Origin of the sequence: Nonomuraea sp. GTA35 (assembly GCF_041950525.1) — a bacterium.
Classification (GTDB): Bacteria; Actinomycetota; Actinomycetes; order Streptosporangiales; family Streptosporangiaceae; genus Nonomuraea.
In genome coordinates this window covers 228,039-340,574 of sequence record NZ_JBGNUV010000008.1, presented here as the reverse complement: position 1 = coordinate 340,574, position 112,536 = coordinate 228,039, and the positions used below count along the sequence as shown (strand labels likewise).

Below are 112,536 nucleotides of genomic sequence, written 5' to 3'. Positions count from 1 at the left end.
CGTCCGACACCTTCCACGCCGTGGCCAGCCAGGGCCCGAAGGAGCCGTCCTCCTTCCTGGTCAGCAGGGCGTCGAACTGGTTGAACACGAGCAGCCTGACCTTGTTCTGGGCCCACTGCTGCGGGTTGAGCGTGATCGGCTGGGTCTCGATGGCCCAGGTCAGGGAGGTGGGGGCGGCCTGCTCGGCGGCGGGCTGGGCGCCGCACGCCGCCAGGGCCAGCAGCAGGGCGGGGATCAGGCGTTTCACCGGCGGTTCCAGGCTTCTGCGAGCAGCTCGTACGAGCGCACGCGGTCGTCGTGGTCGTGCGTGATGGTGGTGACGAGCAGCTCGTCGGCCCCGGTGACGCGGCGCAGCACGCGCAACCGCTCGGCGACCTGCTCGGGCGTGCCGGTGAACTGGGTGTCCACGCGGTCCCTGACCAGCTCGCGGTCGGCGTCGGTCCAGGGGTGGGCGGCGGCCTCGGCGGGCGTGGCGAACCGCATGGCGCCCGCGCCCGTCCTGATGCTGCGTACCCACAGGGCGTAGGGGGAGGCCAGCTCGCGCGCGGTGGCCTCGTCCTCGGCGACGACCGCGTCGGCGGAGACGACGACGTACGGCTCGGCCAGCCAGGCGGAGGGTTTGAACGCCTCCCGGTAGGCCTCGACGGCCTCCAGGACGGAGGCGGGGCTGACGTGGTAGTTGGCCGCGAACGGCAGCCCCCGCTCCCCCGCCACCTGGGCGCTCTGCCCGCCGCTGCTGCCGAGGATCCACACCTGCAGGTCGGCGCCCTCGCCGGGCACGGCGTGCGCCTCGTGGGTGCCGCCGAGGAAGGCGAGCACGTCGTCGATCTGCCCGGCGAAGTCGGGGGTCTGCGCGCCGGGTTGCTGGAGCAGGGTGGCGTGGTGGGCGAGCTGCGGGTGGGTGACGAGCTTGGAGAAGTCAAACGGTTTCGGGATGAGCAGGCCGTCCACGACCCGCTCCGCCGCAGACTCGGCAGGCGGGCGAGCCGTGGCCAGTTCGGCGCGGCGCTGCCCCGAGCGGCCGATGCCGAGGTCGACGCGCCCAGGGTGGAGCGCGTCCACGAGGCCGAACTGCTCGACGACCGACAGCGGCGTCTGGTGCCCGAGCTGCACGGCACCCGACCCGACCCGGATGGTGTCCGTGGCCGCGGCGATGAGCCCGATGAGCACGGCGGGCGCCGAGCCGGCCACGCCGGGCGCGAAGTGGTGCTCGGCCACCCAGTAGCGGCGGTAGCCGAACCGTTCGGCCTGCCGGGCGAGGTCGATGGTGTTGCGCAGCGCGTCGGCGGCCGTCCCGCCCGAGGGGATCGGGGACAGGTCGAGGATGGACAGCGTCATGAGTCACCTCCGGCGACGGCACTGACGGGGGTCCTGGTGGCCGTGGCGGCGGGGGGGCGCGGGGAACGGCCGGCTCGGGATCTCGGCCCGCAGGACGGGCGCGATCTCGCTCTGGAACAGCTCCAGCGCCCCCTGGTGCTGCGCCGGGGTGAGCCCGTCGGCGTCGGCGTGCAGGTGCATGACCTCGTGCCCGAACCGCTTGTGGTAGTGCAGCACCTTGTCGACGATCTGCTGCGGGCTGCCGACGAGGATGGAGCTGCGCTCGATGGCGTCCTCCAGGGTGGGGAAGACGACCGGGAGGCCGAGCTCGCGCTGGAACGCCACGCGGGCGTCGTAGATCGGCCGGTAGGTGGCGATGGCCTCCTGGGAGGTCCTGGCCGCGTAGAAGCCGGCCGTCCCGGCCCCCACGAGGGCGGCGGCCGGGTCGTGCCCGTAGTGCGCCCAGCGTTCCCGGTAGTGGTCGATCAGCTCGGCGTAGGGTTCGATGGGGTTGGTGACGTTCGCCGAGAACAGCGGGTCGCCGTAGCGGGCGGCCAGGTCCACCGACTCCTTGCTGGTGGCGCTGCCGTGCCAGACCCTGATCGGCTGCTGCAGGGGACGCGGCCAGGTCTCGGCCTCGGCGAGCGGCGGCCTGAACCGGCCCGCCCAGGTGACCTTGTCCTCCCGCCACAGGCGGCGGAACAGCTCGTACGACTCCCGGTTGCGTTCCCACTGGTCCTCGGCGGTGACGTGGAACAGCTCGGCCTGCGCCGCCCCGTTCCCCTTGCCGATGATCAGCTCCAGGCGGCCTCCCGACAGGTGGTCGAGCGTGGCGTAGTCCTCGTAGGCCCGCACGGGGTCGAGCAGGCTGAGCGTGGTCACCGCCGTGAACAGCCGGATCCTGGACGTCCTGGCCGCGATGTGGCTGAGCACGACCGGCGGCGAGGAGGAGATGAAGGGCCGCTCGTGCCGCTCCCCCACCCCGAACCCGTCGAAGCCCAGCTCCTCCCCCAGCACGGCGTTCCGCACGACCTCGCGGAACCGGTCGGTCGGCGAGCTGTCGCCGGTGTGCGTGATCAGCGTGATGAGCAGGAACTTCATCGTGCCTCCGCGTAGCGGCTCGCCGGGCGGGGCAGGCCGAGCAGCCCGCGCAGCGTCGGCGCCTCGTACCGGCTCCTGAACGCCTGGCGGGCGCGCAGCTCGCCCGTCAGCCCGGAGGCGATCTGCCACAGGTCGTACGGCAGCGCCCCCGGCCGCAGCCGGAACCCCTGGATCCCGGCGCTCTGCCACTCCAGCAGCAGCCCGGCCAGTTCCCGCACGTGCCCGGTGAAGATCGCGGCGTCGGAGGCGAGCTCGGCCCCGTCCAGCTCGTCGAGGCGCGCCTTGCGCCCGGCCGCGTCGTCGCCGAGGAACACGACGAGGTCGGCGAAGATCTTCACGTCGGCGGACAGCTCCCTGACCTCGGTCACGATGGCGCGCGCCTGCTCGGCCGAGTGCGGCGTGACGAACACGACGTCGGCGTGTGCGGCCGCGAACTCGTACGGCAGGCGGGCGTGCGCCAGCGCGGCCACGACCGGCTGCCCCTGCGGCGACCGGGGCGTGATGGAGGGCCCCTTGACGGAGAAGAAGCGGCCGGCGAAGTCGATGTAGTGGAGCTTGTCCCGGTCGATGAACCGGCCGGTGGGCACGTCGCGGATCTCGGCGTCGTCCTCCCAGCTGTCCCAGAGCCGCCGTGCCACCTCGACCGCGTCCCCGGCCTCGGCGAACAGGTCGCGCACGTGCGGGTCGGCGGACAGGTCCGCGCCGCCGGGGCGGTTCAGCACCTGGTCGAGCGGCGGGAAGTCCCTGCGGCCGAAGTGGCGTGACTCGAAGCCGCGTGCGGAGATCTGCGGCCGCCAGCCGGCGCGCCCGCCGCTGACATGGTCGAGCGCGGCGATGCCGATGGCGACGTGGAACGGCTCGGTGTGGGTGGTGGTGGCGGTCGGCACCAGGCCGATGCGGTGGGTGAGGGGGGCCAGCCTGGCGGCCAGCAGGACGGCGTCGAGGCGGCCCCGTACCTGGTCGGTGCGCTCGTCGGGCGCGTCGGTCAGGGTGGACTGCAGGCCGAGGGCGTCCTCGATGGTGACGAAGTCGAGCAGCCCGCGCTCGGCCTCGGTGACCAGCCCGGCCCAGTAGCGGGCCGAGAACAGGGCGCGCGGGGCGGCGCTCGGCTCCCGCCAGGCGGCCGGGTGCCAGCCGGCGCCGTCCAGCGCCACGGCGAGGTGCAGGGTCATGCCAGCTCCAGGTGTTCGCGCAGGGTGGTGCCGGTGTAGTCGGCACGGAAGGCGCCGCGCTCCTGCAGCAGCGGCACCACCCGGTCGACGAACTCGTCCAGCCCGCCGGGCGTCAGGTGCGGGACGAGGATGAACCCGTCGGCGGCGTCCGCCTGCACGTGCTCGTCGATCAGCCGCGCCACCGTGCGAGGCGTGCCGATGAACGTCTGCCGTCCGGTCACCTCGATGACCAGCTCGCGGATGGACAGCCCCTTCTCCTCGGCCAGGGCCCGCCACTTGGCGGCCACGGCGGCGCGGTCCTTGATTGCGACCCGGCCCTGGGAGACACCGTCCGACAGGTCGGGTTCGAGGTCGGGCAGCGGGCCTTCCGGGTCGTAGGCGGACATGTCGCGGCCCCACACCTGCTCCAGGAAGGCGATCGCGGTCTGCGGGCCGACCTGCCGGCGGCGGATGGCGGCCGCGTTCTCGGCGGCCTCCTCCTCGGTGTCGCCCAGCGCGAACGTCACGCCGGGCATGATCTTGAGCTGGTGCGGCTGCCGGCCGTACCTGGCCAGTCGGCCCTTGACGTCGGCGTAGAAGCGCTGGCCGTCCTCCAGCGAGCCGTGCCCGGTGAAGATCACGTCGGCGTGGGCGGCGGCGAACTCCCTGCCCTCGCTGGAGTCGCCGGCCTGGATGACGACCGGGTGCCCCTGCGGGCCGCGGGGCAGCGTGAAGCGGCCCTCGACGGAGAAGTGCGCGCCCCGGTGCCTGACCGTGCCGATGGCGTCGTCCTGGCCGAGGAAACGGCCCGCCGCCTGGTCGCCGAGGACCGCGTCCGGCTGCCAGGAGTCCCACAGCTCGCGGGACAGGCGGACGAACTCGGCGGCCCGCTCGTACCGGTCGGCGCGGTCGAGGAAGCCGCCGCGGCGGAAGTTCTCACCGGTGAAGGCGTCCGAGGTGGTCACCACGTTCCAGGCGGCCCGGCCGCCGCTCAGGTGGTCCAGCGTGGACAGGCGCCTGGCCAGCTCGTACGGCTCGTTGAAGGTGGCGTTGACGGTCCCGGCCAGGCCGAGGCGGTGCGTCACGGCGGCCAGCGCGCTGAGCACGGTGAGCGACTCGGGCCGTCCCACCACGTCGAGGTCGTGGATGCGGCCCTTGAGCTCGCGCAGCCGCAGGCCCTCGGCCAGGAAGAAGAAGTCGAACTTGCCGCGTTCGGCCGTCCTGGCCAGGTGGGTGAACGAGGCGAAGTCGATCTGGCTGCCCGAGCGGGGGTCGGTCCAGACGGTGGTGTTGTTCACGCCGGGGAAGTGGGCGGCGAGGTGAACCTGTTTGCGGCTCATCGGGAGTGCCTCCCGTGCGGGGTGTCCCAGCCGGCGGGCAGGCCCTCGGTCGTCTCGCGGAAGGCCGGGCGCTGGTAGAGGTCGCGGGCGTACCCCCACAGGTGCTCGAAGCCGGACAGGTCCCAGTCGCTGATCAGGTGGTCGCGGTTGTACTCGGTGTCGTACCTGGCCAGCGTCACCCACAGCCGCACGTCCGCCTCGGTCAGCGTGTCGCCGGTCAGGTAGCGGCGCTCGGCCAGCCGCTCGTCGATCCACTCCAGGGCGGCCAGCACCCGGTGGCGCTCGTCCTCCCGTTCCTTACCGTGGGCGCGGGCCACGCGGCCGACGCCGGTGTTCACGTCGTGGAAGAGCCACCCGTTCAGCTTGTTGATCTCGGGGCGGAGCGGCTCGGGGTAGAGGTCGATCGACGGGTCCGCCCACTGCTCGAACTGGGTGGCCAGGTCGATCGTGATGTCGGGGAAGTGGTTGCTGACGATCACCCCTTGTTTCCTGTCCCAGAGGACCGGGACGGAGATGTGGCCGCCGTACCCCTCCTCGGTGGCCTCGTAGGCCTGCTCCAGGAGGGTGAAGCCGTTGACGGGGTCGGGGCCGCGGCGTTCCCTGAAGGCCCAGCCGCGGCCGTCGCGCTCGTCGTCCACGTACGACAGCGACACCACCTCCTCCAGCCCCTTGAGCTTGCGGACGATCGCGGCGCGGTGGGCGTACGGGCAGACCCAGGAGACGTAGAGGTGGTAGCGGCCCGGCTCGGCGGGGTGGCCGCTGGAGCCGTCGGCGGTGATCCGGCCCTGGAAGGGGTAGGGGGGGCGGTTCCAGTCCGGTGACAGGTGCAGGCGGCCGGGCCCGTACTGGCCGTAGGAGACGTGGTCGACGGGGCTCGCGTAGGTGGGAGTCCCGGTGGAGATGGTCACACTCAGCTCCAGGTGCGGAAATGTCAGTCTTCGGGGTGCGGGAGGAAGCGGCCGAACCGGCCCTGGTGGTACAGGAGGGGGCGGCCGGTGTTGTGCGTCTCGACCTCGGCGACGAGCCCGACGACCAGGATGTGGTCGCCGACCTCGGCCCGCTCGTACGGCAGGCAGACCAGGTGGGCGGAGACGTCCCGCAGCAGCGGCGCGCCGAGGGGCCCCGGCCGCCAGCGGGTGGGCGGCGCGAACCGGTCGACGCCCTTGCGGGCGAAGCGGGTGGCCACCTCGGCCTGGTCGCTGGCCAGGATGTTGACCGCGAAGTGGTCGGCGGCGCCGAGCAGCGGCCAGGTGGTCGAGGAACGGTCCACGTAGAAGGAGACCAGCGGCGGTTCGAGGCTGACGGAGGAGAACGAGGTGGCGGTCAGCCCGACCGGGACGCCGTCGGTCTGCGCGGTGATCACCACCACGCCGCTGGCGTGCACGGCGAGCGCGCGGCGGAAGTGGTCGGCGCCGACGGCGCGCCCTGGCAGCGTTTCCGTCATGCCGCGCTCCCCTCGGGGCCGGGACGGTGGCGGGTGGACGGCAGGGCTGAGCTGGTGGGGATGACGGGGATGTTCCTCACGGGGATGTTCCTCACGGGAGAACGAGCGCGGGTGGAAGAGGGCGGGGGCGTGGGCGACGGCGGCCACGCCGCGGCGGTCGATCCGTGATCAACGACACTGGGCGCTGGCGACGTGGCCGAAGTCCACGTGGGGGCGCTTGGTGAGGAGGAGGCCCTGGCTCATGGTCACGACGCTAAGCCGACATTCCGGATAAGTCAATATTTCCTACTGGTTTTACGGGTAATTGAGTGTGGCCCTTACACTGTGCTCGACGCCGCAAGCATGCGCCGTCAGAGGTTTGTAGTGCGTGAGGAGGCTGCCGTGGCCGGCCGCCCGCTACGACCGCGCCGGCAGCGGGAGAGGGTCGAAGGCGTGCCCGGCCCACAACCGGCGGGAGGTCTCCTCCGGATACGCCCGCACGCCCGGCTCGGTGTCGATGACCCACGTGTGCCCGGTCCGCGGCTCGTACGCCGGCCAGCCCGGATCCCCCGTCGCGGCGAAGGCGACCCAGGCCGCGCGGACCCGGGCCGACAGCTCGGCCGCCGCCGGCGGCGGCTCCTGCCCGAGCAGCAGCCCCGCCGCTCCGGCGGTCAGGTTGCCGAACGTCAGCGGCAGGCCGAGCCCGTGACAGGCGCCGAGGATCTCGCCGCCCATGCCGGGGGCACGCCAGGTCAGCTCGTACACGTACGCCCGGCCGCGCCTGTGGTGGGCCTCGGCCAGCCGCAGCGACGGCATCCGGAACAGCCAGTCGGAGTGCACCAGCTCGTACAGCCGCTCCTGCCCGGCCTCCGGGTAGGCGGCCCGGTAGGCACGCGGGTCCGGGGCCAGCTCCCGCAGCGCGGTGTCCGCCCGCTCGGCGGTGATCTCGCCGAGATCGCCCCTGATGGCCATGAACAGCCGGTACTCGTCGCGGTTGTGCCCCGCGATCAGCTCCACGTCGCGCGCCGCCCAGCCCGCCGGCGACGACCAGGGCGCCGCGGGCAGCACCTCGCCGTCCACGACCGGCCCGAGCAGCGTCTGGGCGTACGCGGCCCGGCCCCACTGCGGGCAGCCGGCCATCTTCTCCGACACCGCGTCCCCGGCGTCGATCAGCCGCTCGGGCGGCAGGTGCGCGAGTTCGCCCGCGACCGGGGGCAGGCCCAGCTCACCGGCCACGGCGGCGCCGAGGTCGGCGGCCAGCTCCGCGGAGAAGAACAGGCCCGGCACGCTCTGCGCGATCGCCCTGCGAAACAGGCCCGACGCCGCGGGCATCACCATCAGCGCCGCGATGCTCCCGGCGCCGGCGGACTCGCCGAAGACGGTGACCCGGTCCGGGTCCCCGCCGAACGCCGCGATGTTGCCGCGCACCCAGCGCAGGGCGGCCACCTGGTCCAGCAGCCCGCGGTTGGCCGGCGCCCCCTGGAAGTGCCCGAAGCCCTCGGCCGCGACCCGGTAGTTGAAGGTGACCACGACGACGCCGTCCCGGGCGAGCACGCGGCCGTCGAAGAGCGGGTCGCCGGACCACCCGTACATGTAGCCGCCGCCGTGGATCCACACCATCACCGGCAGCCGGGCGGCGCCCAGGCCGGGGGACCACACGTTGAGGGTCAGCCAGTCCCCGTCCGCGTCGTCCGCGCCGGCCGCGCCCAGCAACCTGGACTGCGGCGGCGGCGGACCGAACGCGCCGGCCTCGCGCACCCCGTCCCACGGCTCGGCCGGCATGGGCGCGGCCAGCCGCAACGCGCCTACCGGCGGGCGCGCGAACGGCACGCCGCGGAAGACGGCCACACCGTCCTCGACCCGCCCGCGCAGCCTTCCCGTGCCCACCCGGACCTCCGGGTCCGCGGCTCCGATGGCGTTCACGGCACGCTCCTCGTCCGGGGCCCCCGGCTCCGACAGCCTGGCGCGGCCATCCTCCCCCGGACCGCGGGCCCGCCGCACCTGGATATCGGGCGTCACCGCGCGGAAGATCTCCTCCTCGCCGGCGAAGCGCCCGTTGACGGTGGGGCCTCGGCCGTCCCTGCCGAGGTCGATGGTTCCGTGGCCGCCGGGGCGGGTCAGGGCGTGTCGCGGGCTCCCACCGTGATCACGCCGGCCGTGTGCAGGCTGGTCAGCAGCGTCCAGTCGTCGGCCGGGTCGAGCCAGACCTGGAGTTCGGCGGGGCCCGACGGTCTCGGCAGCGCCCCGGAAGGCCGGTAGAACGACGCGACCAGGACGAGCGGAACGGCGGCCGTCCAGCGGGCGGGGGCAGGCGGCTCGTGCCGGCCGCCGAGCAGGACGGCGCGCTCCGCCTCCCCGCACGCGCCGACCCGCCCGGCCGCGAGCTCTGCTTGCAGCCTGACCTGTACGTCCAGGGCGAGGGCGACCCGAGCCGCCTCCCGTTCGCCGTCGGTGCCGAGCTCCGGGTAGCCGGGGACGAGCATGCCGACGAGCTCGGCCGGCTCGTCGGCGTAGCCCCGGAAGGCGCCGCCCGAGTAGATCATCTCGTAGCGGTACGGCCGGCCTTCCGCGTTGACCGGCGGGCCGGGCGGCGGCTCAGCCGCGGAGACATTGCGGATGATCACGGTCATGGGCCAGGTGTCCCGTCCGCCGGTGCGCTCATCATGGCTCCCCCCTCGTCCGGGACGGCCCAGCGGGTCACCGCGTACAAGGCGGTGAGCTGCTCCTTGTCGGCGGCCCGCCAGAATATCTCGTCCATCAGCCTCCGGAAGGAGAGGCTGCCCTCCTCGGTGGTGTCCGCCCGGGAGCCGAGGTGGTGCAGGCCCGCGTGGGCGCCCAGGGGGTCATGCCGGCCCCCGTTGGGCGGCGCGTCCAGGATCGCGTTGCGGAACGCGGCCTCGACCACCGCGAGCGAGACCTTCACCTGCGACTGGATCACGGCCGGATCGAGCGAGCCGTCCCACATCCGGAGCTCGACGTGGTCGGTCCGCCTGCCCGTCACGCCGAACGTGTTCACCGCCGTCTTGCGCCCGTGGAGACCCTGCACCTGCGCGATCGACCGGTACCCCGCGGCGTGCGGCGAGCTGGGGCGGCACCATTCCTGCCCGCGGTGGCCCTCCCTCTCCGGGTTGTGCCCGAGCCTGTAGAGCGTGTCGGTGTGCTGGGCCACGTAGTTCAGCACGCTGGTGTAGTTGCCCACGAGGTGGTCGTAGTCGTGCGTGCTCACGTGGATGTGCCCGCCCGTCCTGACGCTGGCCGTGCCGCCGTGGGCGCGGATGATCTCGCAGGCCAGGCGGATGTTCTCCCACGTCTCCGGCTCGTCGTACAGGATGGGCGAGACCAGCTCGCCCATCACCGTGCTGTCGTTCTCCAGCCTCCACAGGCCGCGCCCGCCGTGCGCTCCCGAACGGTAGCCCGCGTCCTTGGAGGAGTGGTAGTCGTGCACGGTGGCGTCGGCGGTCAGGCCGGCCTCGTGCAGGGCGCGGGGGATGTCCATCGCCCTGTCGGTCATGGCGCCCTTCGGCATGTCGAACTCGATCTCGAGGCCGAACCCGCGTCCGCCGTCGCGGGCGCCCAGGGAGGCGGTGGCGTTGTCGTACAGGTACGGGATCACCTCCTCGCCCCTGAGCGCGCGCTCCACTGCCTGGTCATAGGCCCTTCTGAAGGCGTCGAAGTCGCGCGTGAACGACACCTCGGGGACGTCCGGCCAGCGCCGCCACGCCTGTACGCGGGACTCCAGCGAGGCGACCAGTTGCCGCTCCAGCACGCTGCGCGGGTCCGCGCCGGTGACCGACTGCAGGGACCGGCTCAGGCGGGAGAGGCTGTGGCGGTACTCGTGCCGCGCCCGAGCGTGGTCGCGGCCTCCCGGGCGTCCCGCACGGCCGACGGGGACAGATCGTGCGGGCCCGGAGCGCTCCCGCGCGGATCGGGCACCCCGCTCCCGCTGCGCGCATCCGGTACCCCGTTCCCGCGCGCATCCGGCATTCTGCTCCCGGACACATCGGGCCCATCGGGCGCTCTGCTCCCGGGCAGGTCCGGCGTTCCGCTCTCAGGCGGGGAAAGCCGCAGCGCGTCGAGCACCTGCCGCCGGTCGACGGGGCCGAAGAGGTCGAAGCCGTGCTGCCCGGCCTCGGCCGCCCGCTGGGCCAGCCTCTCCGCGGACGGGCCGAGGGCCGCCTCGTCGGCCAGGCGGCGCAGCGGGTCGAACACCCACATCCGGGACGACGGCCCGGGACGGGTGATCTCGGCGAGCCGGGCCAGGGCGCGTGCCTCGGCGTCGGTCACCCGCGTGACGCCGTACTCGTCCGCGAGCCGCAACCCGTCCCACAGGTACGGGTCTCGCGCCCGATGGGCGATGAGCAGATCGGCGAGCTCGCGGGCGCCGGCGGCCCGCGCCGGGTCCGCGCCGTGCGCCCGCGCGTCCCCGGCCAGGCGGATGAGCTGCTCCAGCGAGCCTGCCTGGCCCACGTCGCGGGCCAGGCGCTCCAGCGGCAGGACGACCCGGCGCCCCATGCCCGTCTCCGGATGCGTGACGATGTCGTTCAGCGCCCCCAGCACCCGGGCGCTGGGGGCGCTCACCTCGCCCAGCGCGTACTTCCCGGCCACCAGGAGGCCGTTCCACAGCTCCGGGTCCGCCTGCCGGAACCCTCGCATGGCGTCGTGGAAGGCCCTGTCCCCCGTCGTCCCCGGCAGCAGGTGACCGTTGGCGTGCGCCGCCTGCACGAGCGGCAGCACCTGCTGGACGTTGTGGACACCGGCGGCTTGGAGCAACGGCCGGGTGAACGCGCTGACCGTGCCCGGAGTGACCAGGGGCCCCATCATCTCCACCATGAGCCCGGCCACGCGCGCCTGCGCGACGGTCGAGGAGGGCAGCAGGGATCGATGCTGGTAGCCGAGCCAGCGGTGACGATCCGCCGCCATGGCCCTGCCGAGGACGTCGGCCAGCTCGGCGCGGTCGCGCGCGGCCTCGGGCGTCATGCCCTGCCGCTGGGCGTCCTGGTAGAGATCGACCAGGGCGTCGACGTCCAGGCGCGCGCTGAAGAGCTGCATCGCCAGGTCGCCGATGGCCCTTCTCGGGTTCTCCGCGCCCAGGCTCGTGCTCATCGAGGCCAGGGCCGCGGCCGCCGCGTCGCTCTGCTGCTCGACGGGCAGCTCCCGCATCAGGCGCCTGCCCCGCTCCAGGAGCTCCTCGTGCGGTGGGCCGCCGTCCTCCTGCTGGCCGTTGAGCAGCCGTTCGATACGATTCGACGCGCCGTCCTCGTGGCGGCCTCCGTCGCCGGGCGTCCAGCGGTGGACGATCGCCGCGGCCTCGGCGAAGTTGCGCGGCCGCGGATCGGCTATCGGGGAGTACCCGTCGGTGAGCGCGGTGTCCGGGGGGCCGGGCACCGCGTGCGTGCGCGCGTGGCGGACCTCACCCGCCGCCGCGCCCGCAACGGCGGTCTCGGGCACGGGCGGCGGGACAGCCGATGTGACGGGCGGTGTGACGGGCGGCGTGATCTGCGGGGTGGCGGGTGGCAGGGTGCCGGAGTGCGCCGGGTCCGCCACGACGTGCTCGAGCCGGGTACGGATCTCGGGCCAGGCCGCGGCGAAGTCCGGGTGCAGATCAAGGCTCGCCACCTCCCGCACCGGCACCCACGCGATGTCGATGGACTCCGGAGACGCGGGCCACACGTCGGCCCGGGAGGGGGCCTCGCCGATGACGGTGTCGAACGCCCAGCCGCCATGATCGTCGTGGTGGACCGCGCGCACCTCCACCTCGCTCAGGTCCAGCCTCATCTCCTCGCCCGCTTCGCGGAACGCCGTCTCGACGGGCTGCTCGCCGGCCTGGCGGGCCCCGGCGACCGGCCCCCACAGCCCTCCGTGGTGCGTCTCCAGGGAACGCAGTTGCACGAGGACGTGCACCTCGCCGCCGGGCCCGCGGTGAAAGGGCAGCAGGCCCGCCCCGCCCTGGGTGCCCCAGTGCCGGTGCCCCTGGTCGCACTCCGTCCAGTCGTCACCCGACTGCTTGATCCGCCAGCCGCGGGGAAGGTCGGCGTACGACGGGCCGGGACCGGTCTCGCCGATGTGCGGCGGCCGCAGCACGGTGACCTCGCCGGGCGCGGCGAGCAGGACGAACTCGTGCAGGGGCAGCTGGCCCATCCCCGTCCACGGGGTGGCCAGCACGCGGGAGGCCGGGAAGACGCCCGCCATGACCGCCCCGTCCCCCAGGCCGGTGTACCGCTTGGCGACCCCCGGCATGGCACTCCAGGACTGCAGCGGCAGCGCCGGCGGAACCGCCACCACGTCGCCGGTCGCGGCGGCGGCCAGGGCCGGCATGGTGCGCCCCTGCTCGAACGCCACGCCACGGTAGAGCGCCAGCTCCTCGATGCCGTGGCGGCTCAGCTCGCGCTGGGTCTGCGCGTACTGCTGCCGCAGGAAGTCGCGCAGCACCTCGCCGTCGCGGGCGTAGTCCCTGGCGGCGGTCCTGGCACGGTTGGGATCGCCGTACGTCTGCAGGTCCAGGACGCCCGTCAGCCCGAACTCGTCGAGCGCGGCCATGTTCATGGCCAGCCGCGGCGGCAGCATCTCGCCCGCGCCGAAGCCCCACCTCTTGATCAGTTCCTGGACGGCCAGCCGCCGCGCGATGCCCGCCGCCTCGGGCGAGTCGAACGGCAACTGGCGCAGGATCCGGCGGGGGCCGACGATGTCACCGGGGCCCCGCGCGAAGGACGGCAGGTCGCTCCGCTCGACCGCCTGCCAGGAGCGGATGGTCCTGCCCAGGGCCTGGTACTCGTAGTGGACCAGGAGCTGGCCGGGGTCGCCGACCGCCCGCAGCAGGCCGTCCTTGCGGGCGGCGCCGAGGAGGTCCTGCGTCGAGGAGCGCATCGTGTCCGACAGCCGCTCCACGGCCGCCCTGTCGGAGGCGACCCAGGCGGGGACGCTGATCGGGTCGTACGCGCCGTCCTGGCTGAGCAGGCTCGCCACCCGCTCCGGCGCCGACCCGATCGGGCCGGGGCCGGCGGGCAGGGCCCTGGAGTGGGCGGCCGGCGCGCTCAGGACCTCCAGAACACTCCGCCGGTCGGGAGCGGGCGGGTGCGCCGTCTCCGCACGCGGATGCGCCGCTGCCGGCGGGTGCGCCGTCTCCCCACGCGGATGCGCCGCTGCGGGCAGATGTGCCGTCTCTGCGGGCGAGTGTGCCGCTGCGGACGGGCGTGCCGCTCCCGTGGACGGGCGCCCGTCCTGCGGGCGCGGGTGTTCCCCCGGCGTCGCGGACCGGCCGTGGACGGGAGGCGGCGCGCCGACGTGCGGCGCGGAAGCAGGGAGGCCCGCGTCGGCGGGGCGGTCCTGATGCGCCGGACGGGCGGCGGCCGGGGCCGTGCCGGGGATCACGGGCGGCTCTGCCCGGTCCGGGGACGTCCGGGAGGCCGCGGACGTCTGCTCGTCGGCCACGGGCGTGGTGCCGTGATCCCGCTGCGGGAGTGGCGCCGAGCGGGAAGCCGCCGCATCCGCGGCGTCCCTCCCGGTGCTGTGCTCGCCCCCGTCCCTCCCCGCCCCGTCCCTTCCAGCGCTGTCCCGCGCGCTTCTGTCCTGCGCGGCCCCGTCCCGCTCGGCCGCATGCCGTTCGGCGGCGTTTCGCTCGGCGGTGTCCGAGTCGGTGAGGTTTCGCTCGGCCGGGTCCTGGTCGGCCGTCTCCGTGACGTGCGAGACCGCGTTGACGCCCGGAACGGTGGCCGGGAGCGCCGAGCCGCGGGGAAGGTCGCCCGGGGTCACGGCATCGCTCCGCACCGCCGGCGCTCCGCTCACAGGGGTTCGCTCTGCAGGGGCGGCGTTGTGCGGCGGCGTCCGCTCAGCGGGCAGGGCGCCGCCGGAGGCAGGGCGCTCGGCCGGGGTGGCGGGCAGCAGCGTGTCACGGCGCTGGACGACCTCGCCCACGATCGTGTCGCCGCGATGCGGCGCAGGCGTGCCGCCACCGGGTTCGGAGGGCGGTGGCCGGTCGATCACGGTGCCGACGCCGCCGCGGCTCTCGGGCGATGCATGATGCTGCGCGAGGGTCGCGGCATCCGGCCGGGGCCCCGGCGGGCCACCGGTGTCGCTGTGGCCCGCGGCCGGCTGATGCGGACCGGCCGGGGGAAGACCAGGACCCGGCAGGGCGGCGTCCCTGCCTGAGGGAGACCCGGAGCCGGAAAGAGCGCCCGAGTCGGGGGAAGTTCCGGAGCCGGGTGGGTGGGTGCCGAGATCGGCGACGGCCAGCATCGGGAGGTAGCTCACCCGCGCCGAAGCCGGCACGTCCAGGCCGCCCGCGACACCCGAGATGAACGTGTACCCGAGGTGCTCGGCGTCGAGCTGCCCGCTGAGCGCGAGCCCGGGGACCGCGCCCGCGGTGCCCGTCACCCCGCCCAGCAGCGCCTGGCCGTACATGCTCTGCCCGAGCGCCACGAGCCTGTCGCGCACGGCCAGCTCGGCCTTGGAGGCGACGTACACCATCTTCCGGCTCAGCAGCCGCGACAGGCCCGCGTTCGCGCCGGCGAACAGCGCGCCGGTCAGCGCGCCGCTGCCCGCCGACAGGGCGAGCGACTGGAGGTCGAAGTCGCCCGCCTCGCGATCGCCCCAGAGCTGCTGGGCGGCCTGCACGCCGAGGTCCAGGCCGCCCATGATGCCGCCGAACCGCAGCATGTTCAGGAGCACGAGCCGCTTCAGCGTCTGGATGTTCACCTTGGTCAGCAGCGAGTGGTGCTGGATCAGCCGGAGAACGGCGGGACCGTTCACGTAGATCCACACCAGCAGCCTGACGATCATCGCGCCGAGGAGCGCCAGGGACGCGTAGATCATCCACTCGGTGTGCTGCATCCGCACGCCGTGCTCGCGCAAGGACCGCGCCTCGTCCCGCAGTGCCTGCTCCAGCAGGTCGAGCAGCGCCTCGGGCGAGCCGTTCGGGTCCTGCCGCCCGCTGAGGGCGGCGAAGACCTGCTCGAACGACTCCTTGGCCGCCCCCTGCCAGAGCCCGTCGCGCAGCAGCCGCATGACGGCGCCGGCGTCGTCCGCCTTGATCTCGGCCAGGACGTCGGCCAGCTCCTCCAGCGTCCGTGCCTCGGCGATGATCCCGCCGACGTCGGCCTCGGGCAACGCGCCGCCCGTCAGCGGCTGCGCCATCGGCCTGACCACCTCGGGCACCAGGCTGAGATCGAGGCCCATCTACGGGGTTCCCGGTTGCGGGAGGAAGGAGTCGAGGCCGGTCTCCTCCCCGAACAGGTCGTCGAAGGGCAGGTCCGGTACGAAGGGTGCCATCAGTTCCTTCATCTCGCCGGAGACCTGCCGGGTCGCGTGCCCGATCTGTTCCACGATCGAGTCGGACAACTCCGACGGGGACAACTTCCGGTAGACCCGAGGGTCGAGCTCGATCGTGCGTACCTCACCGCGGGGGCCGACGGTGACGGTCACCATGCCGTCACGGGAACTGGCCGTGGCCGACAGCTCCCGCATCCGCTCCTGCATCTGTTTGAGCTGCTCGGTCTGCTGGTTGACCTCCTGGACGAGCTGCTCCAGCAACCGCCACTGCTCGTTCGATGCCATCGCCGTCCCCACACTAGCAACATCAGTCTCAATGGCCTCCAATGCCTCATCTTCTCTCATTTCATGACACGGAATGACCTTCGAGCCCCGGTGATTCGCTACGCTGCCGACTCGTGGACTTCGACGGATCCGCCTACAGCAAGAGCCAGCTGCGCCGGCTGGCCCGCGGGACGAGCGACATGTCCGCTCTCGTGTCCGACGCCGACGTCCGGTACGAGACGTCGGTGAGCACCACCCGCACCGCCCTGGGCGACGACGACTACGGCCGCGCCTACTGGCAGGCGCGAGGCCGGCGCATCGACGGCATCGGCGCCGGTCTCGCCCTGCTGGTGTCCGCGCTGGGCCGGGAGGAGACCCGGCTGCTGCGCGCTCTGACGACGTATCGCGCCGGCGACGACGCCTCGACGCCGAAGGCCTGAGGGCGCCGCCCGCCTGTCAGTTCTTGATGCCGGTGAGGGTGACTCCTTCGATGAAGTAGCGCTGCAGGAAGAAGAACAGGGCGATGATCGGGGCGATGACGGCCGCGGAGGCGGCCATCAGGTAACCCCACTGGGTGAGGTAGATGCTCTGGAAGGAGGCCAGGCCGAGGGAGAGCGTGTACTTCTCCTCGTCGTTGAGGTAGAGCAGCGGCCCGAGGAAGTCGTTCCAGGTGCCGATGAACGTGAAGATCGTGACCACCACGATCGCGGGCTTCGACAGCGGCATGACGATCGTCCAGAACACCCGCCACGGGGACGCGCCGTCGATGTAGGCGGCCTCGTCCAGCTCGAACGGGATCGTCAGGAAGAACTGCCGCAGCAGGAACACGTTGAACACGCCGCCGCCCGCCCCGGCGAACCAGCTCGGCACGGTGAGCGGGATGAAGGTGTCCAGCGCGCCCAGCTCCTGCCACATGACGAAGGTCGGGATCAGCGTCACCGCGTACGGCAGCATGACGGCGCTGAGCAGCACGGCGAAGGTGAGGTTCCGGCCGCGCCAGCGCAGGCGGGAGAAGCTGAAGGCGGCCACCGAGCAGGTCAGCACGGTGCCCAGCACGCTGATCACCGCGATGATCACGGTGTTGACGAAGTACAGCCAGAACGGCTGGGCGGTGAGCGCCTCGGTGAAGTTCGACCACTGGAACGGCGAGGGGATCCACTCCGGCGGCGCGACGAACATCTGCGCGTCCTGCATCAGCGCGCTGCGCACCAGCCACACGAACGGCAGCAGCGTCGGCACCGCCCCGGCGACCAGCGCCAGGTAGAGCAGGGCCTTGCCGTACCTGCGGGGCCTGCGCGGGCCCGCGGCCGGGGCCACGCGTGCCGTGCGCGGCGGCGCCTGGACGGCGGTCATCGCGCACCTGCCATCTCGTAGTAGACCCAGCGGCGCGCGTTCCTGAACAGCAGGAACGTGACCACAACGATGATCATGAACAGGACCCAGGCGAGCGCGCTGGCGTACCCCATCTCGCTCTCCCTGAACGCCATGCGGAACAGGTAGTAGACGTAGAAGAGCGTGGCGTTGTTGGGCCCGCCCTCGGTCATCACGTACGCCTGGTTGAACACCTGGAACGTGCCGACCACGCCCACCACCAGGTTGTAGAAGATGGTCGGCGTCATCATGGGCAGCGTCACGTGCCAGAAGCGCCGCCACGCGCCGCCGCCGTCGATCGAGACCGCCTCGTACAGGTGCCGCGGCACGCCCTGCAACCCCGCCAGGAAGATCACCATGGTGTTGCCGAAGCCCCAGGTGCTCATCACGATCAGCGACGGGATGGCCATCGACTCGTCGTAGATCCACTGCCCGGTCGGCAGCCCGGCCTGGCGCAGCAGCGAGTTGAGCAGCCCGAAGTCCGGGTTGAAGATCCAGATCCAGAGCACCACGTTCGCGATGGCCGGCACGAGCGTCGGCAGGTAGAAGATGGTGCGCCAGACCGGCAGGCCGCGGACCTTCTGGTTGAGCAGCATGGCCACCGCGAACGACACGATCAGCACCAGCGGGACCGCGCCGAGCGTGTAGTACGTGGTGGCGCTGAGCGACGTCCAGAACAGCTCGTCACGGGCCAGCTCGGCGTAGTTGCCGAGCCCGACGTACGCGGGAGTGCCGCCCACCTGCCAGTCCGTCAGGCTGAACACGAACGAGGCCACCATCGGCCCCGCCGTGAAGATCACGAATCCGAGGATGGCCGGGAGCGCCATGAGCACGCCCCAGCGCCGCTCCATGCGGCGCTGGCCCGACAGGCCCGCCACGTCACGGCTCCTGCGTGTGCTGCCACCCCTGCAGCATGCCGGTGATCTTGGGGGTGACCGCCTTGAGGATCTCGGCGGCGGGCCGCTTGCCGGACTCCAGCTCCTGCAGGGCGGGGGTCAGCACGTCGCTGGAGATCGCGGACAGGTTCTTGACCCGGTTGCGCAGGTCGGGCACGCCGTGGTCGCGGCCGTAGTCCACGACCGCCGTGCGGAACTCGGGCGGGTGGGCGTCGTTCCTGATCCAGGAGTCGATGGCCGCCTGGTCCTCGTAGTACTTCTTCTCCTGCGGCATCCACAGCCCCTGCTTGTACAGGTCCACGTAGCGCGGGTCGATGTGGAAGGCGAACAGCTCCACCGCCTCCTCCACGTGCTTGGTCCCGGCGAACACCGACGAGGCGCCCGCGACCTGGGAGGTGGTGAACGGCTCGCCGTACTTCGGCAGCACGCCGATGCCGTAGTCGACCTTGCTCTCGTTCATGTCGAGCAGCGCCCAGTGGCCGTCCACCACCATCGCCACCCGCTTGGTCTTGAGCAGGATGTTGGTGCCGGGCACGTCGTCGCCGGTCGCGGCGAGCTGGCCGGGGCCGGGGGCGACGCGGTGCTTGTAGATGAGGTCCTGCAGGTTCTGGAACATCTGGATGGACTCGGGGGTGTCCAGCAGGCACCTCCTGCCCGCCTCGTCGGCGAAGTCGGCGCCGTTGCTGCGCAGGAAGCCGTACCAGGCGGCGGCGTAGGTGATGCTGATCGAGACGCCGAACTGGCGGACCTGCCCGGGGTCGAAGCCGGACTCGTCGGGATGCTTGCCGTTCTGGTCCACGGTGAGCTTGTACGCGTTCTCCACCAGCTGGTCCCACGTCCAGGCGGAGGCGGCCTCGGCCGGCGGCGGGGCGATGCCGGCGGCGGCGATGGCGGACTTGCTGTACCACAGCAGCTCGATCTCGTTGGCGGTGGAGACGCCGTGCAGCTTGTCCTTGCCGTACCAGAGGTAGGCGTCCGGGAGGTAGCCGGCGAGCTGCGGGTACTTCTGCAGGTACGGGTGGAGGTTGACCAGGTTGCCCTGCTCGGCCAGGCGGAACGACATCGACATCGGCACGTAGCCGAGGTCGGGCGTGCGGCCGCCGGCCACCAGGCTGTTGAGCTTGACGTCGTACTCGTCGGGGGTGAAGACCGGTTTCACCTTGATGTCGGGGTTCTTCTGCTCGAAGGCCTTGAGCATCTTCTCGATGGCGGCCTTCTCGAAGGTGGAGCCCCAGTACATGAACTGCAACGCGGCGGAGCCGGCGGCGCCCGTCCCGCCGCCGGAGCCGCCGCCCGAACCGCAGGCCGTCCCGGCCGCGCCCAGCGCGGCCAGGCCGCCCATCCTGAACAGGTCTCGTCTTCTCATGGGGGGTGTTCCTTACTCGGGCGAAATTCAGGCGAGGGGCATCCAGACCCGCATGACGCCGCCGTCACGGTTGTCCCACTGGTAGTAGGGGACGGCGGTGGCGGTCGCGCGGGCGGCGGGGGCCGCGTCCGCGCCGGTCGTGTAGGGCAGCCCGTGCGGTGGCGCGGGCGGCAGGCGGACGGCGTCGGCCTCGACGAGCACGGTCCTGCCGATGCCGGGCAGGTCCCGCTCGACGGTGCGGAGGGCGGCGCCGGGGGTGAGGGCGAGGTCGTCGAGGTCGGTGTCCTGGTCGATCTGCTCGAAGCAGTAGACGATGGGACCGCGCTCGATCGCCGCGCATCCGCGCAGCGCGTCGATCCTGCGGTGCGGGCGGACGATCCGGGGCGTGAGGTCCAGGTCGAGGGTGACGGCGTCGCCCGCCTGCCACTCGCGGCGGATCGCGGCATAACCGTCGGCGCCGGGAACGAGCTCGCGGGGACCGCTCGCGTCGGACGTGAGCGTGGTGGTGCTGCTCCAGGCGGGTACGCGGAGCCTGAGCGTCCACTCGCCGCCCGGCGCGGACCGTACGGTGAAGCGCACGCGGCCGTGCCACGGGTAGCCGGTCTCGACGTCGAGGACGGCGCCGCCCGCGCGGATCACCCCCGGCACGTACTGGTGCACCGACACGCCCTCGTCACCGGTGGTGGCGACGTAGTGGCCGAGCGAGGAGACCAGCCGCATGATGTTCGGCGGGCAGCACGCGCAGGCGAACCACTCCCGGCGCCTGCCCAGGTAGGCGTCCTCGAACAGGTCGGCGCGGCGCTGCAGCGGGTTGACGTAGAAGAAGCGGGTGCCGTCGGCGCTGGTGGAGGCGGCGAAGGCGTTGTAGAGGGTGCGCTCGATCAGGTCGGCGTAGCGGGCGTGCCCGGTGGCCAGCAGCAGCCGCCAGTTCCAGTGGATGCTCGCGATGGCCGCGCAGCTCTCGTTGTAGGCGCGGTCGGGCGGCAGCTCGTACCGCTCGCCGAACGCCTCGCCGTCGTGGCGCGAGCCGTGCCCGCCGGTGATGGAGGTCTTGGTGGCGACCAGGTCCTCCCAGCGGCGTACGGAGGAGGCGAGCAGGTCGTCGTCGCCGGTCTCGACGGCGACGTCCACGACGCCCGCCTCCAGGTAGAGCTGGCGCACGGCGTGCCCGACGGGGGTGGCGGCCTCGCGGACGGGCAGGTGGTCCTGCGCGTAGAGCGGGCCCATGCCGGTGCTCTTGATCAGGCCCTTGCCCCGGTTGTCGATCAGCTTGCGGGCCAGCTCCAGGTAGGGCCGTTCCCCGGTGAGCCGGTACAGCTCGACCAGGGCCGTCTCCACCTCGGCGTGCCCGTCGATGCCGTCGTCGCCGTCCACCAGGAACCGTCGCACGAGCAGGTCGGCGAAGCGGCGGGCGATGCCGAGGAGGTCCTCGCCGAGCCCGGCGCGGGCCGCGGCCACGGCGGCCTGGACGAGGTGGCCGGCGCAGTACATCTCGTGGCTGTACTCCAGCTCGGCGAAGATCTGGTCCGGCTTGACCACCTGGTAGTGCGAGTTCAGGTACCCGTCGGGGCGCTGCGCGCGGGCCAGCAGCGCGGCCGACTCCGCGACGAAGGACCGGTAGGTCTCGTCCGGGTGCCGGCAGTGCTCCCAGGCGACGGCTTCCAGCTGCTTGTAAAGGTCGGAGTCCTGGAACCGGTAGCCCTGGAAGGTTCCGTCGCCCTCCCCCGCCGCCAGCCTCAGGTTCGGCGCCGCGCCGGACTTCTCCATCTGCTCGAGGCCGAGCGGGATGCTCGCCTCGCGGTTGATCTGCTGCCAGCGCCCGAGGGGGCCTCCGTGGATCTCGACGTCGTCGATGCTCAGCGGCCGTTGGACCGCGGTGGAAGGAGCCAGCGGGCCACGGACGCGGCCCGTGAGGTCAGACATCGCGCTCCCTGTTGCCGGGAATAGGTTTTCCTGGCCCGCAATGTAAGATGTGATACAGCACTCGTCAAGAGGTGGACAGGTGCGCGAATGCCCGGAAAACGGTTGCCCCTCCTTGCTCCCCCAAGACGTGCTTGATCGCAACCTGCGGCCATCGAAAACCTTTTCTTCGTTATCGGAACGTTGCATTGCTGCAAGCGCGGCATAGGGCTCTTGACAGACGGCTGAGGCTGGGTTTTGCTTCCGAAAACCTTTTAGATCTTTCGCCATCCCGCCATCCGGCGGGCGCCCCCGCACCCCTAGCGAAAGGTTTCCGTCATGAGACGACTGGCCGCACTGGCCGCCCTCCTCGCGTCCTTGCTCACCGTCCCGGCCGCCCCCGCGCACGCCGCCGGGCCCGCCCAGCTCATCGACATGTTCGGCAGGACCGTCAACTCCTACGGCGTCAAACTGGTCGACTGGCAGGGCTACCTGGCCAACCCGTACGTCGAGCTCACCGTCAGGCCTCCGGCCGACATGCGCTTCCCCCTCACCATCGACCTGAAGGCCGAGGGCACGTCCCGGCTGATGATGGACCTGCCCAGCCAGCTCACCGCCACCGGCGCGACCAAGACCCTGACGTTCGCGAACGCCTCGGAGCAGAAGGCCTTCCGCCTGGCCATCCACTCCAAGCGCGGCCCCGGCGCCGACGAGCAGCACACGCTGCGGCTGTCGATCAGGGACGCGGGCGGCGCGACGTACCAGCACTCCCTGCCCATCCACGTGCAGCAGGACGAGAAGACGGCGCTGCAGCCGACCATCCCGATCGCCTTCGACTACCGCTACGACAACATCACCGGCTACTTCTCCGACGCCGGCGTGCGCACGGCCGCCGAGGAGGCCGTCAAGGACTGGTTCCGCTTCTTCGACCTGCAGCCGTTCGACACCGTGGCGGCCGGCGCGGAGCCCAACCACCTGCCGGGCAACGACTGGCAGAACACCGTCAACGTCACCAACAACGCCGCCTACAACGGCATGTACGTCTTCTTCCGCGGCATCCAGACCCCGTACTCGACCGGCTACCCCGCCAACAACGGCCGCTACAGCACCCGCGGCGGCCAGCAGGTGCCGGGCCCGCTGCACCGGTCCACCGCGATGATCCTCGAGTACGACGAGGCGAACAAGCAGCTGTTCACGTCCCTGGCCGACGAGGACTGGTACAGGACCGAGATCCAGGGCTCGGTGCTCGACGTGCACGGCCTGGTCATGCACGAGTACGGCCACGCCGTGGCCTTCCACAGCGACTGGGCCGGCATGCGCGCCTACGTGGCGGGCGGCGGCAACGACCCCGACGTGGTCGCCTACCAGGGCCGCGCGGTCCCCCTCGACAGCAGCTACCACATCCCCGGCGACCAGCCGAACTGGGACCGCCTCAGCGGCCAGAGCGGCGGCTGGACCCACCTGTTCCCCACCCGCCGCTGGATGCTCACCAAGCTGGCCCTGCTCGTGGCCGAGAACGCCGGATGGAAGCTCAACCGCAACCTCACCCCGTTCCTGGCGCCCGCCATCACCACCACCTCGCTCCCCCAGGCCACGCCCGGCACCGCCTACCAGCACACGCTGGCCGCCAGGGGCGGCGTGCCCTTCTACGACTGGCAGGTGACCGGCGGCTCGCTGCCCGCCGGGCTCAGCCTCGACCGCTTCACGGGCGCCATCACCGGCACCCCCACGGCGGCGGGCACCGCCACGTTCACGGTCCAGCTCAGGGACTACGACCGCCTGAGCACCCCGGTCACCAGGACCTTCACCCTCACCGTCGGCGGCGCCCCCGCCGCGAACCTGGCCGCGAGCGCCACCCCGTCCGCCTCCTACACCTCGCCCTGGGAGAACGTCGCGGCGCTCAACGACGGCATCGACCCGCCCTCCTCCAACGACACGGTCAACCGCCGCTGGGGCACCTGGCCGCAGACGGGCACGCAGTGGGCGGAGCTGACCTGGCCGTCCGCGCAGACGCTGCGCTCGGCCGAGGTGTACTTCTTCGACGACAACGGCGGGGTGCGGGCGCCGGCGTCGTGGCGGCTGCAGTACTGGAACGGCAGCGCCTACGCCGACCTCCCGGGCACGTACCCGACGGCGTTGAACGCCTACAACCGGGTCACGTTCGGCGCGGTGAGCACGAGCAGGCTCAGGGTCGTCCTGGAGAGCGGGGCGGCGTCGGTCGGGCTGCTGGAGGTGAAGGCGTACGCGTAGAGGCGTGCCACATACCCACTTTTTTGTGGGTACTTGCCGCCGCGGCGGTGGCGCGGCCAAGCTTGTCCTGGCGGCCGGAAGGCCGCCAGGACGCAGCCGGGCGAGAGGAAGGCGGAGGTGAGGGGTATGTCAGGAAGCGGCGGCCAGCCGTTCCAGTCGGCGGTGTCCCCACTCCGACAGGGGCGCCAGCGCCTCTGACAGGTCGCGGCCGAACGGGGTCAGGGAGTACTCCGTCCTCAGCGGCCGCACGTCGTACACCTTCCGGTGCACGATCCCGTCACCTTCCAGCTCCCGCATCATCTGGGTCAGCACCTTCTCGCTGAGCCCCGGCAGCCGCCGGAGCAGCTCGGCGGGGCGGTGCGGCCCGGATTCCAGGATCCACAGCAGGGCGGTCTTCCACTTGCCGTCGATCACGGCGATGGCCGCGGTCACCCCGCAGACGTTCGGATCCTGGGCGCGGCTGCGCGTCATTCGTCATCCCATCCTTTCCGAGGAGTCAAAAGGCATGTCCTCATATGGTGAACAGTCTGCCGTGACCGTGCTCGGCCTGGGTCCGATGGGCCGGGCGCTGGCCGGGGCGTTCCTGGACGCGGGCCTGCGCGTCACGGTGTGGAACCGGACGCCGGGCAGGGACGCGGAGCTGGTCGCGCGGGGCGCGGCGAGCGCCCCGTCGCCCGAGGAGGCGGTGGCCGCGAGCGGGCTGACCGTGCTCTGCGTGGTGAACTACGACGCCGGCGACGCCATCGTGCGGCGCGAGGCGGTGACCGCGGCGCTCAAGGGCCGCACGCTGGTGAACCTGACCGCCGACACCCCCGGCCGGGCCAGGGACGCCGCCGCCTGGGCGGCCGAGCACGGCATCGGCTACCTGGACGGCGCCATCATGACGCCGACCCCCACCATCGGGACACCCCACGCGGTGTTCCTGCACAGCGGCCCCGAGGAGCTCTACCGCGAGCACCAGGCCGTGCTGGAGGCGCTCGGCGGCTCCCACACCCATCTGGGCGCCGACATCGGCCGCGCGGCCTCGTACGACATCGCGCTGCTCGACATCTTCTGGACGGCGATGGCCGGCTACGCCCACGCGCTGGCGGTGGCGCGGGCGGAGGGTGTCACGGCGCAGGAGCTGGCGCCGTTCGCCCAGGGCATCGCCGCGATCCTGCCGCCGATCTTCGAGGAGGGCGCGCGGGAGGTCGACGAGGGCACGTACTCCGGCGAGGGCAACCCGATCACCTCGGCGGCGTCGTCCATGGCGCACATCGTGCACGCCTCCGAGGAGCACGGCATCGACGCGAGCGTGATGCGGGCGGCCGAGGGGCTGGCCCGCCGCGCCATCGGGCTGGGGCACGGCGGGGACGGGTTCCTGCGGATCACCGAGCTGCTCAACCCCCGCTGACCGCGGAGGCCGGCAGGGGGATGGCCGGGAACGGGTTGTCGGGCAGGAGGATGACCCGGCGCGGCTCCTTGGGCCGGCCGGCGGCTTCGAGGTGGAGCAGGGCGGCGCCGATGCCGGCCGCGCCCACCATGTAGCCGGTGTCGGCCGTCACCTCGCCCGGCCGCAGCCGCCGGTAGGCCTGGTACCAGCGGTAGCCCCGGCCGTCGAGGTCGCTGGCCCGGCCGATGAGGTCGGCGGCGAGCGTGCGGGCGTACTCCAGGTGGGACCGGTCGCCGGTCACCGCCCACAACCCGACGAACAGCTCGATCACGCCGGCCGCGCCGCAGCACTGGCAGGCGACGTTCCAGTAGCCCTCGGTACGGCGCTGCGGCACGCCGCTGCGCACGATGCCGCGGGCCAGCCGCTCCACCCACTCCAGGTCGCCGGGGTCGCCCGCCACCCGGTACAGCTCGTAGAACATCCGGGCCACGCCCGCCGACCCGGAGCAGAACCCGAGGTAGTGCAGGCCGCGGGCGTGCGGCACGTGGTGCGGGACGACCGCGCAGGCGCCGGTCACGACGCTGATCTCGCGGACGAAGGCCGCGCCGCTGCGCGCGGCGCTCAGGAACTGCTTGTCGCCGGTCACGCCGTACAGGCGGGCGAGCAGGAACGCGGTGCCGGCCGTACCGGCCAGGAAGCCGGGGGTGACGGCGTCCACCGGCAGGTCGGCGCAGTCGCCGAAGCGGTGGCCCGGCACGGGCAGGCGGGCGATGCGCCGGCCGGCCTCGACCGCGGCCTCCTCGTACGCCGGCACGCCGAGGTGGGCGGCGGCGCGCAGCAGCCCCAGGATGATCCCGCCCTCGCCGCGCTGCGCGGGGTCGCGGGACCAGGTCACCCCGTCGCCGCCGGCCCGGCCGCGTTGCACGATCAGGTCGGCGATGGCCACGGCCTCGGCCTCGAACTCCGCCTCGCCGAGCGTCCAGCCCGCCTCCATGAGGGCGAGCATCACGCCGGTCAGCCCGTGGTAGAGGGACAGGTCGTCCTGCTCCCGCCAGGTGGCGGCCAGCCGCCTGGCCCCGGCCCTGGCGTCCTCAAGGTACGCCTCGTGCCCGGTGGCGGCGGCCAGCTCCAGGAAGAACAGCACGACGCCGGCCGCGCCCGAGTACAGGGACCAGGGCTCTGCTGTGACCGCCGACGCGCCGCGCGTGTCGGGGTTGGCCTGCCATCGCCGTCCGTGCCCGTCGTCGAGGGCGGCCGATCGGATCCACCGGCCGGCCAGGATGGCGGCGGTCAGCGGGGAATCGGCACGCGCGCTCGACGCGCGCATCTCGTCCAGGCTCATGCCGTCATTTTCCCATACGATTGGTAGGAATACTCGGAATATTGGAAAATCGCTCGCCCAGGTTTCGCCGTTCCAGTATGACCCTCCTCGGGCTCCTGCGGGGACACCGGCCGCCGGGCGCAGGCCGCGTAGGCTGCGGCGGTGATCAACCTGGTGGAGTGGACCCGGCTGGAGCCGTGGAGGGTGGCCCGCGCCCGCACCGACCAGGACGAGACGGTGATCGTCAAGTGGTCGGGGCCGCACGCCGCCCGTACGCACAGCGAGGAGTGGCGGCTGCGCACGGAGGTGGCCGCGCTCCGGTTCCTGGCGGACGACCTGGGGTTCGGCTGGCGCCCCGGGTGCTGACCGAGAACCTGGCCGCGGGGCGGATAGTGCTGGAGGACCTCGCGCCGCGGACCGCGCTCGACGGGCTGCTGCGCCGCGACGGGGCTCCGGCGCACGCGTTACGGGCAGGGACTGGCGGCGGCGTGCGTGGCGTACGCGCTGGCCCGCCTGCACCGGCTGCCCGTGCTGGACTCCCTGCCGCCACCTGGCCGACGCGCTGCGCCGCCGCTGACCCCCGCGCCCGGGGCCGAGCCATCGACGGCGATCGCTGTGCACCGATGTAGATGAGAAGTCCCTAATGTCCATCTCACGTGGCGGCCACGGCCGGTCGAGATGCTTCTTCATGCCGGGCGGACGACCCGCCCCGGTTGACTGACGAAAGGCATGAAGATGAAGCCGATCAAGCTGGTCGTCGCCGGCGCCCTCCTCGGCACCGTGTTCGGCGGCCTGGCCCTGGCCACCCCCGCCGCCGCCGACTCGCGCACCTGCAAGGGCACGATCCGGTCCGCGAGTGTCGACGACGTGCGCGTGCCCAAGGGCGCCACCTGCACCCTCCTTGGCACCCGGGTGGACGGCAACGTCAAGGTCGGCGGCGGGGGCACCCTGGTGGCGCGCGGCGTCCGGGTTGACGGCGACATCCAGGCGGAGGGCGCCCGCGCGGTCTCCGTCACCGCCGGCTCGAAGGTGCGCGGCAACATCCAGGTGAAGGACAGCGGCACCGTCACCGTGACCTCGTCCCGCGTCGACGGCGACATCCAGCTGGAGGACAACCGGCGCTACCTCCGCGTCGACGGCAACCGGGTGGACGGCAACATCCAGCTCAAGGACAACCGCAAGGGCCTGCAGGTGCACCGCAACAGCGTGGACGGCAACCTCGAGTGCGAGGGCAACCGCTCGAAGGTGACCGGCGGCAAGAACTCGGTGCGCGGCGACAAGGAAGGCCAGTGCCGCCGCTTCTGACGCGGCCCCGCCGAACGCCTGAAGGCTCGGCCGCCACCCCCGGTGGTAGAGGCCCTCAGACGTCCCCAGTGGTCGGACCCCTCAGGCGTCCTCGGTGTGCAGCTGGCGGAAGTCGGCCAGGCTCTGGCGATAGAAGGCCAGGTCGCTCTCCAGCTTCGCCCTGGTGAAGCGGCCCGGCTCGGCGTCGCGGGCAGACCTGCCCAGCTGCGTCCAGAACGCCTCGGGCGGCAGCTCCCCGGCCCCGTCGGGCAGGAACTTCAGCGCCTCGCCCACCGCGTCGGCGGCGTAGGTCCAGTCGGCGACCACGGTGTGAAAGCGCGCGGGGTCCGCCGAGGGGTCGGCGGTGTAGAACAGGCCGCCCTCCAGGGCCCTGCTCGCGTACGTGGCGCCGACCAGCACCCACTGGCCGGGGTCCAGCAGTTCGGAGACGCCCGTGCCGAACGTCGCGCGCGACCGCCTGGCCTCCTGCTCCGCCTCGTACGGGACCAGCACCTCCACGCCACCGGCCCGCACCAGCCAGCCGTCGGGCGTCTCGGCCACCGACGACCGCGCCGAGCCGCCGGAGGCGACCACGTCGAGGTAGACGTGCGCCTCGACGAGGGAGCGTGCGCGGCCCCGCTCAGGCATGCCGGGCCGCCAGGTCCCGGTAGGTGTCGCGGACGACGAGCAGCCGGTCGAGCTGGAACCGGCCGGGCTCGGCCGCCCGGACCTCGCGGCCCCGCTGTGACCAGAACGCGTCGCCGGGAACCTCGTCGGCGCCCGGCGGGATGAACTTCACGACCTCCTCGACCGCCGCCGTCGCCACGGACAGCGAGCGATGCGCCTCGGCCCGGTCGTCCGCCGGCACGTTGCCCGCCGTCAGGTCGGCCACCCACAGCCACTCCCCCGCGTCGAGCAGCTCTGACGGCTCCGTGCCGCCGAACGTGGGGTAGCCCGCGGGCATGACCGGCCGTTCCGGCAGCCCGAACACGTACTCGCGCTGCTGCCCGCAGCTCTCGCAGGCGCCGGAGTAGCGGTTGGCGAGGCCGCCCCCGGCGCTCACCAGGCCGCTCTCCCAGGTGGTCTCCACCGAGCCGCACGCGCAAGGGTGCAGGTCGAGGTAGAGATGCGCCTCATCCCTCGTCCTGGCTACCGCGAAGGTCATAACCGTCCTCTCCCTCGGAGGTCTCCATCATGCCCGCACCGCGCGACCGGTGCCCGCCTCCTCACGCCGGCCGCACCGGCAGGGCAGCTCCGGCGGGCACTCGCACTCCCTCTCCAGCGGTTGCCAGCCGGTGCCGTTGGCCAGGCTCCTGGCCCGGTTCCACCTAGCGTGCCTGGCTCCCGGCCGCGGGCCGGCCAGCAGCTCGGCCAGGTCGGCGGCCAGCGCCGCGGGGACGAGCCGCCGGGGAACCGCGGACGCCACGTCGTGCAGGACGCCCAGGCGGGCGGGCAACTGCGCGGGCGTGGCGGCGCGGACCTGGCGGACGGTCTCGTACAGCCCGGCGACGGCCGCGTGCCCGGCGGGATCCAGGCCCAGCGTCGCCGCCAGGGCGGCCGCGGCGGTGGAGGCGGCGGCCCGCTCGTTCGCGCCGATCGTGCGGCTCTCGTCCACCTGGTACGTCAGCAGCCCCTCGTCCGGGCGGCCCGCCTGGCTCGCCGCGCGAATCTCGACCGGGATGGGCGGGCGGCCGGGGATCTCGATGTCGAGCAGGCCGGGACCGTACGTGCGGGCCCGGGCGCCCATGCGGGCGACGGCCCTGGCGACGGCGTCGGCGGCGGCCGTCTCGGGCAGCGCCGGGCTGCCGCGCAGCGCGGTGACGTGCTCGGGGGCCAGCTCGCCGGCCCTGGCGAGCGCCACGATCCTGGCAGCCGCACCCGGCTGCCCGGGAGCGAGCCCGGCCCTCTCGGCCTCGGCCCGGACGGCGTTGGCGTCCGGGGCGCCCGCCGTGATGCCGCCGAGCGCCGCCGCGATCGAGCCCTGCGCGGACGGCTCCCCGTCGATGAGGCCGCGCAGCCTGGCGAGCGTCTCCGCGTCGGGCAGGCCGGCGATGTCCGTCGTGCCCGCCGTGTCCGATGGCGCCCCCGCCCGCGAGGCCGCCGTGCCCGGTCGGGCCCCGGGCGGTGGGGACGAGTGCCAGGGGGCAGGCGGCGGGGTGGCGCCACGGCGCGCGATGTCGGCGGCGAGCACCTGGATGGCCTGCGCGATCAGATCCTTGGCCGCCGGGTCGGTGGTCCTGCGCCATTTGCCCGACAGCTCGTCGTGCTCGGCCAGCCGCGGCAGGAGGCAGTGGTCGGTCCCCTCGTGCAGCGGCGACAGCGCCCCCCTGACCATCCCCTGCGGCATGCCGGCCAGCAGCGCGGCCCGCACCTGCACCATGTGGGAGAGCTCGTGGACCAGCACCGCCGACACCATGAGCGGATGCACGCGCGGGGCCATCCACAACACGTGCGGGTCCTCCTCGGTGCCCGCGTGCAGCTCGGTACGCGCGAGGAGCCGTTCACCCGGGTTGCCCACCCGGACGACCGTGTGGATGTCGGGCCCCCACGGCACCTGGACGACGAGCCGGTCGTCGCCGTTCGCGCGGATGTTCGCCACCGCGCCGCCGAAGACGGAGGGCGAGACGTCCTGCCCGACGACCTCGGCGGGTGTCACGTCGGGAACGCCCTCCGGACGCGCCGTAGCGTCGAGCGGGCTGCCGGGGAGCTCCGGATCGGTCACCGACTGCGGAACCGTCGGCTGGGAGGTGCTGCCGCCCTGCGGCTGGCCCGGTGACTCGTCGTCGGAGACCTGCCAGACCGGCTCCGGGTCCGGCGGGAGCGCGCCCCTGCTCTCCAGCTCGGCCGCGACCTTCTGGGTGAACGTCCCCGGGACGAGGAAGTCCGTGAAGATCTCGCGCAGGTTCAGGTCGTTGCGGTCGGCCGCGTCCAGGAGGTGGGGCGGGAGCGTGGAGAACGCCTCGGCGAAGCCGCCGTCGACGGCCTCGGCGCGGCTGCCGCCGTCGGTGTCGCCGAGCACGAGGCCGTCGGGGGTGGCCAGGTAGCGGCGCTTGACCGTCCTGCCGTCCGGTCCCTCCTCGTACACGTGGACCCTGGCCACCTTGCCTCGCTCGCGGGCCGCGACGCGGGCGTCCTGCAGAACCTGGATCAGGCCGCTGCGCCCGCGCTTCGGGCGGAAGGTGAACCTGGGCAGGTCATCCATGGGCGGCGCGACCCGCACGCCGGCCTCCATCCTGGCGTGCAGCTCGGCGAGCTCCTCGCCGAAGATCGTGATCATGGCGGTGCCGCCGGCCTTGCCCGGCAGGTGGACGACGTCCTTCCTGGGCAGGACGTCGCCGCGGCGGTGCCGCTGCACGCGTTCGAAGGTCAGGTCGTAGTCCACCCTGACGCGCACGGTGTAGAGCTTGCCGGTCTCGAACATGCTGCGCTCGCGGCGCGCCCCCTGATGGGCGGCGGCGCTCTGCCCCGACTGCGCCCCGTACCGCTTGGAGAAACCGACTCCGAGCGCCTTGAAGCTGGTGCCGCCGGACGCGCCCAAGGGCAGGGCGTGACCGCGGCCGACGGACACGTTCTGCGCGTCGGCCCGCCGGTCCACCTCGCCCTTCTCGCCGTCGAACGGCCCCGCCACGACCGTGAGGTCCGACATGCGCGCCTGGAGCGTGACGTCCACGCCCTGGTTGCGGAACTTCGGCTCGGCGGTCTGCGGCACGACGTCGCCGTCGCGGCCCGCCGCCCGCTCCAGGCCGGTGATCAGTCCGGAGTGCGACAGCCAGGCCGACAGCTCCCCGGCCCGTTCCTTGGTGGCGGCGTGGCCGGTCATCCTCGTCAGCTGGGCGTCGACCACGTCGAACAGCGCGTCCCTGTCCATGTCCTCGGACAGGGCCTCGGGGAAGTGGCCGGGCTCGAGCTCCACCCGGCGCGGGTCGATCACGCCGGGAACCGGGCCCGGATCCTGGTCGGCCCTGCGCACCATGTCGCTCGGGATGCCGCGCTGCAGCTTGACGTCGTACTCCAGGCTCACCGCCGGGCGCCTGCGCCACAGCCGGATCGTCGCCAGCTTGGCCTTGCCGAGCGCGGAGACGAGCTTGGCGAACTGCGCCCTGACCAGGCCGGTCGCCCGGGGCAGCCGCCTCTCCAGCGGCAGCGGCCGCACGTGGGCGGGGCCCGTGACGACCTCGACGACGAGTCTCATGTCCTGCTCGACCGTCGTCAGGCCCTTGAACCTGGCCAGCCGCTGCAGCCTCATCCGGTTCTCGCTGTTGCTGCTGGAGTAGGAGCGGCCGCGGCTGGTGGACAGCCCGCCCGTGTTGTCGCCGTCGCTGTCGGAGTCGCCGTGGTCGAGGCCCGCGGAGTGCGAGACGGAGTACGCCTCCGTGTGCGACATCTCCTTGGCGCGGTAGCGCTGCAGGATGATCCCGTCCTCGTCGGACTGGTCCACCAGCACCGCCTTGCGCGGGTCCGTGCCGGGGGCGGGCTCCATGCGCACCCGGACGGTGACCGCCTTGGCCGCCCTGCTCTCGCGGCCGACGTGCACGGTGTACTCCCGCTCGAGCCCGCGTCGCGACCAGATGTCGTCGAGGTGGACCTCCGCCTGGTCGTTGTCGAGGTCGTTCGCGATCTGCCCGCGCAGGTTCGGCGTGCCTCTCACGGCGCCCGGGACCGCGGCGTCGACCGCGCTCAGCACCACGTCCATGATGTTGACGGGGTTGCCCTGGCCGTCGGTCACGTCGAACGCCTGCGGCAGGCTCACGCCCATGCCGTTCTCGTACTGCGGGGCCACCACGACGTCCTTGAGGCGGTCGTTGACGTCCTTCGCCTCGCTCAGCGCGTTATCGAGCCCGCTCCGCGCCGTGAGCGGATCGGCCGCCGCGGCCGCGACGGCGGGGGCGAACGTGTCGCCGAGGTCCGCGACCTTCTTGAGCGCTTCCAGCAGCTTCGCGGGGGTGTGTCCCGCGCCGATCCCGATGTTCTCGCCGCGGGACAGCGCGTCGCCGCGGGCCTTGACGTACCGCATGACGAGCGGCACCGCGAGAGTCCGGTGGAGTTTCGTGCTGCCGTTGAGGAACCGCTCGACCGCGTCGGCCAGCACGGGCAGGGGCAGGGAGAGCTCGCCGTCGGCGTACATCCGCAGCGCGTCGTGCTCGGGGACCGTGAACAGCCCGTTGCCCTGGCTGTGGAGCATGCGGCTCTTCCACCCGCCCGCGTGATGGCCGGTCGGAACGGCGCGGCTGGTGCGCAGCTTCACCTCGACGTCCACGGGCACCTGGAACCGGTACTTCCTGGCGACCGAGATCCCCAGGAACTCGGTGCCGAAGATGGCCACGAGCGCGGTCGTGATCGCCCTGACCCGGGAGCGCGAGGGCAGCTTGAGGGTGCCGGAGTCGCTGGTCGTGCCGCCGTCGTCGGAGTCGGCGAGACTGTTCATCAGGCCGAGTGCGAGGTTGTTCGAGCCGCCCCAGGAGATGCCCACGCTGCGCAGGGCGAGCATGATGCGGCCGGTCACGGAGTCCACGACGTCGACCAGGCGCGCCTCGCCGAGCTCACCTCGCACCTCCAGCGACGCGCGCGCGGGCGCGATGCCGTCGGGGTCGAGCACGAGGTCCCTGCGGACGGGACGGCCCGCGAACAGGTGGGAGGCGAGGAAGTGCCGGCTCAGCAGGGGCCAGAGCTGGGCCAGCGGCGCCACCTTGCCCCGCAGGCCGCGCGGCAGGAGCTTCCAGATCTGCTTGATGTCGCCGAGCGCGGGGCCGGCGTCGAAGTGCTCCAGCGTCGCGCGCTTCATCAGCTTCTTCGTCGGCCTGCCCATCGGGCCGGTGAAGTCCGGCCCTCCGTCACGGGGGAGCATGTCGCCGGGCACCATCAGCAGGGGTTTGATGGTGCGGGCGTCGACCAGCTCCTTGATCTCGCCGTTGTGCACCAGGTGAACCTCGAGCCTCGCCGTGGTCTCGAGGTTCGCGGTCTGCTTGTTCTGGCCGTCCTCCTCCATGTCGACGTTGTTGACCATGCTGGAGGTGCTGGTCCCGGCCGAGTACGACCAGTCGGCGCCGCCGTTCGGCCCCGCCTTGTGCGTGATCCCGTCGTGGTGCTCGGGAGGCCCGTCCGTCTTGACCGCCGAGGCTCCGGCGCCGAGCTTCTTGGACTGGTTGATGCCCCGCCCCGAGGAGTCGCTGGCGATCTCGAGGTGCGTGCGCACCTTGTTGACCAGCCCCTTGGGGGTGTCCAGGCCGCTGAAGTCCTGCCGCACCACGAGGTACAGCCCGTACACGTCGGGGCTGGCCTTGAAGGCGCCGTGCAGCTGGAGGACGATCAGGATGCCGCTCTGCGCCAGCTGGTCGAAGGCGCTGCGGATGGCGCTCTCCACCAGGTGGGACCTGACCTGCTCCTCGTTCAGGAGCTGGGCGGCGCGGACGAGCGGGTTGGAGTCGTACTTCGGCACCCCGTTCACGATCTTGGCCACGAGCCCCAGCCTGCCGAGCCGCTCCAGGACCTCCTCCGCGAGGCCGGTCAGCCCGGCGACCTCCCGGACGTCGGTCGGACCGGCACCGCGCATCTGCCCGGTGCCGTCGCCGAGCCAATGCGGCCGCTGGATCCTGCGGCCGGGGAGCCGCGCGTGCCGGGGGGAATCACTCAGGACGACGTTGCCGTCGGCATCCAGCTTCGGCTTGCCGTTCTCGAGGACGAGCGCGTCGACGGGCACGGGGTCGCCGGCGTGGAAGGCGTCCAGCACCTGCATGCGCACCAGCAGCTCCGTCGTTAAGGGCCCCACCTCCACCGGCTTCTTGCCCGGCCGCTCCACCGTGAAGGTGAGCTCGGCCTCCTTGTGGTAGGCCTGCGAGAGCCCGGTCCGCTTGTCCACCGCCGGGTGCACGGCCACCTGGCCGGCCGAGGACGACGACGACCGCGACACCGGCCTGCGCCCCTCGAACTCGGGCCTGACCACGTCGGGATGGTAGTCGCCGAGGGGGCCGAGGACGTCCATGCCCTGCAGCACGTCGTGGTTGATCCCGACGGAGGCCTTGCCGCCCAGCGATCCGCCGTACTCGACCGAGGTCGATGAGGTGGCGGTCTCGGTGAGCACGCCCTCCTCCAGGACTTCCGCGGTGGCAGCGCCCACCATCCTGGTCTTCCCAGGAACGAGCCGGCTCGTGGCCGTGATGCGGACGTCGGGCTCGCCCTTCACGGCGAGGATCGCCGACAGGCCGGTGTGCGTCTTGCCGAAGCGCGCCTGCACCTCCTGGGTGACGAACTTGCGCAGATCCCGGCGCGCGTTGGTGCCGATCCTGGCGAACTCGCCGCCGAGCTTGCGGGCGAGCTCGTCGAAGGCCGCCTCCAGGCCGGTCATGGAGATGACCTCCTGGTTCGACACCGGCCTCTTCCGCGTGGCCTCGGGGTTCGTCACCTTCAAGGTCTGCTTGACGTCGTCGAGCGTCGTCGTCCTGCGCGACTCCTGATCGACGTAGGAGTGCCACACCCAGATCCGCTGGGTGGTGGTGTCGCCGGGATCCCCCGAGCTGACCAGGACGGGGGCGCTCCACCCGTTGCTCTTCCTGGTGCGCACCTCCACGGACCACGTGGCCTTGGCGTCGAACAGCATCGACTCGCTGCGGTTGTCGGCGACCGAACCGCCCTGCTCGAACATGCTGCTGCCGCTGGAGGCCGACCAGCTGCGCCCGTGGCTCGCGCCGACCCCGACGGCGAACATCTCGGCCAGGAGCCTGGGCGTGCTGCCCACCTGCAGCAACGGCGTGAGCGGCGCGCTGCTCAGGTCCACCGTGGTGCCGGTGCCGCCCGACTTCGTGGCGCTGTACGTCTGGCCGGTCTGGTAGAACATGCCCACCGTCGCCTGGGACGCCACGACCGCCGGATCGATCATCTCCACCAGGTCGGACAGGGTGAGCCTGATCCGCACCTCGGCGGCGTTCTTGCCCCAGCCGGTGCTCAGCACCAGGCCGTCACCCGACACGACCTTGTGGAAGTCGGCGCGGATGTAGTTCTCCAGTTCGTCCGGGGTGTACCGCCTGGGGGCCTCCTTCTCCTTGAGGGCGTCGTTGACCCTGTCGGTGAGCACGTTCAGATGCGCCAGCCTGCCGGTGGGCATCGCCTCCGGCATGGAGAACGGGTCGGGCAGCGCCTTGGCCAGCGCCTCCAGGTACCGGTCGTGCGTCCGCCCGGCCTCACTCAGGTTGGCCGCGGCGGTGGCCTCCATGCTCATCTGGCCGGGCTGCGTCGGCGCGGGGGCGTGCGGCGCCGCCGCGCGCACCCGCGCGTACCGCTCGTACGCCTCCCTGGCCTTGGTCGCCTCGTTCAGCGCGGCCTCGTACGCGGCGGCGATCCTGATGTGCCGGCCCTGCCTGTTCCTGTGGCTCTGGGCGTCCGCCTCGGCCGTGTCGGCGCGCAGCGCCGCGCCGCTGTCCTTCTGCCCCTTGGCCTCCTTGGCCTCCTTCGCGGCTTCGCGGGCCTGCTTGCCGGCCTCCTTCGCGCTCGCCTTCTTGTCGTCCCTCAGCCGGGTCAGGGCCTGCTCGGCGTCCGCGAACCGCCTGGCGATCTCCTGCGCGGCCTCGGCGCTCAGGTCAGGGCCGGGCCTGCCCACTTCGAGGCTCGTCCGCACGGCCCGGGGGCCGGTCGCCCAGGGCGGGAGCGGGGGTGTGACCTTGCGCCGGCGCAGGTCGTTCAGCACGCCCTGGATGTCACCCGCCAGCAGGTACTTCTCCTGAAGGGTCGAGGCGCGCTCCCACTTGTCCGTGAGGAGTTCCAGCTCGTTGCGCCGGCCGGGCACGCACTCGTCGGTGGTCTGCCGGCCGTCGCCGGCTGCCCGTGTCCGGCGCAGCACGCCCTGCCGGCCGCTGCTCTGCTCGGCCGCCAGGCGCTGCAGCGTGTCGGTGATCTCGTGCAGCCAGACCCTGGAGATCTGGTCGGTGGCGATGCGGGAGGGGAAGCTCACCTCGTGCAGCTCGACCGTGTCCGGGCCGGCGGGGGCGGCCGGGTCGGCGATGGTGGCCGCCCTGAGCGTGGTCTGCCCCATCATCTCCTGGTCGCGAGGGCCGACGACGGGGCGGAAGTGGTGGGTGCCGTTCGCGGTGCGGACCACCAGGATGTCGCCGGACCAGAACAGCTCCAGGACCGTCTCGGCGGCGTGCTGGAAGTAGGTGGCGAGCAGTTCGGCCGTGGCCTGCTTGAGCTCGTCCAGGGTGACGTCGGTGGGACGGCCGCTGTCGGTGACGTACCGGGTGCCGGGGATCGGCGGGGAGGTGACGGTGCCGGGCTGGCTGGTGTGCGCCGCCGGAGGTGCGATGCCGGCGGGGGCGTCGGACGACAGCCTGTCGTCCGACACGGCGATCAGCACCAGGGCGGACGCGTCCACCACCAGGTCCGCATAGTTGTCGATCACGGCGGCACGGATGTCGAGCACGCTGCGCAGGCGGGCCATGGTGGCGCTCGACAGGACGCGGTGGCCGTTACCATGCGGGACGATCACCTCTCCGGTGGGGCCGATCAGCGCGCCGGGGAAGGTGCTGTCGAGCGCGTCCAGCAACGCCGACCGCGCCCTGAGCGGTGCCGGGACCGTCGCCGGGATCGCCGGCATGCTCCCGTCCGGGTCAGCGTCCGACCTCCCGGACGGGGCGTTGGCGATCTGCGAGGGCTGGTCTGCGGGGGCGTGGTCGTCGCTCGGGCCGGGCGCGGTGTTGTCGTCGGGGTGCGCCTCTTCCCGCGTGGCGCTCTCGTCGTCCCGCGCTGTGTCGTCCTGGGCCGTGTCGTCCTGGGCCGTGTCGTCCTGGGCCGTGTCGTCCTGGGCTGTGTCGTCCTGGGCTGTGTCGTCCTGGGCCGTGTCGTCCTGGGCCGTGTCGTCCTGGGCCGCGGAGCTCTCGTCGGAGTTGCCGGGCGACTGCTGCGCCGCAGGATCCGCCGGCGGGTGCACGGCGGCCGGATCCTGCTCGTCCTGGCCGACGTCCTGGCCGACGTTCTGGCCGTCGTTCTGCACCGGAGCGGCATCCGTGTCGGAGAGCGTGGCGGCCGGATCCGGCCCTTCCTCCTGCCGGGCCGGGGTGTCGGTCGTGGCCGGGCGGCGTTCCGGGGTGGTGTCCGTGTCCGCGCGCGGGGCGGTGTCGGGGCGGGTGTCCGTGCCGGGCCGCCGGTCCGGGGTCTCGTCAGGGGCAGGCGTGACGGCGGGCTGGTCCGGGGAGGTGGAGCGCCGGCGGGTGGAGACGTCCGTGTCCGGCTGACCGGCGCCGGGACTCTGGTTGCCGGCTGCCGGGGTGGTGGACGGCCCCGGCGACGGGACGGTGACCAGGTCGGGGCTGCGCCGGGCGCCCGGCTGGTTGCTGTCCGGGCCCGAGGGCCCGCCGCCCGTCGGGACAGGGCCGGTGGACGGGCCGGCGGACGGGCCGGTGGACGGGCCGGCGGCGCGGGCCTCGTCGGCACGGGCGGCGGCGTCGTAGGCCGAGGCGAGCGTGGTCAGCGGATGGGCCAGCGCCGTGGCCACGTCGGGGTTGAACGGGCTGATGCTCCCGGTACGCCCCACACCTCCGAGGAAGGCCCCCGTCATGGACTCGGCGGTGAACGGGTTCTGCCACTGCCCGTACACCAGCCCGTTGCCCAGCAGGCTGCCGACCGGCGAGGCGATCACGTTGGTCAGGCCGGTCGTGAGCGCGCGGCCGGTGAAGCCGGGCACGACCCGGTTGACCCGGGAGACCGGCCCGGCCACCACGGTGCCGGTGACCGCGCCGCCGCCGGCCCCGAGTGCCGTCGCCGCCAGCATCTTCCAGTCCAGCTCCTTGCGGGTGCCCATCTCGATCTGCTGCTGCTGGGCCTTGTAGGCGATGGTGAACTCCTCGCCGATCTCCTCGATGAGCTCCTTTCCGATCGGCGAGGCCAGCAGCCGGACGAGCGCGCCGCGCCCGGTGGCGCCGCTCAGCGCGGCCACCCTGGCCAGCCGGGCCGCGCCGATCTCGCGGCCGGCGATCGTGGCGAGCCTGACCAGGATGCGGCTGATCGCGGTCCGGGCCGCGGCCGCGTACGGGCCGATGAGCGCGGTGGAGGCGCCGGCGCTGAAGAAGGCGACGATGAGGGCGATGGCGATGGCGATGACGGTCACCCAGAACGCCACGTTGATGGAGAGCTTGGAGTACTGGGTCTCCACGGCGAAGCCGTTGACCTGCTGCGCGTAGGCGCGGGCGTTCCTGCTCACGCCGGTGATGCCGCCCTCGGCGCCGTACAGCCGGCGGGCGCGGGTGACGAAGTCGGCGGTGGCGGGGGCGCTCCAGCCGGTCACGATGGTGCGGGCGGCCGAGCCGGCGGGCTCGACGGACTTCGTGCTGCCGTCGGACAGACCCGCGTACGCGTGCGCCAGCGCGGACAGGCCGCTCTCGCTGGCGCCCGGCCACCTCTGGCCGGCCGCCAGCATGGGGATCAGCCAGTAGACGACCCAGTCGGGCAGCGCCTCGGTCTCCCAGACCGGCTGGACGTCGGAGTCGATGCTGACGACTTCCTGCTCGGCCGGCACCGCACCGCTGGTCTGGACGTGGCTGTCCCCCGAGTACGCCATGGGGCTCTGCTCAGACTTCGCGCGTCATGCGCGTGAGATCGTGGTCGATGTCGGCGTCGGTCTGCCGGGTGTTGTCGATGGCGTGGCGCAGCCGGTCGCCGGCGTCCACGATCTCCTCGGCCAGCCGCTTGCACTGGTTGATCATCTCGGTGGGCCCGCCGTCGCGCAGGTGCGCCTGGTGGAAGGCGTCGCCTTCCGCGCCGACGCCCCACGGCATCGCGGCCAGGCACTTCTCGACCTCACCGACCAGCTTGGGCAGCGTCCGGCTGACCTCCTCGGCGTTCGTTGACCAGGCGGTCATGCCGCGGTCCACGACCGATCTGGCGATGAACGCGCCGTCCCAGCGCTCGTTCACCGGCCACCTCCCATGTCGTTGGCGAGCCAGGCCATGACGGTCTCGACGTCGCCGTCGAGGTGTGCCTTGAACTGGTCGGCGGGGATCACCCGCTCGAAGATCTCGATGACGCGCTGCTGGGCCGCCTCGGCGGCCTTGCGCGCGGTGTCGGCGATGGTGTCGGCCAGGGCGCGCGCGTCGGGGCGCCGGTAGATGCGCGGGTCGAGGTCGAGACGGATCAGCTCGCCGCGCGCGCCGACGGTGACCGAGACCAGGCCGTCGCGGGAGGTCTCGGTGGCCTGGACGGCCTTAGCCTTGGCGTGCAACTCCAGCCCCTCGTCCTGGAGCCGGTTGAACATCTCGCGCAGCTCGTCCGCGTACGCCCGCATCGCCGCCACATCCGGCCGCTCCGGTGACCCCATAACCCCCTCGCGACATTCGTCCGTTGTTACGACACACCTGCCTTACTGGTCAGTTTCCGTCACATGAACACCAGGTATCAAGGTCTTAGCCTAAAAGTGATGATTTTCGGCGGTGATCGGCACGATCTCCTCGCGCAGTTCCATCACCTCCGGCCGGGGCGCCCAGGCCCGCCACACGCCGCGCTCCACCCGCTCCAGCCCCAGCTCGCGGGCGGTGATCGCGGATCCGCCGAGGTATTCGAGCAGCAGCAGACCGTCCCGTTCGTCATGCACGTGGAACCACTCGCCACGCCAGCGGCACACGACGGTCACGAAGTGCAGCCAGTCGCACTCGGTCACCGGGACGGTGCGCACGTGACAGCCCGGCTCGACCTCCTCGAAGCCGTCCAGAGGCTCGCCACTGCGCAGGCGTACCCACAGCTCCAGGGCATGCGGCTCCGGGCTGGCCGGGTAGTCGGCGCCGCGCCAGCGGGCGCGGTAGAAGTGCCAGGACGTCACTAGCGCCTCCCGATCAGCAGCCAGCGCCGCAGGTCGCCGTGGTAGATGGCCCGGCGGTGCTCGGTGCCCTCGTGGGTGAGCTCCCAGATCTCGGCGCCGTGGGGCAGGCCGACCCCGTACACCTTGTACTCGCGGACGACGTGGTCGACGCTGGGCACCAGCCCCATGCCGACGAACGGCGGCTCCTCGACCACCCAGCCCGCCACGGCGTCCCTGCCCTGCTCGCCGGTTCCCCCGTACGGCGTGTGGTAGAGCTCCAGCCCGACGGGACGCCAGCGCAGGATGTTCAGCGACCCGCTCTCGGTCAGCAGGTCGGGGCACCCCAGGACGCCGGCGAGCAGCGCAGGCGTGGCGATGTGCGAGACGTCGAGCGCGTGGTGGCAGTAGCCGGACACCCTCGGCTCGCCCGTGGACAGCAGCTGCGGGATCTCACCGGCCGGCAGCAGCTTCTGCACCACCGGCACCCCGGAGCCGGGGGCGAGCCGGAGGTCCTGCACCATGGTGGGCACGGCCAGGCGGGCGACCGTACCGGGATCCAGCAGGAACGACACCCGCATCCCCGGGTTGACCGCCAGCCCCCAGCTCAGGTCGGGCCAGCCCGCGGCCAGCTCGGGCAGCGAGGCGATCCGGCAGTGGGTCGCCGCCCCGCCGGAGGCCAGCGTCATCGCCTCGACGGAGGTGAAGGCCATCAGCCAGGTCCGCTCGGCGTCGGCGATCGTCGCCCAGGCGGGCGGCTCCGTGCCCGCCGCCGCGGCGGCGGTGATCGGCAGCGCGAGGTCGGCCTCGCGCAGCAGGCTCAGGCACAACGCCTGCCGCCCGTCCCGGTGCGCGGCCCACAGCCGCTCCTCGAACGGGCCGGCCGGTGGTTGATCATCGGCAGTCATTCGCCCATTTTGTCCTCTTCGCCAGGTACGTAGTGACGAGGGAGGGTTGCTCCCCGTTCTCATCGGGCCGACGATGGAGGCCCATGACCGGACAGAGCGATCCCGCCCGGCGGTTCACCGTCTCGATCGGCCTGCACGGAAACCTGATCGTGGCCCATGCCGGCGGCGACCTCGACTACCGTTGCGCCGACCTGCTGCACCGGCAGGTCGCGGACGCCTGGCAGGTCGCTCCCTCCGTGGGTCTGGTGCTGGACCTGGGCGGCCTGACGTTCTGCGACTCCACGGGGGTGGGCGTGCTGGTGCTGCTGCTGAACCAGAGCCGCGCGCAGCGCTCCCCGCTGGTCCTGTCGAACGTGCCCGCCCGGGTGGAGCGGATCCTGTCGCTCAGCGGTCTGCTCGAGTCCTTCCACGTCGAGCCGTCGGTGGAGGCGGCCATCCAGGCGGCCGACCCCCGGCACGGCTTCGGCGGGTGAGTCACCTCACGGGCACCGGCGGGCGCGGCGCCGTCCGTTCCTGCCGGGCGGCGGCGGCACGCAGGGCACGGTAGAGCACGCGGGCGTCGCCCAGCCGGTGGCGCAGCAGCCGCTCCAGGCCGCCGATGGGGACGAGGCTCTGCGGGGCCCGGGGGTCCTTGTAGCCGACGCCCGCCAGGGGCGGCAGGGCGTGGGTGACCGAGTCGGCCAGCCGTACCAGGGCGTCCAGGTGCAGGTCGGCGCTCGCCTCGCAGCGTACGACGCCTGCCCAGGGCATGCCGGCGGGCGCGGGCAGCCGCACGTACCAGGCGTGGCGGCGCCAGCTCGTGCCCATGAGGAAGACCGGGGTGCGCTCGCCGGGCCGCAGCTGCGACACGGTGGCGGCCTGCGGCGCCGGCAGGTAGGCCGTGTGGTGGGTCTTGATGTAGCCGACGGTGCGCGGCAGGTGCGTACGCCCCCGCAGCGGGCCGTCCACCAGCAGCAGGTCGTCCTCGTCCGACTCTGCCCGGTGCCGGATCGCCAGGTCCACCTCCAGCTGGGCGAGATGGCTCTGGAGCGCCAGGACCAGGTCGTCCATGCCGGAGCGCGGGGCGCGGCGGGCGCGGTAGCCGCCGGCGGCGGTCACGATGTCGGTCGCGTCCGGCGACGCGCTGAACAGGGACCGGCTCACCTCCACGGCGACCGGCTCGGCGGGGATGCCGGGGACGCAGCGGACGATCCCGGCGGCGCAGGACGCGGCGATCCCCGGCATCGGTCCGCCGTCGCCGGGCGCGGACGTCCACACGCGGGCGTCGATCCGGCGGACCCCGTCGGCGATCAGCAGGACCTCGGGCGGCGGGGTGGCGGGGTCGGGCGCGATCGGACGCCACGCGGCGGCGGGCAGCTCGACGTCCAGGTCGAGCTGCGCGCTCGTGGCGTCCAGCTCGGCCAGCGCCTCGAGATGAATAGCGGCTGTGTAGCCGGGATCCCACGGGTCCACCGTGAAGGCGGTTGTCATGCGGTCGCCCTGTGCAGGTGTGATCCTTTGGCGTCACGGCGGACCTCGAAGCGCACCGGGATGCGGTCGGCCAGCGCGGGCACGTGGGTGACCACGCCCACCATGCGCTCGCGCCCGCCGGCCAGGCGTTCGAGGGTGGCGGCGACCGTGTCCAGGGTGGCCGGGTCGAGGCTGCCGAAGCCCTCGTCCAGGAAGAGCGAGTCGAGGCTGCGCGCCGCCGTCGCCGACAGCCCCGCCACCTGGTCGGACAGGGCCAGGGCCAGGGCGAGCGCCGCCTGGAACGTCTCGCCGCCCGACAGGGTGCGCGCGTTGCGCCGCATGCCCGCCTCGGCGTGGTCGATGACCTCGATCTCGTTCCTGGCGCCGAGTGCCAGCTCGTACTGGCCGTCGGACAGCTCGCGCAGGGTGTCGGAGGCGGCGGTGACGAGCAGGTCGAGCGCCTCGGTGCAGAGCCAGCGCTCGAACGCGTCCGCGCGCAGGCACTGGGCCAGTTCCTTGGCCACCCGGGCCCGCTCCTCCTCGGCCGTGGCCCGCTCGGCGAGCTCCCTGGCGGTGGCGCGGTTCTCCCTGACCCTGGCCAGGTGCGCCTGCGCCTGCGCGATCGCCGCCGCCACGAGCTCCCCGAGCCGCCCGGCCGCCTGCCCTGCGGTCACCTGCCCTGCAGCCGCGCTACCCGGCCCCGCCTTACCCGGACCGGCCTTACCTGGAGCGGCCGGCTCCGCGGCGGTTCCGGAGGCCTCCACGCCGTGTTCGGCGAGGCGGGCGACCACGGCGGACCAGAGCGTGCGCGCCCGGCGTTCGGCCTCGGCGACGCGTTCGTCCCGCTCCTCCAGCGCCGCGCGTTCCCGGTCGGCGGCGCCGGCGCGCCAGGCGAGCAGTGCTGTCCACGCGTGGTGGAGGTCGTCGCGGTCCAGGGGCGGCGCGCCGAGCGGCACCACGGTGTCGCGGGCGGCCTCCAGGTCGCGCCAGAGCCGGTCGGTCCTGCCGGTCAGCTCCTCGGCGCGCCGCTTGGCCGTGGCGACCCGCGCCCGGGCGTCCCGCGCGGCCTGCCTGAGCTTGGCGGCACGCCGCTCCGCCGCCCGCACGGCCGCGAGCCGCCCCTCCAGGTCGTCGCGATCGACGCCGGCGAGCTGATCGGCCTGTCCATGCAGGCCGGGCTCCGCGAACGCCGCTCCCGCCGGGGCGGCCGGATCGGCAGTCGTGCGGGTGGCATGGTCGGCCAGCTCGCGGGCCGTGCGGGTGGCGCGGTCGGCCGGCTCACGGGCCGGATGGGCGGCATGGTCGGCCAGCTCACGGGCCGTGCGGGTGGCGCGGTCGGCCAGCTCGCGGGCCGTGCGTTCGAGGTGGCGGGTCTCCGCCTCCGCCTCCGTGCGGCGGGCGCGCGCCTGCTCCGCCTCCTTGCGGCACGCCTTGACGTGCCGCTCGGCCGCCCGCAGGTCCGCCGCCGCCGGGTGGTGCGGCAGCCGTTCGACGGGCCGCAGGCACGCGGGACACTCCTGGCCGACGACCAGGCGGCGGGCCAGCTCCGCCCCGGCGTGGGCGTCGCGCAGCCGGTCCCTGGCCTCCTCGGCGTCGGCGAGCGCGGCGTCGAGGGTGCGGGCGCGGGCGGCGAGCGGTTCGAGTTCGGCCCGCGTGCGGGCGGCCCGCTCCTCGACGGCCCGCAGCTCGGTGAGGGCGCGTTCGTGCTCTTCGACCGCTCTGAGCAGGTCCATCAGCACCTCGGGATCGTCCAGCGCGGCCAGCTCGTCCTCGGCCCGCTGCTCCTCCGCCTCGGCGGCCTCGGCGTCGCGGGCGTGGTCGCGCGCCTCCCCCGCAGCCGCGCGGACGTTCTCCGCCAGGGTGGGCACCTCCGGCGGCATGGCGAGGCGGCTCAGCGCGGTGACCCGCAGCCGGACGGCCTCCCGCTCCTCCGCCAGGCGGCGGATCTCCTCGGCCGAGTTCCTGAGGGCGTCCAGGTCGCCCCTGACCTGCTCGTCGAGAGCGCGTAGCGAGGCCAGCCGGGCCTCGGCCGCCCGTTCGGCGGGCTCGTCGGCGTCGGTGAGGCGGGCCAGCCGCTCGCGGGCGAACGTGGCGGCCTGCGCGGCGCCGCTCTCCTCCTGGACGGCCCGCTGCCTGACCCGCTCGTAGACGTCGGCGTCGAGCAGCTGCACCAGCAGGTCCTGCCGTTCGCGCGGCTGGGCGTGCAGGAACTCGGCGAACCTGCCCTGCGGCAGCACCACGCACTGGGTGAAGAACTTGTACTCCAGGCCGGTGATCCGCTGGACCTCGGCGGTGACGGCGGCGCCCTCCGCGACCGGCCGGGCGACGGCGCTCATCAGCTCGTCCAGCCCGGCCGTCGCCGGGACGGACGGCACGAGCTCCTCCAGCCGGGCCTCGGCGGTGTGCACCTTGCCCTTGGCGTCCCGCTTGAGCGCGCGGACCACGGCGTACCTGCGGCCGCCGGTCTCGAAGACCAGCGCCACCTTGGCGGCGACGGCGGACGGGGCCAGGGCGTGGGCGATGACGTTCTCCTTGCCCCAGCGCGGCACGGTGCCGTACAGGGCGAAGCAGATGGCGTCGATCAGCGTGCTCTTGCCCGCGCCGGTCGGTCCGACGAGGACGAAGTAGTCGACGTCGGAGAAGTCGACCGTGACGGGCTCGCGGAAGCTGCCGAAGTCGTCCAGGTGCAGTCTCAGCGGGCGCATCAGCCGGTCACCTCCTCGTGGAGCCGATCGAACAGGGCGGCGACCTGGTCGTTGTCGCGTCCGGCGCCGGACAGGTAGTCGCGGAACAGCTCGCGCGGGCCCCGCGCGGCGCCGGGCGACGGGGTGCGGCGGGGGTCGCGTACGGGCTGGAAGCGCTCGTGCACGGTCACCTCCAGCGCCGTGGGCAGGATCTCGCGCACGGTCTCGGCCAGCCCTGGCCGGGGCTTCTCCGCCACGATCACCCGCAGCCACGTCTCGGTGAGATCGGCGGCCATGGCCTCCAGCTCCTCCAGCGTGCCCGTCCTGGTGGCCAGGGCGCGGGCGGCGGAGAGCGCCGCCTCGCGCACCACGGCCGGGCGGCCGGGCTCGACGGTGACGAGCAGCGCGCCCGGCGTGTTGTCCTCCTCACCGAAGTCGACGGCGAGGGGCGAGCCGCTGTACCAGATGGGGCAGGGGCCGGGGATCTGCTGGCGCCGGTGCAGGTGGCCGAGGGCGGCGTACTGGGTGGTGGCGGGGAAGACGGTGGGCTCGAAGTAGTAGGAGAAGATCGACTGGGCGCGGCGCTCGCCGCCGCCGAACCGGCCGCTGGGGAGCGTGCCGTGGGTGGTGACGAGGTTGACGGTGCCGGCCTCGAAGCCGGCGGTGAGCGCCTGGACGAGCTCGGCGACGCGGGCGGCGTAGTCGCGGTTGTGCTCGGCGGGGGTGCCGGCGAGCACGTCGGCGGCGCGTACGACGTACCGGTGCGACAGGAACGGCAGCGCGGCCAGCCGCACCGGCTCGCCCGAGCGGGCCGTGAAGGAGAGCGTGCCGCCCTGGTCGGGGCGGCGGAACGTGCCGACGACGTGGATGCCGAGCTTGCCGAGTATCGGCCGGTACACCTCCAGGAGTTGCGGGTTGTCGTGGTTGCCTGCCAGCACCACGACGTCGCGGCCACCCTCGCGCAGCGCGAGCACCGCGTTCAGCACCAGCGCCTGCGCCTCGGGGGTGGGGGCGGAGGTGTCGAAGAGGTCTCCCGCCACGATGACGGCGTCCACGTCCTCCTCGCGGGCCAGCGTGACGAGCTCGCGCAGCACCGCGCGGTGCTCGTCGGTGCGGGAGCGGCCCTTCAGTACCTTGCCGACGTGCCAGTCGGCGGTGTGCAGGATCTTCACAGCGAAGCGTCCTTAAAAGGGAGGGATGTCGTCGTCGGCGCCGGGCAGGCCGGCGAAGGGATCGGCGCCTCGCGAGGCGATGGCGGGCGCTTGCGCCGCCTCGGCCGGGCGGGTGGCCCAGGCGGGGAACGGGAAGGTGACCGCGAGCGGCACGGGGATCTCCGGCTGGGTCACGAACATCGTGCCCGGCCGGGCGATCGTGGCACGTTCCCTGGTGGTGGCGGGGAGCCAGCCGTACTCGGGGCGGGTGGCCTCGGCCGGGTCGAGGCGGCCGGCGACGCGGACCGCGCAGTTGGCCACGATGCGGCGCTCGACCTCGGAGGCCGTCTGCTGGGCGCCGATGAGGATCACGCCCAGGGATCGGCCGCGCTCGGCCACGTCGAGCAGGATCTCCTTGATGGGCGACTCGCCCTCGCGGGGCGCGTACTTGTTCAGCTCGTCCAGCACCACGAACAGCAGCGGCCTGGCCGTGCCGGCGCTCTCCTTGCGGGAGAACTCGCCGCGCAGCGTCACGCCGACGACGAACCGCTGGGCCCGCTCCGGCAGGTTGTGCAGGTCCACGATGGACACCTGGGCGTCGGAGGTGCCGATCGAGTGCGGCCTGCCGCCGGGCAGGTCTCCGCGGACGATCGGCGACAGCGGCCGCACGGCGCTGCGCAGCCGCCGCAGGAACGCGTTCACGGTGCCGAGCGGGGTGGGCGCGCCCGTCCACGTGGCGCGGGCGCCCTCGTCGGAGAGCTGCCCGGCGACGAAGTCGACCAGGTCGGCGAACGTGCGGCAGACCGGGCCCGCCTCGCCGTCGGGGCGGCGCACGCGGACCGCACCCCCGTCGCCGGCCGGCTCGGCCCAGGACTGCAGGCGGGCCGCGACCTGGCCGACGAGCAGCGAGTACTGGGCCCGCTCGTCGTCGGCGTCGGTGAAGGCGAACCGCAACAGCTCCTCGGCGCAGAACTCCGCCAGCGTCCAGTAGTAGGCGCTGACCGCCCGGGTCCTGGCCTGGACGTTGGGCACGCCGTTGGGGTCGCCGGGGCGGGGCGGGGCGAAGACGTGGACGCTGCCGAAGGGGGCGGCGGGCAGGCCGAGACGGTCGTACTGGGCGCGGGCGGCGGCGTCGAGGCGGGTGTTGGCGTGGTCGAGGAAGAGCAGGTCCTCGCCTTTGACGGAAAAGATCAGCGCTTTGGTGTTGGCGGCCTCCGCGCCCAGCACTCCCGAGTTGAAAATGGAATACAGCAGGAATGTGGCGAACGACGTCTTCGTCGCCACTCCGGAAACGCCGGAGATCGACACGTGCGCGCCGCGGGTGCCGTCGAGAAAATCGAAATTCACGTACATCGGCCGGCCGTCGCGGCCCAGCCCCATGGGAATGCGCCGGTCCATGACGTCGAAGTAGAGCGCCTGGTCGCGGTCGCCGGCCTGCGCGCGGTAGGCGAGCGCGCCGGGCAGCGGCGGGACGAACACCTCCGGCTCGACCCTGGTGACGCGCACCTCGGCGCATTCGACGACGGCGGCGGGCAGCGCGCCGTCGGCGATGAGGAACACGTCGGAGGCGAACGCGGCCCCCTCGTGCCTGGCCTCGACCGCCGAGACCACCCCGGCGACCAGCACCGGCCCGAAGCCGGGTGTGTCGCGCCTGGTCACCACCACGTCGTCGAGCTGGACGACGCGGCCGGGCTCGAGGCCGACCCAGAACGACAGAGGCGAGGCGGCCTGAGTGCCGAGGACCCGGCCGATCGCGTCTCCCGACGCGGCGGCCCCTTCAGCCACCACCTCCGCCTTTTCGATCACAAGTGCGCTCCCGCCCCGGGGGTTTCTCTTCGTCCTTCCGCTGAATCCTAACTATCGGGAAAAAGTTCCTCGTACCGTTCAATTGATCGTTTCCGGCATTTGCCCGCCGGGCGGAGCGGTCACGAGCGGCGGATCTCCCCAGGGCGTTTCGAGTGCCGCGCGCAGGGCCGTGGCCGCCGTTTCGCCGAGGCGGCGCGCCAGGACGTCCTCCATGACGGCGATGCAGCGCTGGGCCAGTTCGTGCGCCCGCCGCCCCTCGGCGGTGGTGCGGATCAGCCGGGCGCGCGCGGAGGACGGGTCGGGCACCTGCTCCATGAGGCCCGCGTCGATGAGGCCGTGCACGGCCTGGTGAGCGCTCTGCCGGGTGACCCCCATGCGCCGGGCCAGCTCGGACACCGTGGTGCCCGCGTCGTCGAGCGTGGCGAACACCCAGGCCTGCGCGATGGTCAGCGGGCGCTCGCCCGCGGCCTCCATGCTGGCCAGGAGCCCTTCGTCGAACCAGCGCTTGGCCTCGGCCAGGTGCTGCGGCAGGTTGCGGGCGGGCTGGGTCATGTCTGTGTGCGGTCCAAGTCCTCGTCGGTACGGCGCCTTGCCAAAGTCTCCCACCCCTCCTAGTGTCAGGCCGCCTGACAATACCGCCTCACCTGGAGGTTTCCCCGCATGACCATGGAATACGCCACCGCCTACCGCACCCGCTCCCCCATCCCGCCGGACCCCGGCAGGCCGTACTTCGTCGAGAAGGGCATGGGCGACCGGGCCCATCTGTTCGGCGACCTGATCACGGTCTACGCGGGCGGCGAGCAGACCGAGAACACCTTCAACTTCTTCACCTGCGAGGGCCCCAAGGGCAAGATCATCCCCGCGCACCTGCACGCGGACACGTACGAGGTGTTCTTCGTCACCCAGGGCGCGGTGCGGCTGTTCGTCGAGGACCTGGAAGGGCAGCAGCAGGAGAAGCTGCTGACCTCGGGCGACTTCGGGTTCGTGCCCAAGAATTGCCCGCACGCCTACCGCATCGAGCGCCACCACAGCCAGATCGTCGGCGTGGCGGCGGGGCCTGGCGGCACGTTCGAGCGCTTCTTCGAGTCGCTCGGCACGCCCACCGACGAGCTCGGCCTGCCTGCCGCGCCGTACGTGCCGGCGCCCGAGAGGTTCGGCACCGTGCCGCAGCGCTACGACGTGCGCTTCCTGCCCGATCACGAGTGGCGCGCGTGACCGTGCCGTTGCTCGGGGCCCTGCTCGCCGGCGTCCTGGTCGGAGCCCTGTACGCGGCGCTTGTGCTGGCAGCAGTCGGCGTCGGCGCGGCCCCGGCCCATGATCGAGTTCATCTTCGACACCGCCCGGTCGGTCACCGACCTGCTGTTCGCGGGCACGCTGGAGCGCCATCCGGGGCTGCGGGTGATCGTGCCGCACTGCGGGGGCGCGCTCCCGGTGCTCGCCGACCGGATCAACGGGTTCACGCGGCTGTTCGCGCCGGGCGACCGGCAGGCTCCGGACGCGGTCGCGCAGTTGCGGCGGCTCTACTACGACACCGCGGGGCCGGCCTTCCCGCGCCGGCTCCCCGCGCTGCTGAGCCTGGCCGACCCCGCCGTGCTGCCCCTCCCCCACCCCGCCTTCCCCGCGCCCGGGGGGCGGCTGCTGCGCGGCGCCGTCTACGGCGTGCCCGGCGGAGGGCGGCCGCTGGAGCTCGATCTCTGGCTGCCCGAGGAGGCCGCGGAGCCGCTGCCGGTCGTGGTCTTCGTGCACGGCGGCGCGTGGCGTACCGGCCTGCGCGACGATCCGGGGCCGCACCCCGGCCGCACCCCGGCCGCCGACCCCGCAGGCCCCGCCGTTCCTGCTCCTGCACGGCGCAGGCGACACGCTCATCCCCTGCGACCAGTCCGTACGGCTAGCCACCGCCCTGCGGCAGGCCGGCGTGCCCGCCGAGCTGCATCTCGTCGAGCAGGCGGACCACCTGTGGGTCGGCGCGGACGAGGCGGCCGTCGAGGAGTGCTTCGCCCGCACCCTGGCCTTCGCCGCGGCCCGTGCCCACCTCGGCCCGAGGCCCTGACCCAACGCCTGCAGCGCTAGATCAGGCTGAGCCCCTGCCCCTCGCCGCGACCAAGCCCCCACGGCGAAATCCGGCCGAGACCCTGGCCTTACTAAGGCGACCGCCTTAAAGTTGGGGCGAGTTGTCAATGACCTGGGGGCCGCGATGACCTTGCCGGACTATCCCTTCGACCGTGACGCCACGCTGGAGCCGCCCCGCGAGTGGGCCGACCTGCGCGACCGCTGCCCGGTCGCGCCCGTGCGGCTGCCCAGCGGCGACACCGCCCGGCTGCTCACCCGCTACGACGACGTGCGCACCGCGCTCACCGACCCGCGCTTCCACCGCGGCGGCCCCGGCGCCGCCCGGGTCGCGACCACCCAGGACGGCGGCATCTTCAACCGCGCCGCGTCGGGCACCGACATGCGGGAGGGCGAGGGTCACCTGCGGTGGCGGCGGCTGCTCGGCCGCTCTTTCACCATCAAGAAGATGGAGGCCTGGCGGCCCCGCGTGCAGGCGATGACCGACGAGCTCGTCGACGACCTGCTCGCGTCGGGCTCCCCGGCCGACCTGTCGGCCCGGCTCGCCCTGCCGCTGCCGGTCCGCGTCATCTGCGCCCTGGTCGGCGCGCCCAGCGGGGACCAGGACAGGTTCGCCCACTGGTCGCAGGTCATGCTCACGCTGACCCGCTACGGCCAGGAGGAGGTGGAGCAGGCCTACCGCGAGTTCGACTCCTACGTCTCCGACCTGGTGGCCGCCAGGCGCGCCGACCCGGGCGACGACCTGCTGAGCGAGCTGACCCAGATCTCCGACAGCGAGGACGGCCGGCTCAGCCACCAGGAGCTCATCGCGACCGTGCGGGCTCTGCTGCTGGCCGGCCACGAGACCACCTCCAACATGATCGCCATCATGGCGGCGATGCTGCTGTCGGAGCGCGAGCGCTACCAGGCGGTGATCGACGACCCGGCGCTCGTCCAGGGCACCGTGGAGGAGGTCCTGCGCCTGGACACCACGCTCAGCGTGATCGGCTTCCCCCGGGTCGCGGCCGAGGACGCCGATCTCGGCGGCGCGCGGGTGCCGGCCGGGTCCACCGTCATCCCGTGCCGCCCCGCCGCCAACCGGGACCCGCGCAGGTTCGACGAGCCCGAGCGGTTCGACCCGCGCCGGCCCAACGCCGCCCAGCACCTGTCGTTCGGCGCGGGCGCGCACTACTGCCTGGGCCAGCCGCTGGCCCGCCTGGAGCTGCAGGTCGTGCTCGGCACGCTCACCCGCCGCCTGCCCACCCTCGCCCTGCGCGACGGCGTGGACGGCCTGCGCCTGCGCAAGGGGCTGCTGTCCGGCGGCCTGGAGAACGTCTGGGTCACCTGGTGACCGCGCCCCGGGTGGCGGCGGCGCGCTCGCTCGTGGCCAGGAGCCTGATCATGGACACGGCGGAGCGGCTGTACGCCACCCGGGGGCTCGCCGCGGTGTCCCTGCGGCAGATCGGCGAGGCCGCTGGGCAGCGCAACAAGTCCGCGGTGCAGTACCACTTCTCCGGCCGGGACGACCTCATCAAGGCGATCCTGGCCGAGCACGCCGAGGCGATCGAGCGGCACCGGCTGGCGATGACGGCCCGGCTCGGCGATCCGGAACGCCTGCCGCTGCGGGAGCGGATCGGCTGCATCGTGCTGCCGCGCATCGAGCACCACATCGAGCTCGGCGTGCCCTCCTGGTACGGGCGGTTCCTCGCCCAGGTCACGGTGGAGCCGGCGCTGCGCGAGTACGCCGTGCGTGCGCACCTGGACACGCCGTCGCTGCGCCGCCTGCACGACGCCGGCGCCGCCGCGGGCCGCTTCACCGCCCGCGGGAAGGACATGACGCGCCAGCTCATCGTGCACATGTCGGCCGAGCTGGAGATGGAGCTGGCGCGGGAGCAGCCGGACGCCGGCGTCGCCGCCACGGCCTGGCGCCGGCTCGGCGACGACCTGGTCACGGCGATCAGCGGGCTCGCCGGCGCGCTGGAAGCAACGGCCAGAGCGCCGGCGCGGCGTGGCCGCTGAGCGCGCCCTCGGCCCGCACTTCTGATCAAGTCGATTGACTTAATTAAGCGGGTTGGCTTAGATGTGCGCAACCTACTTCTCTGGAGGCCACGTGACCGTCGAGCCGGTTCCGCACTACCCGTTCGCCAACCCCACCGCACTGGAGCCGCCGCGGGAGTGGGCCGAGCTTCGCGACGGCTGCCCGATCGCCCCGATCCGGCTGGCCAGCGGTGACCAGGCGCTGTTGCTGACCCGCTACGACGACGTCAAGCAGGTCCTGTCCGACCCGCGCTTCACCCGCCAGCTCGACGCGCCGGACGCCGCCCGGGTGACCGCCAACGAGTCCGGCGGCGTGTTCGGCAGCGGCGGCAGCAGCATGAGCGGCGAGGAGCACCGGGCCTGGCGGCAGCTGGTGGGCAAGGCGTTCACCGCCAAGCGGGTCATGGCGATGCAGCCCAGGATCGAGGCCATGGCGGTGGAGCTGGTCGAGCGGATGGCGGCCGAGGGGGCGCCGGCCGACCTGGTGGGCAACGTGGGCTTCCCGCTGCCGGTGTGGGCCATCTGCGACCTGCTCGGGGTGCCCGACTCCGACCGCGAGAAGTTCGCGTACTGGTCGGACACCATGCTCAGCATGACGAGGTACGGCCAGGAGGAGATCGACACCGCCCAGGCCGAGTTCGACGGCTACCTCGTCGCGCTGGTGGCGGCCAAGCGGGCCGAGCCGGGCGACGACCTGATCAGCGAGCTGCTGGCGATGGTGGAGGGCCTGGACGGGCGGCTGACCGAGCAGCTCATGCTGGGCACCGCCAAGGGCCTGCTGGTGGCCGGGCACGAGACCACCGCCAACATGATCGGCAAGATGGTGGCGATGCTGCTCGCCGACCGCACGCGGTGGGAGGCGCTGCTGGCCGACCGCGCGCTGATCCGCACGGCGGCGGAGGAGGCGCTGCGCTTCGACGCCAACCCCGGATTCGGCATGCCCCGCTACCTCAGCGAGGAGGTCGAGGTCGCGGGCGAGAAGCTGCCGGGCGGCACCACCGTGATCTGCAGCATGGCCTCGGCCAACCGCGACGAGCGGCAGTTCGAGGGGGCCGGCGAGATGCGCCTGGACCGCTCGCCGAACCCGCACCTGGCCTTCGGCGCGGGCCCGCACTCCTGCATCGGCCAGGCGCTGGCCCGCACCGAGCTGCAGACCGTGCTGAAGGTGCTGCTCGACAAGCTGCCGGCGCTGGAGCTGGCCGTCCCCGCCGGCGAGCTGCGGCGCCGCGAGGGCCTCATCGTGGGCGGGCTGGAGCGGGTCCCGGTCCGGTGGTGAGCCCGGCCACCAGGGCCGAGCGGGCCCACGAGACCCGCGAGGCCATCCTCGACGCCGCCGAGCGCCTGTTCGCCGCGCACGGCGTCGGCGAGGTGTCCAACCGGCAGATCAGCGAGGCGGCCGGGCAGGGCAACCACTTCGCCGTCGGCTACCACTTCGGCACCAAGGCGGGCCTGGTGCGGGCGCTCGTCCGCCGCTACACCGCGGAGCTGGAGGAGCGGCGGCTGCGGCTGCTGGAGGAGATCGGCGGCTCGGGCGACCTGCGCGACTGGGTGTCCTGCCTGGTCCGGCCCGCCACCGGCCACCTCGACGCGCTCGGCGTGGCGAGCCGTCGGGCCCAGTGCATGGCGCAGATCAACACCGTGCCAGCCCTGCGGCAGATCGTCATCGACGAGTCCGCCGCCACCCCCTCCATGCGCGCCACCCTCGACGGCATGCTCCGCCTGCTGCCCGGCCTGCCCGAACAGGTACGCCAGGAGCGCGCCGGCATGTCCCGGCTGCTGCTGGTGCACGCGCTGGCCGAGCGGGAGCGCGCCCTGAACGAGGGCGGGCCGACTGCGAGCACCACCTGGGACGCCGCCGCGACCGGCCTCATCGACGCCCTGACCGGCCTCTGGCTGGCCCCCTCGACCACGAGAACGGATCACTGATGCGCGGACTGAACGGCAAGCGGATCGTCGTGGCCGGCGGCGCCGAGGCCACCGCCCAGCGGATCACCGCCGCCGGCGGCACCGCGGTCGCGGCGGCGTTCCCGCTGCCGGACGGCGCCGGGTGGGTCAACGGCCAGACGTGGTCGATCGACGGCGGCGGATCCCTTCACGACTGATCCGGCACCGGCAGTCCCGGCACTGGCAGTCCCAGCAGCGGCCGGAGCAGCGCGGCGGTGCGCGCCTCGGTCGCCGACGGGCCGGCGGAGCGGGCGAGGTCGCTCACGATGTTCAGCGCCGCGTGCGTTCTGAAGCGGATCCCGGACGGCCCCTCCCCGGGGCGGACCTGGGCGACCAGCCCGGTCCAGGTGTCGACGTGCCGCCGCTGGGCGGCGCGTAGCCGCCGCAGGTCGGCCGGGGGCAGGTTCTCGCTCTCCGAGAGATAGACGGCGGCCAGGTCGGCCTGGGCGAACGTGGTCCCGACGTAGGCGTCGATCAGCCGGCCCAGGGCCTGGGCCGGCGTGCCCGCATCGGCGAGCGCGGCGGCCGTCGTGTGCTCCAGGCGGCTGGTGGCCCGGTAGTACGCGGCGGCCAGCAGCTCGGCCTTGCTCGCGAAGTGCGTGTAGACGCTGGAGGCGTTGATGCCGGCGGCCTGGCCGATGTCGGAGATTCTCACCTGGTGGTAGCCGCGTTCGCGGAACAGCCGGATCGCCTCGGCGAGCAGCCGCTCGCGGCGGGGCAGCAGGGCGAACCGGTCCGGCTGGTGACCCCGCGGCGACGCCTCGGGCGGCGGCGGGGGCAGGTCGGCGCCGATGAGGACGGCGACGCAGTCGAGGAGCGTATGCTCGGCCTTGGCCCTGGACAGGCTCGCGCGGTGCGTGGCGGGGCTCGCGATCACGCTCAGCGTCGCGGAGATCAGCAGCGCGGCGTCCTGCCCGGCGAGCCCGGGGCGGGCCTGCAGCAGCAGCTCGCGCAGCGTGCGCACGGCGCCGTCGAACGGTGCCGCCAGCGCCGCCCGCTCCGCGGCCTCGAGATGGCGGCCTTCCCACTGGTAGAGCCGCGCCACGGCGCGCCTGTCCAGGGTGTAGCGGACCAGCGCCAGCAGGGCGGCGTGCAGCCGGTCGGCGGGGTCGGCCTCGTGGGCGCCGGAGCGCACGCACTCCGCGAAGCGCAGGCCCAGCTCCTTGACGGCCGCGGCGAGCACGGCCTGCTTGGTCGGGAAGTGCCGGTAGATCGCCGGGCCGGTGACGCCGATCTCCTGGGCGATGTCCTCGATGCCGACGTTGTGGTAGCCGCGGGCGCAGAACAGCTCCGCGGCGACGAGCGCGATCGTCCCCTTGCGGTCCCTGGGTCTGCGGCGCTGGGTGGTCGGCACCGTCCGAGTGTAGCGAGCCGTGCGGTGACCGGAGAATCGTCCTCTATCAGATCGTGACAATGCTTCTAGCTGGATAAATAAGAAAATAAGTAAGTAGTGATTCGGATGCATTGACAGTAGAACGATGTTCGGGTTCTGATGGATGCGCTCAGTGCCCAGGCGAAGGGAGCGTTCGATGGTGACGGAGGGGGACGTGCGCGCGGCGGTCGGGGCGCGCACGGTGCCGGAGCTGCTGCGGCGCAACGCCGACGAGCACGGCGGGCTGCCCGCGCTGACCGGGGCCGACGGGAGCACCTGGACCTGGCGGGAGCTGTACGAGCGGGTGCAGGCCGCGGCAAACGGGCTGCGGGCGCTGGGGCTGCGGCGCGGCGAGCGCATGCTCATCGGCATGTCGAGCCGCCCGGAGCACTGGGTCGTCGACCTGGCCGCGGTCGAGCTGGGCGCGATCCCGTGCACGACGTACGCGACGCTGAGCCCGGAGCAGATCCGGCAGGTCGCCGTGCACAGCGGGGCCGGCGTGGTCGTGCTGGAGGGCCCGGCCGAGCTGGCGCGCTGGGAGCTCGCGCTGGCCGGGATGCCCGCGTTGAAGGGCGTCGTGGTGGTGGAGGAGGCGGGCGGCGCCCGCACGAGCTACGCCGATCTGCTGGCGACCGGGCCCGGCGAGCCCGCCGGCACGGCGGCCGGCCAGGACGACCCCGTGGCGATGATCTACACCTCGGGCACGACAGGCGACCCGAAGGGGGTGGTGCTGTCCCATCGCAACGTGCTCTACCAGTGCGCGCTCCAGGAGCTGGTCCAGCCGGCGCCCCCGCACCCCAGGACGGTCGCGTACCTGCCGCTCGCCCACATCGCCGAGCGGGTGCTCGGCATCTACCTGCCGCTCTACACCGCGGGGCACGTGACGATCTGCGCCGACTCCACCCGGCTGCTCGCCACGCTGACCGGGGTGCGGCCGCAGGCGTTCTTCGGCGTGCCGCGCGTGTGGGAGAAGTTCGCGGCCGGGTTACAGCAGGCGCTGTCCGGCCTGGACGGCGACGCCCGCGACGCGGTCGGCCGGGCGAGGGAGCTGGCCGCCGAGGCGTACCGGATCCGCGCCACCGGCTCTCCCCTGCCCGGCGAGCTCGCCGGGGCGCTGGAACGCGCCGACCGGGCGGTGCTGCGCCCGCTGCGGGAGCGGATCGGGCTGGCCGAGGCGGCCCGGCTGGGCAGCGGCGCCGCACCCGTCCCCGCCGAGGTGCTGGAGTTCTTCGGCAGCCTCGGCATGACGATCATGGAGGTGTGGGGGCTCAGCGAGACCACGGGCGCGGCCACCAGCACGTTCCCTGACCGCTACCGGGCCGGCACGGTCGGCCTGCCCATGCCGGGGATGGAGATCCGGCTGGCCGAGGACGGCGAGGTCCTGGTGCGCGGGCCGCTGGTCTTCCCCGGTTACCTCCGGCAGGACGGGCGGATCGAGCCGGTGGTGGACGCGGACGGCTGGCTGGCGACCGGCGACATCGGCCGGTTCGACGAGGACGGGCTGCTGCGGATCGTCGACCGCAAGAAGGAAATGATCATCACCTCGAGCGGCAAGAACATCGCGCCGAGCGCGGTCGAGTCGCTGCTGCGGGCGCACCCGCTGATCGGCTACGCGGTCGTGGTGGGCGATCGCCGGCCGTACCTGACGGCGTTGCTGATGCTGGACGAGGAGGCCGCGCCCGCCTGGGCCGCCGCCCGGGGCCTGGCCGCCGTGGAGCTGAAGGAGCTGGCGGCGGAGCCGCGCGTGCTGGAGGAGATGACGGCCGCCGTCGAGCGGGCGAACGCGGCGTTGTCGCGGCCCGAGCAGGTGAAGGCGTTCCGCGTCCTCGACCACGCGTGGAGCCCGGCGGGCGGGGAGCTCACCCCTTCGCTGAAGCTGCGGCGGCGCGTGATCGAGCGGCGCTACGCCGAGGTGATCGAGGAACTCTACGCGGAAGGTTCGTGACCTTGACCCTGCCCCTGACCGATGAGCGGCGTGACTTCGTGGCCGCGATCGAGGACTTCTGCCGGCGCGAGGCGGGCACCCGCGAGCAGTGGCTGAAGCTGACCGACGGCGGCGCGGAGCCGCACAACCCCGAGCTGTACGGGAGGATGGCCGGGCTCGGCTGGCTGGGCGTGGCCGTGCCCGAGCAGTACGGCGGCGCCGGCCAGAGCATGGTCGACCTGCTGCTGTTCCTGGAGACGACCGCCTACTGGCAGGTGCCGATCGGCGGGTTCGCCACGTCCGCCATCACCGCCGCCTCCTACGAGAAGTTCGGCAGCGAGGAGCAGAAACGCCGCGTGCTCGGCGACTTCCTGCGCGGCAAGGTGCTGGCGGTGTCGATGTCGGAGCCCGGCGCCGGCTCCGACGTGGCCGCGCTGGCGTGCAGGGCCGAGCCCCGGGACGGCGGCTGGGTGATCAACGGCCAGAAGACGTGGTGCTCCAACGCGCACCTCGCCGAGCACATCCTGCTCGTCGCGCGCACGTCCACGTCCGGCGACCGGCACGACGGGCTCACCATGTTCTCGGTGCCGGCCGGGGCCGGCGGGCTCGTGGTGCGCGGCATCGAGACGATGGGCGGCCGGGAGGTCAACGACCTCTACCTCACCGACTGCTTCCTGCCGGGCGACGCGGTGGTCGGCCAGGTCGGCCAGGCCTGGCGGCAGCTCATGGCGGGCCTGAACCTGGAGCGGATGATCCTGGCCGGGCTGATGCTGGGCACCGCGCGCCGGGTGTTCGACGACACGGTGGCCTACGTACGCGAGCGCCGGCAGTTCGGCCGCCCGGTCGGCAGCTTCCAGGCGCTGCGGCACCGGCTCGCCGACCACGCCACCGAGCTGGAGTGCACCCGGCTGCTGGTGCACGACGTGGCGCGGCGGATCGAGGCCGAACCGGAGCGGATGTTGCCGCGCGAGGCGTCGATGGCCAAGCTGAAGGCCACGGAACTGGCCAAGGCCCTGGCGCTGGACGGCATGCAGATGATGGGCGGCTACGGCTACGCCACCGAGTACGGCATGGAGCGCCTGCTGCGCTCCACGGTGGTGTCCACCGTGTACGGCGGCACCAGCGAGATCCAGCGCGACATCATCGGCAAGTCCTACGGGCTCTGAGGCGGTGCCCCCGGAGCCGGGGGCACCGCCTTTCACATGTTCCGCGCGCCGGCCCTGATGGCTTCGCGGATGCGGAAGTAGGTGCCGCAGCGGCAGATGTTGCGGATGCCGTCGAGGTCGTCGTCGGTGATCGCCCGGCCTTCGGCGGCGACCCGCTCGACCAGCGCCACGGCGGCCATGATCTGGCCGGGCTGGCAGTAGCCGCACTGGGCGACGTCGTGGTCGAGCCAGGCCTGCTGCATGGGGTGCAGGTCCTCGCCTGTGGCGAGCCCTTCGATGGTGGTGACCTCGTCGGTGGGCCGCAGCTCCCCGACGGGGATCGCGCAGGGGTTGACCGCCTTGCCGTTGAGGTGGCTGGTGCACGCCTTGCAGACGTTGATGCCGCAGCCGTACTTCGGGCCGGTGATGCCGAGGAGGTCGCGCAGCACCCACAGCAGGCGCACGTCGTCGGCGACGTTCACGGTGACCTGCTCGCCGTTGACGCGGAAGGTGTGCTCAGGCACTCGGCCCTCCTCGGTTCAGGCCGTCGGCCGGGGACGGCGGGATGGGCGGGACGGTGGGCTTGGGGGTGAAGGAGAGCGTGCCGTGGTTGATCGGGAAGCTGGTGGGCATCGTCCCGGTCGCCCGGCCGTACGCGCAGGCGACCGCCGCCATCGACGCGGCGACGCCCAGCTCTCCGGCGCCCCCTGGCTGGTCGGAGGTGCTGGGCATGACGATGATCCGCAGCTCCGGCGGGGTGTTCCACTGCCGGGTGTAGAAGTAGTTGTCCCAGCTCGCCTCGAGGAAGTATCCGTCGCGCAGGTGCAGGCTGGAGGTCAGGGCCAGCGCGATGCCGTCCATGATGCCGCCCATCATCTGCGCCTCCAGGCCGCGCGGGTTGACGGCCAGGCCGGCGTCCACCGCGAAGACGGCCTTGGTCACGCGCGGCCCGCCCACGCCGTCGCGGATGGGGCGGTCGACGGTCTCGGGCCGGCAGTCGATCTCCACCAGGCAGGCGCTGACCGACTTGTACTCGGCGTGGAACGCGATGCCCTGCGCGGTGCCGGGCGGCATCGGCCGCCCCCAGCCGCCGGCCTCGGCCACCTTCGCCAGCACCGCCCGGGACCGGTCGTCGCCCAGGAAGTCGTGCCGGAACCGGTAGGCGTCCCGGCCCATCCTCGCGGCGAGCTGGTCGACGATGAGCTCGCGGGCGCAGGTCACGTCGGGCGAGTAGACGTTGCGCATGCTGCCGGTGTTGAAGCTCTTGTCCGTCTCGGCGAGCAGCCGGCTGCTGAGGCCGAAGTCGTAGGACATGGCCTGGCTGAGGTGGAAGAACGTCTGTGAGAAGCCGATGTCGCCCACCGGGAGCCGCGCCGCCAGCGCGGTGAAGATCTCGCCGAGCCCGTGGCCGAGGTCGGTGGAGACGCTGGTGTGCCGCTGCTTGTAGCTGAGCACGCGGTCACCGAGGTAGGAGACGCGGACCCGCGAGATGGCCATGGGGTGGACGCGGCCCTGGCGGGAGTCGTCGGCGCGGTGCCACATGAGCTTGACGGGCTTGCCGATCTTCTGGGACACCTCGGCGGCCTCCAGCGCGGCGTCGAAGAACAGCTTGCGCCCGAACGAGCCGCCGCCCTCGGTGACGTGCACGGTGACCTTGCCGACCGGCAGGCCGAGCTTGGCGGCGATGGCCTGCTGGGCGACGATCGGCGACTTCAGCGCCGACCAGATCTCGGCGCTGCCGGCCCGCACGTCGGCGATCGCGCAGTTGGGCTCCAGGGCGCTGTTGCTGCGGAAGTAGAACGTGAACGCGCCTTCGACGACCGGGGTCGGCGGCCTGAGCCCGAGCGGCAGCTCGGCGGCGTGCAGCTCCCGCAGCACGCTCTCGTCGGACTTGCCCGCCGCGGTGCCGGGTCTCCAGGAGACCCGCAGGGCGCGTACGGCGTCGATGCACTGGCCGAAGGTCCGCGCGTGCACCGCCACCCCGGTGGAGATCACCACGGCGTCGGTGACGCCCGGCATGGCCCGTACCTCGGCGAGGTTGGCCACCGAGCCGACCTTGCCGTTGATGGTCGGCGGGCGGCACACCAGCGTCGGCATGGCGTCCGGGATGTCGAGGTCCATCGTGAACTTCTTGCGCCCGGTCACCGCGTCCCGGGCGTCGACGCGGTTGTGCGGCCGGCCGATGACGGTGAGGCTCTCGCGCGGCGCGAGCCGCACCGACACCTGCTGGGTGCGGGCGCTCGCCGCCTTCCCGGCGAGCGCGCCGATGTCGATGCCGCTGCCGGAGCGATCGCTGATCACCCCGGCCTTCAGCGTCAGGCCGCCGACCGGCGCGCCGAGCTCGGCCGCCGCGGCCGACAGCAGCCGGGCGCGGGCGACGGCGGCGGCCACCCGGATCGGGACGTACGTCGAGACGGTGGTGTTCGACCCGCCGGTGAGCTGGTTGAACAGCAGCTCCGGCCGGGCGTCGGCCAGCGTCACGCGGACCCGCTCCAGCGGCACGGCCAGCTCCTCGGCGATCAGCATGGCCGTCGAGGTGGTGATGCCCTGTCCCACCTCGGCCCGCGGCAGCGCGAACGACACCGTGCCGTCGGGGTGCACCTCGACCGAGATCAGGGCGGAGGTCGGCAGCGCCGCCGCCGTCATGACGTCGTTGAGGTCGAGCAGTTCCGTCAGCTCCGCCGGCGCCGGCGCCTGGGCGGCGGCGCCGGGCGGCGCCGCCGGCACGAGCTCGGCGGCGGCCACCAGGGTCGGCGCCGCCACCACGTAGCCGAGGAACCGCCGCCGCCCGATCGCCTCTTCCGGCGCGCCGCCGTTGGATCCGGTCATGAGCCCGGACGGTTGGCCGTCGGGATCTCGATCTTGGTCTCCTTGCCCTTGGTGAGGAAGAACAGGATGTACCGCCGCACGGCCTCGTCGATGACCCAGGCGGTCTCGGGGACCAGCGGCAGCGGGATGAGCCCTTCGCGGAACCTGACCAGCTTGGGCCAGACGGCCCTGATGAGCGGGTCCCACACCGGTTCGCGGCGGATGCCGTCCCAGTCGGCCACCTGGTCGCCGACCAGGTAGCGGGCCAGGGCGTTGCAGAGGGGACGGCTGACGCTCAGCGGGCTGGTCTGCTCGGCGAGCTGGCTCAGCAGGATGTCGGTCAGCTCCACGCCCTCGGGCGTCGGGCCCATGTTGCGGGGCAGGATCTGGTCCGACTGGGCGTTGGCCGCGTCCCAGGTGGCGGGGATGTACTCCTCCTTGATGCCGAGCAGGTGCGCGGTCACCTGCCAGACGTGCAGGTACGCCGCCGACTCGGCGGCCTTGATCGGGACCTGCCATTCGAGCAGCTTGCGCATGGCGAAGGTCGGCAGCGTGTGCCAGGTGACGAGCATGTCCTCCTGGCTGATCGGGATGTCACCGCCCCAGTGGGGCGACTGCTGCAGCAGGTGCCGTACGGCGGCGTGCACCAGCCGGGTCTTGACGCACTCGACGACGCAGGTGCCGTCGGGCCGGTAGGCGTTCAGGGCCCCGACGGCGAACCCGAAGATGCTGGTCTTGGCGACACGGTCCTCCATGTCCGCGCCGCCCTTGGAGTAGTAGACCGCGCGGGCCTCGTTGGGGATCGCGGTGGCCAGCATGCCGCCGCCCACGCCGTTGCACAGGTTGAGGTACAGCCCCCTGGACTTGTTGAACTGGGCGGCCAGCTCCAGCTTGGCCTGCTCGGCCCACGACGGCAGCCTGCGGGCGCGTTCCATGAAGTCCCGCAGGTCCGCCGGCAGTCCGTCGGGTAACGGCTGGTCGTTGCGGGTCCAGTTCCACAGCAGGCGGTTGACCTCGGGGATGGCGCCGCGATCGAGCAGCGAGGCGAGGAGCGCGTCGGCCTCCTCGTCCCAGACCCACCGCGGGTCGGCGCCGGCGCCGGCGCCCGCGATCGAGCCCTGGGGTGACCACGTCCACGCATACGCGGGGGACGCCATCGCCAGCGCTCCCAGCGCCCCGAGGGCGCCCCCCGAGACCAGCATCCTGCGCCTGCTCAGCTCCGCCATGAACGACCGTTCCTTTCTGTCTGTTCTGTCTGTCGGGGCGCCCCGCTCAGGACGGGCGATTGCTCTCCGGGATCTCGATGCTGATCGGCCGCGCCTCCGACAGGAAGAGCAGGGCCGCCTTGCGCAGGAACTCGTCGAAGAGCCAGTACGCCTCCGGTGCCAGCGGAAGGGGAAGCAGCCCCTCGCGGACCGCGATGAAGGGCTTCCAGGAGAGCCTGAGCAGCGGGTCCCAGACCGGCTCCCTGGGGATCTTCAGCCAGCCGGCGATCTCGTCGCCGAGCATGAAGCGGGTGAAGGAGCCGAGTATCGGCTTGCTGAGGATGCCCGCGTCGACGGAGGAGCCGAGGTTGAGCAGGATGTCGGCCAGCTTGACGCCCTCGGGCGTGGGGGCCAGCACCGGGGTCAGGACCTGCTCGGCCTGGCTGTTGGCCTCCGCCCACGACGCGGGGATGTACTCGTCCTTGATGCCGAGCATGTGCGCGCCCACCTGCCAGGAGTGCAGGAACGCCGCGGACTCGGCGCTGGGGATGGGCACCTTCCAGGCGACCATCTTCTGCATGACGGTCGTGGGCAGGCTGTGCCAGGTGACCATCATGTCCCGCTGGCTGATCGGGATCTCCTCCTCGGCGACCTCCGACCAGTACGGCGACTGCGGCAGCAGGTGCCGTACCGCCGCGTGCACCAGCCGGGTCTTGACGCAGGTCACGATCATCTCGCCGTCGGGCCGGTAGGCGTTGGGCGAGCCGATGTCGTAGCCGAGTTTGGCGGTCTTGGAGATGCGGTCCTTCATGTCCGCGCCGCCCTGGGAGTAGTAGACGGCGCGGGCCTCCTTGGGGATGACCGTGCTCATCATGCCGCTGGCCAGCCCGTACAGGACGCCGAGGTAGAGCCCGCGCTTCTTGTTGAACTCGACCGCGAGCGCCAGCTTGCCCTGGTCGGCCCACGTCGGGAGCTGCCGGGCCCGCTCCATGAAGTCCCGCAGGTCCGCCGGCAGCCCGTCGGGTAACGGCTGGCCGTTCTTGGTCCAGGTGCGCAGCAGCTCGTTGACGCGGGGCACGTCGCCCCGGTCGAGCAGCGAGGCCACCAGCGGGTCGGCCTCCTCGTCCCACACCCAGCGCGGGTCGAGGCCGGCCCCGGTGCCCGCGACCGAGCCCTGGGGCGACCATGTCCACGCGTGTGCGGGGGTCGCGATGCTCAGCGCGCCGAGCGCGCCCAGCGCACCTCCCGCCTTCAACATGTTGCGCCTGCTGAGTTCGCCCATGCTTCGCTCCTCCTTCGCCGAGGCCGGGAACGTGCGCTGATACGATGAAACGCCTTGCGCTTCTGCGTATCATGACAGCACAACGTGACGGCCATCACAAGACGCGACAACGGCCGTTAGGCGATTGAGGCACAATGACATTCACAGGAGGTGATCGTGGAAGCTGCGCTGTCCGCACTCATGGCACCGCCGAACTCGCAGTCGCTGCTGGAGCGCGCGTACCTTGACGCCGTCGAACGCGTCGACGACACGGACGAGGTCCGCTCGCGCATTCTCGGCGCGGCGTACGAGCAGTTCTGCCGCATGGGCATCCGGCGCTCGACCATGGAGGACGTGGCCAAGCGGGCGAAGGTTTCGCGGATCACCGTCTACCGGCGCTTCGCCACCAAGGACGTGCTGGTCGAGCACGTGGTGCGCCGGGAGTTCCGCCGGTATTTCGATCAGTTCCTCGTCGACATCGAGCAGGCGGGCACCGCCGCCGACCGGGTGGTCCTGGGCTTCGTGAGCTCGCTGCGCGCGATCCGGTCCAACCCGCTGATCGGCGGCCTGATCGCCGCCGAGCCGGACCTGCTCGTCCCCTCCATGATCAATGACGGCGGCCAGACGCTCGCTACCGTGCGCCGGTTCGTCGCGGGCCAGCTCCGCCGCGAGCAACGCGCCGGCCACGTGCCGGGTGACCTGGACACCGACCTGGTGGCCGAGCTGATGGTGCGCGTGTCCGCCTCGTTCCTGGCGATCCCCAGCGAGGTCGTCGATCTCGACGACGACGCGCAACTGGCCGCGGTGGCCAGGCGGTTCCTGGTGCCCATGCTGCGGGCGACCGGATAACGGACTGCGGCGGCGGCGAGAAGCAGGCACGATCTAGGGCATGACGGATACTGAGAAGACCACCGCCGTTCCCTGGCGGCGCAACGTCGCCCTGTTCCTGACCGGCCAGACCGTGTCCCTGTTCGGCTCGATGGTCGTGCAGTACGCGGTGATGTGGTGGGTGACACTGGAGACCCGGTCGGGGCTGGCGGTGGCACTCTACGCCGTGGCCGCGTTCCTGCCGCAGGGCCTGGTGTCGCTCTTCGGCGGTGTGCTGGCCGACCGGATGAACCGCAGGGTGCTGGTGATGATCGCCGACGCGGGCATCGCGGCCGCGACGCTGGCGCTGGCGATGCTGATGGCCAACGGCGTGACCGACCTGTGGATCATCCTGCTGGCGGTGGCGGTCCGATCGATCGGAGCCGGGGTGCAGACTCCGGCCGTGCAGGCGATGATCCCGCAGATCGTGCCGGCCGAGCACCTCATGCGCGTCAACGGGATCTTCCAGACCATCAGCTCGGCGATGGCGCTGCTCGCCCCCGCCGCCGCCGGCGCCATCTTCACGGCGTTCGGCATCGTCCCGGTCTTCTTCCTGGACGTGGTCACGGCGGTCGCCGGGATCGGCCTGCTCGCCCTGGTCGCGGTGCCGACGCTGGAACGGGCCGCCGGGCCGGGCACCTCCTACGGGCAGGACCTGGTCGAGGGGATGCGCTACATCCGCACGCAACCGGTCGTGCGCTGGCTGCTCATCGTGTACACGATCATCTTCCTGCTCACCGTGGCGCCCTCGTTCGTCACGCCGCTGATGGTCGCGCGCAGCTTCGGCAGCGAGGAGTGGATGCTGGCGGTGCTGGAGGTTGCCTTCAGCCTCGGCATGCTGCTCGGCGGGGTGCTGATGTCCACGGTGCTGGCGCGCCGCGGCCGGGTGGGGCTGATCCTGATCGCCGTCTACGGCTTCGGGGCCGTGACCGTGGGGCTGGGGCTGAGCACGAACCTGTGGGTGTTCTACGGCTTCATGTTCGTGCTCGGGCTGCTGGTGCCGCCGTTCTCGACCCCGTTCATGACGCTGATCCAGGAGAGCGTCGAGCCGACCATGCACGGGCGCGTGTTCAGCTACGTCAGCATCGTGATGGCGCTGGCCACGCCGGTCGGCATGGTCGTCTTCGGCCCGCTGGCCGACGTGGTCAGCGTGGAGGCGCTGCTGATCGCCGCCGGCCTGGCCACGATCGTGGTGATGGCCATCTCGACCCGCCTGCCGTCGGGCCGCGCCACCGTCGCCGCCTCCCGCGCCCCGGACCTGGAGCCCCGTGGCGCGGGCACGAGCTCATGACCACGGTCAGAACATGATCAGGGACCTGATCACGTCGCCCGACCCCATGGCCGCGAAGGCCTCGCTTACGCCGTCCAGGGTGATGCGCCGGCTGATCAGGCCCTCCAGGTCGAGCCGCCCGGCCCGCCACAGCCGCAGCAGCCGGCCGAAGTCGGTGCGGACGTCGCCCGAGCCGTACAGGCAGCCGACCAGCCGCCGCTCCGTGGCGAACAGCTCGGCCGCGGTGAAGGAGACCAGGTCGTCGCGGCTGCCGGCGCCCACCACGACGGTGGTGCCGCCGCGCCGGGTGGCCTGCCATGCCTGCCTGATCGTGGCCGAGCGGCCCACGACCTCGAAGGCGTAGTCGAAGCCGAGCCCGTCGGTCAGCTCCTTGACCGCCTCGCCCAGCTCGTCGGGCGTGGCCACGTGGGTGGCGCCGAACGCCCTGGCCGCCTCCAGCTTCTCCGGCACCCGGTCCACGGCCAGGACGGGGGCGGCGGCGGCCAGCTTGGCGCCCTGGATCACGTTGATCCCGACGCCGCCGCAGCCGATCACCAGGACCGACGAGCCGGGACGCACCCGCGCGGTGTTGACCACGGCGCCGACACCCGTCAGCACCGCGCAGCCGACCACGGCGGCCACGTCGAACGGCACGTCGTCCGGGATCGGGACGACAGCGCGCGCGTCGACCACGGTCTCCTCGGCGAAGCAGCCCACGCCCAGCCCGGCGTGCGCGGGCTCGCCCTCGAACGTCACGGTGGACGACGGCGGGCGGACGCTGACGCACAGGTTCGGCTGGCCGCCCAGGCACAGCAGGCAGCTCCCGCAGGGCGGGATCCAGGACAGGATCACGTGCGTGCCGACCGGCGGGCCGCTCACGCCGGGGCCGAGCTCGACCACCTCCCCGGCCCCCTCGTGCCCGGGCACCAGCGGCAGCCGGGCGGGCAGGCGGCCCTCGCACATCGACAGGTCGGAGTGGCAGACGCCGGCGGCGCGCAGCCGCACCCGTACCTCTCCCGGCCCCGGCGGCCGCACGCTCAGCTCGCCGGTGACCTCGACGGGCTTGCCCGTCTCACGCAGGATGACGCCTCGCATGTGTGCTCTCTCCCGGGCTCAGAGCTGGACGGACGTGGTGGTGAGGAACTCCTCCAGGCCGAAGCGGCCGTACTCGCGGCCGTATCCGGACTGCTTGTACCCGCCGAACGGGGCCAGGCCGTTGTGGGCGCCGTCGTTGATCCGGATCTGCCCGGCGCGCAGCCGCCTGGCCACCCTGAGGGCGCGGTCCTGGTCCGCGGCGCGGACGCCGGCCGCCAGCCCGTACGGGGTGCCGTTGGCGATGCGGACCGCCTCGTCCTCCCCGTCGTAGGGGAGGATGACCAGGACAGGACCGAAGATCTCCTCCTGGGCGATCCGCGACTCGGGCGCCACGCCGGTGATGACGGTGGGCCGCACGTAGTAGCCGCGTTCCAGCCCGTCGGGCGCGTCGGGGCCGCCGGTGAGGATCGTCGCGCCGTCCTCGGCCGCCGAGCGCAGGTGCTCGCGTACGCGCTCCCGCTGCACGGCCGAGACCAGCGGGCCGAGCCGGGTGGCCGGGTCGCGCGGGTCGCCCGGCGTGTACGTGACCGCCTCCGCGGCCGCGATGCGTTCGGCGTCCTGGAGGCGCTCGCGCGGCACCAGCAGCCTGGTCAGGGCCGAGCAGGTCTGGCCGGAGTTGAGGTAGCAGGCCGCCACGCCCTTGCGCACGGCGTCCTCGAACGCGGCGTCGCCGAGGTCGTCGAGCAGCACGTTCGCGGACTTGCCGCCCAGCTCCAGCGCGGTGCGCTTGACCCCGGCGGCGGCCAGCTCGGCCACCCGCCGCCCGGCGCGGGTGGAGCCGGTGAACGACACCATGTCCACCAGCGGGTGCGCGGCCAGCGCCTCCCCCGCCTCCGGCCCCGTGCCCGACACCACGTTGAACACCCCGGCCGGGATCCCGACCTCGTGCATCACCTCCGCCAGCACGAACGCGTCGAGCGGCGTCACCTCGCTGGGCTTGAGCACCACCGTGCAGCCGGCGGTCAGCGCGGGGGCGACCTTCGCCGCAATCTGGTGCAGCGGGTAGTTCCACGGGGTGATCGCGCCGACGACTCCGATCGGGTCCCGGTGGACGACGGAGGAGCCCATCGGCTCCTCGAACGCGACGGCCGCCGCGACCTCGGGCATCGACAGGAACGTCCGGATCGGCGAGCCGACCTGGATGGCCCGGGTCAGCTTGAGCGGCATGCCGAGCTCGTTGACGATCGTCTCGGTCAGCTCGTCGGCCCGCTCCCCGAGGGCCGCCGCCACGGCGGCGCAGAGCCCGGCGCGCTCGGTGACGGGCCTGGCCGACCAGGCGGGCAGCGCGGCGGCGGCCGCCTCGACGGCGCGCGCCACGTCCTTGGGGCCGCTGCGCGGCACCTCGTCGAAGGCCTCCTCGGTGGCGGGGTTCACCACCTGTATCGCGGCGCCGCCGCTCGCCGGCACCCACTCACCATCGACATAGATCCGCTGTGGCATGACCCACCCTCGGCTTGGAGGAGCTTTATTCTAGATTTTAATTCTAGAAGCCAGGCCGTGGCGGCGTCCAGTTGCAAGCCCACGCTCCAGGCCGGCCGCCGTACAGGGGGGCGCGGTGGCCGGCCACGCGCAGAGGCCACGCGGATGTCAGCCGATGCGCAGGAGCAGCGCGGTCGGCTGATGCGTAGGATCGGCGCGGTCAGCCGATGCGCAAGGGCAGCGTGCGCGGCCCGCGCACCTGGCTGGCCGCCCACGTCACCGCCGCCGGGTCCGCCAGGGAGAAGACCGGAACGCGTTCCAGCCACACCTCCAGCGCCACCCGCAGCTCCATGCGCGCCAGATGCGACCCCACGCAACGGTGGATGCCCAGCCCGAACGCGGCGTGCCGGTTGACCTCCCGGTCGATGACCACCTCATCGGCCCGCTCGAACTGCGCCGGGTCCCGGTTCGCCGCCGGGAAGGACAGCAGCACCCAGTCCTCGGCCTTCATGTCCACGCCGTTCCAGTGCATGTCCTGCCTGACCAGCCGCGCCATCGTGACCGGCGCGTACGCCCGCAGCAGCTCCTCCATCGCAGCCGGCAGCAGACCCGGCTCGGCCACCAGCCGCTCCCGGTCGCGCGGCGTCCCGGCCAGATGCCACAACGACGCGCCGATCGCGCTCCACGTGGTGTCGATGCCCGCGATGAGCAGCAGGATGATCGTGCCGAGCACGTGGTCGGGGCTGAGCTTGTGCCCGTAGAGCTCGGCGTCGACCAGGTACGTGATCAGGTCGTCGCGCGGGTGGTCGACGTGGTCGCGGATCTGGGCGAGCAGGTAGTCCGCCAGCGCGGCGAACCCGTCGGCGCGCTCCTCGGGCGGCTTGTTGACGCTCTCGAGCGAGTTCTCGATGAACTGCCGGAACAGCGGCCCGTCCTCGGGCGGCAGGCCGAGCAGGTTGGCGATCACCCGCACCGGGATGTGCTGGGCGTACTCGTGCGCGCCGTCCACCAGGTCCCGGGCCTCGAACGCGTCGATCAGCTCGTGGCAGTACGCCCGCGTCGCCTCCTCCTGCTTGCGCACGGCGCTCTTGGTGAACGCGGGCAGCAGCAGCTTGCGCGCGTCGTGGTGGAACGGCGGATCGGACGAGATCGGCGGCACGCTGCCCATCGGGGCCAGCTCGCGCGGCGGCCGGACGTTGCTCACGATGATCCCGCGGGAGGAGAACCGCTCGGTGTCGTACGCCACGGCCGCCACGTCCTCGTACCGCGTCGGCAGCCACACCCCGCCGAACCGCTCGGTGTGCGCGATCGGGCAGCTCCTGCGCAGTTCGTCCTGGATCGGGTACGGATCGGCGGCCCAGACCGGATCGACGTGGGAGAAATCGCCGGCCCAGTCGGAGACCGGGTCGGTGACGATCTCGCTGGCCGTGGGGAGCGGGCGGTTCTTGCGCGCCTCGTCGAGCTCGGGGCCGAAGCGGTCGTCCACGCTCATCGGGCGGCTCCGTTCTCGGCCTCGATCGCCCGCTCGGGGCAGTTGGCCGCCGCCAGGCGCGCCTCCGGCTCCTGACCGGCGGCCACCTCGCCGCTGCCGAGCACCGTGCCGTAACCTTCGTCGTCCTCGCCGAACAGGGCAGGGGCCAGGTCGTAACAGCGGCCGTGCCCTTGGCAACGCTCGGAGTCGATCCGTACCTTCATTGCCGTCGTTCCCGTCTGTGCTGGGGGTTCTCCGTGGGGGTGATGGGTGAGGGCGGTGAGCAAGCACTTGAGGAGGGCGGGATCCCTCCTTGAGGGAATTAAAAAAGTGTTCATTTGTCTCGTCAAGAGCGAGCCTTGCGGCGGGCTGCTGTCTGGGGCGCTTGCAGATGTCAGTACGGCAAGCAAGGTGTCAGAGCACTTGGCAGCGAGACATCGGGACTGTCAGCAGGCGCGTGTACGACAGGAGGAGGCTCGGCTCGGGAGATGGTGACGGTCGGACCTCGGCGGCTGGCGTATGGCGTCGTCACGATGCCGGAGACGTGCAGAGCTGTCGAGGCCGCCACAGGCGTGTACTCCGGGACAGCGCGCGAGATGCACCTGGAGATGTTCGACGGCTCGGTCCTGGACCTCACAGGTGTCCGCGTGGGCGACAGGGAGTCAGTCCGCCGGGCCGAGGGCCGTGAGTGGGTGCAGTTCTTCGCCAGCCGGGTATGCCCCGCGTGCCTGGCGGCTTCGGGCGGAGTGTGGCCGGTCTGGTGGAAGCTGAGCTGGGCCGCGGTTTGTCCCGCGCACCAGACGCTGCTGGTGGATCTCTGCCCGCGGTGCCGCGTTTCTGTGCGCCGGGGTCCGGCTGGCCGGCCTGCGCGTCTGTCTCGCTCACGGATGCCGACTCCGTTGCGGTGCGGCGCGGTCCTCGGCGGGACCGTGTGCGATCAGCCGATCCCGCAGATCGGCACAAGCGTGGTGAGTAGCAAACTCGCTGATCAGCAACAACTCGTGCTTGAGGTGGTGATGCACCGTCGGCCTGCGCTGATCGCCGGCCAGGTGGTGAGTGCCGGTCAGTGGTTCGCGGCCTTGAAAGCGACAGCGATGCTGGTCCGGCTGGGGATGCCGGAGGTTCTCCCTCTGCTGGATGCGCCTTTGGATGGTCAGGGCGGGGACTGCAAGCTAACGGCGGACCTGATGATCAAGGAAGAGACGCTTGATGTCCGAGACCGCCGTGGAGTCGCTGTCCATGAACGAACTGCCTGCCGGGCCGGACCGCTCGATGACGGACGAGCAGCTGATCTCGATGCTCGTCAATCGGGCCCGTAGTGAGGGGCTGCAGCTGACCGGTGAGGGCGGCCTGCTGCAGCAGCTGACCAAACGGGTGCTGGAGTCGGCCCTGGAAGGCGAGATCACCGATCACCTCGGCTATGACAGGCACGACCCGGCCGGGAAGAACAGCGGCAACAGCCGCAACGGCAACCGCACCAAGACTGTGGTGACCGACGTCGGACCGGTCGAGGTTCGGGTGCCGCGCGATGTGGCGGGTGGAGTTGGCCCGGTTTGGTGGACAGCTGATCTCTGGGGAACCCTGGTTCCCGGAAGAAGGAGTCTGCTGAATAGATACCGATCTAAATGACAGTGCCTAGGTTGGCTGCAGGCCCCGCTGTCATGTTCAGCGACGCCAGACAAATGGTCTGGCGGCCTTGAAGGCTTCTTACCCGAGCACTCCGACCGAACCTGAGCGAGCGCCTCCGTCTCGTCGCGGCTCGTTCTTCGCACTATCGCGCGGCCGGGAGCTCACCGCACGGCTTTTCGCCGTCAGGGTCAGGGCGGCGGCCGTGAGCAGCGGGGAGAACCTTGATCGAGCGGAGGGGTGACGGTCTACAGCAGGTGCAGGTCGCGTGCGGCCTGGACGGCGGCTCTGCGATCGCCGACGCCGAGCTTGCGGTAGATCGCCCGGCAATGGGTCTTCACGGTGTTGAGCGTCACGTACAGCTCCGACGCGATGTCGCGTTGCGACAGGTTCGCCGGCAGATACCGCAGTACGGCCAGCTCCCGCTCGGTCAGTTGCTCGGCGAGCACGGCCACGCGACCGGCCCGCGCCTCGGCGACGCCATGGCGGGATTGTGTACGTGCCAGGTAGCGACCGGCGATGCCGGGGTCGGGGCAGCGGGCGAAGACGGCCCGGGCCTCGGCCAGGAGCGGCTCTCCGGCCGGATCGCCCAAGCCGATGAGCGTGTCGCCGCAGGCCGTCAGGACGAAGCCCAGGGCAAGATCGGTGGAGGCCCGTCTGGCCAGGCTCAGTGCGTGCGTCGCGTCCGCGTGAGCGCGCGCCGGGTCTTCGCCGGTTCTGGCTCGGATCGCGTAGGCGGGCGCGATTCCGTGATAGGAGGCCAGCCCGAACCGCCGCGCCGTGTCCACCGCCGTGCACGCGGCGCTCTGAGCGCTCGCCGCGTGGCCGTCGTCGAACTCCACCACGGCCAGGTACACCAGGGCCAGGACCTGCGCCGTCCTGATCTCGTCGGCGGCGGCCATCTCGGCCGCGAGCCGCAGGGCCCGCCTGGCTTCGCCGGCCTGCCCCGCCCAGGCGTAGGCCGCGCCGGCCGCGGTCGTGAGATCGCTTGAGTACGCCATCAGGGACACGCTCACCTGCCGGACGGTGCCGAGCGCGGCGGCGACGTCACCCCGGGCGAGCTGGATGTTCACGCGCAGCGAGATCGACGGGGTCTGGTCGAAGCCCTCGGGCGCCGCGTCGAGCATGATGCCGAGCCACTCTTCGGCGCGCGCGTAACGACCGCTGATGTATTCGCACCAGCCGTACATCAGAGCGCACCACGTCAGGGTCTTCGCCACCTCGCCGAGCCGGTCGAGCAACCCCCGCAGGGTTTCCGTCTGGCCGCCGGCGATCAGCCGCGGTCCGTGCACGAGCAGCAGCCGGCCGGCCTTGTGGAGGTCACCGCAGGCGAGCCGATGGACGATCGCCTGACCGTGATCGCCCTGGGCTTCGAACCACGCCGCGGCGCGGGCGTGGAGGCCGGGGACGCGCTCAGGGAAGGCCTGGTGCGCTTCGAGCCGCAGCAGATCGCGAAAGAGGTGGTGGTAGCGGAACCAGGTGCGGGTGCGGTCGAGACCGATCAGGAGCTGGTTGGCGCTCGCGGTGTCGTTGAGCCAGGCCGCCCCCCCGGACGCGCCGGTGACGGCATCGACGAGGGCGCCGTTGAACTGGTCGAGTATCGACGTCTCCAGCAGGCGCCGCCGATCGTCGGCGCCGACCGTGGCCAGGAACTCGTCGCGGAGATAGTCGACCACGAACTGATCGTCGCCCCGGAACGCTTCGATGAACCCTCTGGGGTCGGCGGCCCGTTCGAGCGACAGGCCCGCGAGCACGAGTCCGGCGGCCCAGCCCTCGGTCCGGCCACAGAGCTGATCGAGAAGAGCCCGGTCGAGCGCGGGCGAGCCGAGCAGACCGGCTGCCTCGTCGGCGTCGAAACGTAAGTCGGCGCCCCGGACCTCCGCCAGCTGATCGCGTACGCGTAGCCGGCCGAGCCGGAAGGGCGGGTCGATCCGGGTGGACAGCACGATGGTGACCTGGTGCGGGCAGAGCTCGATGAGGCGTTCCACACCGCGCTGCACGCCGGCGTTGTCGATCAGGTGGTAGTCGTCGATGACGACGACGAGCGGGCCGGCGACGGCGGCGAGCTGGTTCACCAGAGCGGTCACGACCATGAACTCGTCGCCGTTCGAGCCGACCACGATCGCCTTCAGGTCGTTGGCGGCGATCGGGTGCGCCTGCCCGATGGCTTCGGCCAGATAGGACCAGAACCTGACCGGGTCGGAGTCGCTCTCCTCCACCTGCAGCCACGCGACGGCTTCTGGCCGGCCGGCCAGCCACGACGCCAGCAGGGTCGACTTGCCCGAGCCTGCCGGGGCGCTCACCAGGACCAGGCGGGCCTGGCCGCCGACGCCGCGGTCGAGGAGGTCGTCGAGCCTGGAGCGGCGGACGAGCTGACCGGGCGGCGGGGGCGGGCGCAGCTTGGTGGCCGCCAGGCTCGTCTCCCCCATCGTGCTCACGTTCCAGAACCTACCGCCCCGGCCATCTCACCCGGGTGAGATGGCCGGCGATGTGAGGCCGCGTCATGCCGCTCACCGTGATGATCGGGCCATGCGTCAGCCGACCACTTACGAGATCGTGATCCGGGGCCGGGTCAGTGCCAGGCTCCTGCGGCCGCTGCTTGACGACTTCACCCTCGACCATGCCGGCGACGGCGTCACCCGCCTGGTCGGCGACATCGGTGACAGCTCACACCTGCATGGCGTCCTGGCCCATCTGATTTCGGTCAACATCGAAGTGATCTCCATCGCGCCCCTCGGCGCTGATGGGCCGGGACGGCGCGCGTGAAGACCACCGGCACACGAAGGGAACCGATGATGGAATCTCAGCAGCGCAACGCCGCGACAGACGGCCAGAGCGGCAGCACGGCGGGCGGCACGATGCGGGCGATCGTGCAGGTCGCCTACGGTTCGGCGGACGTCCTGCGCCTGGCGCGGATCGCCCGGCCGAAGGTCACCGGCAAGCAGGTGCTCCTGCGGGTGCACGCGGCCGGGCTCGATCGGGGCACGTGGCATGTGATGGCGGGCCTGCCGTATCTGATCCGCCTGGCCTTCGGATTCCGCAGACCGAGGAATCCGGTGCCCGGACGTGATGTCGCCGGCACGGTCGTCGCGGTCGGTTCGGCGGTGACCAGGTTCTCCGTGGGCGACGAGGTGTTCGGGGTCGCCCCGGGCTCGTTCGCCGAATACGCCGTGGCCCGCGAGGACAAGCTGGTCCGCAAGCCGGCGAACGCCACCTTCGAGCAGGCCGCGGCGGCCCCGATCTCGGGGGTCACCGCGTTGAGTGCCGTGTGCGACGTCGGCCGGGTCCAGCAAGGGCAGCGGGTGCTGATCACCGGCGCGTCGGGCGGGGTCGGCAGCTACGCCGTGCAGCTGGCCAAGGCCTCCGGGGCGGAGGTCACCGGCGTGTGCGGCCCCGCCAAGCTCGACCTGGTGCGCTCGCTCGGCGCCGACCATGTCATCGACTACACCCGCGACGACTTCGCCGACGGCGCCCAGCGCTACGACGTGATCATCAATATCGCGGGAAACCCCACCCTGTCACGGCTGCGCCGCGCGCTCACGCCCACCGGGACGGCCGTCTTCGTCGGCGGCGAGGACGGCGGCCGGCTTACGGGAGGCATCGACCGGCAACTGCGCGCCCTGGTCCTGTCACGCTTCGTCGGCCAGCGGCTGACCGGTCTCATCGCCAGCGAACGTGCCAATGACATCGAACGGCTCGGCGACCTCATCGAGGCGGGCAAGGTGACGCCGAGCATCGACCGAACCTTCGCACTGGAGCAGGCGCCGGAGGCCATGCGCCACCTCGTCGCGGGAAACGCGCGAGGAAAGATCGTCATCACCGTCTGAGCCCGTCCTGTCATCAACGAGACCCGGGGCCCATCGCGGCGCTCGGGCTCGTCGGCCACGCCCTGCTCATGGTGGGCCCGGCGGAGCCGCCGTCGGGGCGGCATCGACGGGTGTCACATTCGTGGCCGCACTTTCGTCGTACAGGCGACGGCCGCCGCCGGCCGTCGGCCATCTGGACGAGGAGAAGCCACATGTCGGCAGAGCAGGTCATCGGCAACAAGGCGTTGTTCAGCCGTTTCCACGAGGCGATCAACAGCGGCGACGCGGAGGTGATCGCCAAGACGATCGACGAGCTCGTCGCACCGGATGTGCTGTTCCACACGCCGGCGCCGATCGACGCGACGGGGGTGCAGGCGCTCAAGCAGGTGTGGACGGTGCTCCTTCGCGCCTTCCCCGACATTCGCGTCACGATTGAGGACGTGATCGCGGAGGGCGACAAGGTCGTCTACAGGAACACGGTAACCGGCACCCACCGGGGCGAGTACCGGGGCATGGCGCCGACGGGCAGATCCGTCACTTACAACGAGATCTTCATCTTCCGCTTCGCCGACGGCCTGATCGCCGAGATCTGGGGGGTCGTGGACGTCTTCTCGCAGCTGCGGCAGCTCGGCGCCATCCCGGCCTAGCCAAGCCGCCCGCGCCGAACCGCGTTGAGCAGTGCTCGAAACCTGAGGATCGGCCGGAAGGGGGCGCCTTTCCCGGCCGCTCGTTCGAGGACTCCATCCGCGTGTCGCGGCTCGACGACCACGTTCGCCGGCGCCGAAGCCCGCCAATTCGCTGAAATTTCAACGCTTGCCCGGCGAGATCGCGCAAGAACCAGCATCTCTTCACCGTTGAAACCGATTTATCAAGAATATTGGCTGACCTGCTCGCCGACTGGATGGACATCGTCGTCCACCACCGGCAGGTGACTCCCGTCCGCCTCATCGGCCACTGATCCGCCGGGGCATCAGGCTCTCGCGCGCCCCCTTCGAGGGCTGAGATGTTCTCCCGACAGTTGATCTTCGGCTGGCTACTGCCAACTTCGATGACGCAACCACCGGTATTTCGACGTGAGTCGAAGTGACAGCACCCAGGTCGGGAGCAGCTCTCACTGCCATCTTCGCTGCGTCCAGACAGCTGTTGTCTGACGGCCTTGAGGACGACAACCCGTCACGGCAACTGGAAGCGGACATGGAAGCGCGCAACTGGGGTTGGCAGGAGCAGCGTGTGCCGTGCGTCTCGGCTGAACTGACGCACTCTCAGTCGAATCGACGTTTCGCCGGTTCCTCACCTGACCTGACACCTGATCGCTACAGTGACGATCCCTGCTGTGGATCTTGAGCGAGGTCGAGTGACAACGGTTCTTCGGACGTCGGCGTTGGAGGCCGGCGCCGCAGGGTTCGGCTTGCATCTCCTGGAGCGGACGGCTGCGGGGTCACGGGAGCGGAGGCGAGGCTGTTAGCGTAGGCCCGTTCACGCAGGAACCTGGAGTGCTCCGCCATGAAGTACACCGTCTCGATCGAGATCGCCCTGCCGCGGGAGAGGGTGGCCCAGCTGCTCGCCGACCCGGCCCACCTGCCGAAGTGGCTGCGGGGCCTGGTGCTGCACGAGCCGCTGAGTGGGGTGCACGGGCACGTCGGCACCAAGTCGCGAGTCGTGATGCAGACGGGGAAGCAGAAGATGGAGGGCACCGAGACCATCACGCGCCGGGAACCGGCAGACCTGCACAAGATCCCGAAAGGGAGCGTCGTTCACTTCGAACGCGAGATCGTCGCCGGGGGCATGTGGAGCGTCGCGCGCGAACGGCTGACCGAAGCCGGTCCGGAGACGACGCTCTGGGTGAGCGAGAGCGAATACCGGTTCAGCGGCTTGCTCATGCGGCTGGTGGGGCTTTTGATGCCCGGCGCCTTTCGTAAGCAGTCGCTGCAGCACATGCAGGACTTCAAGGCGTTCGCCGAGCAGGGCAAGGACGTCCGCGAGGCGAAGGACTGAACTGCTTGCGGACGGCGGCATCGACGACGTTGCGACCAGGAGGTTTAGCCGCCGACTCACCATGATCGTCAAGGCCGTCCAGCCCCTGCGGTACCTGATCCGGGAACTCTGCCCTGCCGTCCTGATCGCAGGATCATGGCAGACAGGAATCTGTCGGTTCCGGCTGATATCCATGATCACCCAGCGTTTCCGATCATGAGTGGAGCCGTGTGATGACGTCAGCGAGCCAATGGGACCACCTGGGCCCGGCCATGAAGGCCGTCTACCAGCGGTTCGACGAGCTCACCGACCAGGGGCTCGACCCCGGCTCCGACGTCGACTGGCGGGTCTACGGCACGTACGCGCAGATGAAACTCTGGCTGGGGCCGGCAGGCGGCCACGACTACGACGAGCGGGTGCTGCGCGTGGTCCGGTCGGTGGCCGGGCGTGACATCGACTTCACCTACCGGGAAGCGCATCACCTCATGGAGCGGGCGGGGTACTGGGTGCGGCAGGGGCACACCCGCTACGAGGAGCTGTTCCGGATCCCGCTCGCGGCGGCCCGCCGGTTCGGCTACCAGCAACGCCGGGACCTGCTGCGCTGGCTGACGTCGGGACGGGAGCTGAAGGACGCGCGGGCGCTCCTGGCCGAGCAGGTGCGCGAGCTGCTCACCGAACCCGCTGAGAACGGCCCGGCCGGGGCGGTACGGACCGAGATCGGGGACACCGACCACTTCGCCCGCATGCTGGCCGAGGAGTACGGCCCGCGTCTGGTCGAGGTGCTGCCGCTGTTCCGCCACTGGAACACGGCCCGCTCGACCAGACCCAGTGACCGGTGGCTCAGGAACGCCGCACGAATGCTCACCCCCGGCGCGGCCGCCCTGGTCCGTGAGCTGCTCACGCGGTTGGTGGCCTACCGGGGCGGAGAGTGGGTCGTCCGTTATGACGGCAAGGAGTGGCGGGACCAGGTCTTCCTCAAGGAGGACACCATCGTCGTGGTGCGCGGCATCCTGTGGACCTGCCAGGTCATCGACGAGCGCTGGGTGACCTCGCTCGTCACCGAGGTCGCGATGACCTGCGGCACCGGCAGCAACGGGATGGGCTCCACGTGCCGCTGCGAGCCCGTCACCAACGCCGCCGTCGGCGTCCTGGCCCGCAGGGGTGGACTCGACGTGATCGTCCCGCTGTCCAGGATCCAGGCGAAGGTGCGCGCGAGGTCCGTACAGCGGAATCTGAGCCTCGCCCTCGACGCGGTGGCCGCCGAGAACGGGCTGACCCGCGAGCAGCTGCTCGACCGGACGGTCCCCACCTTCGGACTGGACGCCGAAGGCGTCCGCGAGGAGAAGATCGGCGGCTACCGGGTCAGGTTGTGCGCTGGCGTGCCCGCCCTGCGCTACGTGAACGCCGGCGGCAAGACCGTCAAGTCGCTGCCGAAGGAGCTGCGCGGAGAGTTGTCCGATCTGCGGGCCGTCCTGAAGGAGCTCAAGCTGGCGCAGGCGGCCGTGCGGTCCCGCTTGGAACAGGCGATCGTCCAGGAACGGACGTGGCACTGGCGCGAGGTGACCGAGTACTTCCTCGACCATGCCGTCACCGGCCCCTACGCCCGCGCCCTGGTCTGGCAGCTCGCCGGCGGCCCGGCGGCCCTGCCGGTCAAGACCGCCGACGGCTGGGAACTGGCCGGCCACCGCCCCGCCCCCGACGCCGTGGCAGGCCTGTGGCACCCGATTCACGCGAGCGCCGACGAGGTGGCGGCGTGGCGCGACCACCTTCTGGAGAGGGGTGTCCGCCAGCCGTTCAAGCAGGTCTTCCGCGAGCTCTACCTGCTGACCCCCGCCGAGGAGCGGACCGGCACCTTCTCCAACCGTTTCGCCGGCCACGTGCTGCACTATGGCCAGGCCAGGACCCTGCTGGGCCAGCGCGGCTGGACCGGACGGTCCATCGGCAACTGGGACCACGACAACGGCGGCGACCAGGGCGAAGTGGTGCGCGACCTGGCGGGCTGGCAGGCCCGCTGGGCCATGCACATCGTCCCCGCCCACGGGGCCACCATGCTGTGCGCCACCGAGAGCATCACCTTCCACCGCGACGGGCAACCGGCGTCGATGGCCGATCTGCCGCCGCTGGTGCTGTCCGAGCTCCTCCGCGAGGCCGACCTCGCCGTGGGCGTGGCCTCGGTCGCCCGCGACGACCAGGCGGTGATCGGCCACGAACGCTATTGGCACTCCCACGGCTTCGGCGAGCTGACGGAGACGGCCAAGACCCGGCGCGAGGTACTGGCGCGGCTGCTGCCGAAGCTGAAGATCGCCTCTCGGGTGGAGCTGACCGACAGATTCCTTCTCGTCCGGGGGGATCTGAAGACGTACAAGATCCATCTGGGGTCGACCAACGTCTTGATGGAGCCCAACGACGCGTACCTGTGCATCGTCCCGGCGAGCGGGCGCGGCGCGGCCGGATCGGTGTTCCTGCCGTTCGAGGACGACGGGGGAACCCTGTCGGTGATCCTTTCGAAGGCGTTCCTCCTGGCCAACGATACGGCGATCACCGACCCGACGATCACCCGGCAGCTCGGCTGAACGACCACCCGGACACCGCCGGGCCGCAGGCGCTGACGGCACAGGCGAGCGATCTGCGACCGGGTACTGCCAACTTCGATGACACGCCCCCATTGTTCGGCGCCGTTTCCGGCCGGTCAGCCGGTCAGCGCGTTTTCGGTGGGCACCTCGCCGGGCGGCCAGGTCTGGTCAACGGGCCGGCCGCATGGGGGGCGGCCGGCGGCCAGGAGAAGTCGCTGGGGAAGCCGAAGGCTCACATGGCGGAGCCACGCGCCGCCGGCGACCGGGCCGCCAAGGCCGAGGTGCGCGAGCCGCAGCAAGACGTCGAAGACACCGCCGCGGCCGGGGCTCATCACCATGGCAGCGCGCATGCATGGTGTGCGGGTCCTTGCAGAACCGGGCCCCCAGTGAATCTCACGGGGAGCTCGCAGCGGCGTGATCCACCGGCTGCTACCGGGCCCGAGGGGTCACAGACGATGGACCCTGCTCATCTCGGTTCGGGGATGACGCCACACAGGTAAGTCGACCCCTCCAGCAGCCCCGGGGTCAGCGTGATGCCAGTGAGATGCTCGGCCAGGAGGAAGGCCGGCCCGTCGCTGGGGTAGAGGTGTCTGTAGTCGGCGTCGATCCGCTGCATGGTCTCCACGACCTCGTCCGGCACCTCCTCCGAGTAACCTTCATCAGCGATGAAGCAGAACCGGATCTTTCCGTCGTCGCTCCAGTAGAAGCACTCGACGCCTTCGACGTCGCGGAAGTGGGAGACGAGGCGGGTTCCCGCCGACAACGACGTGATGATTGCTTCATCGGCGCCGAGCCCGCCGTTGTGCTCGACGATGAACACCCAGTCGCCTATGGTCGTGGCGCCGAGAAACGCGGTGTCGTAGCTGCTCCTGTGGCGAGTCGCGATCAGCTCCTCAAGCGTCATGGGCGTGAAGTCCTCGGGCCGGCCGCCGAGCCGGAACACCAGTTGCCCGGGTGTCAGGCCGCGGACGTAGGTGAAGCAGTAGGCCTCTGCCAGGTCGGGAAAGCGCTCGTAGGAGAACCAGGCATTGCCGCCAGGGGTCGCGATCATTGCGTCATGCTCGCAGCACCGACCGACACAATCGTGTCCCAGGCGCCCTGGGTCGACCATCGTGCCCAGCGACACAAGCTGATGGCTGCAGGTCGGACCTGGTGAGGAGAGATCCCGCGCAGCCTGCCCGATCACGGCTAGGAGCGGCGCGGGTCGTAGTTCTGGAACTCGAACAGATGGATATCGCTCCGCGGCAGCAGGGGTACCCCGCTGCTGGAGTCCAGCACCACCCGGCGGCCCAGTGGCTCACGCAGCGTGGCACCGATCCGATCGGTCTTGCCCATCGCGTTGCAGAACTCCACGTCGTCGTCACGACGGACGTCGACGTCCACGACCACCGCTTCGGGCGTCTCGTGAACGCGCGAGCCGTAGGTCGTGTCGCAGGTGCCGTGCAGGTAGCTCAGCTGGAGCTCGGTCGGCGCGCGCACCTCGTAGGTACGCACCTCCTGGAACCCGTCAGGCACCGGCCGGGGCGGCCCGCCCATCGCGGCCGGGTCCACTGCGACCCGCCGGAACGGCTCGGGCACGCCCTTCACGGTGAAGTCCCAGGTGGGCACTCGCACGTCCCCCCGGCTGCTGGGCATCGTGGCCTCGCCCCGCGCCACCGCGATCACTCGCAACGGCCGGCAGCCCCTGGTCGGGCACTCCTCGTCGACGAAGGACTTGGGCTTGCTGAGCCCGGCGTAAGCGGCTGTGGCCGCCAGGACCGGGACGCTCAGCGTGCCCCCGTCGGCCCAGCGCAGCACGGCCGGGGCCGGCACCTCGACCGGGAGCTCGATCTCGAGCTTCCAGGCGCTGTTGATCAGGCTCCGGCCCGTCCACCGCGGCATGCGCCCCCCATCTGACTCCAGGGTCAGGTTCCGCAGCGGGACGAACCCCTCGGTCCAGGGCTTGCGCTCCGCCGAGCCCTGCCAGCGTTCGGTGACCTCACGAGCGCGGTCGGCGAACTCGTCGGCGGTGGCCGGCGCTCGGGCGGTACCGCAGGCCGCCGTGAGCACGAGGAGCACTGTGGCTGGAAGTATCCGCATATCCGGTAGACGTGGCGGCGGACAGCGCGGTTCGCTCAGCCGCCGCCTGGCGAGGCTCTCCTGATCACGGGCCTGTGCAGCGGTCCGGTCGGCTTCTCGGTGGTCGTGTCCGGCGAGAACCCGGGCGCGGACGTTACAAGTTGCTCTCAGGACCGGGGTGGTATCGGCTGCGCTGTCACGGCGTGAATCTGGACGAGGGCAACGACGTGAACAGCAGGCCCGCACGAGGTGGCGCCGCTCGTCGGGTCGCGCATGCCCCCGGTGCCCGGGGAGCCGTCTCAGCCCGCCGGGTCGAGGACGACGCGGAAGCGGGCGTCGCCGGAGAGCATGCGCTGATAGGCATCCGGCGCCTCGCTCAGCGGGAACACCTCGTTGCGGGAGCGGATGTCGTGGCCGAGCGCGAACCGCAGGTTGTCCTCGTTCTCGATCGCCGTGCCGGTCAGGCTGCCGCGCACCACGTGGCCGCCGAAGATCAGGTCGGCGGTGTTCACCTGGACCGGATCGGGCGCCGCCCCGACGACGACCAGTTCCCCGCGCCGGCCCAGCCCGGACACCAGCGGCGACATCGACGCGCCGGAGGCGGCGGTGGCCACGATGACCGCGGCACCGCCCAGCTCCCGCAGGGCGGCGCCGGGATCGGCCTGGGTGCTGTCGATGTAGTGGTGCGCGCCGAGTTCGGCGGCCAGCTCGGCCTTGGCGGTGCCGCGGGCGATCGCCACGACGCGGTGGCCCAGCGCCCGGGCGTACTGCACGCCCAGATGCCCCAGCCCGCCCAGGCCCTGCACCGCGACCAGCGCGCCGGGCGGCACCTGCGCCGACACCAGCGCGTTGTACACGGTCAGGCCCGCGCACAGCAGCGGCGCCGCGGCCAGCGGGTCCACGCCGGGCGGGATCCGCACCAGGCCGGTCGCCCTGGCGTAGGCCACCTCGGCGTAACCGCCGTCGACGTCGGTGCCGGTGCGCGGCTGGCCGGTGCAGTTGACGAAGTCGCCGCGCCGGCACGCCTCGCACGCGTGGTCCTGCCCGCCCAGGAAGCCGACGCCGACGCGCTCGCCGACCTGCCAGGCCGGCGCGACGCCGGCGCCGACGGCCTCGATCACGCCGATGATCTCGTGGCCGGGGACGATCGGCGTCTCCGGGTCGGCCCGCATCCCCTCGACGGCCAGCACGTCGGTGTGACAGATGCCGCATGCCTCGACCCGGATCCGCACCTCTCCGGGTGACGGCTCGCGCCGCTCTCGCTCGACTTGCGTGAACTGCTGCCGGCCGGTGACCGTGAACGCCCGGTAGGTGCCGGGGGTGGTGGTGCCGGAGGTGGCGGTGCGGGAGGTCACGGTGCTCATTCCGGCAACTCGCTTCCGGCCTGCTCACGGACCAGGTAGTCGGCGTACCAGTCGGGCCAGTCGGGGTCCTCGGCGCCCAGGCGGGCCTCGTGCTCGCCGTGCGCGGCGGCGGCGCGGCGCAGCGCGTCCGCCAGGTCCGCCTTCGAGGCGAACGAGGTCAGCGACGGGTCCACCCGTCCCGGCAGCCGGGTGGTGACCTCCTGCAGCACCCAGCCGTTGCCGTCGGGGTCGCTGAACGACAGGAACGAGCCGTAGCTGCCCCGCTGCGGATGCGGCCCGGCCACCCTGGCGTCGGTGCCGGCGTGGTGGAAGACGCCGCCGGCGTCGTGGAACACCTCACTCGGCTCCGCGCCCCGCCGCTCCAGTTCCTCGCGGGCGGCCTCGATGTCGGTGACGATCAGGTGCAGGCCCTGCGCCGAGCCGGGCGCCTGGGACGTGACCGAGGTGCCGAAGATGACCGAGGCCGGCGAGCCGGGCGGGGTCACCTGTACCACCCGGAAGTCCTCACCGGTGGCGAGGTCGGCGTCCAGCCGCCAGCCCAGCCCGGTGTAGAAGTCCTTGGCCCGGTCGACGTCCGAGACCGGCACCACGACGACTTCGAGTTTCATGTCCATGATGTGCGCCTCCTGCGCTGTGTGATGAAAGTGGCGGCGCGATGCGCTCGCGCTGCCGGCTGCCGGACCGCACCGGCGCACCCGGTAAGTCTCGCTGGTCAGGCGGGGTTCGGCGTGGAACGTCGGCGCGTGTCGCCGCAGCCCGCATCGCCGGCCGCGGTCCTGCCCGCGCGTGCCGGGGCCGTTCCTCAGCCGCCGGCGGTGGAGACCTGGTAGTGGCTGATGAGCCAGCCCTCCTCGGTCCGCTTCAGCAGGACGCCGAGGGTGACGTGGATGGCGGGCCGGTCCGTGAACGAGAAGTCGACGGCCAGGTAGCCGAGAACGACGTCGTCAGCGGGAGCCCTGGTCTCCAGCACGCGGTACGCGGCCGTCAGCCCGGGTGGCTGGGAGTCGTAATAGGCGGCTATGGCCGGCCGCCCGACGCCGTAGGGGCGCAGCCCCTGGAAGATCGCGTCCTCGGTGAACAGGGCCGCGATCTCCTCCGGCTCGTGGGCGTCCACTCCGGCCTTCCACCGGTCGAGGACGTCCCGGAGGATCGCCTTCCGGTCCTGGTCCGTGGTCATGGGGCGTCTCCTTTCGGTCGTGCGGTCAGTGGCCGGCGCTCATGCCGCCGTCGACGTGCAGGATCTCGCCGGTGACGAAGGGGGCGTTCTCCAGGAAGACGACCGCGTCCACGACGTCGCTCAGCTCGCCCATGCGGCGTACGGGGTGCAGCGCCGCGAGGGCCTCGTAGTTCTCCTCGGGGTGCATGGGCGTCTTGATCGTGCCCGGTGACACGGCGTTGACGCGGATGCCGCGGGTGGCGTACTCGATGGCCAGCGACTTGGTGGCGGCCTGCAGGCCGCCCTTGGTCAGCGAGGCCAGCACGGACGGCACCCGGGAGTCGGCGTTGTCGACCAGGCTGGTGGTGATGGTGACGACGTGGCCCCCGCCCTGGCCCAGCATGCGCTCGATGGCGAGCTGGGTGACGTGGAAGAAGCCGTCGAGGTTGACGCCCCTGGCGGCGGCGTAGTCGTCGAGGCTGTAGTCGGTGAACGGCTTGGCGATGAAGATGCCCGCGTTGTTGACCAGGGTGTCGAGCCGGCCGAACCGCTCGACGGCCGCGGCGACCGCACGTTCGGCGGTGGCCCGGTCGGCCACGTCGCCCTGGACGGTGAGGACGCCGGGATCGTCCGAGGGCGCGATGGTGCGCGAGACGGCGACGACGGCGTGGCCCAGCCTGCGGTAGGCCTCGACGACACCGGCGCCGATGCCTTGCGAGGCACCCGTGACCAGGGCGACCTTCTGCTGCTGCTGAATGCTCATGACGATCTTCTCCAATCTGGACGATCGGTACTAGACAACCGGTCGTCTATTTGTCAGAGAAGCTAGGACACGGGTAGGGGGATGTCAAAGACTCAGGGGGCCTGAGCTGGGACCGGGTCCCTCCCACCTGATAGGCCCAGACTCCCACACCAGGTCAGCGCGGTTGCGCTCCGCTCCCGGTGTTCCCGTCAGCGCCGGTGCGGGTCGCTCGGGGGCAGCCAGGCGTCCGGGCCGTGAATGCCGAAGTCGCGGTCCTCGCGCAGGGCCTCGACGACCGCGAGGACCGAGTCGCGGTCCTCCCCGCGCCGCCACACCAGGGACCACGTCCAGTAGACCTCCGGCGCGACGACCGGGCGCTGGACGAGGTCCGGCGGCAGCGAGGCGAGCTGCCCCTTGGGCGAGTTGATGATCGGACGGCGGCTGCGGCGCACGTGGTCGAAGAACGCCGGGCCGGTGATGCCGCCGTCGGAGATGCGCACCGCGCGGGCGCCCGTCTCGTGCGCCAGTTCCTCGGCGTAGACGTTCCAGGACGACCAGGAGGTGGTGTCGGCGTCGAGGAGGACGACGGTGTCGCGGGCGGGGACCGGGCCGGTGTCCTGGCCGGTGACGACCGCGTACAGGCGGTCGGCGCCGATGAGCTGGGCACGCAGGCCGCGCCGCGCCAGGTCGTCACCGCGCACCCAGCACACCGCCAGGTCCAGGCCGCCCTCGGCGACCCGGGCGGCCTGCGTGTGGGAGGGCGCCACCCACGCGTCCACGTGGACCTGGGCCACCGCTGCGGTGCGGGCGTCCAGGTCGGGCGGCAACCAGTTGACGTAGCCGAGCCGGACCGGTTCCGACCCGGACAGGCGGCGGGCACGATGCCGCAGGTCGTCGGCGCGTTCCAGCAGTGCCCGGGTGTGGGGCAGCAGGGCGGCCCCGGCCGGCGTGAGGGACACCGAGCGGCGGTCGCGGTCGAACAGCCGCACGCCGAGGTCGCGCTCCAGCGCCTTGATCTGCTGGGACAGGGAGGGACCGGCGATCAGCAGGCGCTCGGCGGCACGGCCGAAGTTCAGCTCCTCGGCGACCGCGACGAAGTATCGCAGCTGGCGCAGCTCCACGCTGGTCATGCTACTGGCGCAGGCGAGAAGGCCAGACCCGCGGCCCGGCGCAAGCGTCAGGCCCGCCGACAGGCGGGAGGCGTGTGAGCCCTGGGTTTCAGCGGGCGGCGGTCACGTCAGCGGGCGTGCGGGCGCCGAGGAGGGCCAGGCAGTTGCTCCAGAGGGGGCCGAGCCGCTCCGTGTCGTTGTAGAGCTTGGCGAACAGGACATGCCCCTCCAACTGCGCCACCACCGACCGCGCGGCCTCGCGGGTGTCGGCCACGGTGACCTCTCCCCGGGCGAGCGCCTCGGCGATGACCGTCTCGATGAGGTCGACCTGGGCGTCGAAGATCTCCTGCAGCCGGCCGCGGATGACTTCGGTCTGGTTGCTCATCTCCAGCGTGAGGTTGCCGAACAGGCAGCCCGAGATGGTGCCGCAGCTCTGCTGCCCGGCGCTCTGGGTGGCCATGGTCGCCTCGAACAGCCGGCGCAGCCGCTGCAGCGGCTCCGCCTCGCCGGACAGGATCTGCCTCCAGGACCGCTCCTGGTTCGCCCAGTGCTCGTCGATGACCGCCAGCACGAGGGCTTCCTTGGATTCGTAGAAGTAGTAGAAGCTGCCCTTGGGCACACCGGCCGCCTTGCAGATCTCCGCCACGCCGAGGGCGGAGTAGCCGCGCAGCTCGATGAGCGAGCGCGCGGCGGCGAGGATCCTCTCCCCCGCATCGCTGGTTCGTCCCATATCAGCAGTGTACGACCGGTCGTCTACTTTCTTCTGCCTCCTGCGCGACTCGATGCCCTCCTGATCGCCACTTCGCCGAACAGCCGCCTCACCCTGCAGCGCGAGTTGCCCGGGCCTGCCCTGGGGACATGAATTCTCGGCGAAAGATCAAAATGGCATGTCCGGCCGATTACTCTACGCCCGGAAGCAAATGCTCTAGGGTGTGGAATATGCGACACATTGTCGGTGCAGTACTTATTGCAGGCGCCGTCGCCGGATGCGGTACGACCGCGTCGCCGTCCGGCCGCGATCCTTCGCCGATCGCCACGAATACGTCTGCCACCGGCGGCGGTTCCGTGGAGTCACCGGCAGTCGGCACGAAGTATCCGTTCGTCCTGTACACACATTGCGGGGTCCGGTCCGCACATTTCGGTGGACGCTGGTGGAAGGCCGTGGCGCCCACGGAACAGCCGCATCCCGGCGGCAAGGAAGAAACCGCCGGGACGATGGAATTGGTGAACGACGATCTCGCACGGTTCACCTGGCAGGGCGGATCGGCGGAATTCACACCGTCACCTTCGGAGCCGATGCCACCCTGCCAATGATCGGCTACCGATAGACGGAGTAGATCGACGCGAGAAGTGCGGGGTTCTCGCCGCCGATGTCCTCACGCATGTTCGCCTGGAAGTACATCACGTCATTGCTGTACACGTTGTGCCCCAGGCCCAGCGCGTGGCCCATTTCGTGGGTGACGGTGTTGTTCCGGGTCCAGCCGGCCGGGGTGTAGTAGTCGTTGAGCTGGATGACCTGCCCGTTCTCGCGATACGGGCCGCTCTGGGTGGCCGTCGGGAAGAAGCCGCTCCAGCGCCCCGTCCACACCGGGCCGTAGTTCGCGCTGACGACATCGACACAACGCGCTCCGGCCTGGAACGGGCAGCTGTTGAACCGGTAGGCGCTGTCGATGTTGGGTGTCTGGTGCCACTTGTACACGGCGTTCGTCACCGGCCACTGCGCTGGTGTGTGGTCGTTGAACCGGACCAGCGGATCCTCGAACCCGTTGTTGGTCCAGAACGCGACCGGGCACGTGAACGTCCGGGCACTGCCGTAGGCGCAGTCGCCCGGCGCCATGGGCATCGCGGCGGCCTTGCCGTGCCTGACCACCTCGACGCCCTTCTTGCCCTGCTTGCGCAGGATGTCGGCCAGGTGCTCGGGGCTCATCCCGGGCGGGGGCGTGTAGATGTCGACCCGGAGCCCCTCGGCGACGAGTTCGGTCGCCATGACCTCACCGGCGTCGGGATCCGGAGCAGGCGCGTTGGCGCGCCTTTTCTGGTCCTCCGCCACCCGGTCGGCCAGCTCTTTGTCGGTGAACTTCGGGTAGAGATCTTCTCTCGTTTCCCGTTGTAAGCCCTTCTTGCCTGGATCGGCCGAGCCCGCCCATCTGCCTTCCGAATGCAGTTGGGCCGCCCGCACCTCGGCAAGCTGGGCCTCCGCGTCGACGTACGGACCAGCGGCAGAGCCCGAAGGGACGGGATTCTTTTCGTCCGCGCCGGCACTGCCCGTCAGGCCCGCGCTGACGAGCGCCGTCGACGCGAGGACCGCGAAAATGACACGCCGAGATTTCTTGACCACTTGGATCCTTTCCCGAGGAAATGCGCAGATCGCAACCAAGCGGCCGAATAAAAGTACGCCCGAAAAGCGCCGGCGCACGGTCGATGAAGAAAAACCCCAGCCCCCCGATTGAGAACGAACGCCTCAAACCTAGCGAGGGCATACAGAGGCGTCAAGCGACCAAAAATTCGCGGGCCTGATCAAAGAATTGACGCTGCCTCACGGAAAATCAGGAAGACGTGACTCAAATGATGCCCTTGATGACAGCGAGTTAGTCACGAATGTAAAGGTGCCTGCCGCAGCCGGATTTCCCCGCCGCATGTGAACGACGACGACGCCAGTGGAGAGACGGTGGTCGCCACAGCCGCGAACCATTGATCGGCTGGCGACGTCCAACAGGATCACGGCATCAGGAAGGACACATGTGATCATCCGCAAGCGCGCCGCACGCCCTGCGCAGCGAATCGACGTGACCCGCCTTCCCGAAGACCTCGTGGCGCTCATCGACGCCCTCGAGCCCGGCGGGACCCTGGTCGTCACGCGTGACGGCGGGCCGATCGCGACGATCTCCAGCACCGTCGACGTGCTCCAAGGGGCCGTCGTCGATCTCGGCACGCCGGCCGGGACGCCCGAGCAGGCGCCGACGGACTACGAGAGCATGACGGTCGTGGCCACCGCGATGGAGCTGTCGCCCGCGGCCCGGCTGGCGCTGTCCACCCAGCTCGGAGCGGACTACGTGGTGCTCGACATGCACGCGGCTCCGGCGACGGCCGATGTGCTGCTGGTGCCTCCGGGCAGCCCGCAGCTGATCGGGATGCTGCGATCGATGTTCCCGAAGGCGCGTGTCATCGTCACCGAGATCGAGGACCACGAGCTCGGAGTGCAGTACCACGGACCGGTCCGCCGGCTGCTCGACGCCGGCGCCGAGGCGTACCTGCCTCCGGCGACCCTCCCGCAACTGGCCAGGCAGCTGGAGTACACGCTGGGCCAGGGGCGCGAGCTCGCCGCCGGGACCGCTGAACCGCTGCAGATCGCACCGGCGGTGGAGCCGCCGGGACCGGGCGGCGCATGACCTTCGCGAGCGCCGCCGGGCCGCGTGCCTCACCCGATGTCACCGGGACCGCGGCGATCCGGGTCGCCAGGGGCGCCCCGCGGGCAGTCCCTGGGGCCGGCGCTCTGCCCGCCGCCGACGACGGTGACCTGGTCGGGGCCCTGCGGCGCCGTGGCGGCGGCCGTGCACACGATCTGGTCGATGGCCAGTGCGGACAGCGCGCTCACCGGAGTGGACAGCGTCACCCTCACGTGACCGGCCGGCTCGACGGTCACCGAGAACGGGCCGGCTTCGGGCGGGACCTCGGTGGTGAGTCCGCGTTTCCGTTCCCTCGAGGAGGGGCCGGCTGCCAGCAGCGTGAGCGTGTCCGCCGGGGACAGCGGGGGGCCGGGCCGCTGCACCTGGCTGAGCCGGCCGTTCTGCACCAGGTAGAGGCGGGCCGCCCAGGTGGGTGCGACGGCTCCGCTCGGCGGGTCGCCGGCGGGTATGACGTCGCTGGGTCGCACGCCGCAGCCGGCCACGGCCACGAGCGGGACGAGGCCCGCGGCGAGCACGCGGCGGGCGAGCCAGGCCCTCACGCGGCGCCCCCGTCCGGATCGGGTGCCCAGCGTGGCAGGCGCAGCGTGAAGACGGCGCCGCCGTCCGGGGCGTTGGTGACGGTGAGGTCGCCTCGGTGCAGGAGCGCGTTCTCCCGCGCGATGGCGAGGCCGAGGCCGCTGCCCTCGGACCTGGCCCTGGCGGCGCTGGCCTTGTAGAAGCGGTCGAACACGTGCGGCAGCACCGCTTCGTCCAGCCCCGGCCCGTGGTCGCGGACTTCGAGAGCGATCCACTGCGGGTCGGCGGACACCCGGACCGACACCGGTGGCTCGCCGTGCCGCAGGGCGTTGCCGACGAGGTTCGCGAGGATGACGTCCACCCGGCGCGGATCCAGCCGGGCCGTCACCGCGGCCGGCAGCTCGGCCTGCACCGACTCCGACCAGCCCCGGGCGCGCAGGGTGGCGCGCACCAGCTCGGCCACGTCGATCTCGTTCAGCGCGAGGGCCGCCACGCCGGAGTCGAACCTGCTGATCTCGATGAGGTCGTTCACCAGCCCGGTGAGGTTGAGCGTCTCCTGGCTGACCAGCCTGGCGGCCCTGCCTGCGGGCTCGGGCAGCCCGGCCGCCTCCTCGTCGAGGACGTCGGCGACCGCGGCGAGCGCGGCCAGCGGGGTGCGCAGCTCGTGGGAGACGTCGGCGACGAACCGGCGGGCGTCGGCCTCCATCGCGCGCAGCTGCTTGACGTGCCGTTCCAGATTCGCGGCGGTGTCGTTGAACGTGCGTGCCACGTCGGCCAGCTCGTCGGAGCCGTGGACCGCGATCCTGGTCCGCATCTCACCCTCACCCAGCAGGCGTGCCGCCCGGCCGAGCTCGCGCACGGGGCGCAGCACGCCACGGGTGGCCAGCGACGCGAGGACGACCGCGAACCCCAGGGCCGCCAGGCCGATGAACCAGGCCCATGCGGCCAGCTGATCGATGCTGCGCTGCTCGGGATCCAGGCTGCGCGCGGTGTAGACCTCGATGCCGGACAGCCGCGTCGTCCGGTCCGGCTCGACGATCAGCAGCGGCGCGCCGATGATCAGGATGGGGACGCCCTGCCACGTGATGCGTTGCCACGCGATCTCGCCGCCGGCCACCACCTGCCGCAGCCGCTGTGAGATCGCCCCGGGATCGAAGCCGTCCGGCGAGCGCTCCTCGTGGTAGAGGGCGAGGGCGGAGACGTTCCGGTCGGTCACCGTGCCGGCGATCTCGCCGAGCTCGGCCGGGCCCGGCTCCGGACTCCGCAACGGGAAGACCGTCTCCAGGCGGTTTCTCATCGCCTGGACCGCGGCGTCCTGGGTCCGCTGCAGGATCTCGTTGCGGGCCTGGACGTACATCCCGCCGGCGACCGCCGCCGCGGTGACGACACACAGCAGTGCGAACGCGAACAACAGCCGGGCGCGCAGCCCCAGGCTCGGCCGAGGTGTCACCGGCGGCTCACACCGGCCCGAACCGGTACCCGAACCCACGCACCGTCTGCACGTAGACAGGCGCCGCCGAGTCGTCCTCGATCTTCGCGCGCAACCGCTGCACGCACGCGTCCACGAGACGCGAGTCGCCGAAGTAGCCGTGCTCCCACACCGACTCCAGCAGCTGCTGGCGGCTGTGCACCCGGCCCGGCGTGCCGGAGAGCTCCAGCAGCAGGCGCAGCTCGGTCGGGGCGAGGCTGACCGGCACGCCACTCTTGGCGACCACCAGCCCGGCCCGGTCGATGGTCAGGTCCCCGTGCCGCTCCAGCTCCGCCTGGTCCCGGCCGATCCGCCTGAGCACCGCGCGGATGCGTGCCTCGAGCACCCTGGGCTGCACCGGCTTGACCACGTAGTCGTCGGCGCCCGCCTCCAGCCCGGCCACCACGTCCATGTCGTCGCCGCGCGCGGTCAGCATGATGATCGGTGTCTCACCGGCGGCGCGGATGCGGCGGCAGACCTCGAACCCGTCCATGCCGGGCAACATCAGGTCGAGCACGACGACGTCGGGAAGGTCCGCACGCATGCGGTCCAGCCCCTGCTCGCCGGACTCCACCGCGCGCACCCCGTGCCCGTGCCGGGTCAGGGCCAGCTCCAGGCCCTCCCGCACAGCCGGGTCGTCCTCGATCAGCAACACTCGCGACACGCCGCGTTTCACAGCCCGCTCCGTAACTTGCCCGCCGTCTCCACCCCGACCACTGTCGGCCTGCCGTGTCCCCGTCTCGTCCGCGCCATGTCATGGTTGTGTCACGGTCTTGCCGACGGTTGCCGCCGTCGAGAAACCATGACATGCGGCGGACAACGCGCGCACATTCGGCGCCAATCGTATTCGGCATGAACGAACCACGCACCATCCCACCCCGGCCCCGGGACCGGCTGTTCGCCGTGGTCACGCTGGTGCTGGCCGTGCTCCTGCTGCCTGTGGCGTTCGCCCGCCGTCCCGGCCGCGCCCTTGAACTGGCTTGCGGCTGGGCGTTACGGATGCGGTTCCCCGCCGAGGATCTGACCGGTCTCACCGGCGGAGCCAGGGCGGCGTTCACCGCGGCGCGCACCGAGGCGCTCTGGCGTCACGGCCAGCTCATCGGCCTCACCTCGGGATACCGCGATCCCCATGTCCAGCAACGGATGTTCGACGAGGAGGTGCGCCGCTCCGGCTCCGCGGCCTCGGCCCGCATGCTCGTCCTGCCGCCGGCGGAATCCTGTCACGTCAAGGGCATCGCGCTGGACGTGCGCCCGCACGAAGGCGCGCGCTGGCTGGAGGAACACGGCGCCCGCTACCACCTGTACCGCATGTACGACAACGAGTGGTGGCACTTCGAGTACCGCCCGGAGTGCGGCGGCACGCCACCGCGCCGACGGCCCCACCCCGCTGTGGGCTACATGATCGAGAACGATGACCAGACGTAGCCCCCGGATCCCCGCCAACCCGCCGGAGGCCCTGCGAGGCTCGCCGAGGGACGCCCGAGCGCGGGCATGATCGCCGGGCCCGGGCTAACCGTTGCTGTAAATCCGTGCCGGCGTGACGAACACCGCGGTACGGCGCTGTTCGCGCATCACCTGGTCGTAGGCGTCCCAATCATCGTGCGTGCCGCCCGCGGCGGTGAAGATCTCCCGCAGGATGACCCGCAGCCGCTCGGCGTCCACCGCCGGGTGCGGGTCGTCCGGCCCGACGAGCTCGGCGGCGCCCTCGAGGGCCGCCCACTGCCATCCGGACCGTACGGTCACGGTGATCTGCGGGCGCTGCCGCAGGTTGGCCAGCTTCACCTTGCCGTACGTCACGAACGCCGCGACCTGCGCTCCCGTCAGCGGATGCGGCATGAAGGCGACATTCACCACGGAGGTCTGGATCGTCGCGTCGGCGCGCAGCGTGGCGATGACCGCGAGCCCGCTCTCGGCACGCCCGAGCGCCGCCGCCTCATCGAAGGTTGTCACAGTCCCCACTCTAACCAGGCGTCGCGACCCTGCCGATCCGGATGCCGCCGGACAGATCATTAGTTATGCGAATATAATCGTTATATGCCTATAACCAGCCGGGCGACCGAACCGGCCGCGGCCACCCCCGCGCTCAGCCCCCGCCGGCGCATGCTCGTCCTGGCCATCTGCTGCATGAGCCTGTTCATCGTCGGCCTGGACAACACGATCGTGAACATCGCGCTGCCCGCAATCCGCCGCGACCTGAACGCCTCCGTCTCCGGCCTGCAGTGGGTCATCGACGCCTACACGGTGGTGCTGGCCAGCCTGCTCATGCTGGCCGGCTCCACCGGCGACCGGGTCGGCCGCCGCCGCACGTTCCAGACAGGCCTGACGCTGTTCACGCTCGGCTCGGTCATGTGCTCGCTGGCCCCCAGCCTCCCCTGGCTGATCGCGGCGCGGGCGCTGCAGGCCGTCGGCGGCTCCATGCTCAACCCCGTCGCCATGTCGATCATCACGAACACCTTCACCGAGCCGCGCGAGCGGGCGCGGGCCATCGGCGTGTGGGGCGGCGTGGTCGGCGTCAGCATGGCGCTCGGCCCGCTGGTCGGCGGGGCGCTGGTCGGGTCGGTCGGCTGGCAGGCGATCTTCTGGATCAACATCCCGGTGGGGGTGGCCGCGTTCGTGCTGTGCGCGCTGTTCGTGCCGGAGTCGCGCGCGCCGCGCCCGCGCCGGGTGGACCCGGTCGGACAGGTGCTGGTCATCGTGCTGCTGGCCACCCTGACGTACGCCATCATCGAGGCGCCGGCGGCCGGCTGGGGGTCGCCGCGGACGCTGGGCTGCTTCGCGGTCGCGGCGCTGGCGCTGGCCTGCCTGGTGCCGTACGAGCTGCGGCGCGCCGAGCCCCTGATCGACCTGCGCTTCTTCCGCAGCGCGCCGTTCACCGGGGCCACCGTCATCGCCGTGTGCGCCTTCGCCGCGCTGGGCGGCTTCCTGTTCGTCAACACCCTCTACCTTCAGGACGTGCTCGGCCTGTCCGCCCTGCACGCCGGGCTCTACACGCTGCCCATGGCCGGGCTGACCGTGATCTGCGCTCCCCTGTCGGGCCGGATCGTCGGCAACGCCGGGCCCCGCGTGCCGCTGCTCGTGGCCGGGGTCACGATGACGGCCAGCGGCCTGATCATGACGGGACTCTCCGCGGACACCCCGATCTGGCAGCTCATGGCCGCGTACGTGCTGTTCGGGCTGGGCTTCGGCATGGTGAACGCGCCGATCACCAACACCGCCGTCTCCGGCATGCCGCGCGCCCAGGCCGGGGTGGCCGCGGCCGTGGCCTCCACCAGCCGCCAGATCGGCCAGTCGATGGGCGTCGCGGTCATCGGCGCGCTGGTCACCTCGGCGGTCGCGGGCCCGTTCGCCGCCGGGTTCCCGGCGGCCAGCCACGTCGGCTGGTGGATCATCACCGGCTGCGGCCTGGCGATCATGCTGCTCGGTATCCTGACCACGACCGGCTGGGCCCGCCGCAGCGCCGCCCGCACCGCCGAACGGCTCGCCCACGCTCCCGACAGAACGGCCGACACCTCATGAGCGACATCCCTGACCAGGAGGCGGTGGCCCGCGTCTGGGCCGCCATGTACGACCTCGTCCTGCGCCAGGAGGACCGTCGCAAGGAGGTCGCGGAGACGCTCGGCATGAGCTTCTTCCGGGTCAAGGCGCTGCGCCGCCTGCTGGCCGGGCCGATGACGATGCGGGAGCTGACCGCCGAGCTGTCGACCGACAAGCCGTACACCACGCTGATGGTGGACGACCTGGAGCAGCGCGGTTACGTCACCCGAAGCGTCTCCCCCGGCGACCGCCGCAGCAAGATCGTCGCCCTCACCCCGGCGGGGACCGCCGTCGCCGAGGAGGCCGAGCGCATCCTGGCTCGCCCGCCGCGCTCCCTGCTCGCCCTGGATCCCGGCGACCTGGCCGCCCTCGACCGCATCATGACCAGGCTCCTCACCCCGGAGGAGCCCGCGCGACGGTCGTGAGCCGGCGGCGCGGGCAGGGCCTGCCGGAAGGCCGCGTCCCGTGCCAGACTGCGCGGCATGGTGACCGAGGCCCTGATCCCGTGGTTGCGTGACTCCGATCCGGCGCTGCGCTGGCAGGTCGAGCGGGACCTGCTGCACGAGCCGCCCGAGGTCTGGGAGGCGACGCGGGCGAGGATCGCGACCGAGGGATTCGGCGCGCGCCTGCTCGCGCTGCAGGACCCGGACGGCCAGTGGGCCGGCGGCGCGTTCTTCCCCGCCGGCTTCGACTTCGCGACCATCGACGGCGCGCAGGACAACCGGCAGCCCTGGACGGCGACGACGTGGACGCTCAACTCGCTGCGCGAGTGGGGCCTCGACGCCGCCGCCCTGCGCGGCACGGCCGAGCTGCTCGACAAGAACTGCCGATGGGAGTACGACGACCTGCCGTACTGGGGCGGCGAGGTCGACTGCTGCATCAACGCCTGGACGGTGGAGAACGGCCTGTGGCTCGGCGCCGGCATCACCGGCGTCGTCGATTGGCTCGTCGAGCACCGGCTGCCCGACGGCGGCTGGAACTGCGAGTGGATCGAGGGCTCGACGCGGTCGTCGTTCCACTCGACGCTCAACTCGCTCAAGGGCCTGCTCGCCTACGACGTCGCGACCGGAGGCACGGAGGCGACGCGGGCCGCCCGGCGCGGCGGCGAGGAGTACCTGCTGCGGCGCGGGCTCTTCCGCCGCCTGTCCACGGGCGAGCCGGTGGCGCCGTGGGTGGACCGCTTCGCCTACCCGTTCCGCTGGTTCTACAGCGTGCTCAACGCGGCCGACTACTTCCGCCGGGCGGCGCTGTTCGACGGCGTGCCGCCCGACCCGCGCATGGCCGGGGCGATCGAGCGCGTCCGTGCCGCCCGGCAGCCGGACGGCACCTGGCTGCAGGGCCGCACGCTGCCCGGTGAGGTGTGGTTCGAGGTGGACGTGCCGGCGGGCGAGCCGTCCAAGTGGCTGACCCTGTTCGGGACGCGGGTGCTCGACTGGTGGGATGCCCGGCCTGTGCCGGCGTCCTGACGCGGCGATGCCGGGGGCCGGGCTCGCTCCAACCGGCGGCCCCCGGGCGGGGAGCGGTGGTCAGAGCCTGCCGAGGCCCTTGGCCAGGACGGTCGCGGTCCTGGCGATGGTCCGGTTGTCGGTGGGCAGGCCGGGGGTCCGGTTGGTGTAGACGGCCATGATGATCGGGGCGCCGCCCTTCTCCGGCCAGATGACGGCGATGTCGTTCCCGCCGCCGAAGCCGTCGGAGTTGGTGCCGGTCTTGTGGGCGACCGTCCAGGTCTTGGGCAGGCCGGCCGGGATGCGCTCCGCGCCGACCTTGCCGGCGAGCAGCCAGGCGACGAGCTGCTCCCGGTCCTTGGCGTGCAGCGCCGTGCCGGTCGCGAGCGCGCGCAGGTTGCCGGCCATGGCCGCCGGCGTGGTGGTGTCGCGCTTGTCCTTGGGCGTCCAGTCGTTGAGCTCGGGGTGCCAGCGGTCCATGCGGGAGAGCGGGTCCTTCAGCGTGCGGAAGAAGGCCGTCATCCCCGCGGGCCCGCCGATCAGCTTCATCAGCAGGTTGGACGCGGTCCCGTCGCTCTGGGTGACGGCCGCCACGCACAGCTCCGAGACGGTCAGTCCGTCCTTGACGTGCTTCTCGGTGACCGGCGAGTTGGGCTTCATGTCGGCGGCCGTCCACCTGATGTGCCTGCTCATCAGCCCGGGCTGCCGGGTGCGCGCCTGGTGCAGGACGGCCGCGCACAGGGGCGCCTTGAACGTGGACAGCATGGGGAAGCGCTCCCCCGCCCGGTACGACAGGGTCTTGCCGGTGGCGGTGTCGATGGCGTACGCCCCGATGCGCCCCTTGAAGGCGGCCTCCAGCGCCCGCAGCTCCTTCTTGACCCGGGCCTCGCTGGAGACGGCCGCCACCGGCACCCCGGCAGAGGCCGAGGCCGTGCCCGTCGTCAGGGTGCCGCCTCCCAGGAGGGAGATCGCCAGGGCGGTCGCGGGCAGCACGGTGGCGGCGCGCAGGTGTCGCATGTCACATCGTCCTTCGCTCGGTGATCCGTCGGAGATCAGGAGCCAAGCAGATGTGATCAGGGCGTGTCTAATAGCGGTATCGGCGCGCGGCCGATATCCGTTCGCATATCAGAGCTGGCCGGAGGGCTTGACGGCGTCATGGATAGGCGGGCCGGCTCTCCGAGGTGAGCAGGCCGATCAGGCGGGCGGGATCCTCGACCGTGACCGTCAGGGCGGGGTGGCGGAGCACGCCGAGGGGCTCGCTGCCGGACACCGAGCGGCGGAAGCAGATGCAGACCCCCTGCGTCGTGCTGCTGCCGAACGTCAGCCCGCCGTCGGACAGCGACACGTGCACCCCGATCGCCTTCAGCGGCGAGAACGGGCCGGACGGCTCAGCGCCCGTGACGTTGCGCCGCGGCGACAGCACCTGCCACGGCCCGAACCGCACCCGCAGCAGCTCGTCGGTGAGCGTCAGCCGGCAGGTGGCCGGGCGGACGCCGAGGACGGCCAGCAGCGGGCGGTAACGTTCCTCGAAGGCGAAGCCGAATTCCTCTTCGTGACTCACCCGTCCACGGCTACCCGGAGCCCTGTCTCCTACACGCCCGCCCCGCTGCCCTGCTGGGCCTTGCGCTCCGGGTGGGGCCAGGGACGGCCGCGGAGGCGTTCGATGTCGGTGTTGAAGCGCCTGAGGTAGGCGGCGAACGCCGCGACCTCGTCGGCGGTCCAGCCGGCCAGCACCTTCTCCAGGCCGTTGATGTTCCTGGCGCGCTCGGAGTCGAGGTATCGCTCGCCCTCCTCGGTGAGGCGGAACTTGCGGGCGATGCCACCCTGCGGGTCGGGGATGCGCTCGGCCAGGCCCCGGCGCAGCAGCGCGGACGTGTGCCGGTTGAGGGTGGACACGTCGAGGCCGAACGCCTCGCTGAGCTGCCCGATGGACATCATGCCCTCCATCCGGATGCGGCTGAGCAGGATGTACGCGCTGCGGTCGAGGTGGCGGTGCTGGCCGAGCAGCATCGTCTCGTACTCGATCAGGTGCGTGGGCTTGTCCATGCAGGTCCTTCTATCCATCCGATGCGGGCTCAGCCTACCTGCCACGAACCCGCAAAATGTGCATGTAACACACTATGTGTAGAGTGCACATCGCTTCCGACGTCGAGAGTTTCGAGGGGGATCCGCGTGGAAGAGAGTGGTTCCGGCACCCGCTCCAACGGCATCGTCACCGTCATGGCCGTGGCGGGCATCGTGGCCGCGCTGTCCCAGACCCTGGTCGTGCCCCTGATCGGCGTGCTGCCGGCCCTGCTGGGCACCACGGCCTCCAACGCCTCCTGGGTGATCACGGTCACACTGCTGGCCGGAGCCGTCACGACGCCGGTGATGGGCCGGCTGGGCGACCTGTACGGCAAGCGCCGCATGATGCTCGTCTGCTCGGTGCCGCTGGTCGTGGGCTGCGTCGTCTGCGCGTTCGCCGGGTCCCTGGCGCCGATGGTCATCGGGCGGGGGCTGCAGGGCATGGGCATGGGCATGATCCCGCTGGGCATCAGCGCCCTGCGCGACGTGCTGCCGCCGCACCGGCTGGGCCCCGCGATCGCGCTGATGAGCTCGTCCATGGGGATCGGCGGCGCGCTCGGCCTGCCGCTGTCCGCCGCCGTCGCCGAGTACGCGAGCTGGCGGGTGCTGTTCTGGGGCTCGGCCGCGCTGGGCCTGGTCGTGGCGGTGCTGATCTGGCTGCTGGTGCCGGTCACGCCCGCCAGGGCGCGGGGGCGCATCGACCTGCTCGGCGCGCTCGGCCTCGGCGCGGGCCTGGTGTGCCTGCTGCTCGGCGTCTCCAAGGGCGCCGACTGGGGCTGGTCGAGCGGCATCACGCTCGGGCTGCTCGGCGCCGCCGTGGTCCTGCTGCTCGCGTGGGGCTGGTGGGAGCTGCGGGTCCGCGACCCGCTGGTGGACCTGCGCGTCACCGCCCGGCCCCAGGTGCTGCTGACGAACGTGGCCTCGATCGTCGTCGGCTTCTCGATGTACGCCCAGTCGCTGATCGTCATCCAGATCCTCCAGCTCCCGGCCGCCACCGGCTACGGCCTGGGCCAGTCGATGCTGGCCGCGGGCCTGTGGATGGCTCCCTCCGGCCTGATGATGATGATCATCTCGCCGGTCGGGGCCCGCCTGTCGGCCGCCCGCGGCCCCAAGGTCACGCTGATCGTCGGCAGCCTCGTGATGGCGCTCGGGTACGGCCTGTCCATGCCCCTGCTCGGCTCCGCCTGGGGCATGCTGATCATCACCTGCGTCATCAGCATCGGCGTCGGCTTCGCCTACGGGTCGATGCCCGCCCTCATCATGAGCGCCGTGCCGCTGTCCGAGACCGGCGCGGCCAACAGCTTCAACACGCTGATGCGCTCCATCGGCACCACCGTGTCCGCCGCCGTGATCGGCGTCGTCCTGTCGCAGCTCACCATCGACTTCGGCGGGCACCCGCTGCCGTCCGAAGGCGGCTTCCGCACGGGCATGCTCATCGGCTGCGGCGCCGCGCTGGTGGCCGCGGCGGTCACCATGACGCTGCCGGGCCGCCGCCAGGAGGCGGGGCACGCCGGGGCTTCCGCGGAGCGGGCGGTCAAGTCCTCACCGTGAACAGGAAGCGGTGCGCGCCCGGCGGGACGCGTGCCGCCAGCCGTACCCGGTGCACGGTCTCCGCGGCGCCGTCGTGCCCGCGGACCTGCCGTTCCTCGGACACCGCCCGCCAGCCGGGCGGCACCCGCAGCTCGACCGGGCCCCACGTGATCACGCCGGGGCCCGCCACCGGGCGGACGCGCGAGACGAACAGCTCCTCCACCAGCGCGTCCGGGGCGGCGAGGTCGAAGTCGTCCACGAGTTCCAGCGTGCCGGGGCGCCAGTGGAAGGTGCGGGTGAAGCGGTGCGGGGTGGCGTACGCGGCGGTGAGGTCCAGCGCGAGCGTCACGGAACCGCCGGCCGCCGCGTACGCCAGCACCTCGGCGCGGCGGTCGCGGCCGGGGAGCTGGGCGGCGCCGTCGATCAGCGGGACCGAGTGCCATTCTGCCGAGGCCTGGGGCACCTGGTAGCGGCCCTCGCGGAAGTAGTCACGGGTGTACTCCGGCGCGCCCAGGTCGTCCAGGACCGTCCGGCCGTGCGCGTGCAGCACGAAGTGGCCGAGGTCGAGGTGGTTGTGGGGCTCGTCGTTGTGCCCGCCCTTGGCGGCGAACGCCGTGCCCGCCGCCCTGGCCACGACGATCGCGGCGTCCGGCAGGTACGAGCAGGGCTCCGCCGCGGTGCTGGACGCTTCCTGCGACCACCACAGGGTGCGGGTCAGGTGGGCCCAGCGGTAGCAGGGGTCGTCGTGGAACGACGGGACCGCCGGCGCCGGCGCGGGGACGCCGAGGCGGGCGGCCAGGCGGGACAGGAGGCCGGCCGGGTAGGCCCCGCGGCCGTGCGAGTCGGCGAAGGCCGGTCTGGCGCCGTCGCCGAGGTCGATCCTGGCCGGGTAGGCGGCCATCTCGCGTACGTGCGGGTCGTCCAGGAGGTCCTCGCCGGTGTGCTCGCGCAGCGCCTCGGCGAAGTAGACGAAGTAGCCGAAGCCGTAGGACCAGTAGTCCGGGCCCTCCAGGCAGGCGCCGTCCGCGCCCGCGCCCGACAGGAACGCCGCGAGCGCGCGCCGGAGGCGGGGCAGGAGTGCGAGCAGGCGGGGCGCGTCGAGGGCGCGCGCGGTCAGGCTGGGCGAGTCCCTGGCGTGTGCGGGCAGGCGGGGTGCGTCAAGGGCGGATGCGGGCTCAGGGGACGAGCCCACGATGCGCGCGGGCAGGGCGGAGGAGTCCAGCGCGAGCGCGGCCAGCCCTGCGGCGCCCGCGCAGACGGCCGCCCAGTTGTGCCGGGCCGACTCCCACCACATCGGGGCCCCGCCTGGCCGCAGCGGGTACAGGACCCTGCGGTCCACCTCCGCCCGCACGCGCTCCCGGACCCGGGGGTCGAGGCGATCGGCCAGCAGGGCCACGATCTCGGCCAGGGTGTGGGCGGTCTCGGCGGCGAACAGGTCCACGAACGTGCCGAGCGGGCGGTCGTGCGGCTCGTGGGCGGGCAGGACCCAGGTGCGCTCGTCGCACACCGACCACAGCAGGCCGTCCAGGGCCGGATCGGGGCGGGCGTCCAGGCGGGCGTCGGGGCGGGCGTCGAGGTGAGTGTCGAGGTGGGCGTCGAGGTGGGCGTCGAGGGCGAGGGCGGCCAGGCGGCGGCGTCGGTCGAAGTAGACGCGCTCGTAGGCCAGCCGGTCACCGGTGTCGGCGAAGCGCCGCCACAGGGCGAGGGTCAGCTCGGGAGCGGGGGTGGCGCGGGCCCGCTCCGCCTCCTCGCGAATCTCGCGCACCAGCCGCTCGGTGATCACGCCACCCGCGGACGGGCCGGGGTCCGGGATCATGGGCATGCGGGGCTCCAGGGTTCACGCGATGCGGTTGAGGTCGGCCACGCGGACGGCGCCGCGCAGCGGGCGCCCCCGGGCCAGCCGCTCCACCTCCCCCACCGCGAACTCCCCCAGCCGCCGCAACTCCCGCCCCCTGGCCCCGCTGATGTGCGGCGTCACCAGCACGTTGGGCAGCCCGAGCAGCGGATGCCCCGGCGGCAGCGGCTCGGGATCGGTCACGTCGAGCACGGCGGAGATCCGCCCGCCCGAGCAGTGCCGTACGAGGGCGTCGGTGTCGATCAGCGCCCCGCGCGCGGTGTTGACCACCACGGCCCCGTCACGCAGCAGTGCCAGCCGCCGCCCGTCCAGCAGTCCCCGCGTCTCCGGCAGCTCGGGTGCGTGCACGGTGACCAGCTCGGCCGAGCGGCACAACTCGTCCAGCGGCACGGCCCGCGCTCCCAGCCGTTCCGCCTCCTCCGCGGCGACGTAGGGGTCGCTGAGCAGGACCCGCGCCCCGTGCGAGCGCAGCCCGCCGATGACGAGCCGGCCCACCCGCGAGGCCCCGATCACCCCGACGGTCGTCCCGCCCAGCCCGCCGCGCTCGCCCGGGGTGGCCACGCCGGGCAGCGCGTCGCCCGACCAGGCCCCCGCCGAGTACGCCCGCGCCCTGGCGAACGCCTGCTTGGCCGCCAGCACCAGCATCGCGAGGGTGAACTCGGCCACCGGCACGGCGTTGGCCTGCGCCGCCGACGACACCGCGATGCCGCGGTCGAACACCGCCGCCGTCAGGTGCCCCTTGACACTGCCGGCGGCGTGGACGACGGCCCGCAGGCGGGGCGCGGCGGCCAGGACGTCGGCGTCGATGCGCGGGCACCCCCACCCGGTGATCAGGATCTCGGCGTCGAGCGGCCCGTCGAAGGCGTCGATCACCCGCTCGCGCACCCGGCCGACCAGTGACAGGCGGCGCCGCAGGTCGAGCGGGAACAGCTCGGGCAGCAGCGGCGGCTGCATCGCGAACGCCACGACGGGATTCATCGGGGGCCGAGGGCCCTGACCGAGTCGCGGACCACGATGTGGGTGCCGAGCGTCATCGGGCTGGTGGTCAGCCGGCCGAGCGCGAGGCGCACCGCGGCCCTGCCGAGCTCGTCGTGCGGCAGATGCACGGTGGTCAGGTGCAGGTCCTGGGCGGGCGGCACGTCGTCGTAGCCGACGATCGACATGTCGTCGGGCACGCGCAGCCCGTGCTCGTGCAGCGATTGGATCGCTCCCGCGGCGACGAGGTCGTTGCCCGCGAAGATGGCGGTGAAGTCGGGCGGCCCCTCGGCCAGGCGGCGGTTCATCGCGGCGTAGCCGGCGTCGCGGTCGAACTCGGCCTCGATCTGCAGCCCCGGGTCCAGGGCCACGCCGTGCTCGGCCAGGGCGCTGCGGTAGCCGGCCACGCGGGTGTCGGAGGTGGTGTGGCCGGGCCGCACGCCGAGGTAGAGGATCCTGCGGTGACCGGCCGACAGCAGGTGGGCGGTGACGGCGTGCGCGCCGCCGGTGTTGTCGAAGCCGACGACGAGGGCGGGCGCCCCCTCCCCCAGCGGCGGCCGGCCGCACAGGACGAGGCGGGAGCCCGCGGCTGCCAGGGCGTGGGCGTACTCGGTCATGCGCTTGCGGTACTCCTCGTCCACGATCACGCTGCCGACCAGGATGACGGCCTCGGCGCGCTGCTCGCGCAGGAGCTGCACGATGGACAGCTCGCGGCCGTTGTCGCCGCCGGTGGTGCAGATGAGCGACAGCCTGCCCTCCTGGGCGGCCTGGTCCTCCACGCCCTGGGCGATGAGCGCGTAGTAGGGCACCGCGATGGTGTTGACGACGATCGCGATGGCGCCGGGCCGGGCCGCGGACAGGGCTCTGGCGTGGGCGTTGGGGACGTAGTCGAGCTCTCGTACGGCACGCATGACCTTGTTGCGGGTGGCCGCGAGGACCGGGTAGTCGCCGCCCAGCACGCGCGAGACGGTGGCGACCGAGACTCCGGCCTTCCTGGCCACGTCCCTGATGGTGACGCGGCGGGGTGTGGTCATGCGATCTCCCAGGTGAGCGCTCGAACCAGGTAATCGGTTACCTGAGCAATGCCCAGGACGCTAAGAGATCCCATCCGACCCGTCAAGCCCAGTCCCACCGGGTTTGTAACGAAAAGTTAACAGCGCATTGACGCCACCGGAGATCCGCGTCTAGCGTCCGGCTCACGACGTCTGAAGTAACCGGTTACCTGGCATCGGCCCCGACTCTTTCCCCCCACGAGAGGTGGCCCCGATGGACAGACCACTCACCCGGCGCGGACTTCTGAAAGGTTCCGTGCTCTTCGTCGCCGGCGCCGCCGTCTCCGCGTGCTCCACCGGAGACCCGCTGGCCAAGGGCAGTGCCGCGCCGTCCGGAGGCGCGACGAAGATCACCTTGACGCACTGGTACCACGAGTACGGCGAGGAGGGCACGCAGCAGGCGGCCATGAAGTACGCCGCCGACTTCACCAAGGCCAACCCCGACATCGCGGTCAAGGTCTCCTGGATCCCCGGCGACTACGCCACCAAGTGGACGGCCGCCGTGCTCACCCCCGACGGCCCCGACGTGTACGAGGTCAACGACGTCAGCCCGAACATGGTCAAGGCCGGCCAGGTCACCGCGCTGGACGACGTGCTGGGGGCGGAGAAGGCCGACTTCAACCCCAAGGTGCTGCAGCCGTACACGTGGGGCGGCCAGGTGTACGCGGTACCCATGATCGTGGACCCGATGCTGGTGTTCTACCGCAAGTCGCTGTTCGCCAAGGCCGGTGTCAGCGTTCCCACCAGCTTCGCGGAGTTCGCGGCGGCGGCGAAGAAGCTCACGCAGGGCAAGCAGAAGGGCCTGTTCGTGGGCAACGACGGTGTCGGCCCGCTGGGCCAGATGGTGCCGTGGTCGAACGGCAACCTGCTGATCGACGACCGCGACATCACCTACGACGACCCGAAGGTGGTCGAGGCGCTGACCGCGGTCAAGGAGCTGTACGACGCCAAGGCGACCCTGCAGGGCTACTCCACCGACTGGTGGGACCCGGGCGCGCTGATCAACGGCGCGGCGGCCATGCAGTGGGTCGGCCTGTGGGCCGTCCCGGGCCTGACCGAGGCGCTGGGCGACGACTTCGACGCCTTCGCGCTGCCCCCGTTCGGCCCCGGCGGGCAGGCCGTGGTCAACATGGGCGGCTGGGTGCAGGTCGTCAACGGCAAGAGCCGCAACCTGGAGGCGGCCAAGAAGTACGTGCGCTGGCTGTGGGTGGAGAACACCGCCGCGCAGACGGACTGGAGCCTGGCCTACGGCTTCCACATCCCGCCCCGCAACAGCACCGCGGCCAAGGCCGACAAGCTGAACACCGGCCCGGCCAAGACCGTCATGGACGCCGTGGCCGCCCACGGCATCAAGCAGCCGGCGCTGTGGACGGCCGAGGTGCGCCAGCCGTACACCGACGCGGTCACCGCGATCGTCAAGAAGGGCGCCGACGCGGAGAAGACGCTCGCCGAGGCGGCCAAGCGGTCGCAGGACATCCTCGACAAGGTGCCGGTGCTGTGACGACGGCAGCCCCGCCCCGCCCCGCAACCGGGCGTCCCCGCCGCGCCGCGGGGCGGCGGGCCGCGCGGTGGCCGGCCTGGCGCGCGTTCCTGCTGCTCACGCTGCCGATGGTGGCCGGACTGTTCCTGTTCAAGTACGTGGCCATCGGCTGGGGCTTCCTGCTCAGCTTCAACGACGCCCGCGGCACGATCGCCCTGGGCGACTGGAACGGCCTGGAGAACTACCGGCGCCTGCTGGGTGACCCCGCCTTCACCCGGTCGCTGGTCACGATCCTGCTGTTCACGCTGTTCATCGTGCCGGTGACGTTCGCGCTGTCGCTGGGCCTGGCGGTGCTGGTGAACCGGCTGCGCGGCGGCCGGGCGTTCTTCCGCACCACGTTCTTCATCCCGGCGGCCGTCTCGTACGTGGTGGGCGCGCTGGTGTGGAAGATGTCGCTGTTCAGCGGCACCCCGTCGGGCGTGGCCAACAGCCTGGCCTACCTCCTGGGCTACGAGGACTCGATCGGCTGGGTGGCGACCGTGGACCCGCCGCTGTACTGGATCGTGCTGGTCACGGTGCGGCTGTGGCTGCAGACCGGCTTCTACATGATCCTCTTCCTGGCCGGCATCCAGCAGATCCCCGCCCAGCTCTACGAGGCGGCCCGGGTGGACGGGGCGGAGTCGGAGGGCCGGCTGTTCCGGCACATCACCTGGCCGATGCTGCGCAACACCTCGGTGGCCGTGGTGCTGCTGCTGATCATCAACGCGTTCCAGGCGTTCGACGAGTTCTACAACATCCTGGCCTCCAACCTGTCGGGGCTGGGCGGCGCGGACGGCCGCACGCCGCTGATCTACCTGTTCCAGACGGCGCTCGGCGAGCAGAACTACGGCGCCGGGTCGGCGGGGGCGTTCGTGGTCACCGTGCTGATCGTGGTGTTCACGCTGCTGCAGGGCCGCCTGGCCGGGTTCGGCAGGACCGCCGAGGAGGAGGGCTGATGAGGAAGCGGCATCTCGGCTCGTACGCGGCAGTGATCGTCTTCGCGGTGCCGTTCCTGCTGCCGTTCTACCTGCTCGTCCGCAACGCGCTGATGAGCAAGCGGGAGCTGGGCTCGCTGGACTGGCACTGGTGGCCGGAGACGATCAGCTTCCAGGGGTTCGCGGACGCGTTCGGCAACGAGGCGGTGCCGCTGGCGCACGCGTTGTGGAACTCGACGCTGATCTCGGCGATCTCCGCGCCGCTGTCCACGCTGCTGGCCTCCATGGCCGGGTACGCGCTGGCCCGCATCCCCGTGGCCGCCTCCAAGCCCACCTTCTTCTTCATCATCGCCACGATGATGGTGCCGGGCGCGGCCACGTTCATCCCGACGTTCGTGGTGGTCGGGTCGCTGGGCGGGGTGAACACGATGTGGGGGCTGATCGTGCCCGGCCTGTTCAGCGCGTTCGCGGTGCTGCTGTTCCGCGGCTTCTACCTGCGCTTCCCGCGCGAGCTGGAGGACGCGGGCCGGGTGGACGGCCTGGGCTACCTCGGCCTGTACGGGCGCCTGGCGCTGCCGAACTCGGGCGCGCTGTTCGCCTCGCTCGGCATCCTGTCCTTCATCGAGCACTGGAACGCGTTCCTGTGGCCGCTGGTCATCGGCCAGGACCCGGAGTTCTGGACGGTGCAGGTGGCATTGTCGACCAACCTCAACCAGCAGGCGGTCAACATGCCGGCGCTGTTCGCCGGCGCGCTCGTGGCCATCCTGCCCCTGGTCGCCCTCTTCCTCATCGCGCAGCGATGGATCGTCAGGGGCGTCCTGCTCACCGGCATCAAAGGCTGAGAGGAGCACCCTCATGTCCCGCGTCCTGACCCTGCTCGCCGCACTCCTGCTGACCCTGTTACCGGCGCTGCCCGCCCGGGCGGCGCCGGTGACGGTGCCGGTCGGGGCCCAGTTCACCGACACCTCGGGCAACCTGCTGCACGCCCATGGCGGCGGCGTGGTGAAGGTCGGCTCGTACTACTACTGGTTCGGGGAGAACCGCAACGCCGACGGCACCTTCCGCTACGTCTCCGCCTACCGCTCGGCGGACCTGCGCACGTGGGAGTTCCGCAACCACGTGCTGACCCAGTCGAGCGCCACCGAGCTGCAGGTCGCCAACATCGAGCGGCCCAAGGTGATCCACAACCCGGCCACCGGCCAGTTCGTCATGTGGATGCACAAGGAGAACGGCCGCGACTACGGCGAGGCCCGCGCGGCCGTGGCCGTGTCGAACACCGTGGACGGCGCCTACACCTACCTGCGCAGCTTCCGGCCGCTCGGGCACATGTCACGCGACATCACCGCGTTCGTGGACACCGACGGCACCGGCTACATGATCTCGGCCGCCGACGAGAACTACGACCTGCACGTCTACCGGCTGACCGCCGACTTCACCGACGTGGCCGCGCTGGTGCGCAGGTGGGACGGCGACCACCGGGAGGCGCCCGCCATGTTCAAGCGGGGCGGCGTCTACTTCCTGCTCACCTCGGGCGCGACCGGCTGGCAGCCCAACCAGGCCAAGTACGCCACCGCCACCAGCATCACCGGCACGTGGAGCGCCTGGCAGAACGCCGGGGACGCGCTCACGTACGGCTCGCAGCCGGCGTTCGTGCTGCCGGTGCAGGGCACGTCCGGCACCTCGTACCTGTACCTCGGCGACCGGTGGGCCGGCGCGTGGGGCGGCCCGGTCAACGACTCGCGCTACGTGTGGCTGCCCGTCCAGTTCCCCAGCAGCACCACGATGAGCCTGACGTACGCGCGGCGGCTCACCGTCGACGCCGCCGCCGGCACGATCACCGCGACCGGCTCGGGCTACGACCGGCTGACGGTGCGGCACTCGGGCAAGTGCGTGGATGTGCGCAACGGCTCCACCGCGAACCTGGCGGCCGTCATCCAGTACGACTGCAACGGCGGCACCAACCAGCAGTGGCGCATCCAGTCGATCAGCGGCGGCCACGTGCAGATCATCGCCCGCAACTCGTCCAGGTGCCTCGACGTGAACGGCGTCAGCACCGCCGACGGCGCCGCCCTGCAGCAGTACGGCTGCGGCACGGGCGCCAACCAGCAGTGGACCCTGCAGGACGCGGGCGGCGGCTACCTGCGGCTGGTGGCCAGGCACTCGGGCAAGTGCGCGGACCTGCCGAGCTCGTCCACGGCCAACGACGTGCAGTTCAAGCAGTATCCGTGCCATGACGGCGAGAACCAGCATTTCGGCAGGTCAGAGCTCTGAGAGGAGATTCGCTTCAGAACGGATGGTGCCCGGATTCCCGCATGGAACCGGGCCTGTCCGTTCCTTCCGGTCTTCCCTCCGTCTCCCCCGGCGCCCGTGTCAGTCCTGTTCGCTTCCCCCTTGTCCCACGGCTCTGCCCGCCCGTCCACCCGCAAGCACACCAGCCCGCCGTCCGCCGCATTCGACCTCACACCCATCACCTCCCACCGACGCCACCCACACAATCGGCGGAGCAGACGTCAGCGGCTGCCTGCACTCTTCCCCCGGCAAGCACTGTCGTCGCGTCGTGGAGACCGAAGAGTACGTCGCGATGCTGCACCGGATGATCGACGCGCTCACTCGACGGCTCTCGGACGACCCGGTCGGTCTGGTACACATCGAACCTTGCGGCAGCACCTGCGGAACGCCACAAACATCGCCATCGCCACCAACCAGGACATACCAGGCGGCTACTCCCTCGGTGAACTTGCCAGAATCCTCGGAATCCGGCGGGAGCCCGTCTACGACAGAGCACTCAAAGGACGCCGGCTGACCGCCGAAATGCGGGCCCGGCTCGGCGTGACCAACCTGCGCGAACACCGCAAGGCCGGCCTACAGCGGGCTGCGCTCCCCGAGCACCGAGTGGCTGAAGGGCGTCTCGAGCAGGCTCTGCCTGACGGGGTTCGCCTGGTCTTCGTTGGAGGCGCCGGAACAGCGCGGCGCCGCGATGCCCCACTGGCCCGGCCGGCGCACCCTGCCGCTGGCACGCATCAGAGTGCGTTAAGCGAGCTAATGCCCCTTTCGTCGTTGCGGTTGGTTGGATGAGGTCTGCTGGTCGGTCAGCCGCCGTTCGGCCTGCGGGCGCGGCTGGCGCGGACACCGGACCGCTCGTGAGCAGGTTCTCTGCGTATACCGCGACTGAGCTGGTCACGGTCGGCCCGGTGTCCGCGGCGGCGGGCTTCACGCCGTAGGGCTTTACACGGACACCTACTGTCGAAGGTCCTGTCGAAGGTCGGTCGTCGCGGGACCGGCTGGGACGGCGGGGGTTCGAGGCCAGGTCCAGGCGGAGCGCAGGACGAAGGCCAGGAGCAGCACCTCGATTCCGATGGAGAGGCCGTAGAAGGGGGCCCAGTCCCAGGACTCCCCTACCGCGTTGAATGCCGAGTAGGGGATGTAGAGCGATGCAACGACGAGGTTCGTGGCGCGGTTCACCCGGGCGGGCAGCGTCATGGAGAGCATCACCATCAGGGCCGGGATCGCCATGGACGCGAGCATGACGGTCAACAGCGTCGGGCTGATGTCGAACTCAAAGACGACGCCGGCCAGGATGTTGTCGACGGTGCCAGGTTTGTAAAGGTGGAAGTAGTCGACGTAGATGTAGAGGAACATGAGGCTGGTCCATGCGGCGGCGAGCTTGACCTGCACGGGGACCGGCGGGTTGTCGAGCAGGTTCGGGGTTTTCGTCCGGATGGTCATCGGTTCTTCTTTCGAGAGGAGCGGTCCGTCCGCCCGAGTGGCGGCAGGTTGGGGCGTACATACGCACGGGGTTGGGTCGTTCTCGTCGGTCCGGTCGTCAGACGGTGACGACGGCCTTCCCTCGGGTGTGGCCGGCCGCGACGTAGCGGAGGGCGTCGGCTGCTTCGTCGACGTTGCGAGTGCTGCACACACCTGTCTCCTCGCCCCGACCGGGCAGCGGTAGCCCGACCTCGGACGACTCGAGCACTGAGGGCGGCCCGCATCGTCGTCGCCCCGGCCGGACTCGCCCCCCGGCACCAGGCGTGCTCCGGCATTCGATCGCTGCTCGATTCCCACAGAGCCTCCTCACGTCCGAGCTACGACTCTCACTGGTTCGTACATCGTACGTAGTACGCTGTACGATGACCGTGCGCTGAACGATTGTCAAGCCGTTCGAGAGAGGAGACCCGTTGTCTGCGAGGGAACGACGCCAGGTCGCGTCAGATGCGGGGCTGAGCAAGAAGCGGGTGGTGGTCGAGGCGGTCCGGCTCGCCGACCGCGAGGGGGTCGGCGAGCTGAGCATGCGCCGGCTGGCTCGCGCGCTCGGCGCGGGCGCGATGTCGCTCTACTACTACGTGGCGAATAAGGAGGAGTTGCTGGACGCCATGATCGACGTCGTGTTCGAGGAGATCGAGCTCCCGCCTGAAGAGGCCGACTGGCAGTCAGCGATGCGACGTCGGGCGGTATCCGCCCGACAGGTTCTCGCACGCCACCCGTGGGCGATCGGCCTGATGGAGTCGCGGACATCGCCGGGGCCCGCGAACCTCCGCCACCGCGAAGCGGTCACCGCCTGCCTGCGGAGGGCCGGCTTCCCGGTCTTGATGGCGACGCACGCCAACTGGTTGCTCGACAGCTATGTCTACGGTTTCGCCCTGCAGGAAGCCAGCCTGCCGTTCGACACCGCCGGTGAGTTCGCGGACATGGCCGAGGATGTCTTCCTGCCCCAGCTTCCTCCTGAGGAGTTCCCCTACCTCAACGAGTCCGCCGCGGTGCTCGCCGCCGCCGGCTACGACCCGGCGGAGGAGTTCACCTTCGGCCTCGACCTCGTCCTAGCCGCCCTCGAGCCCCTGAGAGTGCCTACGTGAGCCTCCATCCGTGATGTCGTCATGTGATCGTGTGGATTTGTAGTGTTACCGCCAGTCTGCGGGTCCAGTTGTGCTGGGATGGCGCGGTGACTGAGCGCAAGCCGTACTCGAGCGACTTGACCGAGGCTCAGTGGGCGTTGATCGAACCGGTCCTCACGGGCATGGAAGGCCGCGCACCCCTCGGTCAGCGGCTACGAAGGCAACCATGCGCTGCGGGAGATCGTCAGCGCGATCCGCTACCAGGGACGAACCGGCGTCCAATGGGGCTATCTCCCGCACGATCTGCCGTCCGAGGGTGCGACGTACTACTACTTCGCCAAATGGCGCGACGACGGCACCGACAAGACGATCCATGACCTGCTGCGCTGGCACCTGCGCGAGAAGAAGGGCCGATTGGCCGACCCGAGCCTGGTCGTACTGGACACCCAAGGCGTCCACGTCGCGGCCGGCGTCCCCGCCACCACGACCGGCCGGGACGTCGCCAAGAAGGTGCCGGGACGCAAGCGAGGCCTGACCGTAGACGTGCTGGGCCTGGTCATCGCGGTCGTCGTGCTCGCGGCCTCAGCCCACGAGAACACGGCCGGGATCGCCCTGCTGGACCAGGCCGCCGTCGTCACCGAGGGCAGCGTGACCAAAGCGCTGGTCGACCAGAGATTTAAGAACGCGGTCGTCGCCTCTGGCGCCGGCCTGGGGATCGCCGTGGACATCGTCGAACGCAACCCCGC

Annotated in this window: 99 protein-coding genes and 2 pseudogenes (2 of these 101 running past the window's edge); 38 read left to right on the top strand and 63 right to left on the bottom strand. The window is 72.0% G+C overall.

What is annotated here, in order from left to right:
• The 7 genes in view from ACBJ32_RS33345 to ACBJ32_RS33315 are tightly spaced (at most 23 nt apart) and all read right to left on the bottom strand, a layout consistent with a single transcriptional unit that may run on beyond the window.
• Positions 1-247: the 5' end (the start) of an ABC transporter substrate-binding protein gene (locus ACBJ32_RS33345; RefSeq protein ID WP_375130127.1), read on the bottom strand. It extends 1,352 nt beyond the left edge of the window; 247 of the gene's 1,599 nt are visible here — the first part of the coding sequence; it begins with the start codon at positions 245-247; the stop codon falls past the left edge of the window.
• Positions 244-1,338, bottom strand: a complete 1,095-nt coding sequence (locus ACBJ32_RS33340; protein ID WP_375130126.1) for an LLM class flavin-dependent oxidoreductase — start codon at positions 1,336-1,338, stop codon at positions 244-246. The genes ACBJ32_RS33345 and ACBJ32_RS33340 overlap by 4 nt, the downstream gene beginning before the upstream one ends.
• A 3-nt stretch (positions 1,339-1,341) precedes the next feature.
• Entirely contained in the window at positions 1,342-2,418 is a 1,077-nt protein-coding gene (locus ACBJ32_RS33335) for an LLM class flavin-dependent oxidoreductase (protein ID WP_375130125.1), read from the bottom strand.
• Entirely contained in the window at positions 2,415-3,590 is a 1,176-nt protein-coding gene (locus ACBJ32_RS33330) for an LLM class flavin-dependent oxidoreductase (protein WP_375130124.1), read from the bottom strand. Before ACBJ32_RS33330 ends, ACBJ32_RS33335 begins: the two co-directional genes overlap by 4 nt.
• Entirely contained in the window at positions 3,587-4,909 is a 1,323-nt protein-coding gene (locus ACBJ32_RS33325; protein WP_375130123.1) for an NtaA/DmoA family FMN-dependent monooxygenase, read from the bottom strand. Before ACBJ32_RS33325 ends, ACBJ32_RS33330 begins: the two co-directional genes overlap by 4 nt.
• On the bottom strand, positions 4,906-5,817 hold the full coding sequence (locus ACBJ32_RS33320; RefSeq protein WP_375130122.1) for a glutathione S-transferase C-terminal domain-containing protein: 912 nt from the start codon (positions 5,815-5,817) through the stop codon (positions 4,906-4,908). Before ACBJ32_RS33320 ends, ACBJ32_RS33325 begins: the two co-directional genes overlap by 4 nt.
• A 23-nt stretch (positions 5,818-5,840) precedes the next feature.
• The gene (locus ACBJ32_RS33315) at positions 5,841-6,353 is read right to left on the bottom strand and encodes a flavin reductase family protein (RefSeq protein ID WP_375130121.1); all 513 of its coding nucleotides are present in this window, start codon (positions 6,351-6,353) and stop codon (positions 5,841-5,843) included.
• A 33-nt stretch (positions 6,354-6,386) separates the two neighbouring features.
• Between ACBJ32_RS33315 and ACBJ32_RS33310 the strand changes: the two genes are divergently transcribed.
• Positions 6,387-6,521, top strand: a complete 135-nt coding sequence (locus tag ACBJ32_RS33310) for a hypothetical protein (RefSeq protein WP_357884626.1) — start codon at positions 6,387-6,389, stop codon at positions 6,519-6,521.
• Between the two features lie 228 nt (positions 6,522-6,749).
• Here ACBJ32_RS33310 and ACBJ32_RS33305 read toward each other — a convergent pair whose 3' ends face one another.
• From ACBJ32_RS33305 to ACBJ32_RS33285, 5 genes are all read right to left on the bottom strand, one after another.
• Positions 6,750-8,255, bottom strand: a complete 1,506-nt coding sequence (locus tag ACBJ32_RS33305) for a carboxylesterase/lipase family protein (protein WP_375130120.1) — start codon at positions 8,253-8,255, stop codon at positions 6,750-6,752.
• 194 nt (positions 8,256-8,449) lie between these two features.
• Positions 8,450-8,962, bottom strand: coding sequence for a hypothetical protein (locus ACBJ32_RS33300; RefSeq protein ID WP_375130119.1), 513 nt, complete (start codon positions 8,960-8,962; stop codon positions 8,450-8,452).
• Entirely contained in the window at positions 8,959-10,098 is a 1,140-nt protein-coding gene (locus tag ACBJ32_RS33295) for an amidoligase family protein (protein WP_375130118.1), read from the bottom strand. Before ACBJ32_RS33295 ends, ACBJ32_RS33300 begins: the two co-directional genes overlap by 4 nt.
• A 41-nt stretch (positions 10,099-10,139) precedes the next feature.
• A complete protein-coding gene (locus ACBJ32_RS33290) occupies positions 10,140-15,503 on the bottom strand; it encodes an NUDIX domain-containing protein (RefSeq protein WP_375130117.1) in 5,364 nt (1,787 codons plus the stop codon).
• Positions 15,504-15,881: a YbaB/EbfC family nucleoid-associated protein gene (locus ACBJ32_RS33285; protein ID WP_375130116.1), complete on the bottom strand. Its 378-nt coding sequence runs from the start codon at positions 15,879-15,881 to the stop codon at positions 15,504-15,506. It abuts the gene before it with no gap.
• A gap of 113 nt (positions 15,882-15,994) precedes the next feature.
• Here ACBJ32_RS33285 and ACBJ32_RS33280 point away from each other — a divergent pair, with 113 nt between their 5' ends.
• Complete coding sequence (locus ACBJ32_RS33280) at positions 15,995-16,300, top strand: hypothetical protein (protein WP_375130115.1); 306 nt, start codon at positions 15,995-15,997, stop codon at positions 16,298-16,300.
• A 16-nt stretch (positions 16,301-16,316) separates the two neighbouring features.
• Here the strand turns inward: ACBJ32_RS33280 and ACBJ32_RS33275 are convergent, their stop codons facing one another.
• Genes ACBJ32_RS33275 through ACBJ32_RS33260 form a run of 4 tightly spaced genes read right to left on the bottom strand, consistent with a single transcriptional unit; the run spans position 16,317 to position 21,416 of the window.
• A complete protein-coding gene (locus tag ACBJ32_RS33275; protein ID WP_375130114.1) occupies positions 16,317-17,213 on the bottom strand; it encodes a carbohydrate ABC transporter permease in 897 nt (298 codons plus the stop codon).
• A complete protein-coding gene (locus ACBJ32_RS33270) occupies positions 17,210-18,109 on the bottom strand; it encodes a sugar ABC transporter permease (protein ID WP_357884644.1) in 900 nt (299 codons plus the stop codon). The genes ACBJ32_RS33275 and ACBJ32_RS33270 overlap by 4 nt, the downstream gene beginning before the upstream one ends.
• Position 18,110: 1 nt before the next feature.
• The gene (locus ACBJ32_RS33265; RefSeq protein WP_375130113.1) at positions 18,111-19,493 is read right to left on the bottom strand and encodes an extracellular solute-binding protein; all 1,383 of its coding nucleotides are present in this window, start codon (positions 19,491-19,493) and stop codon (positions 18,111-18,113) included.
• A gap of 27 nt (positions 19,494-19,520) precedes the next feature.
• On the bottom strand, positions 19,521-21,416 hold the full coding sequence (locus ACBJ32_RS33260; RefSeq protein WP_375130112.1) for a glycoside hydrolase family 127 protein: 1,896 nt from the start codon (positions 21,414-21,416) through the stop codon (positions 19,521-19,523).
• 315 nt (positions 21,417-21,731) lie between these two features.
• Here ACBJ32_RS33260 and ACBJ32_RS33255 point away from each other — a divergent pair, with 315 nt between their 5' ends.
• The gene (locus ACBJ32_RS33255; RefSeq protein WP_375130111.1) at positions 21,732-23,642 is read left to right on the top strand and encodes an Ig domain-containing protein; all 1,911 of its coding nucleotides are present in this window, start codon (positions 21,732-21,734) and stop codon (positions 23,640-23,642) included.
• Positions 23,643-23,771: 129 nt separating this feature from the next.
• Here the strand turns inward: ACBJ32_RS33255 and ACBJ32_RS33250 are convergent, their stop codons facing one another.
• Positions 23,772-24,113, bottom strand: coding sequence for a helix-turn-helix domain-containing protein (locus ACBJ32_RS33250; protein WP_357884652.1), 342 nt, complete (start codon positions 24,111-24,113; stop codon positions 23,772-23,774).
• Between the two features lie 34 nt (positions 24,114-24,147).
• Between ACBJ32_RS33250 and ACBJ32_RS33245 the strand changes: the two genes are divergently transcribed.
• Entirely contained in the window at positions 24,148-25,035 is an 888-nt protein-coding gene (locus tag ACBJ32_RS33245; protein WP_375130110.1) for an NAD(P)-dependent oxidoreductase, read from the top strand.
• On the opposite strand, the gene ACBJ32_RS33240 is transcribed toward ACBJ32_RS33245, so the two are convergent.
• Positions 25,022-26,356 carry a lanthionine synthetase LanC family protein gene (locus tag ACBJ32_RS33240; RefSeq protein WP_375130109.1) on the bottom strand — a complete coding sequence of 445 codons (1,335 nt, stop codon included), beginning with the start codon at positions 26,354-26,356 and terminating at the stop codon, positions 25,022-25,024. The genes ACBJ32_RS33245 and ACBJ32_RS33240 overlap by 14 nt on opposite strands.
• 141 nt (positions 26,357-26,497) lie before the next feature.
• On the opposite strand from ACBJ32_RS33240, the gene ACBJ32_RS33235 reads away from it, so the two are divergent.
• Complete coding sequence (locus ACBJ32_RS33235; protein WP_375130108.1) at positions 26,498-26,701, top strand: hypothetical protein; 204 nt, start codon at positions 26,498-26,500, stop codon at positions 26,699-26,701.
• Positions 26,702-27,070: 369 nt separating this feature from the next.
• Positions 27,071-27,640, top strand: a complete 570-nt coding sequence (locus ACBJ32_RS33230) for a hypothetical protein (protein WP_375130107.1) — start codon at positions 27,071-27,073, stop codon at positions 27,638-27,640.
• A gap of 81 nt (positions 27,641-27,721) precedes the next feature.
• Here ACBJ32_RS33230 and ACBJ32_RS33225 read toward each other — a convergent pair whose 3' ends face one another.
• From ACBJ32_RS33225 to ACBJ32_RS33195, 7 genes are all read right to left on the bottom strand, one after another.
• On the bottom strand, positions 27,722-28,267 hold the full coding sequence (locus ACBJ32_RS33225) for a hypothetical protein (RefSeq protein ID WP_375130106.1): 546 nt from the start codon (positions 28,265-28,267) through the stop codon (positions 27,722-27,724).
• Entirely contained in the window at positions 28,260-28,784 is a 525-nt protein-coding gene (locus ACBJ32_RS33220; RefSeq protein WP_357884664.1) for a hypothetical protein, read from the bottom strand. Before ACBJ32_RS33220 ends, ACBJ32_RS33225 begins: the two co-directional genes overlap by 8 nt.
• Positions 28,785-28,811: 27 nt before the next feature.
• Complete coding sequence (locus ACBJ32_RS33215) at positions 28,812-39,161, bottom strand: hypothetical protein (RefSeq protein ID WP_375130105.1); 10,350 nt, start codon at positions 39,159-39,161, stop codon at positions 28,812-28,814.
• Positions 39,162-39,171: 10 nt separating this feature from the next.
• A complete protein-coding gene (locus tag ACBJ32_RS33210; protein WP_357884668.1) occupies positions 39,172-39,516 on the bottom strand; it encodes a hypothetical protein in 345 nt (114 codons plus the stop codon).
• Complete coding sequence (locus tag ACBJ32_RS33205) at positions 39,513-39,884, bottom strand: YbaB/EbfC family nucleoid-associated protein (protein ID WP_357884670.1); 372 nt, start codon at positions 39,882-39,884, stop codon at positions 39,513-39,515. The genes ACBJ32_RS33210 and ACBJ32_RS33205 overlap by 4 nt, the downstream gene beginning before the upstream one ends.
• Before the next feature lie 123 nt (positions 39,885-40,007).
• Positions 40,008-40,415, bottom strand: coding sequence for a hypothetical protein (locus ACBJ32_RS33200; RefSeq protein WP_375130104.1), 408 nt, complete (start codon positions 40,413-40,415; stop codon positions 40,008-40,010).
• Positions 40,415-41,299: an SseB family protein gene (locus ACBJ32_RS33195; protein ID WP_375130103.1), complete on the bottom strand. Its 885-nt coding sequence runs from the start codon at positions 41,297-41,299 to the stop codon at positions 40,415-40,417. The genes ACBJ32_RS33200 and ACBJ32_RS33195 overlap by 1 nt, the downstream gene beginning before the upstream one ends.
• An 83-nt stretch (positions 41,300-41,382) precedes the next feature.
• On the opposite strand from ACBJ32_RS33195, the gene ACBJ32_RS33190 reads away from it, so the two are divergent.
• Entirely contained in the window at positions 41,383-41,772 is a 390-nt protein-coding gene (locus tag ACBJ32_RS33190; protein WP_375130102.1) for an anti-sigma factor antagonist, read from the top strand.
• 1 nt (position 41,773) lies between these two features.
• Here ACBJ32_RS33190 and ACBJ32_RS33185 read toward each other — a convergent pair whose 3' ends face one another.
• The 5 genes from ACBJ32_RS33185 to ACBJ32_RS33165 all read right to left on the bottom strand — a co-directional run bounded on the left by ACBJ32_RS33185 (position 41,774) and on the right by ACBJ32_RS33165 (position 48,941).
• Complete coding sequence (locus ACBJ32_RS33185) at positions 41,774-42,769, bottom strand: hypothetical protein (RefSeq protein ID WP_375130101.1); 996 nt, start codon at positions 42,767-42,769, stop codon at positions 41,774-41,776.
• Positions 42,766-45,453 (bottom strand): AAA family ATPase, encoded by a 2,688-nt coding sequence (locus ACBJ32_RS33180; protein ID WP_375130100.1) that lies wholly within the window; start codon positions 45,451-45,453, stop codon positions 42,766-42,768. The genes ACBJ32_RS33185 and ACBJ32_RS33180 overlap by 4 nt, the downstream gene beginning before the upstream one ends.
• Positions 45,453-46,604, bottom strand: a complete 1,152-nt coding sequence (locus ACBJ32_RS33175; RefSeq protein ID WP_375130099.1) for an exonuclease SbcCD subunit D — start codon at positions 46,602-46,604, stop codon at positions 45,453-45,455. Before ACBJ32_RS33175 ends, ACBJ32_RS33180 begins: the two co-directional genes overlap by 1 nt.
• Positions 46,605-46,616: 12 nt before the next feature.
• The gene (locus ACBJ32_RS33170) at positions 46,617-48,389 is read right to left on the bottom strand and encodes an ATP-binding protein (protein WP_375130098.1); all 1,773 of its coding nucleotides are present in this window, start codon (positions 48,387-48,389) and stop codon (positions 46,617-46,619) included.
• Positions 48,390-48,467: 78 nt separating this feature from the next.
• Positions 48,468-48,941: a MarR family winged helix-turn-helix transcriptional regulator gene (locus ACBJ32_RS33165; RefSeq protein ID WP_375130097.1), complete on the bottom strand. Its 474-nt coding sequence runs from the start codon at positions 48,939-48,941 to the stop codon at positions 48,468-48,470.
• A gap of 108 nt (positions 48,942-49,049) precedes the next feature.
• On the opposite strand from ACBJ32_RS33165, the gene ACBJ32_RS33160 reads away from it, so the two are divergent.
• Positions 49,050-49,604, top strand: coding sequence for a quercetin 2,3-dioxygenase (locus tag ACBJ32_RS33160; RefSeq protein WP_375130096.1), 555 nt, complete (start codon positions 49,050-49,052; stop codon positions 49,602-49,604).
• On the opposite strand, the gene ACBJ32_RS33155 is transcribed toward ACBJ32_RS33160, so the two are convergent.
• On the bottom strand, positions 49,586-49,717 hold the full coding sequence (locus tag ACBJ32_RS33155; protein ID WP_375130095.1) for a hypothetical protein: 132 nt from the start codon (positions 49,715-49,717) through the stop codon (positions 49,586-49,588). The two genes, ACBJ32_RS33160 and ACBJ32_RS33155, sit on opposite strands and share 19 nt — an antisense overlap.
• A 362-nt stretch (positions 49,718-50,079) precedes the next feature.
• Between ACBJ32_RS33155 and ACBJ32_RS33150 the strand changes: the two genes are divergently transcribed.
• The 6 genes from ACBJ32_RS33150 to ACBJ32_RS33125 all read left to right on the top strand — a co-directional run bounded on the left by ACBJ32_RS33150 (position 50,080) and on the right by ACBJ32_RS33125 (position 54,574).
• Positions 50,080-50,439 (top strand): alpha/beta hydrolase family protein, encoded by a 360-nt coding sequence (locus ACBJ32_RS33150; protein ID WP_375130292.1) that lies wholly within the window; start codon positions 50,080-50,082, stop codon positions 50,437-50,439.
• Between the two features lie 144 nt (positions 50,440-50,583).
• Positions 50,584-51,786 (top strand): cytochrome P450, encoded by a 1,203-nt coding sequence (locus tag ACBJ32_RS33145; RefSeq protein WP_375130094.1) that lies wholly within the window; start codon positions 50,584-50,586, stop codon positions 51,784-51,786.
• Positions 51,783-52,454 (top strand): TetR/AcrR family transcriptional regulator, encoded by a 672-nt coding sequence (locus ACBJ32_RS33140; RefSeq protein ID WP_375130093.1) that lies wholly within the window; start codon positions 51,783-51,785, stop codon positions 52,452-52,454. Before ACBJ32_RS33145 ends, ACBJ32_RS33140 begins: the two co-directional genes overlap by 4 nt.
• A 61-nt stretch (positions 52,455-52,515) precedes the next feature.
• Positions 52,516-53,748 carry a cytochrome P450 gene (locus tag ACBJ32_RS33135; protein WP_375130092.1) on the top strand — a complete coding sequence of 411 codons (1,233 nt, stop codon included), beginning with the start codon at positions 52,516-52,518 and terminating at the stop codon, positions 53,746-53,748.
• Positions 53,742-54,398 carry a TetR/AcrR family transcriptional regulator gene (locus ACBJ32_RS33130; protein WP_375130091.1) on the top strand — a complete coding sequence of 219 codons (657 nt, stop codon included), beginning with the start codon at positions 53,742-53,744 and terminating at the stop codon, positions 54,396-54,398. The genes ACBJ32_RS33135 and ACBJ32_RS33130 overlap by 7 nt, the downstream gene beginning before the upstream one ends.
• On the top strand, positions 54,398-54,574 hold the full coding sequence (locus ACBJ32_RS33125) for a hypothetical protein (protein ID WP_375130090.1): 177 nt from the start codon (positions 54,398-54,400) through the stop codon (positions 54,572-54,574). The genes ACBJ32_RS33130 and ACBJ32_RS33125 overlap by 1 nt, the downstream gene beginning before the upstream one ends.
• Here ACBJ32_RS33125 and ACBJ32_RS33120 read toward each other — a convergent pair.
• Complete coding sequence (locus ACBJ32_RS33120) at positions 54,565-55,770, bottom strand: TetR/AcrR family transcriptional regulator (protein ID WP_375130089.1); 1,206 nt, start codon at positions 55,768-55,770, stop codon at positions 54,565-54,567. The genes ACBJ32_RS33125 and ACBJ32_RS33120 overlap by 10 nt on opposite strands.
• Positions 55,771-55,945: 175 nt before the next feature.
• On the opposite strand from ACBJ32_RS33120, the gene ACBJ32_RS33115 reads away from it, so the two are divergent.
• Together ACBJ32_RS33115 and ACBJ32_RS33110 are read left to right on the top strand one after the other, a co-directional pair.
• Positions 55,946-57,733: an AMP-dependent synthetase/ligase gene (locus ACBJ32_RS33115; RefSeq protein ID WP_375130088.1), complete on the top strand. Its 1,788-nt coding sequence runs from the start codon at positions 55,946-55,948 to the stop codon at positions 57,731-57,733.
• Positions 57,734-57,735: 2 nt separating this feature from the next.
• A complete protein-coding gene (locus tag ACBJ32_RS33110; protein ID WP_375130087.1) occupies positions 57,736-58,878 on the top strand; it encodes an acyl-CoA dehydrogenase family protein in 1,143 nt (380 codons plus the stop codon).
• A gap of 32 nt (positions 58,879-58,910) precedes the next feature.
• Here ACBJ32_RS33110 and ACBJ32_RS33105 read toward each other — a convergent pair whose 3' ends face one another.
• Genes ACBJ32_RS33105 through ACBJ32_RS33090 form a run of 4 tightly spaced genes read right to left on the bottom strand, consistent with a single transcriptional unit; the run spans position 58,911 to position 64,152 of the window.
• Positions 58,911-59,381 carry a (2Fe-2S)-binding protein gene (locus ACBJ32_RS33105; protein WP_375130086.1) on the bottom strand — a complete coding sequence of 157 codons (471 nt, stop codon included), beginning with the start codon at positions 59,379-59,381 and terminating at the stop codon, positions 58,911-58,913.
• A complete protein-coding gene (locus ACBJ32_RS33100) occupies positions 59,374-61,686 on the bottom strand; it encodes a molybdopterin cofactor-binding domain-containing protein (protein ID WP_375130085.1) in 2,313 nt (770 codons plus the stop codon). Before ACBJ32_RS33100 ends, ACBJ32_RS33105 begins: the two co-directional genes overlap by 8 nt.
• Entirely contained in the window at positions 61,683-62,891 is a 1,209-nt protein-coding gene (locus ACBJ32_RS33095; RefSeq protein WP_357884716.1) for an oxygenase MpaB family protein, read from the bottom strand. The genes ACBJ32_RS33100 and ACBJ32_RS33095 overlap by 4 nt, the downstream gene beginning before the upstream one ends.
• Positions 62,892-62,937: 46 nt before the next feature.
• On the bottom strand, positions 62,938-64,152 hold the full coding sequence (locus tag ACBJ32_RS33090) for an oxygenase MpaB family protein (RefSeq protein ID WP_357884718.1): 1,215 nt from the start codon (positions 64,150-64,152) through the stop codon (positions 62,938-62,940).
• Positions 64,153-64,332: 180 nt separating this feature from the next.
• Here ACBJ32_RS33090 and ACBJ32_RS33085 point away from each other — a divergent pair, with 180 nt between their 5' ends.
• Both ACBJ32_RS33085 and ACBJ32_RS33080 read left to right on the top strand, forming a co-directional pair.
• Entirely contained in the window at positions 64,333-64,980 is a 648-nt protein-coding gene (locus ACBJ32_RS33085) for a TetR/AcrR family transcriptional regulator (protein ID WP_357884821.1), read from the top strand.
• A gap of 40 nt (positions 64,981-65,020) precedes the next feature.
• Complete coding sequence (locus ACBJ32_RS33080) at positions 65,021-66,289, top strand: MFS transporter (RefSeq protein ID WP_375130084.1); 1,269 nt, start codon at positions 65,021-65,023, stop codon at positions 66,287-66,289.
• Between the two features lie 6 nt (positions 66,290-66,295).
• On the opposite strand, the gene ACBJ32_RS33075 is transcribed toward ACBJ32_RS33080, so the two are convergent.
• The 4 genes from ACBJ32_RS33075 to ACBJ32_RS33060 form a co-directional block, all read right to left on the bottom strand.
• Positions 66,296-67,363, bottom strand: coding sequence for a Zn-dependent alcohol dehydrogenase (locus tag ACBJ32_RS33075; protein ID WP_375130083.1), 1,068 nt, complete (start codon positions 67,361-67,363; stop codon positions 66,296-66,298).
• Positions 67,364-67,381: 18 nt separating this feature from the next.
• On the bottom strand, positions 67,382-68,803 hold the full coding sequence (locus ACBJ32_RS33070; RefSeq protein WP_375130082.1) for an aldehyde dehydrogenase family protein: 1,422 nt from the start codon (positions 68,801-68,803) through the stop codon (positions 67,382-67,384).
• Positions 68,804-69,002: 199 nt separating this feature from the next.
• A complete protein-coding gene (locus tag ACBJ32_RS33065) occupies positions 69,003-70,274 on the bottom strand; it encodes a cytochrome P450 (RefSeq protein ID WP_375130081.1) in 1,272 nt (423 codons plus the stop codon).
• On the bottom strand, positions 70,271-70,477 hold the full coding sequence (locus ACBJ32_RS33060; RefSeq protein WP_375130080.1) for a ferredoxin: 207 nt from the start codon (positions 70,475-70,477) through the stop codon (positions 70,271-70,273). The genes ACBJ32_RS33065 and ACBJ32_RS33060 overlap by 4 nt, the downstream gene beginning before the upstream one ends.
• A 264-nt stretch (positions 70,478-70,741) precedes the next feature.
• Between ACBJ32_RS33060 and ACBJ32_RS33055 the strand changes: the two genes are divergently transcribed.
• Positions 70,742-71,572 (top strand): TniQ family protein, encoded by an 831-nt coding sequence (locus ACBJ32_RS33055; protein ID WP_375130079.1) that lies wholly within the window; start codon positions 70,742-70,744, stop codon positions 71,570-71,572.
• Positions 71,550-71,807: pseudogene (locus ACBJ32_RS33050) on the top strand (transposase); the annotation flags it as partial. The gene ACBJ32_RS33055 and the pseudogene ACBJ32_RS33050, both read left to right, overlap by 23 nt.
• 320 nt (positions 71,808-72,127) lie before the next feature.
• Here the strand turns inward: ACBJ32_RS33050 and ACBJ32_RS33045 are convergent.
• On the bottom strand, positions 72,128-74,308 hold the full coding sequence (locus ACBJ32_RS33045; RefSeq protein WP_375130291.1) for a LuxR C-terminal-related transcriptional regulator: 2,181 nt from the start codon (positions 74,306-74,308) through the stop codon (positions 72,128-72,130).
• A 100-nt stretch (positions 74,309-74,408) separates the two neighbouring features.
• Here ACBJ32_RS33045 and ACBJ32_RS33040 point away from each other — a divergent pair, with 100 nt between their 5' ends.
• The 5 genes from ACBJ32_RS33040 to ACBJ32_RS33020 all read left to right on the top strand — a co-directional run bounded on the left by ACBJ32_RS33040 (position 74,409) and on the right by ACBJ32_RS33020 (position 80,232).
• Positions 74,409-74,645, top strand: a complete 237-nt coding sequence (locus ACBJ32_RS33040; RefSeq protein WP_138664249.1) for a hypothetical protein — start codon at positions 74,409-74,411, stop codon at positions 74,643-74,645.
• 26 nt (positions 74,646-74,671) lie between these two features.
• Positions 74,672-75,706 carry an NAD(P)-dependent alcohol dehydrogenase gene (locus ACBJ32_RS33035; RefSeq protein WP_375130078.1) on the top strand — a complete coding sequence of 345 codons (1,035 nt, stop codon included), beginning with the start codon at positions 74,672-74,674 and terminating at the stop codon, positions 75,704-75,706.
• 191 nt (positions 75,707-75,897) lie between these two features.
• Positions 75,898-76,332, top strand: a complete 435-nt coding sequence (locus ACBJ32_RS33030; RefSeq protein WP_375130077.1) for an ester cyclase — start codon at positions 75,898-75,900, stop codon at positions 76,330-76,332.
• An 856-nt stretch (positions 76,333-77,188) separates the two neighbouring features.
• Positions 77,189-77,680 (top strand): SRPBCC family protein, encoded by a 492-nt coding sequence (locus ACBJ32_RS33025; protein WP_375130076.1) that lies wholly within the window; start codon positions 77,189-77,191, stop codon positions 77,678-77,680.
• Positions 77,681-77,892: 212 nt separating this feature from the next.
• On the top strand, positions 77,893-80,232 hold the full coding sequence (locus ACBJ32_RS33020; protein ID WP_375130075.1) for a DUF4132 domain-containing protein: 2,340 nt from the start codon (positions 77,893-77,895) through the stop codon (positions 80,230-80,232).
• 116 nt (positions 80,233-80,348) lie between these two features.
• Here the strand turns inward: ACBJ32_RS33020 and ACBJ32_RS33015 are convergent, their stop codons facing one another.
• From ACBJ32_RS33015 to ACBJ32_RS32975, 9 genes are all read right to left on the bottom strand, one after another.
• Positions 80,349-80,582, bottom strand: a complete 234-nt coding sequence (locus tag ACBJ32_RS33015) for a hypothetical protein (protein WP_375130074.1) — start codon at positions 80,580-80,582, stop codon at positions 80,349-80,351.
• A 116-nt stretch (positions 80,583-80,698) separates the two neighbouring features.
• On the bottom strand, positions 80,699-81,283 hold the full coding sequence (locus tag ACBJ32_RS33010) for a DUF6461 domain-containing protein (protein WP_375130073.1): 585 nt from the start codon (positions 81,281-81,283) through the stop codon (positions 80,699-80,701).
• A gap of 137 nt (positions 81,284-81,420) precedes the next feature.
• Positions 81,421-82,281 (bottom strand): hypothetical protein, encoded by an 861-nt coding sequence (locus tag ACBJ32_RS33005; RefSeq protein ID WP_375130072.1) that lies wholly within the window; start codon positions 82,279-82,281, stop codon positions 81,421-81,423.
• 308 nt (positions 82,282-82,589) lie between these two features.
• Positions 82,590-83,654 (bottom strand): alcohol dehydrogenase catalytic domain-containing protein, encoded by a 1,065-nt coding sequence (locus ACBJ32_RS33000; RefSeq protein ID WP_375130071.1) that lies wholly within the window; start codon positions 83,652-83,654, stop codon positions 82,590-82,592.
• The gene (locus ACBJ32_RS32995) at positions 83,651-84,268 is read right to left on the bottom strand and encodes a VOC family protein (RefSeq protein ID WP_375130070.1); all 618 of its coding nucleotides are present in this window, start codon (positions 84,266-84,268) and stop codon (positions 83,651-83,653) included. Before ACBJ32_RS32995 ends, ACBJ32_RS33000 begins: the two co-directional genes overlap by 4 nt.
• Before the next feature lie 188 nt (positions 84,269-84,456).
• On the bottom strand, positions 84,457-84,831 hold the full coding sequence (locus ACBJ32_RS32990; protein ID WP_375130069.1) for a YybH family protein: 375 nt from the start codon (positions 84,829-84,831) through the stop codon (positions 84,457-84,459).
• A 25-nt stretch (positions 84,832-84,856) separates the two neighbouring features.
• Positions 84,857-85,573 carry an SDR family NAD(P)-dependent oxidoreductase gene (locus ACBJ32_RS32985; protein WP_375130068.1) on the bottom strand — a complete coding sequence of 239 codons (717 nt, stop codon included), beginning with the start codon at positions 85,571-85,573 and terminating at the stop codon, positions 84,857-84,859.
• Between the two features lie 188 nt (positions 85,574-85,761).
• Complete coding sequence (locus ACBJ32_RS32980; protein ID WP_375130067.1) at positions 85,762-86,673, bottom strand: LysR family transcriptional regulator; 912 nt, start codon at positions 86,671-86,673, stop codon at positions 85,762-85,764.
• 97 nt (positions 86,674-86,770) lie between these two features.
• Positions 86,771-87,391 carry a TetR/AcrR family transcriptional regulator gene (locus ACBJ32_RS32975; protein WP_375130066.1) on the bottom strand — a complete coding sequence of 207 codons (621 nt, stop codon included), beginning with the start codon at positions 87,389-87,391 and terminating at the stop codon, positions 86,771-86,773.
• 209 nt (positions 87,392-87,600) lie between these two features.
• Here ACBJ32_RS32975 and ACBJ32_RS32970 point away from each other — a divergent pair, with 209 nt between their 5' ends.
• A complete protein-coding gene (locus tag ACBJ32_RS32970; protein WP_375130065.1) occupies positions 87,601-87,975 on the top strand; it encodes a hypothetical protein in 375 nt (124 codons plus the stop codon).
• 4 nt (positions 87,976-87,979) lie between these two features.
• On the opposite strand, the gene ACBJ32_RS32965 is transcribed toward ACBJ32_RS32970, so the two are convergent.
• Positions 87,980-88,999: a hypothetical protein gene (locus ACBJ32_RS32965; protein ID WP_375130064.1), complete on the bottom strand. Its 1,020-nt coding sequence runs from the start codon at positions 88,997-88,999 to the stop codon at positions 87,980-87,982.
• Positions 89,000-89,447: 448 nt separating this feature from the next.
• On the opposite strand from ACBJ32_RS32965, the gene ACBJ32_RS32960 reads away from it, so the two are divergent.
• The gene (locus tag ACBJ32_RS32960) at positions 89,448-90,050 is read left to right on the top strand and encodes a hypothetical protein (protein ID WP_375130063.1); all 603 of its coding nucleotides are present in this window, start codon (positions 89,448-89,450) and stop codon (positions 90,048-90,050) included.
• Positions 90,051-90,079: 29 nt separating this feature from the next.
• Here ACBJ32_RS32960 and ACBJ32_RS32955 read toward each other — a convergent pair whose 3' ends face one another.
• From ACBJ32_RS32955 to ACBJ32_RS32945, 3 genes are read right to left on the bottom strand one after another with little or no spacing between them, the layout of a single operon-like run.
• Positions 90,080-90,607, bottom strand: a complete 528-nt coding sequence (locus tag ACBJ32_RS32955) for a GerMN domain-containing protein (RefSeq protein WP_375130062.1) — start codon at positions 90,605-90,607, stop codon at positions 90,080-90,082.
• Complete coding sequence (locus ACBJ32_RS32950) at positions 90,604-92,034, bottom strand: ATP-binding protein (protein WP_375130061.1); 1,431 nt, start codon at positions 92,032-92,034, stop codon at positions 90,604-90,606. Before ACBJ32_RS32950 ends, ACBJ32_RS32955 begins: the two co-directional genes overlap by 4 nt.
• Positions 92,035-92,041: 7 nt before the next feature.
• Complete coding sequence (locus tag ACBJ32_RS32945) at positions 92,042-92,716, bottom strand: response regulator transcription factor (RefSeq protein ID WP_357884823.1); 675 nt, start codon at positions 92,714-92,716, stop codon at positions 92,042-92,044.
• A 188-nt stretch (positions 92,717-92,904) separates the two neighbouring features.
• Between ACBJ32_RS32945 and vanY-N the strand changes: the two genes are divergently transcribed.
• Positions 92,905-93,477: a D,D-peptidase/D,D-carboxypeptidase VanY-N gene (gene vanY-N / locus ACBJ32_RS32940; RefSeq protein WP_375130060.1), complete on the top strand. Its 573-nt coding sequence runs from the start codon at positions 92,905-92,907 to the stop codon at positions 93,475-93,477.
• A gap of 84 nt (positions 93,478-93,561) precedes the next feature.
• Here the strand turns inward: vanY-N and ACBJ32_RS32935 are convergent, their stop codons facing one another.
• Complete coding sequence (locus ACBJ32_RS32935) at positions 93,562-94,002, bottom strand: TIGR03618 family F420-dependent PPOX class oxidoreductase (protein ID WP_375130059.1); 441 nt, start codon at positions 94,000-94,002, stop codon at positions 93,562-93,564.
• An 84-nt stretch (positions 94,003-94,086) separates the two neighbouring features.
• On the opposite strand from ACBJ32_RS32935, the gene ACBJ32_RS32930 reads away from it, so the two are divergent.
• Genes ACBJ32_RS32930 through ACBJ32_RS32920 form a run of 3 tightly spaced genes read left to right on the top strand, consistent with a single transcriptional unit; the run spans position 94,087 to position 97,052 of the window.
• On the top strand, positions 94,087-95,568 hold the full coding sequence (locus ACBJ32_RS32930; protein ID WP_375130058.1) for an MFS transporter: 1,482 nt from the start codon (positions 94,087-94,089) through the stop codon (positions 95,566-95,568).
• Positions 95,565-96,011 (top strand): MarR family transcriptional regulator, encoded by a 447-nt coding sequence (locus ACBJ32_RS32925; protein WP_357884772.1) that lies wholly within the window; start codon positions 95,565-95,567, stop codon positions 96,009-96,011. The genes ACBJ32_RS32930 and ACBJ32_RS32925 overlap by 4 nt, the downstream gene beginning before the upstream one ends.
• 57 nt (positions 96,012-96,068) lie before the next feature.
• Positions 96,069-97,052: a squalene cyclase gene (locus ACBJ32_RS32920; protein WP_375130057.1), complete on the top strand. Its 984-nt coding sequence runs from the start codon at positions 96,069-96,071 to the stop codon at positions 97,050-97,052.
• Between the two features lie 60 nt (positions 97,053-97,112).
• Here ACBJ32_RS32920 and bla read toward each other — a convergent pair whose 3' ends face one another.
• From bla to ACBJ32_RS32905, 3 genes are all read right to left on the bottom strand, one after another.
• Complete coding sequence (gene bla, locus ACBJ32_RS32915) at positions 97,113-98,048, bottom strand: class A beta-lactamase (protein ID WP_375130056.1); 936 nt, start codon at positions 98,046-98,048, stop codon at positions 97,113-97,115.
• Between the two features lie 136 nt (positions 98,049-98,184).
• Positions 98,185-98,592, bottom strand: a complete 408-nt coding sequence (locus ACBJ32_RS32910; RefSeq protein ID WP_375130055.1) for a hypothetical protein — start codon at positions 98,590-98,592, stop codon at positions 98,185-98,187.
• 29 nt (positions 98,593-98,621) lie between these two features.
• Complete coding sequence (locus tag ACBJ32_RS32905) at positions 98,622-99,077, bottom strand: MarR family transcriptional regulator (RefSeq protein ID WP_357884780.1); 456 nt, start codon at positions 99,075-99,077, stop codon at positions 98,622-98,624.
• 126 nt (positions 99,078-99,203) lie between these two features.
• Here ACBJ32_RS32905 and ACBJ32_RS32900 point away from each other — a divergent pair, with 126 nt between their 5' ends.
• The gene (locus tag ACBJ32_RS32900) at positions 99,204-100,646 is read left to right on the top strand and encodes an MFS transporter (protein WP_375130054.1); all 1,443 of its coding nucleotides are present in this window, start codon (positions 99,204-99,206) and stop codon (positions 100,644-100,646) included.
• Here the strand turns inward: ACBJ32_RS32900 and ACBJ32_RS32895 are convergent.
• Genes ACBJ32_RS32895 through ACBJ32_RS32885 form a run of 3 tightly spaced genes read right to left on the bottom strand, consistent with a single transcriptional unit; the run spans position 100,630 to position 104,489 of the window.
• Positions 100,630-102,447, bottom strand: a complete 1,818-nt coding sequence (locus tag ACBJ32_RS32895) for a hypothetical protein (RefSeq protein WP_375130053.1) — start codon at positions 102,445-102,447, stop codon at positions 100,630-100,632. The two genes, ACBJ32_RS32900 and ACBJ32_RS32895, sit on opposite strands and share 17 nt — an antisense overlap.
• A 15-nt stretch (positions 102,448-102,462) precedes the next feature.
• Positions 102,463-103,446 (bottom strand): hydroxyacid dehydrogenase, encoded by a 984-nt coding sequence (locus tag ACBJ32_RS32890; RefSeq protein ID WP_375130052.1) that lies wholly within the window; start codon positions 103,444-103,446, stop codon positions 102,463-102,465.
• Between the two features lie 8 nt (positions 103,447-103,454).
• A complete protein-coding gene (locus tag ACBJ32_RS32885; protein WP_375130051.1) occupies positions 103,455-104,489 on the bottom strand; it encodes a LacI family DNA-binding transcriptional regulator in 1,035 nt (344 codons plus the stop codon).
• 232 nt (positions 104,490-104,721) lie between these two features.
• Between ACBJ32_RS32885 and ACBJ32_RS32880 the strand changes: the two genes are divergently transcribed.
• The 4 genes from ACBJ32_RS32880 to ACBJ32_RS32865 are packed head-to-tail and all read left to right on the top strand — an operon-like array spanning position 104,722 to position 109,232.
• Positions 104,722-106,008 (top strand): ABC transporter substrate-binding protein, encoded by a 1,287-nt coding sequence (locus ACBJ32_RS32880; protein ID WP_375130050.1) that lies wholly within the window; start codon positions 104,722-104,724, stop codon positions 106,006-106,008.
• Positions 106,005-106,982: a carbohydrate ABC transporter permease gene (locus tag ACBJ32_RS32875; protein WP_375130049.1), complete on the top strand. Its 978-nt coding sequence runs from the start codon at positions 106,005-106,007 to the stop codon at positions 106,980-106,982. The genes ACBJ32_RS32880 and ACBJ32_RS32875 overlap by 4 nt, the downstream gene beginning before the upstream one ends.
• Positions 106,982-107,803 (top strand): carbohydrate ABC transporter permease, encoded by an 822-nt coding sequence (locus tag ACBJ32_RS32870; protein ID WP_375130048.1) that lies wholly within the window; start codon positions 106,982-106,984, stop codon positions 107,801-107,803. The genes ACBJ32_RS32875 and ACBJ32_RS32870 overlap by 1 nt, the downstream gene beginning before the upstream one ends.
• A gap of 13 nt (positions 107,804-107,816) precedes the next feature.
• Positions 107,817-109,232 carry an RICIN domain-containing protein gene (locus ACBJ32_RS32865; protein WP_375130047.1) on the top strand — a complete coding sequence of 472 codons (1,416 nt, stop codon included), beginning with the start codon at positions 107,817-107,819 and terminating at the stop codon, positions 109,230-109,232.
• Positions 109,233-109,823: 591 nt separating this feature from the next.
• Here ACBJ32_RS32865 and ACBJ32_RS32860 read toward each other — a convergent pair.
• Positions 109,824-109,982, bottom strand: coding sequence for a hypothetical protein (locus ACBJ32_RS32860; protein WP_375130046.1), 159 nt, complete (start codon positions 109,980-109,982; stop codon positions 109,824-109,826).
• A gap of 216 nt (positions 109,983-110,198) precedes the next feature.
• On the bottom strand, positions 110,199-110,687 hold the full coding sequence (locus ACBJ32_RS32855; RefSeq protein WP_375130045.1) for a DUF6326 family protein: 489 nt from the start codon (positions 110,685-110,687) through the stop codon (positions 110,199-110,201).
• A gap of 509 nt (positions 110,688-111,196) precedes the next feature.
• Here ACBJ32_RS32855 and ACBJ32_RS32850 point away from each other — a divergent pair.
• Entirely contained in the window at positions 111,197-111,811 is a 615-nt protein-coding gene (locus tag ACBJ32_RS32850) for a TetR/AcrR family transcriptional regulator C-terminal domain-containing protein (protein ID WP_375130044.1), read from the top strand.
• A 192-nt stretch (positions 111,812-112,003) separates the two neighbouring features.
• Positions 112,004-112,536 (top strand): annotated as a pseudogene (locus tag ACBJ32_RS32845) (IS5 family transposase) (its annotated part continues 268 nt past the right edge of the window); the annotation flags it as partial.

What these genes read in the sequence shown, in the direction of transcription:
- ACBJ32_RS33340 (WP_375130126.1), bottom strand. Translation starts at nt 1,338, where the DNA reads ATGACGCTGTCCATCCTCGACCTGTCCCCGATCCCCTCGGGCGGGACG.
- ACBJ32_RS33335 (WP_375130125.1), bottom strand. Translation starts at nt 2,418, where the DNA reads ATGAAGTTCCTGCTCATCACGCTGATCACGCACACCGGCGACAGCTCG.
- ACBJ32_RS33330 (WP_375130124.1), bottom strand. Translation starts at nt 3,590, where the DNA reads ATGACCCTGCACCTCGCCGTGGCGCTGGACGGCGCCGGCTGGCACCCG.
- ACBJ32_RS33325 (WP_375130123.1), bottom strand. Translation starts at nt 4,909, where the DNA reads ATGAGCCGCAAACAGGTTCACCTCGCCGCCCACTTCCCCGGCGTGAAC.
- ACBJ32_RS33315 (WP_375130121.1), bottom strand. Translation starts at nt 6,353, where the DNA reads ATGACGGAAACGCTGCCAGGGCGCGCCGTCGGCGCCGACCACTTCCGC.
- ACBJ32_RS33300 (WP_375130119.1), bottom strand. Translation starts at nt 8,962, where the DNA reads ATGACCGTGATCATCCGCAATGTCTCCGCGGCTGAGCCGCCGCCCGGC.
- ACBJ32_RS33290 (WP_375130117.1), bottom strand. Translation starts at nt 15,503, where the DNA reads ATGGGCCTCGATCTCAGCCTGGTGCCCGAGGTGGTCAGGCCGATGGCG.
- ACBJ32_RS33285 (WP_375130116.1), bottom strand. Translation starts at nt 15,881, where the DNA reads ATGGCATCGAACGAGCAGTGGCGGTTGCTGGAGCAGCTCGTCCAGGAG.
- ACBJ32_RS33275 (WP_375130114.1), bottom strand. Translation starts at nt 17,213, where the DNA reads ATGACCGCCGTCCAGGCGCCGCCGCGCACGGCACGCGTGGCCCCGGCC.
- ACBJ32_RS33265 (WP_375130113.1), bottom strand. Translation starts at nt 19,493, where the DNA reads ATGAGAAGACGAGACCTGTTCAGGATGGGCGGCCTGGCCGCGCTGGGC.
- ACBJ32_RS33260 (WP_375130112.1), bottom strand. Translation starts at nt 21,416, where the DNA reads ATGTCTGACCTCACGGGCCGCGTCCGTGGCCCGCTGGCTCCTTCCACC.
- ACBJ32_RS33255 (WP_375130111.1), top strand. Translation starts at nt 21,732, where the DNA reads ATGAGACGACTGGCCGCACTGGCCGCCCTCCTCGCGTCCTTGCTCACC.
- ACBJ32_RS33250 (WP_357884652.1), bottom strand. Translation starts at nt 24,113, where the DNA reads ATGACGCGCAGCCGCGCCCAGGATCCGAACGTCTGCGGGGTGACCGCG.
- ACBJ32_RS33245 (WP_375130110.1), top strand. Translation starts at nt 24,148, where the DNA reads ATGTCCTCATATGGTGAACAGTCTGCCGTGACCGTGCTCGGCCTGGGT.
- ACBJ32_RS33240 (WP_375130109.1), bottom strand. Translation starts at nt 26,356, where the DNA reads ATGAGCCTGGACGAGATGCGCGCGTCGAGCGCGCGTGCCGATTCCCCG.
- ACBJ32_RS33230 (WP_375130107.1), top strand. Translation starts at nt 27,071, where the DNA reads ATGAAGCCGATCAAGCTGGTCGTCGCCGGCGCCCTCCTCGGCACCGTG.
- ACBJ32_RS33225 (WP_375130106.1), bottom strand. Translation starts at nt 28,267, where the DNA reads ATGCCTGAGCGGGGCCGCGCACGCTCCCTCGTCGAGGCGCACGTCTAC.
- ACBJ32_RS33220 (WP_357884664.1), bottom strand. Translation starts at nt 28,784, where the DNA reads ATGACCTTCGCGGTAGCCAGGACGAGGGATGAGGCGCATCTCTACCTC.
- ACBJ32_RS33215 (WP_375130105.1), bottom strand. Translation starts at nt 39,161, where the DNA reads ATGGCGTACTCGGGGGACAGCCACGTCCAGACCAGCGGTGCGGTGCCG.
- ACBJ32_RS33205 (WP_357884670.1), bottom strand. Translation starts at nt 39,884, where the DNA reads ATGCGGGCGTACGCGGACGAGCTGCGCGAGATGTTCAACCGGCTCCAG.
- ACBJ32_RS33195 (WP_375130103.1), bottom strand. Translation starts at nt 41,299, where the DNA reads ATGACTGCCGATGATCAACCACCGGCCGGCCCGTTCGAGGAGCGGCTG.
- ACBJ32_RS33190 (WP_375130102.1), top strand. Translation starts at nt 41,383, where the DNA reads ATGACCGGACAGAGCGATCCCGCCCGGCGGTTCACCGTCTCGATCGGC.
- ACBJ32_RS33185 (WP_375130101.1), bottom strand. Translation starts at nt 42,769, where the DNA reads ATGACAACCGCCTTCACGGTGGACCCGTGGGATCCCGGCTACACAGCC.
- ACBJ32_RS33180 (WP_375130100.1), bottom strand. Translation starts at nt 45,453, where the DNA reads ATGCGCCCGCTGAGACTGCACCTGGACGACTTCGGCAGCTTCCGCGAG.
- ACBJ32_RS33165 (WP_375130097.1), bottom strand. Translation starts at nt 48,941, where the DNA reads ATGACCCAGCCCGCCCGCAACCTGCCGCAGCACCTGGCCGAGGCCAAG.
- ACBJ32_RS33160 (WP_375130096.1), top strand. Translation starts at nt 49,050, where the DNA reads ATGACCATGGAATACGCCACCGCCTACCGCACCCGCTCCCCCATCCCG.
- ACBJ32_RS33155 (WP_375130095.1), bottom strand. Translation starts at nt 49,717, where the DNA reads ATGAACTCGATCATGGGCCGGGGCCGCGCCGACGCCGACTGCTGCCAG.
- ACBJ32_RS33145 (WP_375130094.1), top strand. Translation starts at nt 50,584, where the DNA reads ATGACCTTGCCGGACTATCCCTTCGACCGTGACGCCACGCTGGAGCCG.
- ACBJ32_RS33135 (WP_375130092.1), top strand. Translation starts at nt 52,516, where the DNA reads ATGTGCGCAACCTACTTCTCTGGAGGCCACGTGACCGTCGAGCCGGTT.
- ACBJ32_RS33125 (WP_375130090.1), top strand. Translation starts at nt 54,398, where the DNA reads ATGCGCGGACTGAACGGCAAGCGGATCGTCGTGGCCGGCGGCGCCGAG.
- ACBJ32_RS33115 (WP_375130088.1), top strand. Translation starts at nt 55,946, where the DNA reads ATGGTGACGGAGGGGGACGTGCGCGCGGCGGTCGGGGCGCGCACGGTG.
- ACBJ32_RS33100 (WP_375130085.1), bottom strand. Translation starts at nt 61,686, where the DNA reads ATGACCGGATCCAACGGCGGCGCGCCGGAAGAGGCGATCGGGCGGCGG.
- ACBJ32_RS33095 (WP_357884716.1), bottom strand. Translation starts at nt 62,891, where the DNA reads ATGGCGGAGCTGAGCAGGCGCAGGATGCTGGTCTCGGGGGGCGCCCTC.
- ACBJ32_RS33090 (WP_357884718.1), bottom strand. Translation starts at nt 64,152, where the DNA reads ATGGGCGAACTCAGCAGGCGCAACATGTTGAAGGCGGGAGGTGCGCTG.
- ACBJ32_RS33085 (WP_357884821.1), top strand. Translation starts at nt 64,333, where the DNA reads ATGGCACCGCCGAACTCGCAGTCGCTGCTGGAGCGCGCGTACCTTGAC.
- ACBJ32_RS33080 (WP_375130084.1), top strand. Translation starts at nt 65,021, where the DNA reads ATGACGGATACTGAGAAGACCACCGCCGTTCCCTGGCGGCGCAACGTC.
- ACBJ32_RS33075 (WP_375130083.1), bottom strand. Translation starts at nt 67,363, where the DNA reads ATGCGAGGCGTCATCCTGCGTGAGACGGGCAAGCCCGTCGAGGTCACC.
- ACBJ32_RS33070 (WP_375130082.1), bottom strand. Translation starts at nt 68,803, where the DNA reads ATGCCACAGCGGATCTATGTCGATGGTGAGTGGGTGCCGGCGAGCGGC.
- ACBJ32_RS33065 (WP_375130081.1), bottom strand. Translation starts at nt 70,274, where the DNA reads ATGAGCGTGGACGACCGCTTCGGCCCCGAGCTCGACGAGGCGCGCAAG.
- ACBJ32_RS33060 (WP_375130080.1), bottom strand. Translation starts at nt 70,477, where the DNA reads ATGAAGGTACGGATCGACTCCGAGCGTTGCCAAGGGCACGGCCGCTGT.
- ACBJ32_RS33055 (WP_375130079.1), top strand. Translation starts at nt 70,742, where the DNA reads ATGGTGACGGTCGGACCTCGGCGGCTGGCGTATGGCGTCGTCACGATG.
- ACBJ32_RS33045 (WP_375130291.1), bottom strand. Translation starts at nt 74,308, where the DNA reads ATGGGGGAGACGAGCCTGGCGGCCACCAAGCTGCGCCCGCCCCCGCCG.
- ACBJ32_RS33040 (WP_138664249.1), top strand. Translation starts at nt 74,409, where the DNA reads ATGCGTCAGCCGACCACTTACGAGATCGTGATCCGGGGCCGGGTCAGT.
- ACBJ32_RS33035 (WP_375130078.1), top strand. Translation starts at nt 74,672, where the DNA reads ATGATGGAATCTCAGCAGCGCAACGCCGCGACAGACGGCCAGAGCGGC.
- ACBJ32_RS33030 (WP_375130077.1), top strand. Translation starts at nt 75,898, where the DNA reads ATGTCGGCAGAGCAGGTCATCGGCAACAAGGCGTTGTTCAGCCGTTTC.
- ACBJ32_RS33025 (WP_375130076.1), top strand. Translation starts at nt 77,189, where the DNA reads ATGAAGTACACCGTCTCGATCGAGATCGCCCTGCCGCGGGAGAGGGTG.
- ACBJ32_RS33020 (WP_375130075.1), top strand. Translation starts at nt 77,893, where the DNA reads ATGACGTCAGCGAGCCAATGGGACCACCTGGGCCCGGCCATGAAGGCC.
- ACBJ32_RS33015 (WP_375130074.1), bottom strand. Translation starts at nt 80,582, where the DNA reads ATGCGCGCTGCCATGGTGATGAGCCCCGGCCGCGGCGGTGTCTTCGAC.
- ACBJ32_RS33010 (WP_375130073.1), bottom strand. Translation starts at nt 81,283, where the DNA reads ATGATCGCGACCCCTGGCGGCAATGCCTGGTTCTCCTACGAGCGCTTT.
- ACBJ32_RS33000 (WP_375130071.1), bottom strand. Translation starts at nt 83,654, where the DNA reads ATGAGCACCGTGACCTCCCGCACCGCCACCTCCGGCACCACCACCCCC.
- ACBJ32_RS32995 (WP_375130070.1), bottom strand. Translation starts at nt 84,268, where the DNA reads ATGGACATGAAACTCGAAGTCGTCGTGGTGCCGGTCTCGGACGTCGAC.
- ACBJ32_RS32990 (WP_375130069.1), bottom strand. Translation starts at nt 84,831, where the DNA reads ATGACCACGGACCAGGACCGGAAGGCGATCCTCCGGGACGTCCTCGAC.
- ACBJ32_RS32985 (WP_375130068.1), bottom strand. Translation starts at nt 85,573, where the DNA reads ATGAGCATTCAGCAGCAGCAGAAGGTCGCCCTGGTCACGGGTGCCTCG.
- ACBJ32_RS32975 (WP_375130066.1), bottom strand. Translation starts at nt 87,391, where the DNA reads ATGGGACGAACCAGCGATGCGGGGGAGAGGATCCTCGCCGCCGCGCGC.
- ACBJ32_RS32970 (WP_375130065.1), top strand. Translation starts at nt 87,601, where the DNA reads ATGCGACACATTGTCGGTGCAGTACTTATTGCAGGCGCCGTCGCCGGA.
- vanY-N (WP_375130060.1), top strand. Translation starts at nt 92,905, where the DNA reads ATGAACGAACCACGCACCATCCCACCCCGGCCCCGGGACCGGCTGTTC.
- ACBJ32_RS32930 (WP_375130058.1), top strand. Translation starts at nt 94,087, where the DNA reads ATGCCTATAACCAGCCGGGCGACCGAACCGGCCGCGGCCACCCCCGCG.
- ACBJ32_RS32925 (WP_357884772.1), top strand. Translation starts at nt 95,565, where the DNA reads ATGAGCGACATCCCTGACCAGGAGGCGGTGGCCCGCGTCTGGGCCGCC.
- ACBJ32_RS32920 (WP_375130057.1), top strand. Translation starts at nt 96,069, where the DNA reads ATGGTGACCGAGGCCCTGATCCCGTGGTTGCGTGACTCCGATCCGGCG.
- bla (WP_375130056.1), bottom strand. Translation starts at nt 98,048, where the DNA reads ATGCGACACCTGCGCGCCGCCACCGTGCTGCCCGCGACCGCCCTGGCG.
- ACBJ32_RS32905 (WP_357884780.1), bottom strand. Translation starts at nt 99,077, where the DNA reads ATGGACAAGCCCACGCACCTGATCGAGTACGAGACGATGCTGCTCGGC.
- ACBJ32_RS32895 (WP_375130053.1), bottom strand. Translation starts at nt 102,447, where the DNA reads ATGCCCATGATCCCGGACCCCGGCCCGTCCGCGGGTGGCGTGATCACC.
- ACBJ32_RS32885 (WP_375130051.1), bottom strand. Translation starts at nt 104,489, where the DNA reads ATGACCACACCCCGCCGCGTCACCATCAGGGACGTGGCCAGGAAGGCC.
- ACBJ32_RS32880 (WP_375130050.1), top strand. Translation starts at nt 104,722, where the DNA reads ATGGACAGACCACTCACCCGGCGCGGACTTCTGAAAGGTTCCGTGCTC.
- ACBJ32_RS32870 (WP_375130048.1), top strand. Translation starts at nt 106,982, where the DNA reads ATGAGGAAGCGGCATCTCGGCTCGTACGCGGCAGTGATCGTCTTCGCG.
- ACBJ32_RS32865 (WP_375130047.1), top strand. Translation starts at nt 107,817, where the DNA reads ATGTCCCGCGTCCTGACCCTGCTCGCCGCACTCCTGCTGACCCTGTTA.
- ACBJ32_RS32860 (WP_375130046.1), bottom strand. Translation starts at nt 109,982, where the DNA reads ATGCGTGCCAGCGGCAGGGTGCGCCGGCCGGGCCAGTGGGGCATCGCG.
- ACBJ32_RS32855 (WP_375130045.1), bottom strand. Translation starts at nt 110,687, where the DNA reads ATGACCATCCGGACGAAAACCCCGAACCTGCTCGACAACCCGCCGGTC.